Annotated in this window: 108 protein-coding genes, 6 tRNA genes and 2 pseudogenes; 62 read left to right on the forward strand and 54 right to left on the reverse strand. The window is 56.1% G+C overall.

Features of this window, described 5'->3' with window-relative positions; all coding sequences use genetic code 11:
• Positions 1-222: 222 nt before the first annotated feature.
• The 17 genes from A7Q03_RS10395 to A7Q03_RS06105 form a co-directional block, all read right to left on the reverse strand.
• On the reverse strand, positions 223-942 hold the full coding sequence (locus A7Q03_RS10395; RefSeq protein ID WP_067448222.1) for a hypothetical protein: 720 nt from the start codon (positions 940-942) through the stop codon (positions 223-225).
• Between the two features lie 2 nt (positions 943-944).
• Complete coding sequence (locus tag A7Q03_RS06030; protein ID WP_156502942.1) at positions 945-1964, reverse strand: hypothetical protein; 1020 nt, start codon at positions 1962-1964, stop codon at positions 945-947.
• Positions 1965-2027: 63 nt separating this feature from the next.
• Entirely contained in the window at positions 2028-3965 is a 1938-nt protein-coding gene (locus tag A7Q03_RS06035; protein WP_067448225.1) for a hypothetical protein, read from the reverse strand.
• Positions 3949-4308, reverse strand: coding sequence for a hypothetical protein (locus A7Q03_RS06040; protein ID WP_156502943.1), 360 nt, complete (start codon positions 4306-4308; stop codon positions 3949-3951). The genes A7Q03_RS06035 and A7Q03_RS06040 overlap by 17 nt, the downstream gene beginning before the upstream one ends.
• A gap of 9 nt (positions 4309-4317) precedes the next feature.
• Positions 4318-7563: a host specificity protein J gene (locus A7Q03_RS06045; RefSeq protein ID WP_082880705.1), complete on the reverse strand. Its 3246-nt coding sequence runs from the start codon at positions 7561-7563 to the stop codon at positions 4318-4320.
• Positions 7564-7572: 9 nt separating this feature from the next.
• The gene (locus tag A7Q03_RS06050; protein WP_067448231.1) at positions 7573-8304 is read right to left on the reverse strand and encodes a tail assembly protein; all 732 of its coding nucleotides are present in this window, start codon (positions 8302-8304) and stop codon (positions 7573-7575) included.
• Positions 8301-9038, reverse strand: coding sequence for a C40 family peptidase (locus A7Q03_RS06055; RefSeq protein WP_067448233.1), 738 nt, complete (start codon positions 9036-9038; stop codon positions 8301-8303). Before A7Q03_RS06055 ends, A7Q03_RS06050 begins: the two co-directional genes overlap by 4 nt.
• Before the next feature lie 11 nt (positions 9039-9049).
• The gene (locus tag A7Q03_RS06060; protein WP_067448235.1) at positions 9050-9775 is read right to left on the reverse strand and encodes a phage minor tail protein L; all 726 of its coding nucleotides are present in this window, start codon (positions 9773-9775) and stop codon (positions 9050-9052) included.
• Entirely contained in the window at positions 9772-10107 is a 336-nt protein-coding gene (locus A7Q03_RS06065) for a phage tail protein (RefSeq protein ID WP_067448237.1), read from the reverse strand. The genes A7Q03_RS06060 and A7Q03_RS06065 overlap by 4 nt, the downstream gene beginning before the upstream one ends.
• A 1-nt stretch (position 10108) precedes the next feature.
• The gene (locus tag A7Q03_RS06070) at positions 10109-13414 is read right to left on the reverse strand and encodes a phage tail length tape measure family protein (protein ID WP_067448239.1); all 3306 of its coding nucleotides are present in this window, start codon (positions 13412-13414) and stop codon (positions 10109-10111) included.
• Entirely contained in the window at positions 13407-13679 is a 273-nt protein-coding gene (locus A7Q03_RS06075; protein ID WP_067442223.1) for a DUF1799 domain-containing protein, read from the reverse strand. Before A7Q03_RS06075 ends, A7Q03_RS06070 begins: the two co-directional genes overlap by 8 nt.
• 47 nt (positions 13680-13726) lie before the next feature.
• Complete coding sequence (locus A7Q03_RS06080; protein WP_067442225.1) at positions 13727-14041, reverse strand: phage tail assembly chaperone; 315 nt, start codon at positions 14039-14041, stop codon at positions 13727-13729.
• 13 nt (positions 14042-14054) lie between these two features.
• The gene (locus tag A7Q03_RS06085) at positions 14055-14702 is read right to left on the reverse strand and encodes a phage tail protein (protein WP_067448241.1); all 648 of its coding nucleotides are present in this window, start codon (positions 14700-14702) and stop codon (positions 14055-14057) included.
• A gap of 88 nt (positions 14703-14790) precedes the next feature.
• Complete coding sequence (locus A7Q03_RS06090; protein WP_067448243.1) at positions 14791-15132, reverse strand: DUF3168 domain-containing protein; 342 nt, start codon at positions 15130-15132, stop codon at positions 14791-14793.
• Positions 15113-15589: an HK97-gp10 family putative phage morphogenesis protein gene (locus tag A7Q03_RS06095; protein ID WP_067448245.1), complete on the reverse strand. Its 477-nt coding sequence runs from the start codon at positions 15587-15589 to the stop codon at positions 15113-15115. Before A7Q03_RS06095 ends, A7Q03_RS06090 begins: the two co-directional genes overlap by 20 nt.
• Positions 15590-15910 carry a phage head closure protein gene (locus A7Q03_RS06100; protein WP_067448247.1) on the reverse strand — a complete coding sequence of 107 codons (321 nt, stop codon included), beginning with the start codon at positions 15908-15910 and terminating at the stop codon, positions 15590-15592.
• A 61-nt stretch (positions 15911-15971) separates the two neighbouring features.
• A complete protein-coding gene (locus A7Q03_RS06105) occupies positions 15972-16250 on the reverse strand; it encodes a hypothetical protein (RefSeq protein WP_067448249.1) in 279 nt (92 codons plus the stop codon).
• Between the two features lie 359 nt (positions 16251-16609).
• Here A7Q03_RS06105 and A7Q03_RS06110 point away from each other — a divergent pair, with 359 nt between their 5' ends.
• Entirely contained in the window at positions 16610-17524 is a 915-nt protein-coding gene (locus tag A7Q03_RS06110; protein ID WP_067448251.1) for a phage antirepressor N-terminal domain-containing protein, read from the forward strand.
• Positions 17525-17566: 42 nt separating this feature from the next.
• Here the strand turns inward: A7Q03_RS06110 and A7Q03_RS06115 are convergent, their stop codons facing one another.
• The 12 genes from A7Q03_RS06115 to A7Q03_RS06160 all read right to left on the reverse strand — a co-directional run bounded on the left by A7Q03_RS06115 (position 17567) and on the right by A7Q03_RS06160 (position 29227).
• A complete protein-coding gene (locus A7Q03_RS06115; RefSeq protein ID WP_064084338.1) occupies positions 17567-17839 on the reverse strand; it encodes a head-tail connector protein in 273 nt (90 codons plus the stop codon).
• Positions 17826-18218 carry a hypothetical protein gene (locus A7Q03_RS10195; RefSeq protein ID WP_156502944.1) on the reverse strand — a complete coding sequence of 131 codons (393 nt, stop codon included), beginning with the start codon at positions 18216-18218 and terminating at the stop codon, positions 17826-17828. The genes A7Q03_RS06115 and A7Q03_RS10195 overlap by 14 nt, the downstream gene beginning before the upstream one ends.
• A gap of 54 nt (positions 18219-18272) precedes the next feature.
• The gene (locus A7Q03_RS06120) at positions 18273-19517 is read right to left on the reverse strand and encodes a phage major capsid protein (RefSeq protein WP_067442237.1); all 1245 of its coding nucleotides are present in this window, start codon (positions 19515-19517) and stop codon (positions 18273-18275) included.
• 62 nt (positions 19518-19579) lie between these two features.
• A complete protein-coding gene (locus tag A7Q03_RS06125) occupies positions 19580-20353 on the reverse strand; it encodes a head maturation protease, ClpP-related (RefSeq protein WP_082880706.1) in 774 nt (257 codons plus the stop codon).
• Positions 20319-21572 (reverse strand): phage portal protein, encoded by a 1254-nt coding sequence (locus tag A7Q03_RS06130; protein WP_067448255.1) that lies wholly within the window; start codon positions 21570-21572, stop codon positions 20319-20321. The genes A7Q03_RS06125 and A7Q03_RS06130 overlap by 35 nt, the downstream gene beginning before the upstream one ends.
• Positions 21569-23242: a terminase large subunit gene (locus A7Q03_RS06135; RefSeq protein WP_067448257.1), complete on the reverse strand. Its 1674-nt coding sequence runs from the start codon at positions 23240-23242 to the stop codon at positions 21569-21571. Before A7Q03_RS06135 ends, A7Q03_RS06130 begins: the two co-directional genes overlap by 4 nt.
• Complete coding sequence (locus A7Q03_RS06140; RefSeq protein ID WP_156502945.1) at positions 23230-23958, reverse strand: hypothetical protein; 729 nt, start codon at positions 23956-23958, stop codon at positions 23230-23232. Before A7Q03_RS06140 ends, A7Q03_RS06135 begins: the two co-directional genes overlap by 13 nt.
• A gap of 135 nt (positions 23959-24093) precedes the next feature.
• Complete coding sequence (locus tag A7Q03_RS10855; protein WP_082880708.1) at positions 24094-24456, reverse strand: HNH endonuclease signature motif containing protein; 363 nt, start codon at positions 24454-24456, stop codon at positions 24094-24096.
• 139 nt (positions 24457-24595) lie between these two features.
• Positions 24596-24991: a sigma-70 family RNA polymerase sigma factor gene (locus A7Q03_RS06145; RefSeq protein WP_067448261.1), complete on the reverse strand. Its 396-nt coding sequence runs from the start codon at positions 24989-24991 to the stop codon at positions 24596-24598.
• 415 nt (positions 24992-25406) lie between these two features.
• Positions 25407-28298 carry a DUF5906 domain-containing protein gene (locus A7Q03_RS06150; protein ID WP_067448264.1) on the reverse strand — a complete coding sequence of 964 codons (2892 nt, stop codon included), beginning with the start codon at positions 28296-28298 and terminating at the stop codon, positions 25407-25409.
• A 149-nt stretch (positions 28299-28447) separates the two neighbouring features.
• Positions 28448-28993, reverse strand: a complete 546-nt coding sequence (locus A7Q03_RS10400) for a KilA-N domain-containing protein (RefSeq protein ID WP_067448266.1) — start codon at positions 28991-28993, stop codon at positions 28448-28450.
• 12 nt (positions 28994-29005) lie between these two features.
• A complete protein-coding gene (locus tag A7Q03_RS06160) occupies positions 29006-29227 on the reverse strand; it encodes a YdaS family helix-turn-helix protein (RefSeq protein ID WP_067442251.1) in 222 nt (73 codons plus the stop codon).
• 117 nt (positions 29228-29344) lie between these two features.
• On the opposite strand from A7Q03_RS06160, the gene A7Q03_RS06165 reads away from it, so the two are divergent.
• The 10 genes from A7Q03_RS06165 to A7Q03_RS06210 all read left to right on the forward strand — a co-directional run bounded on the left by A7Q03_RS06165 (position 29345) and on the right by A7Q03_RS06210 (position 34459).
• Entirely contained in the window at positions 29345-30037 is a 693-nt protein-coding gene (locus A7Q03_RS06165) for a S24 family peptidase (RefSeq protein WP_067442253.1), read from the forward strand.
• A 181-nt stretch (positions 30038-30218) separates the two neighbouring features.
• Complete coding sequence (locus A7Q03_RS06170) at positions 30219-30452, forward strand: hypothetical protein (RefSeq protein WP_067448268.1); 234 nt, start codon at positions 30219-30221, stop codon at positions 30450-30452.
• Entirely contained in the window at positions 30449-30919 is a 471-nt protein-coding gene (locus A7Q03_RS06175) for a hypothetical protein (RefSeq protein WP_067448270.1), read from the forward strand. Before A7Q03_RS06170 ends, A7Q03_RS06175 begins: the two co-directional genes overlap by 4 nt.
• Positions 30920-31262: 343 nt before the next feature.
• Positions 31263-31526 (forward strand): hypothetical protein, encoded by a 264-nt coding sequence (locus tag A7Q03_RS06180; protein ID WP_067448271.1) that lies wholly within the window; start codon positions 31263-31265, stop codon positions 31524-31526.
• Positions 31523-32077 carry a hypothetical protein gene (locus tag A7Q03_RS06185; RefSeq protein ID WP_067448272.1) on the forward strand — a complete coding sequence of 185 codons (555 nt, stop codon included), beginning with the start codon at positions 31523-31525 and terminating at the stop codon, positions 32075-32077. Before A7Q03_RS06180 ends, A7Q03_RS06185 begins: the two co-directional genes overlap by 4 nt.
• Entirely contained in the window at positions 32074-32406 is a 333-nt protein-coding gene (locus A7Q03_RS06190; protein ID WP_067448273.1) for a hypothetical protein, read from the forward strand. The genes A7Q03_RS06185 and A7Q03_RS06190 overlap by 4 nt, the downstream gene beginning before the upstream one ends.
• Positions 32403-32639 (forward strand): hypothetical protein, encoded by a 237-nt coding sequence (locus A7Q03_RS06195; RefSeq protein ID WP_067448277.1) that lies wholly within the window; start codon positions 32403-32405, stop codon positions 32637-32639. Before A7Q03_RS06190 ends, A7Q03_RS06195 begins: the two co-directional genes overlap by 4 nt.
• A gap of 11 nt (positions 32640-32650) precedes the next feature.
• A complete protein-coding gene (locus A7Q03_RS06200) occupies positions 32651-32926 on the forward strand; it encodes a pyocin activator PrtN family protein (RefSeq protein ID WP_067448279.1) in 276 nt (91 codons plus the stop codon).
• 2 nt (positions 32927-32928) lie between these two features.
• A complete protein-coding gene (locus tag A7Q03_RS06205) occupies positions 32929-33366 on the forward strand; it encodes a DUF551 domain-containing protein (protein WP_067448280.1) in 438 nt (145 codons plus the stop codon).
• A 1-nt stretch (position 33367) separates the two neighbouring features.
• Entirely contained in the window at positions 33368-34459 is a 1092-nt protein-coding gene (locus A7Q03_RS06210; protein ID WP_067448283.1) for a DNA cytosine methyltransferase, read from the forward strand.
• A 250-nt stretch (positions 34460-34709) separates the two neighbouring features.
• On the opposite strand, the gene A7Q03_RS06215 is transcribed toward A7Q03_RS06210, so the two are convergent.
• Positions 34710-34785, reverse strand: a tRNA-Lys gene (locus tag A7Q03_RS06215).
• Positions 34786-34787: 2 nt separating this feature from the next.
• Positions 34788-34863 (reverse strand) — tRNA-Asn (locus A7Q03_RS06220).
• Positions 34864-35094: 231 nt separating this feature from the next.
• On the opposite strand from A7Q03_RS06220, the gene A7Q03_RS06225 reads away from it, so the two are divergent.
• Positions 35095-35865, forward strand: coding sequence for a YggS family pyridoxal phosphate-dependent enzyme (locus A7Q03_RS06225; protein WP_067448285.1), 771 nt, complete (start codon positions 35095-35097; stop codon positions 35863-35865).
• Between the two features lie 108 nt (positions 35866-35973).
• Here A7Q03_RS06225 and recC read toward each other — a convergent pair whose 3' ends face one another.
• Positions 35974-39213: an exodeoxyribonuclease V subunit gamma gene (recC, locus tag A7Q03_RS06230; protein ID WP_369814460.1), complete on the reverse strand. Its 3240-nt coding sequence runs from the start codon at positions 39211-39213 to the stop codon at positions 35974-35976.
• A gap of 464 nt (positions 39214-39677) precedes the next feature.
• On the opposite strand from recC, the gene tatA reads away from it, so the two are divergent.
• The 10 genes from tatA to A7Q03_RS06285 all read left to right on the forward strand — a co-directional run bounded on the left by tatA (position 39678) and on the right by A7Q03_RS06285 (position 49313).
• On the forward strand, positions 39678-39887 hold the full coding sequence (gene tatA, locus A7Q03_RS06240) for a Sec-independent protein translocase subunit TatA (protein ID WP_067448291.1): 210 nt from the start codon (positions 39678-39680) through the stop codon (positions 39885-39887).
• Between the two features lie 54 nt (positions 39888-39941).
• Entirely contained in the window at positions 39942-40367 is a 426-nt protein-coding gene (locus A7Q03_RS06245; RefSeq protein ID WP_231881769.1) for a twin-arginine translocase subunit TatB, read from the forward strand.
• Complete coding sequence (gene tatC / locus A7Q03_RS06250) at positions 40364-41113, forward strand: twin-arginine translocase subunit TatC (RefSeq protein ID WP_067448295.1); 750 nt, start codon at positions 40364-40366, stop codon at positions 41111-41113. Before A7Q03_RS06245 ends, tatC begins: the two co-directional genes overlap by 4 nt.
• A gap of 151 nt (positions 41114-41264) precedes the next feature.
• Entirely contained in the window at positions 41265-41612 is a 348-nt protein-coding gene (locus A7Q03_RS06255; RefSeq protein WP_369814461.1) for a DUF2069 domain-containing protein, read from the forward strand.
• Positions 41609-43438 (forward strand): PglL family O-oligosaccharyltransferase, encoded by a 1830-nt coding sequence (locus tag A7Q03_RS06260; RefSeq protein ID WP_067448299.1) that lies wholly within the window; start codon positions 41609-41611, stop codon positions 43436-43438. The genes A7Q03_RS06255 and A7Q03_RS06260 overlap by 4 nt, the downstream gene beginning before the upstream one ends.
• A 591-nt stretch (positions 43439-44029) precedes the next feature.
• Entirely contained in the window at positions 44030-44518 is a 489-nt protein-coding gene (locus A7Q03_RS06265) for a pilin (RefSeq protein ID WP_067448301.1), read from the forward strand.
• A 75-nt stretch (positions 44519-44593) separates the two neighbouring features.
• Positions 44594-45400, forward strand: a complete 807-nt coding sequence (locus A7Q03_RS06270) for a hypothetical protein (protein ID WP_067448303.1) — start codon at positions 44594-44596, stop codon at positions 45398-45400.
• A complete protein-coding gene (locus A7Q03_RS10620) occupies positions 45393-45872 on the forward strand; it encodes a pilin (RefSeq protein WP_067448305.1) in 480 nt (159 codons plus the stop codon). Before A7Q03_RS06270 ends, A7Q03_RS10620 begins: the two co-directional genes overlap by 8 nt.
• A gap of 87 nt (positions 45873-45959) precedes the next feature.
• Complete coding sequence (gene tehB / locus A7Q03_RS06280; RefSeq protein ID WP_067448307.1) at positions 45960-46826, forward strand: tellurite resistance methyltransferase TehB; 867 nt, start codon at positions 45960-45962, stop codon at positions 46824-46826.
• Positions 46827-47441: 615 nt separating this feature from the next.
• Entirely contained in the window at positions 47442-49313 is a 1872-nt protein-coding gene (locus A7Q03_RS06285) for an ABC transporter ATP-binding protein (protein WP_067448309.1), read from the forward strand.
• Between the two features lie 501 nt (positions 49314-49814).
• On the opposite strand, the gene yidC is transcribed toward A7Q03_RS06285, so the two are convergent.
• The 4 genes from yidC to rpmH all read right to left on the reverse strand — a co-directional run bounded on the left by yidC (position 49815) and on the right by rpmH (position 52232).
• Positions 49815-51446, reverse strand: a complete 1632-nt coding sequence (yidC, locus tag A7Q03_RS06290) for a membrane protein insertase YidC (RefSeq protein ID WP_067448311.1) — start codon at positions 51444-51446, stop codon at positions 49815-49817.
• 101 nt (positions 51447-51547) lie between these two features.
• The gene (yidD, locus tag A7Q03_RS06295) at positions 51548-51760 is read right to left on the reverse strand and encodes a membrane protein insertion efficiency factor YidD (RefSeq protein WP_067448313.1); all 213 of its coding nucleotides are present in this window, start codon (positions 51758-51760) and stop codon (positions 51548-51550) included.
• Complete coding sequence (rnpA, locus tag A7Q03_RS06300; RefSeq protein WP_067448315.1) at positions 51754-52095, reverse strand: ribonuclease P protein component; 342 nt, start codon at positions 52093-52095, stop codon at positions 51754-51756. Before rnpA ends, yidD begins: the two co-directional genes overlap by 7 nt.
• Before the next feature lie 2 nt (positions 52096-52097).
• On the reverse strand, positions 52098-52232 hold the full coding sequence (gene rpmH, locus A7Q03_RS06305; protein ID WP_003824630.1) for a 50S ribosomal protein L34: 135 nt from the start codon (positions 52230-52232) through the stop codon (positions 52098-52100).
• 217 nt (positions 52233-52449) lie between these two features.
• Between rpmH and dnaA the strand changes: the two genes are divergently transcribed.
• The 4 genes from dnaA to A7Q03_RS06330 all read left to right on the forward strand — a co-directional run bounded on the left by dnaA (position 52450) and on the right by A7Q03_RS06330 (position 57972).
• On the forward strand, positions 52450-53982 hold the full coding sequence (gene dnaA / locus A7Q03_RS06310; RefSeq protein WP_067448317.1) for a chromosomal replication initiator protein DnaA: 1533 nt from the start codon (positions 52450-52452) through the stop codon (positions 53980-53982).
• 15 nt (positions 53983-53997) lie between these two features.
• The gene (gene dnaN, locus A7Q03_RS06315; protein ID WP_023887570.1) at positions 53998-55101 is read left to right on the forward strand and encodes a DNA polymerase III subunit beta; all 1104 of its coding nucleotides are present in this window, start codon (positions 53998-54000) and stop codon (positions 55099-55101) included.
• A gap of 110 nt (positions 55102-55211) precedes the next feature.
• Positions 55212-55775 carry an isoprenylcysteine carboxylmethyltransferase family protein gene (locus A7Q03_RS06320; protein ID WP_067442306.1) on the forward strand — a complete coding sequence of 188 codons (564 nt, stop codon included), beginning with the start codon at positions 55212-55214 and terminating at the stop codon, positions 55773-55775.
• Positions 55776-56154: 379 nt separating this feature from the next.
• On the forward strand, positions 56155-57972 hold the full coding sequence (locus A7Q03_RS06330) for a tetratricopeptide repeat protein (protein ID WP_067448321.1): 1818 nt from the start codon (positions 56155-56157) through the stop codon (positions 57970-57972).
• Positions 57973-58005: 33 nt separating this feature from the next.
• Here A7Q03_RS06330 and A7Q03_RS06335 read toward each other — a convergent pair whose 3' ends face one another.
• From A7Q03_RS06335 to pyrB, 7 genes are all read right to left on the reverse strand, one after another.
• Complete coding sequence (locus A7Q03_RS06335) at positions 58006-58491, reverse strand: acetamidase/formamidase family protein (protein WP_067448323.1); 486 nt, start codon at positions 58489-58491, stop codon at positions 58006-58008.
• Positions 58492-58839: 348 nt separating this feature from the next.
• Positions 58840-60075, reverse strand: coding sequence for a sodium/glutamate symporter (gltS, locus tag A7Q03_RS06340; protein WP_067442315.1), 1236 nt, complete (start codon positions 60073-60075; stop codon positions 58840-58842).
• 205 nt (positions 60076-60280) lie between these two features.
• Positions 60281-60970 carry a 6-phosphogluconolactonase gene (gene pgl, locus A7Q03_RS06345; RefSeq protein WP_067448325.1) on the reverse strand — a complete coding sequence of 230 codons (690 nt, stop codon included), beginning with the start codon at positions 60968-60970 and terminating at the stop codon, positions 60281-60283.
• A gap of 122 nt (positions 60971-61092) precedes the next feature.
• Complete coding sequence (locus A7Q03_RS06350; protein WP_067448327.1) at positions 61093-61569, reverse strand: hypothetical protein; 477 nt, start codon at positions 61567-61569, stop codon at positions 61093-61095.
• A gap of 119 nt (positions 61570-61688) precedes the next feature.
• A complete protein-coding gene (gene pyrI, locus A7Q03_RS06355) occupies positions 61689-62147 on the reverse strand; it encodes an aspartate carbamoyltransferase regulatory subunit (protein WP_067448329.1) in 459 nt (152 codons plus the stop codon).
• Positions 62148-62216: 69 nt separating this feature from the next.
• Positions 62217-62990, reverse strand: coding sequence for a family 16 glycosylhydrolase (locus A7Q03_RS10405; protein ID WP_067448331.1), 774 nt, complete (start codon positions 62988-62990; stop codon positions 62217-62219).
• Positions 62991-63674: 684 nt separating this feature from the next.
• Positions 63675-64595: an aspartate carbamoyltransferase gene (gene pyrB, locus A7Q03_RS06370; protein ID WP_067448335.1), complete on the reverse strand. Its 921-nt coding sequence runs from the start codon at positions 64593-64595 to the stop codon at positions 63675-63677.
• A 409-nt stretch (positions 64596-65004) separates the two neighbouring features.
• Between pyrB and A7Q03_RS06375 the strand changes: the two genes are divergently transcribed.
• From A7Q03_RS06375 to rpoC, 21 genes are all read left to right on the forward strand, one after another.
• The gene (locus A7Q03_RS06375; protein ID WP_067448337.1) at positions 65005-66540 is read left to right on the forward strand and encodes a helicase HerA-like domain-containing protein; all 1536 of its coding nucleotides are present in this window, start codon (positions 65005-65007) and stop codon (positions 66538-66540) included.
• Positions 66541-66854: 314 nt separating this feature from the next.
• Positions 66855-67226 (forward strand): 30S ribosomal protein S12, encoded by a 372-nt coding sequence (gene rpsL / locus A7Q03_RS06380; protein ID WP_003824684.1) that lies wholly within the window; start codon positions 66855-66857, stop codon positions 67224-67226.
• A gap of 117 nt (positions 67227-67343) precedes the next feature.
• A complete protein-coding gene (gene rpsG, locus A7Q03_RS06385) occupies positions 67344-67817 on the forward strand; it encodes a 30S ribosomal protein S7 (protein ID WP_067448339.1) in 474 nt (157 codons plus the stop codon).
• Positions 67818-67835: 18 nt separating this feature from the next.
• A complete protein-coding gene (gene fusA, locus A7Q03_RS06390) occupies positions 67836-69941 on the forward strand; it encodes an elongation factor G (RefSeq protein ID WP_067448341.1) in 2106 nt (701 codons plus the stop codon).
• 133 nt (positions 69942-70074) lie between these two features.
• Positions 70075-71259, forward strand: a complete 1185-nt coding sequence (gene tuf / locus A7Q03_RS06395) for an elongation factor Tu (protein ID WP_067442335.1) — start codon at positions 70075-70077, stop codon at positions 71257-71259.
• Positions 71260-71276: 17 nt separating this feature from the next.
• Positions 71277-71588, forward strand: a complete 312-nt coding sequence (gene rpsJ, locus A7Q03_RS06400) for a 30S ribosomal protein S10 (protein WP_002642322.1) — start codon at positions 71277-71279, stop codon at positions 71586-71588.
• Positions 71589-71758: 170 nt separating this feature from the next.
• Positions 71759-72325 carry a 16S rRNA (guanine(966)-N(2))-methyltransferase RsmD gene (rsmD, locus tag A7Q03_RS06405; protein ID WP_067448445.1) on the forward strand — a complete coding sequence of 189 codons (567 nt, stop codon included), beginning with the start codon at positions 71759-71761 and terminating at the stop codon, positions 72323-72325.
• Between the two features lie 143 nt (positions 72326-72468).
• Positions 72469-72732, forward strand: a complete 264-nt coding sequence (locus tag A7Q03_RS06410; protein ID WP_067448343.1) for a YfhL family 4Fe-4S dicluster ferredoxin — start codon at positions 72469-72471, stop codon at positions 72730-72732.
• A 100-nt stretch (positions 72733-72832) separates the two neighbouring features.
• A tRNA-Tyr gene (locus A7Q03_RS06415) sits at positions 72833-72916 on the forward strand.
• A gap of 30 nt (positions 72917-72946) precedes the next feature.
• A tRNA-Gly gene (locus A7Q03_RS06420) sits at positions 72947-73020 on the forward strand.
• A gap of 13 nt (positions 73021-73033) precedes the next feature.
• Positions 73034-73108: transfer RNA gene (locus A7Q03_RS06425), tRNA-Thr, on the forward strand.
• Positions 73109-73146: 38 nt separating this feature from the next.
• Positions 73147-74331, forward strand: coding sequence for an elongation factor Tu (gene tuf / locus A7Q03_RS06430; RefSeq protein ID WP_067442335.1), 1185 nt, complete (start codon positions 73147-73149; stop codon positions 74329-74331).
• A gap of 7 nt (positions 74332-74338) precedes the next feature.
• Positions 74339-74414, forward strand: a tRNA-Trp gene (locus A7Q03_RS06435).
• A 79-nt stretch (positions 74415-74493) separates the two neighbouring features.
• A complete protein-coding gene (gene secE, locus A7Q03_RS06440) occupies positions 74494-74937 on the forward strand; it encodes a preprotein translocase subunit SecE (protein WP_082880711.1) in 444 nt (147 codons plus the stop codon).
• A gap of 21 nt (positions 74938-74958) precedes the next feature.
• Positions 74959-75501 (forward strand): transcription termination/antitermination protein NusG, encoded by a 543-nt coding sequence (nusG, locus tag A7Q03_RS06445; protein WP_067442424.1) that lies wholly within the window; start codon positions 74959-74961, stop codon positions 75499-75501.
• A gap of 97 nt (positions 75502-75598) precedes the next feature.
• The gene (gene rplK, locus A7Q03_RS06450) at positions 75599-76030 is read left to right on the forward strand and encodes a 50S ribosomal protein L11 (protein ID WP_067448345.1); all 432 of its coding nucleotides are present in this window, start codon (positions 75599-75601) and stop codon (positions 76028-76030) included.
• Positions 76030-76725: a 50S ribosomal protein L1 gene (gene rplA, locus A7Q03_RS06455; RefSeq protein ID WP_064106419.1), complete on the forward strand. Its 696-nt coding sequence runs from the start codon at positions 76030-76032 to the stop codon at positions 76723-76725. Before rplK ends, rplA begins: the two co-directional genes overlap by 1 nt.
• 233 nt (positions 76726-76958) lie before the next feature.
• On the forward strand, positions 76959-77462 hold the full coding sequence (gene rplJ, locus A7Q03_RS06460; RefSeq protein WP_023887603.1) for a 50S ribosomal protein L10: 504 nt from the start codon (positions 76959-76961) through the stop codon (positions 77460-77462).
• Between the two features lie 47 nt (positions 77463-77509).
• Positions 77510-77881: a 50S ribosomal protein L7/L12 gene (gene rplL, locus A7Q03_RS06465; RefSeq protein WP_067448349.1), complete on the forward strand. Its 372-nt coding sequence runs from the start codon at positions 77510-77512 to the stop codon at positions 77879-77881.
• A gap of 194 nt (positions 77882-78075) precedes the next feature.
• Positions 78076-82257 (forward strand): DNA-directed RNA polymerase subunit beta, encoded by a 4182-nt coding sequence (rpoB, locus tag A7Q03_RS06470; RefSeq protein WP_067448351.1) that lies wholly within the window; start codon positions 78076-78078, stop codon positions 82255-82257.
• 195 nt (positions 82258-82452) lie between these two features.
• Positions 82453-86628, forward strand: coding sequence for a DNA-directed RNA polymerase subunit beta' (gene rpoC / locus A7Q03_RS06475; RefSeq protein ID WP_067448353.1), 4176 nt, complete (start codon positions 82453-82455; stop codon positions 86626-86628).
• A gap of 279 nt (positions 86629-86907) precedes the next feature.
• On the opposite strand, the gene A7Q03_RS06480 is transcribed toward rpoC, so the two are convergent.
• A complete protein-coding gene (locus A7Q03_RS06480) occupies positions 86908-87702 on the reverse strand; it encodes a DUF5339 domain-containing protein (protein ID WP_067448355.1) in 795 nt (264 codons plus the stop codon).
• 158 nt (positions 87703-87860) lie between these two features.
• On the opposite strand from A7Q03_RS06480, the pseudogene A7Q03_RS06485 reads away from it, so the two are divergent.
• Positions 87861-88610: pseudogene (locus A7Q03_RS06485) on the forward strand (DUF4198 domain-containing protein).
• A gap of 227 nt (positions 88611-88837) precedes the next feature.
• Here A7Q03_RS06485 and A7Q03_RS09850 read toward each other — a convergent pair.
• Both A7Q03_RS09850 and A7Q03_RS06495 read right to left on the reverse strand, forming a co-directional pair.
• Positions 88838-89074: pseudogene (locus tag A7Q03_RS09850) on the reverse strand (NnrS family protein); the annotation flags it as partial.
• 104 nt (positions 89075-89178) lie between these two features.
• Positions 89179-89787: a nucleoside triphosphate pyrophosphatase gene (locus tag A7Q03_RS06495; RefSeq protein ID WP_067448359.1), complete on the reverse strand. Its 609-nt coding sequence runs from the start codon at positions 89785-89787 to the stop codon at positions 89179-89181.
• 224 nt (positions 89788-90011) lie between these two features.
• Here A7Q03_RS06495 and dnaJ point away from each other — a divergent pair, with 224 nt between their 5' ends.
• Positions 90012-91136: a molecular chaperone DnaJ gene (gene dnaJ, locus A7Q03_RS06500; protein WP_067448361.1), complete on the forward strand. Its 1125-nt coding sequence runs from the start codon at positions 90012-90014 to the stop codon at positions 91134-91136.
• A gap of 330 nt (positions 91137-91466) precedes the next feature.
• Positions 91467-92267 carry a class I SAM-dependent methyltransferase gene (locus tag A7Q03_RS06505; RefSeq protein ID WP_067444284.1) on the forward strand — a complete coding sequence of 267 codons (801 nt, stop codon included), beginning with the start codon at positions 91467-91469 and terminating at the stop codon, positions 92265-92267.
• 170 nt (positions 92268-92437) lie between these two features.
• On the opposite strand, the gene A7Q03_RS06510 is transcribed toward A7Q03_RS06505, so the two are convergent.
• Complete coding sequence (locus A7Q03_RS06510; RefSeq protein WP_067444282.1) at positions 92438-93262, reverse strand: factor H binding protein domain-containing protein; 825 nt, start codon at positions 93260-93262, stop codon at positions 92438-92440.
• Between the two features lie 385 nt (positions 93263-93647).
• Here A7Q03_RS06510 and A7Q03_RS06515 point away from each other — a divergent pair, with 385 nt between their 5' ends.
• Positions 93648-95087 (forward strand): porin family protein, encoded by a 1440-nt coding sequence (locus A7Q03_RS06515; RefSeq protein ID WP_067448363.1) that lies wholly within the window; start codon positions 93648-93650, stop codon positions 95085-95087.
• A 278-nt stretch (positions 95088-95365) separates the two neighbouring features.
• On the opposite strand, the gene A7Q03_RS06520 is transcribed toward A7Q03_RS06515, so the two are convergent.
• Genes A7Q03_RS06520 through A7Q03_RS06530 form a run of 3 tightly spaced genes read right to left on the reverse strand, consistent with a single transcriptional unit; the run spans position 95366 to position 98384 of the window.
• Positions 95366-96157, reverse strand: a complete 792-nt coding sequence (locus tag A7Q03_RS06520; protein WP_067448365.1) for an SPOR domain-containing protein — start codon at positions 96155-96157, stop codon at positions 95366-95368.
• Entirely contained in the window at positions 96154-97884 is a 1731-nt protein-coding gene (locus A7Q03_RS06525) for a biotin--[acetyl-CoA-carboxylase] ligase (RefSeq protein WP_067448367.1), read from the reverse strand. The genes A7Q03_RS06520 and A7Q03_RS06525 overlap by 4 nt, the downstream gene beginning before the upstream one ends.
• Positions 97881-98384: an adenylyltransferase/cytidyltransferase family protein gene (locus A7Q03_RS06530; protein WP_067448369.1), complete on the reverse strand. Its 504-nt coding sequence runs from the start codon at positions 98382-98384 to the stop codon at positions 97881-97883. The genes A7Q03_RS06525 and A7Q03_RS06530 overlap by 4 nt, the downstream gene beginning before the upstream one ends.
• Positions 98385-98565: 181 nt before the next feature.
• On the opposite strand from A7Q03_RS06530, the gene A7Q03_RS06535 reads away from it, so the two are divergent.
• The 3 genes from A7Q03_RS06535 to A7Q03_RS06545 all read left to right on the forward strand — a co-directional run bounded on the left by A7Q03_RS06535 (position 98566) and on the right by A7Q03_RS06545 (position 102507).
• Positions 98566-99219 (forward strand): cell division ATP-binding protein FtsE, encoded by a 654-nt coding sequence (locus tag A7Q03_RS06535; RefSeq protein WP_003823759.1) that lies wholly within the window; start codon positions 98566-98568, stop codon positions 99217-99219.
• The gene (gene ftsX, locus A7Q03_RS06540; protein ID WP_067448371.1) at positions 99216-100133 is read left to right on the forward strand and encodes a permease-like cell division protein FtsX; all 918 of its coding nucleotides are present in this window, start codon (positions 99216-99218) and stop codon (positions 100131-100133) included. Before A7Q03_RS06535 ends, ftsX begins: the two co-directional genes overlap by 4 nt.
• Positions 100134-100479: 346 nt before the next feature.
• Complete coding sequence (locus A7Q03_RS06545; protein WP_067448373.1) at positions 100480-102507, forward strand: site-specific recombinase; 2028 nt, start codon at positions 100480-100482, stop codon at positions 102505-102507.
• Positions 102508-102717: 210 nt separating this feature from the next.
• On the opposite strand, the gene A7Q03_RS06550 is transcribed toward A7Q03_RS06545, so the two are convergent.
• Entirely contained in the window at positions 102718-103116 is a 399-nt protein-coding gene (locus A7Q03_RS06550) for a VOC family protein (protein ID WP_067448375.1), read from the reverse strand.
• Between the two features lie 261 nt (positions 103117-103377).
• Here A7Q03_RS06550 and A7Q03_RS06555 point away from each other — a divergent pair, with 261 nt between their 5' ends.
• The 3 genes from A7Q03_RS06555 to glnE all read left to right on the forward strand — a co-directional run bounded on the left by A7Q03_RS06555 (position 103378) and on the right by glnE (position 107053).
• Positions 103378-103731, forward strand: coding sequence for a hypothetical protein (locus A7Q03_RS06555; protein ID WP_067448377.1), 354 nt, complete (start codon positions 103378-103380; stop codon positions 103729-103731).
• Positions 103732-103796: 65 nt separating this feature from the next.
• Positions 103797-104246, forward strand: coding sequence for an EVE domain-containing protein (locus A7Q03_RS06560; RefSeq protein ID WP_067448379.1), 450 nt, complete (start codon positions 103797-103799; stop codon positions 104244-104246).
• Between the two features lie 122 nt (positions 104247-104368).
• Positions 104369-107053 carry a bifunctional [glutamate--ammonia ligase]-adenylyl-L-tyrosine phosphorylase/[glutamate--ammonia-ligase] adenylyltransferase gene (gene glnE / locus A7Q03_RS06565; protein WP_067448381.1) on the forward strand — a complete coding sequence of 895 codons (2685 nt, stop codon included), beginning with the start codon at positions 104369-104371 and terminating at the stop codon, positions 107051-107053.
• A 50-nt stretch (positions 107054-107103) separates the two neighbouring features.
• Here the strand turns inward: glnE and A7Q03_RS06570 are convergent, their stop codons facing one another.
• The 3 genes from A7Q03_RS06570 to A7Q03_RS06580 all read right to left on the reverse strand — a co-directional run bounded on the left by A7Q03_RS06570 (position 107104) and on the right by A7Q03_RS06580 (position 110140).
• A complete protein-coding gene (locus A7Q03_RS06570) occupies positions 107104-107397 on the reverse strand; it encodes a chaperone modulator CbpM (RefSeq protein WP_023887636.1) in 294 nt (97 codons plus the stop codon).
• Positions 107398-107400: 3 nt separating this feature from the next.
• The gene (locus tag A7Q03_RS06575; RefSeq protein ID WP_067448383.1) at positions 107401-108366 is read right to left on the reverse strand and encodes a DnaJ C-terminal domain-containing protein; all 966 of its coding nucleotides are present in this window, start codon (positions 108364-108366) and stop codon (positions 107401-107403) included.
• 256 nt (positions 108367-108622) lie between these two features.
• On the reverse strand, positions 108623-110140 hold the full coding sequence (locus tag A7Q03_RS06580; protein ID WP_067448385.1) for a polyamine aminopropyltransferase: 1518 nt from the start codon (positions 110138-110140) through the stop codon (positions 108623-108625).
• A 260-nt stretch (positions 110141-110400) separates the two neighbouring features.
• Here A7Q03_RS06580 and A7Q03_RS06585 point away from each other — a divergent pair, with 260 nt between their 5' ends.
• The 5 genes from A7Q03_RS06585 to speD all read left to right on the forward strand — a co-directional run bounded on the left by A7Q03_RS06585 (position 110401) and on the right by speD (position 114452).
• Positions 110401-110799 carry a DUF350 domain-containing protein gene (locus A7Q03_RS06585; protein WP_067442383.1) on the forward strand — a complete coding sequence of 133 codons (399 nt, stop codon included), beginning with the start codon at positions 110401-110403 and terminating at the stop codon, positions 110797-110799.
• 141 nt (positions 110800-110940) lie between these two features.
• Entirely contained in the window at positions 110941-111981 is a 1041-nt protein-coding gene (locus A7Q03_RS06590; RefSeq protein WP_067448449.1) for an SPFH domain-containing protein, read from the forward strand.
• Positions 111982-112017: 36 nt separating this feature from the next.
• A complete protein-coding gene (locus tag A7Q03_RS06595) occupies positions 112018-112374 on the forward strand; it encodes a hypothetical protein (protein ID WP_067448387.1) in 357 nt (118 codons plus the stop codon).
• Between the two features lie 12 nt (positions 112375-112386).
• The gene (locus A7Q03_RS06600) at positions 112387-113946 is read left to right on the forward strand and encodes a DUF4178 domain-containing protein (protein ID WP_082880712.1); all 1560 of its coding nucleotides are present in this window, start codon (positions 112387-112389) and stop codon (positions 113944-113946) included.
• Positions 113947-114098: 152 nt separating this feature from the next.
• Positions 114099-114452 carry an adenosylmethionine decarboxylase gene (gene speD / locus A7Q03_RS06605; RefSeq protein ID WP_067448391.1) on the forward strand — a complete coding sequence of 118 codons (354 nt, stop codon included), beginning with the start codon at positions 114099-114101 and terminating at the stop codon, positions 114450-114452.
• Positions 114453-114497 lie beyond the last annotated feature (45 nt).

Consider the following 114497-nt stretch of genomic DNA (forward strand, 5'->3'; position numbering starts at 1 on the left):
GGGATGCCGGCGAGAAACAGCAGTACGCCGCGCCGGAAGCCGACCTGCCGTAAAAAGTCGGCAATGATTTGGTATTTATCCTGTTCGGACATTTCATCCTCCGTTTTCAGGCGGTGCCGCCCGCAGGCTCCGGACCGTGCCTTAACCGTCCGTATAAGGTTTTTCGCGGGAAACCCGTCATTGCCTCCTCCAACCAACCAATCGATTAAAGTGCCGGGCAACTCATTGGTCCACCCCTTGTAATTGGCCGGCAACCAGCTGGATTTCGGCCAAGATTTCGGCGGTGCGCTCCTCCGCCTCGGCAGCGCTCTTCAAGCCTTTGAGTTCGAGCTTGCGCATCCGCAGCATCCCCAGCTTGTCCGTCGCCGCCCGTAAGGCATCGGCTTGGGCGATGATGATGTCGGCCGCTTCGCATGCCGTCTTGCCAGCGGGTTTGGCAAAGGCGGCCACCTGTAACGGCGCTTCCCCTTTGCAGCCGCCGGCCTTGTAGTCGCGCGCCTGCCGTTCGCGCAGCCGGTATTCGGCTTCAAAGCGGGTAATGTGGCGGTAGGCCTGTTCCACCGCGTTATCGATGGACTCCATACCGCGCTCCACAGCTTCAGCTAAAAGCTGGGAGGCGGCCTCTTCGGTCAGCACCCACGCCTTGGCTTTAACATCCCACGTTTGATGCCCGTTCTCCCGCGGGGTGAAGGTCAGTCCGTCGGGCAGCTCGCCTATCTGTTCCACCACTACCGCCGCGCCGTCACCGGTCCGGTAGGCGGTCTTGCCCCGGTGGTCGGGCAGGTATTGCCATCTGCCGTCCGTCTCGCAAGGCCAAAAGCCGTGTTTCGCCTGCGGCCCGATACGCAGCGCATTGTCCGGCGGCAGGCTGTCCGGGTTGGCCGGGGCGCTGTAGGTATAGGGGTGCAGCGGGTGGGTGTCGTCAAAGTAAAAGTTCTGCATGGTTACACTCCCAGGTAGATGGCCGGCGTGAAGCCGATATTGAGCGGGCGGTTTTCGCCGTTCGCCCCAGGGTTTTGTTTCGGCGTGTCCATCGTGATGGTGGTGGCCAGCCCGGTATGGTTTTCCGTCCAATCCGCGCTGGCCACCTTGGGCGGGGTGTTGACTTGGTTCACCATCCCGCACGTGACGTACATGGGATTGCCGGTCGGAATGCCTTTATTCCCAAACGACGGGTCGCGGGGCAGCCAAATATCATCATTATCCGTCGCTCCTAAGCCGGTAACGTGGTAGTGCTTCGCCAGAGCATCTGACTGAACTTCACCCAGAGTTTTAGACGGGCGTAAAAAGTAGCCACGCCCGTCGGTATGGAACAGATTTGGCGTGTTGATTTGCCCGTTCTTCAACTCAATCTTAAATGCCCGTTTGTAGGGCTCGGGTAATGATTTCAAAGCCTTCCCTTGGGGTGAGTTTTCCGGGTATTTATCTCCGGTGGCTAGGTACCACTTTGCCGGCATAGCGTCAGCAGTAGTGGACAGCAGTTCAATCTTACCGACAAATAGGCCATCACCGGTACCGGTTTTGGCTAGCAGCTTTTTCAGTTCTGCCACCTCCCTCTCCAGGGTTTCAGTGGAGAGTTTGGCGGCAGCGGCAGTATTGCCAGCAGTCTGCGCGGCTTGGCTGGCCGTTTGTGCTGTTCTATCTGCATTCGTGGCAGCCTGGCTAGCGCTGTCAGCCTTACCGGCGGCGGCAGTGGCTACTTTTTCCGCCTCAGTTAGCTTGGTTTGCAGTTGTTGCAACTGCTTTTTCAGTTCGGCCAGTTCACCGGATGGCGCGGCGTTCCCACCGGCTTTTTCCAGCTTTGCCACCCGTTCCGTCAGTTCAGCTGCAGCCTTTTTAATCTGCTTTAGCTCTTCATCTGATCCACTGCCGACCTTTCCTGCCAGTTCGGTAAAATTGTCGTTGCACTTCTGAAATCCGACGCGGATACTGTCGCCGCCGGCGCCGTTTGGCAGGCTGCCCAAATTGATTTGCTCCATATTATCTCCAATAAAAAAGACTCATCAGGGTCTTGGTAATGAAAGCCGTTATACCGGCAACCGGCACAGAATCCAGTTTTCCGGGACATACTCCGGCGGTTGGTATGCCTTGCCATCGGATTTGAGCGAAATATACTTGTACACCTCCAACTTGTCGTCGCTGTGGCGGAAGCCTTGCCCGCCCCAAAACGGCACTTGATCCGAGCGGTTCTCTTCGGTTGAGTTCAGAACCAAGTCGATTAAATCCAGCAACCCTTTCTGTGCGGCAGCGGCAGCCTGAATCTCTTTCTGCGCCTCCACATCCCAGCCGCCCCAAGTCTCAAACTCGCGTTGTGCCTCTGCTTCATTGTAGCGGTTCTGCAAGACCCGGAGATCCCGCCGCCGTTTAGCCGCCTCTTCCGGCGAGTAGTTGGCATTTTCTTCATAAGCCACCACCGGATTGAGCTTAAACAGGAGGTTGAATGCCCGTTGCAGGCTCCAGGTGCTGTTCGTCAAAAAGTTGTTGAATTTATCCAGTACGCTGGGGTTGCCCATCAACTCGTCCCAAGATGGTTTATGCTGCGGCGCGTAGTAGTCCAAATTCGCCCGTTTATATACGTCCGACATTCGGAGTGGCACGGTCGGATTCCACGGTGCGCCTTTGTAGTCGTCCGGCACGTTCGGCCCGTGAACATACAGCGGACGATTGGACATCGAACGCTCGAAGGCGCTGTGTGCCATCGTACCACCCACCGCGTTGAGTAACCCGCCGCCAGGCAATTTGAACAATCCTGCCGCGCCGTGCACCAACATATTGCATACCTTGCTGTAGTCGTGCCCGCCCTTGACAGTGTAGATAGCCCCTTGGTTGGGGCGGGTGTCGTTACGCACCGTGATGGCCTGCCCCTTGCGGATAGCCGCCGTATTGGACAGTAGGCGTAGGTAAGGGCGGGCGTTATTCAACACCTCGTATCGTAATGGCTTATCCGGGTCGCCCTCGAACAGTTGCGACATCTGGCGCTTGACCGCTGTGTTTTCCTGTCCGATCCTTTGCGCCAACTCGTCCAGAGGCAGTGGTGTATCGGTGGCAAACACATAACTACCACGGTCGATGTAGCCCATCTCAAACGGCGATGGTTGCTGCGCCATACCGAACATATCGCCAGTATCGCCCACTGTCATCACAAACTTCATCGGTGCCGGTTCGTAGCGGTACACTACCAAACCGTAGGACGTTGGCTCGACTACAGTCGAGCATTGTGCAAAGTATTCCCACGGGATGCCGGCTAATTCGTAAAAATGCACCGTGATTTCCGTATTCGACGACATCTCCACATACAACCGCCCGCCGCAGCAAGAAACCAAGCCGAAGCCGTCCAACTCCGTCTGTGGGCTGTCGGTTGCGCCCAGGGCGCGGCTGCGGAAGGTCATGGTTACCGGCAGGCCGGTAAACAAACCCTGCCCCAAGCCTTGGCTGCGTGTCCAATCCAGCCGATATTTTGGGTAGTCGGCCGCCGTACCGCCACCGTAGCGCAGCTTGTTCAGCAACTTGGCCAATTGCCAATCCTGCCCGGAAAGCACTGAGTGTACTAGGCGTCTGGCCTTTTCCCATTTGTCCGCATCGTAGCCACTGCCCCAGCCGTGAATCACCGCCGGCAGCAAGGGCTCGCTGTCCCGTTCGCCGCCGTACAGCGAGAACTCGAAACGCACAGTGCAGGCAGTGCGAATCATGCCGCCGCGGGTGCGCAGCATACCGGCAGAATGTATTTCACCGCCTTGAGTCAAGCCGCGCTCCATCAGTTTTTTCAGTGGACGGTTGCGACTGCCGTCATTGAGCGGCAGTTCGCTGCCGTCAGCGGCCACCACCGACAACTGCCCCGGTTGGTTCAGGTCGCGCAGGCGCAGGGTCATGCTGCCGATCAGCTTCGGGCAGAACAGGTTTTTCGCCAACACGTTCACGCCCTGTCCGTTGTACACTGCCAGCCCGTAATCAGTTGACGTAGCCATATAAAAACTGTCTCCCGGCAAAGGCCCCGCCGTAGTGGGCCACATTACTGTTTACCCCGCTCCGTGCATCGTAGCTGATGTTCCAGCACAAAGACCACTGGTCGAAATACACCGTCGAGGCGTGTTCCGTGCCACTATTGATGCAGAATGAATGGAACACCGGCATAATGAAGATGCCTTTGAATTTTTCACGCAAGGGAAACAGGATGTCCAAGGCCAGCCGCCCGATTGGGTCATTACCGAGGATAAGCACCCCTTCCACCATCAGCGCCGAATCCAGATTGGTATCCAGCACCTTGCCGTCGTTGTCATACATCTGGATGCCGTATTCGGCCGCCATCATTTTCTCCCATCAATCATCCCAGCCGGTCAGTTTGCCCAGCCGCACCATCACATGGCCTTTCTCGTTACGTACGATCAGGCCGCGATAGTCCAGTTGTGTTCCCACCTTCCCGTTCGGGTCGGAGCGCAGTTGCGCACCGTGTTCGGCGGTCACGATAAAGCGGCCGCCGGCCATATTCAACGTGCCGCCCCGGATATCCGGCGCTTCAATCGTTTGGTTGGCTTTGATGTGCCGTCCCAAAATCGAGCCGTCGGCAATCAAGTCCCCGTTGAAGTAGGTTTTATCACCGGTTACGGTAAACATCGGCAGCTTCTTGTTGTTCCACAGCATCAGCTTGTCGGCCTGAATCACCACTTCAGATTGCCCGCTCGTGCCGTCGGCCAGCAGCGAAATCCCGCCCACCACTTTAGTGCCGGTGGCGGTGTCAGTGCTCACCTTCAGAGTGTAGGCGGCACGCAATTTACCGTTCAAATCGGCAAACGATTGCGCCACTTGTGTTACCGATGCCTTGGCCCCGGCTACTTCGCTTTCCACCGCCTGCACTTTCCGTGCCTGCGCTTCGGTTTGCGTGGTGAGGGCTTTCATTTCCTCGGCCACCGTGGCGATTTTGTCGCCGAACTGCGAACGCACAGCATTGATACGTTTTGATAAAACGTAATCCGCCTCGTTCATTTGGCTGTAAAAATCCCACTTGCCAGCTTGCTTGCCGGTGTTGCCGGCCATGCCTTGGTTATCACCAGCCAAATTGCCGATCAGATTAATCAAGTCTTCACCAGCCCCCGGTGCAAACTGTTCCTTGCTCAGCTTGCCCTTCAACTGCTCGAGCAATAGGGAGGGATCATCGCTGCACACCCCGTCCACCGGTGCCGTCCATTCTCCGGCCAGCCCGGCGCTGTCCACCAGGCGCAGCCAGAAATACCAATGCTCGCCGGTCTTGACGTTGGTGAGTTGATAGTCGGTTTGCGGTGCGGGCAGTTTCGCCAGCGGCATTGCCTGATTAAAGTCGTTGCTCCTGCCGTAGCGGATTTCGGTGTGTGCTTCCGCCAGCAGCGGGCTGGGCAGCGTCCAATTCAGGCCGATGGCAAACAGCTTGGGCGTTGGTCGCACCCCGGTAATGGTGTAGTTCAGGCTCCAAGCCTTTTCCAGCGGTTTAGACAGCACGCCGCGCGCGGTGCGGCCGCGGATTTCGGCGCGGTAATCGCCGTTGGGCAGCCCCTGCAGGCTGATTTCGGCACTGGGCGCATCCGGGATATGCCGCCACAGGCGGCCGTCTTTAAAGATTTTGATGTCGTAGCTCACCACCTGCCCGTCGGCGCTCAAATTCTCCCAGCTTAGGGTCAAATCCCGCCCGTTGGTGGACAAATTACTGTTGCCGAGCTGCGGCTGGCGGCCGTATTTAGTGGTTGCCCCTGCCTCAAACAGCGCACTGTTGTCCACCGCCGCGTATTTGGCCGGGTCATGGCGCAATGCGGTAATGGTATAAGTGCCGTCATCGGTGTTTTCTTTAATGCTTACCGCCCGATACTGGCGCGGTACCACCTTGCCGGACAACGCCCAATGGTCACCATAAGCCAACCCCGATGGGTCGCCATCCAACAGCAACTGATTAGGCTGCGGCTGTGATGCCACCTTGATGCTGTACTGTTTCGGCACCGTTTCGCCTTGCGCATTCTGTTCGAGGGCGATGTATTGCAGCCGCCAGCCAGTCAGGCTGTCGTTGATGGAACGGTCAATGGTTACAATCCGGCCGTTCACCGCCAACACCTGCCCACCCAGCTGTGCGCCGGCAAAATTGTTATCCGCTATTTGGATAATATCGTAGGGCAGGTGTTTCAACCCTTCGCTCCCCACGGTAAACGACACTGCATCCTGCTGACGAAGCCCGGTTTGCAGTATCCATTGCCCGTAGCGCACCGCTTGTCCGCGTGTAGTGCAGCCGAAAGCGGTTACCGACTGGATATTCAACCCATAGCGTTTGACGGCTTCGGCATCAGCCACATACTCGGTCTTGCTGCGGTAGCTATCATATTTGTCGGCAAAACGCACCAATACGGCGGTATAGGTAGATTTCAGCGCCACCCCGTTGTAGGCAAACTGCCCGTCCACCACATTGCTGTTGTCATACTGCGCCACCGGGTCGCCGCCCTGATCCAGCAACACCGACAGCTGGTTGCCGTTCCACAGCGGCATGCCGCAAAACGCACTCGCCAATTCAGTGAGCAGCTCGCCCGCCTGCCGACGGTCGGTCAGGTAGGCATTGCAGGTAAAGCGCGGCTCACGCCCGCCGAAGCCATCCGGCACCATCTCGTCGCAATAGCGGGCTACCTGATACAGGCTCCATTTGTCGATGTCTTCCGGGGATAGGCGCAATGCCAGCGTGGAGTAGCGCTCTTGGCGCACCAAATCGTAAAACACCCAAGCCGGATTATTCGTCCATGCAGTTTTAAAACTGCCATCCCACAGCCCACTGTAGGTGCGGTTTTCCGGGTCGTAATTGCTCGGCACTTGCACCTCGATGCCGCGAATCAGATAGTTGCGGCGGGGGTTCTGCCCGCCGAACTGGTCGGAATCAATACTCAGCGCCGCCAGCGCGGTAAACGGGTAGCACAGTTTGGCATCCGTAATTTCCACATAACTGGCAAAAAAGGTGCTGTTTTGGATTTTGTCGCTGCTGCTGTCCGGCGTAGGGCGCGAAACCTTGATCGAAAACGGCGCTTTCGGCAGCTGCTCGAACACTTCGTCATGGTAAAACGCGCCGCTGCCCTTCTCGGTAAAGTTCACATGACGCTGCTGCTGCACGCCGTCATCATTCACCAGCTGGATAATCAATGCCGTGTTCGCCGGCAGCGTATCACCGTTATCCTGTATCGCCGCATTACGCTCTACACCCACCGTTACCCGCAGCCGGGTTGGGCCGCTGTCGGACACGGTGCGGATAACCGGGCGGTGGTTTTTTACCGGGTTGGACACTAACACCGTGCGCTCCACGCTTTCCCAGCCCGGAATATAGCTTTGGTCGGGTGTGCCGCGCTGGAATACGGCAGTTACCCCTTTGAAGTTATAGCTGCCGTCCGGGTTTTGCACCGGTGTGTCGTTGAAAAACACGCTTTTAAACGGTGCATCATTGCCGTTAGCAAAACCGGACACCACCCCCTCGCTGATCACATCCACAATGCGCAGCATCTGCGCTGAAGATAGCCTGTTCGGCGCTTCATACGGCGTGCGTGCACCACCACCGCTTTTCTGCCCACCCATTATTTACTCCTAATTCTGCTGCAGCGCCGCCGTGTAATTGCGCGCCCGCACAGAATCGTCATTAAAATCCGTGTTGTAATACTGCCCGTTCGGCGCTTTCGCAGCCTGCCCAGTAATCGGGGTTTTTACCAGCCGCAGGGTAACGTCGGCCGCCGTCGGGTTTTGCAACACCGGGTCGCCGTCGGTATCCACCCGGCGCGACACCACCCCTTGCGATGCCACACGGCTGCCGCAATAAACTTTGCCGTAAGCCAACGGCACCGGCTGGCCCTGCGCCGCCGTGTTGTCCAGATTGGAAAACGCCGTATTGCGCCCAGCTTTCTGCCCACGCTGCTCGTTGTCCAGCTTCGGCGGCCGCGCCAACATCTGCGCAATCCCACCCGCCACCAAACCAATACCGGCGCTCATCAATGCCCCAGCCGCCGCCCAGCCGAACGGATTCCACCAAGCGAACGCAATCAACACCACGCCGGCGATAATCTGTCCCGCCTTGCCCGCACCCTGAATGCGCGGCACGATGTGCAAAACACCGCTGCCGGCAGCCTGAAAACCGTCCGGCAATTCAGCCTCGGCGAAATCGTGGCGGTTAAAGCGCACCTGATAAAAGCCGCTGCCTAAAATCTCCCGAAAGCCGGGCAGCTGGGTGAGCAACGCCCGCAGCGCCTCCGCCGGGCTGGCGGCGTGCAAATCAAAACGGCGGCCGTATTCGCGCAGGCCGCCGTGCAAGCAAACTGTAATCATGATGCGTGTTCCAAATCATTCAGCACCGCCTGCAGCATTTCAGGCTGCCATTGTTGGTGCCGCCAAATACTGTGCGTATGCCGCTGCCAATATTGTCCATAACCATCGCGGCGGCTTAATTGCCCGAAAGCGTGGTGCAGCATTTCGCCGTTGCCCAAATACAGCAGCACATGCGAAGCCCGCCCGTCGAATTCGGTCAATACCACGTCCCCTGGCTGCAAATCGCGCACTCTGAAAAATCCCGCATCCTCGGCCAGCGCCAAGAAACGCCCCTGCGCCGCATCATCGTCGATGCCGCCACGCTGCACCGGCGGCAAGTCAATCCCCGCCAGATGGTAGGCATCCGCCAGCAGGCTGTAGCAGTCAAAGCGCCCATATTCAAACACCCGCCCGCGCAAATGCGGCACAGGCTCGAACACTTTCAGACTGCCTGAAACAGCGAGTACCCAAGGCAGGCCGTTGGCTGCCTGCATTTGCCGGTCGGCGCCGGACAGCCACGGTTCGCCCTGCGGGTGCGAATGCACGATGGCGCACACTTCGCCCTGCTCCGGCACTTCGATCAAATCCAACGGCGCGATTTCAAAGCGTGCCGACGGGTCGGCCGCCGCGTTGCCGCAGGGCCGATACAACTGTTTCCCGGCCGCCTGCACAATCAGGCCGCAGCATTCTTGCGGCGCTTCCTTGGCGGCGTGCGCCAGAATTGCCGCCTGTACGGATTTTGTCAGTTTCAACATTTCAGGTAGCCTCAAGAGGAGCTCAAAGTCTTATCCACCCCCACCCAGCCGCCGAAGGGCAGGGCGGCAGTCTCGCCGAAGCGTGCCTTGCAGCCCTGCAGCTTGCGGCTGCATTCGTCTTTTTCCGGATCGGCGGTGGGTATATCGAAGCGGTCGGCTACCGGTTTGCCCCGATAGCCGCAAGCTTCGCCGCGATAATCAAACGGGCAGTAATCGTGCAGCATCAGCCGTGCCGGAATCACTGCCCCATCTGCTTCCGATGGTGCCGCCAGCTCGAACTGTGCCGAATCGGCGGTAAGCGATACCATCCGCTCCACCAGATATTTGCTCACAATTTCCTGCGCCGGGTCGGCCTGCGGGTTGCCCAGCGCGAAGTTGGCAGCATCCAAAAAGCGGGCATACGTCTGCCGGCGCCATACTTCCGCACCGATAAGCTGGCCGAACTGCTCGGATAAGCCGGTAACCGTGCCGTACACGTTGGCCAGCGTAACCTTGGGCCGGTTGCCCGCCCCTTGGCCGCTCGATTCGAAGCCGTCGGCCTGAATCGGCAAGCCCTGATAAGTCTGCCCCTTCCATACTACCGGCTGCGAGAGTTCGTTCAGCAAATTGCAGTAGCGCAGGATTTCGCCGCCCAACGGCCGCAAATCCAGCTCCCACAAATCCACCAACACCCCCTGCTCGGCCGCCGAAAGCGCCCGCAGCATCGGGATGGACAACTGTTTAATGCGCGGATTCATGCGAGCACCTCTTCAAACTTCCACGACAATTGCCACACCCGGCCGCCTTGGTGCGCTTCGCGGTATGCCGCCACCTTAACCAGCAGCTTATCCCGCCCCGGCGGCGTCCAATAAAACGCCCGCACCCCGGTATGGGCATCCAAAAACGCCCGCACTTGCGAGAGCGTTTCCGGCAGCCCGCCCAAAGTCACCTCCCAAGTTTGCAGCTTGGGCCGCAGCGAGAGCGCCTGCCGTTGCTCGTAGCCGTCGCCAAATTTCACTGTGCGAACGGCAAATTTATGCTCCGCCGTGAGCTTGGCCTCCACCGGCCAGCCGAATGTTTCAATCGCCATCTTAATTACTCCGGTGATAACGGCCGCCCACACGGGCCACGTTATCCATGTACCATTGTTCAATCATGCCCGGCAGCGCCACCGCCAACGCTTTAGCCATTTCGCTATTGCCTTGGCTGCCTGCTTCGCTGCTGCCGTCTTGGTTGATCACAATGCTCACCTGCATATTGTTTTGTTGACCGCCGCCGGATACCGCAGCCGCCAGCGCCGGGGTCATCCCCACCACGCCGCCATCGGCATAACCGCGCAAACGCGCCGCTTCCACTCTATGCACCCCGCCGAAGCGCCGCACATCTGCCTGCGAAAACACCACCTCGCCGCGATGCACGATGCCGGCCGGTTCGTATTTGCTGCCATCGCCGGTGTAGCCGCCAACCGCCAGGCTTTTCATGCCTTTGAGTTCGGCTTTGAGCCCACCCACCACGCCGCCGTCGGCATAACCGCCAAATGCCGATTTCATGGCATTTAGAATCGCCATCTTAATCAGCATTTTGGATAGGTCTTGCAGCACCGACACCGTGAAATCGCGGAAATCCAGCTTGCCGGTGGACACAAACGTCCCCAGCGCATCTGACATCCTGCCCAGCGAATCGGTTACCCCGTCCGCCATTTCTTCACGCATTCCCTTGAAGGAATCCGCATAACGCACGAAGCCGTCATTGATACCGGCCATCCAGTCATCGCTTTGCGCCTGTCTCAGCCGCTGAAATTCTTGCCGCGCCTGTTCTGCCGCCTCTTTCTGCTGCCGCAGCCCGTCCACGATTTCCGGGCTGGCGCCGTCGGCGATTGCCTGCTGAACTTTCAGGTCGTATTCCCGTGCCAGCCGCAGCCGGTCGATTTCATCGGCAGTTTTGCCGGTAAGCGACAATTCAAACGCCTTATCTTCAAACCCCTTGTTGGTTTCCAGCGCCAACGTCTGAATCAGCGTGTTATATTTTTCGGTTACGCTGTTCACCCGCTCCTGCGCATCGGCCTTTTGTGCTAAAGCCAGCAGTGTTTGTTTCTCGGTGGCGCTGAATTGCTGATATTCCGGGCTGGCAAGCAATTCCAGCTGGTGGCTGAACGATTTGCCCAGGTTTTCCGACCATAACCGCGCCTGCAGGTTGGCCTTTTCCGTCTGCTGTGTCAGCCGGGCCAGCATCCGTTCGTAGGGAGTGGCCGCCTTTTCCGCTTCGGCAAACAGCCCGCCGTGAGCAAACGCCTTGGCGCGGCCGTCCAAACCGCCGGCAAATTGAGCGGCAATGCGCGCATTGTTCCAGTTCAAGTGGAAATGCCCGCCGTTCGCCCCAGCGCTCGGCCGCTTGTATTCGTTAATCAGCGTGAAATCTTTTTCCGACAAACCAAGCTCGCGGAAATAAGCCCGGATTTGCCGTTCCACTTCATCCGATTTGCGCGGGTCGCGGATGGAGAAATCAAAAGCCAAGCCCGCCCCGTGCGTGCCGGAGCTGCGGTTGCCCTTGCGCCGGAAATAAGCTTCGGAATGGTGGTAATCGTCGTTAAAAGCCGAGAAATGCACCAATTTGTTGCCGAGCAGCTGCTGCATCGCCTGCGCGGCGGCAAACGTGCCGGGCGCCACATAGCGCGCCTGCCCGTTCACCGTGCCGATGGCCGATGGTTTCAGCCGCAACCCCTGCGCCGTGGTGGCAAACTCGTGGCGGGACGTGCTTGTGCTACGGGCACGGCTGCGCCGCTGCTCCTGTTGTTCCCGCTGCTCACGTCTTTGTTGGATATTCGCAATGATACGTTCCGTTTTCCGCTCTACCTCTCGCACTTGTGCCGGCGAGTTGTGCGGGTCGGCTTTGAAATCAGCCAGATTCCTTCTTAGCCGGTTGATCTCCCTTGTTTCTTCTTCGCGTGCCGTCAGGTTGCGTTCGTATTCGCGGTTGGTTTCATCTAAAATCTCCACACTGCGGCGGCGTTTCTGCGCTTCTTCCTGCCGCTGTTTGGCTTGTGCCTCTTCAAAATTCCGCTCCCGAGTTAAACGATCGCGGGTAAGCTTGTCTGTCTCAAGCTGCTTGGCATCGTAGGCAGAAAAACGGCCGGGGTGGTTATCCCGTTCTTCTTCCCGCATCCGGATGCGTTGGTTTACCACGTCAATCTGCTCTTGCAGCGATTTTTCGCGGCCGATGCTTTTCATTTCCTCCCAAGCGCCGGAAGCAGCGTTCTTAATCCCCAGCCACGCCTTTTCAATCGCGCCGAGGTTTTGCACCACCCGGCGTGACATATCCTCTGATTCAGCAGCATATTTACCCTGCACCAACCGGATGGCATCTTGCTCGCGCCCTTGGTCTTGCAAGGCTTTCACCTGGGCATACACATCGGCCGTCATGCTTTGGTAAGTGCGCGACAGCTGCAGCACCGCTTTCAGCGGGTCATTGGCGATTTCCACGTATTTGGCCGCCAAATCCTCCACCGATTTGCCTGTGGCTTGCGATTGCAACACCACCGATTGGGTAAACTGCGCGAAATCATCCGCCGCCACCCGCCCGCCGGTCACAAACTGCACCACCGCCGCGCGCGCCTCACTATAGCGCCCGCTTACCTTGCCTACGGCTAAGGCCAAATCAGCCAATTGCCCGGCGGTCAGCCCGGCGCTGTCGCCGGAAAAAATCACCGCCTTTTGGTATTCGCGCCCTTCCTCACTGCCCGCGCGCATGGCATAGGTCAGCCCGGCCACTGCGCCGCCGAAGCCCAATACCGCCAGCTTTCCTACCGATACCGAAGCGGCCAGCCCGCGAAACATCGTGCCGAAGCCGCCGAAGCTGTCGCGCAGTTGTCCGCCTTGCTGCAACGCAATCAGCAGCGGGTTTTGCCCGCCCGCCAACTGGGTCACAATGTCGGTAAACTGGGCCGGCACCTGCCGCAGGGCGTTGTTGTATTGCCCGAGCGTGATATTGCCCACCATCTGCTTGTGCCGGCGGGCGGCCGCGATATTGGCTAAATGCAGCTCACGCGCTCTTTCCAACTGGCTCAACAACGGCGTGAGCCTGGCTTTATCCAAACCGCGCTGCCCCGCCAAAGTCTCGTAGTAAGCACGGCTGGCCTTGCCACCCGCCTGCATGGCAGCAATATCGCGTTTGATGGCGTTTTCCAGCGAAGTGTAGGAGCGTTCGCGGCGTTTGTTGGCACGCTCTACCTCTTTAGCCGCATCGGCCGCACCAACCCCCACTGCGCCCAAACCGTCCGCACCCCGGCGGCCGGCTTTTTCTGCCGTATCTGCCAGCGAGCGCAACGATACCTTGGCCTCTTCCACCCCGGACTTCAGGCCGGACACTTCCGCGCCGATGGTTACCACTGAATCAGCCATTTTTACCCTCCTGCCACATATCCAATACCGCCTGCTCCATCACCCTAATATCGTGCAGCATTTCCGCCCGTTTTTTCTTGCGGATGCCCCACGAGCGCATCACGTCGAACAGTGCGCCGTAGTCCAGCCCGTAAGCCCCGGCCATACTCACCCGCCATTGGGTGGATACCGCCGCAAACAGCTGAACCGCCGCCCAACAATCCGGCCATACCTGCACCGCATCCTCTTCTCCAAAATCCTCCGGCGTGAGGCCGAAAGCCGCCATTTCCGTTTCGGAGGCTTCCGGCCGATACAGGGCGCGGGCGGCGGCAATCAGTTTCCCCGGCGGGCGGTAATCAGCTCTTCGCTGTAGGCAGAAATCAGCGCGCGTGCCGCGCCGGGATAGTTATCCAGCAGCGTGCGTAAGTTGTCAGTCGTGAATTCATCTTCCAATTCCCAGCCAACCACCAAGGCTTCCGCTACTTTAGGGTCTGGGTTGTCCACGTTGTCCGCCCAAAACCGTTCTAATTCGTTCAACCCCTTATGTTTGAACTCAAATACCGCTTCCACCACTCCAGCACCCGGCACCGGAATATCCACCTTACATTTAAAAGTCGGATGCGGTTGCAGTTTCAGTTTGCTTGCCATGTTTCAGCCCTCCTTAGCCGAGATAGCGGTTTGGGCGGCCGTTCATGGCGTAGGAAGCCTGAATCTTCATGCCCTCGTTCATGGTGGTAGTCGGCGTCTCGTTTACCGAGAGATAGCCGTTGTACACCACCACGCTGCCGTCTTTCAGGTTCAGGCGCAGCGGCACCTGTTTGCCCGTACGGCTCGCTTTCACCGCTGCTTGGTAGCCGGGCAGGGTCGGGTCGTCGCCAAGGGCGATATTGATCTGCGTAGCCGATACCGTGGTCGGCAGCTGGCGCGAAATCCCGTCCTCCATAAAGGCATAGTCGTAATACTGCTGCTCGCCGCCGGAGGTGGAATATTCCAAAATCTGCAGCAGCTGCTGCCAGGTTTTAATCTTGCTCAACGTGCCGCCACCGCTGCCCGCCGGAAAGCGGTTTAAATCGGTAGTGTCGATGCCGATCAGCTTCACGCTGTCGGTGTCCACGCCGCCTACTTTGAATACGCAGCCGTTCAAATCGCCCCAGCCGCTGGTCACTAAGATGTAATCGCCGTTTTGCAGGCCGTGTGCTGTGGAAGTCAGCACGCATTCGTCCGCATTGCTGGCGCCGGTAAAGGATTTTTCCGCTTCCATTTCGGTTGCGATAAATACGGTCGAACCGTTCGGCAAATTCATAGCCATAATTCACTACTCCATAAAAAATGCCCCAACGGGCACAAAAAAGCCGCCTGCGGGCGCAGACGGCCAAACAAAAAGCGGCTTCGCGCCGCTACCCCATCACATAAAAATCCTGCCGCATCCCGCGCAGTCCGGTTTCCGTATCGTAATCCGCCTGCGCCGCACCAATCGGTGCCACGCCTGGCAGGGCGGCAAGCGCCTGCTCGATGCGCAGCGACAGCGACACTGCTTCCAGCCGCGTCTGTGCCCACACCGTCACCTGTAGACGGATTTGGTAGCCGCCTGGTGTTCTGTTGTCCATAAACAGATTGCCGGCGCCGCCCACCCGCTGCAGTATCACCAATGGATTGCCTGCGTTATCCGGAGCAAAATCGTGATACACCTCTACCGTCGGCAGCGGCGAGCGGATGGCATCAATAATGGTCTTTTCCACGAACCGCCTCCTTAATGCGTTCGATAATCAGCTGTTCCGCCTGCTTGCGCATGGCATCAAACGCCGGGCGCAGAAACGGCTGGGCCGGCGTGCGCACCGTGCCGTATTCCACCATGTGCGCATAGGGCACATAGCCTTTATTCGACGGGTTTTTACGCCAGCCGATTTTGTATTCTTCTCTCTGCCCGTTCAGGCTGTTTTCGTCGATGTGCCGGATATAGATGGCATTTTTCAGGCTGCCCGGCTCAAACAGGTATTTGCGCCCCGGCGAGCCGTCTTTGTGCCGCCGGCTGTAAAACCAGTGCGCCGCCTCACTCCTTGGCGCCCGCTCCTCCGCTTCGCGCCGCACCAGCATCGCACCGGCCAGCGTAGCCGGGCGCAACTCCTGTCCCACCCGCTCCGCGATGCCGTCCAGCTGTCCCAGTGCTGCCGATAAGTCCACATCCAATTCCAGCATTTATTCCGCCTTCTCACACACCAAATCCACGAAGCGCCGTTTTTCCTCGTCCGGCAGCACGGCTTTGATGTCGTATATCGCCCCGTTCGGCAGCTGCAGCCGCATTGTGTGGTCAATATCGCGCCGGAAACGGATGCGCACGCTGGCGCGCACCACGCTGATTTCCTGATCCGCCTTCAGTTTGGACAACCCGGAAACATGGCGAACATCCGCCCACAGCTGCAACATATCCTGCCAATCCCACACCGTCGCGCCGCTCGTATCGGCGGTTTTCACCTTGTGCTGCACCGTCACCCGCGTATTCAGCTCGCCTGCCCGCATTTCCTGCCCCCAATAAAAAGGCTACCTGAACTTTCAGGTAGCCTGTAATCTATAAAATAAATCAATCCTCTACTGGAAAACCCAAATCATCATGTATTTTTATATAGAGGTCTTGAACAAACTCAATCAATTCTTCCCTATATTCATGGTTGGAAGCTAGACTCTCATGTATTTGATCAATTTGCGACTGAGCTAAAATCGGCAATCCTTCCGAGACAAACTCGGCAGCAGTCGGTATATCAGACAAGATTGCGCAAATATAGCGTAGCGCATCGGTTGCCATGCCTAGTTTTACAGTTAATGTAATATTTTCAATCTCTAGTGATGATGGCGCAGTCATAAGCCTTTCCTTAATGGATATTGTTAAAGGAAATTAACAATATCAGTAGAAAAGAACATCGCCAAGACTTCAACTTATCATCACTCTTGACTTCATCCCGACAGCGGCGCTATATTCCCGCCCACGAGGCGTCGAAAACCTCCTAGTACACGGTATCGCAACCGTTAATGCGATATTTTTACGTCCATAAGATTCACGGCTCCCGTGTTGTTGATTTGTTACAGCCAATGTTTCCTATGGCCGCGAGGGCGCGGAATACAATACCCGAAAGGGGAATAACGCCGGCCTTTGTACTAGGTTTTCGAACCTCGCGGCCGCCCGTTTCGGGCAACTTCGAAAATACAGTATAGGAAATAATCATGGCTTACCCCCAATCAATCCCGTTCCACGGTCAAACCATCCCCGTCTTCACCCAAAACCACCGGCACTACGTTGCCATGAAGCCGATTTGTGAAAATATCGGCTTGCAGTGGGAAGCGCAATTCAAACGCATCAAACGTAACGACATCTTAAATTCAGCCATTTCCATGATGGAAATGGTTGCCCAAGACGGCAAAAAACGCCAAACCCTCTGCCTGCCGCTGGAATACCTCAACGGCTGGCTGTTCGGCGTCGATGCCCGCCGCGTGAAACCGCAAATCCGCGAGCGCCTGCTGCAATACCAGCGCGAATGCTTCCAAGTGCTCGCCGCGCATTTTATGCAGCCCAAGCAGCCGCCCGCCGTGGCGCTGCCGGCCGTGGTGACCGAACTGCCCACCCGCGAAGAACTGCAACAAGTGCTGCTCATGCTGTGCGACCGCTTAAAGGAAATCCACAACTGGTGCGACGGCAACGTGGAGCGCTTCTTTATCGACACCTTCGGCAAGCTGCCGCATGAAGCCACCTATCACGAGCTGGTGGGCATGATCCGGCGGCTGCACCGCAAAACGCAAACCGCCGCCGGGCTGCCGATGGTGGCAGGGCAGGCCGAAAGCTGCAGCGGCGGCGACGAACTGCAGCATCATTTCCGCTGGCTCTCGGCGGGCAACGGCGGCGATATGCTCGACGCCATCCTGGCCGATTTCGAATATGCCAAACTGGATCGCGGCGAATACGAGCGCCGCACCAAGGGCGGGCTGTTTATGGTTTCCCTGCTGCACGAGGTGCTGATCGAAGCCTACGAGCGCAAGCGCGATTACAACGAGCTGCCCGGCATCTCCGAAAACACCTTGAATTGGGTGTTGAACGAAGTGGGCAAGCTGCATAACCTCATCAGCCGCGTCATCACCGGCTAAACCAATCAGGCTACCTGAAATTTCAGGTAGCCTGAAATCCGTTCACACGCCGAACTGGCGGCAAAACGGCGTCCACAACGCCTGCGCCGCGCGCAAATACACCGTGCGCTGCGCCGGGTTGCCGTCAAAATCCGCCTGCACCGCCAGCAAGATGCCGGTTTGGATATCCGGCTCGGAGAGTTCGGCGGCATCGGCCTTCAGCCCGGTAAAGCGGCGGCATTCGGCGGTGGACGAGGCAATCAGGTGTTGCAGCAGCGTATCGTGCTCGTCGCCGTCGATGCGCAGGTGGGCCTTCACCAAATCAAGCAAGGCCATGTTGCAGGTTCTCTGCGTAAGCTACTGCCGCCGGGTCGGCATCCAGTTCGTCCGTTTGTGCCGCCACTTCGGCGGATACTTCCACGATTTCGTCCACCGTGCCGAATGCGCCGGCGCAAATCACCCGCGCCCGCACTGTACCGCTGGCGGACAATCCGTCCTGCGGCGGTGTTTCGCTTGGCGGCGGAACAGGCGGGTTTTCTGGTGGATTTTCTGTACCGTCTGTCGCAGCGGGATTTTCTCCACCGTCTGCCGGCGGGGTCGGAGCCGTACCGTTGTCCACTAGACTGTTTTCGTCACCGGGCGGCAGAGTGGCGGCGGCATCGTTCGATGTACTGTTTTCTGCTGACTTGTCTGCATTTCCTTTTGGTTTTGCCATGATTTGTTCTCCAAAAAAGATCCAATAAAGGCGGGTCGCCCCGCCTTGTCCGGTTTAGCTGGCGCTGTTTTGATACAGCTTCACTGCGCCGCCTACGTCGATCAGATTGCCGCCTTGGCGGTTGAAGGCGACAAAGCCGATTTGCCCTTTCGTGATGAAAGCGGAATCCGCCATACGGAACAGGGTCAAATCCATCACCTCGCGGATGAAGTAGGTGGAGAAATCGCCAAAAGCCACTGATTTGGCATTGGCTTTCATCGGATCCATTGCCTGATTGATGTAAATCGGGCGGTTCAGCAGGCGGTCAGGTGCGCCGCCGGGGTTGCCCTGTTCGTAGCCGGGCACGAAAATTGGACGGCCGTCGCTGTCTTTAAGTTTGCGCAGCTCTTTCAGCGTGGCATCATGCATCATAAAGCCCACTTTACCGCCGTTGCGGTAGGCCGGATCAACCGAATGTTCCAAATCCACCAAATCATCGTAAGTGATGCTGGTGGCTTGGCCGGTTTTACCTGCCTTGCCCACCGTGGCGGCGGTAATCAGCCCTTTTGGCTGGCCGCTACCGGTGCCCACCGTGAAATGCTTGTCGGTGATGCGGCCGATACGGCGTGCCAGCAGCGCCTGAATATAAGCCTCAATGTCGAACATACTGTCCTGAATCAGCTCAAAGGGCAGAGCCATATTTTTGGATGAGTATTTGAACACATCAATGCTGGTTTGGCCGAAAGTGGTGTCAGCAGTAGCTACCGCCTCATTCTGCCCCACAATCTCGCCTTCCTCGCTGGTGGCATCGGCGGTGGGAAACAGCATTTGTGCGCCGGTGCTGGTTTGCAGGATGCGTGCCACTGAGCGGATGCCGCCGGTCTGTTTCATCGCTTCGGTCAATTCGCGGTAGTATTCAGTGGCTACGGTAAAGCCTCCTTCGCTGCCGGTGGTGGTGGACATGGCCGCCTGAATATCCGGCGAACGGCGTGCGTTATGCGCCTGCAGCTGCTCGTCCGTCAGTGCCTGCAAGCCGCCGGTCAGGTAGGCGCGCAGCGGCTGGTTGTCGCCGGATTGGCGGCCGTTGTCCAAGGTAAAGCGGTTGCGGTCTTCATCGCTCACCCCTGCGCCGATGGCGTTCATGGCATCGTGGTGGCGTTTGATTTCGGCATCAATTTGGCCGATGTCGGCCATCGCCTTGTCATACTGCGCCTGATGGTCGGCAGTCCATTCCGGGGTTTTGTCTTTATCCACCAAGTTTTGCAACAGGGCGGCGGTTTGGTCGCGCTTGGCGCGCAGGGCTTGAATATGTTGAGACATTAGCATTTCCTTTTCAAAAAATAGTGCCGCAGCTGCGGCGTGGTTACTGCGATAAAAACATTTCAGGCGGCTACGGTGCCCAAAATGGCTACCTGCGCCGCCCGCGCCAAGGCGGCACGGTCGGGCTGCGGTTCGGTTTTGGCCGGCGGCTCACCCTTGGCGGCCGGGGGCGGCTGGTCGTCGGCTACGGGTGCGGATGGGGCGTTTTGGTAGGCGGACAAATCCCAGCGGTTTTGCGCCGCACTGCCTTCTGCCACACGGTCGGCAAAGCCTTTTGCCACCGCCTCGTCGGCATCCAGCCACGTTTCCGCCGCCATCATCTCGGCCAGCTCGCTTTCAGGCAGCCTGGTGCGTGCGTGGTAGGTTTTCACCAGCGAGCCGTCCACTTTGTCCAGCAGGTCTGCCTGTTTGCGCAAATCGTTGCCGTTGCCCCACGCCAGCGTCCAAGCCTTGTGAATCATGAAAAACGCACCTTGCGCCATCTCAATTTCATCGCCGGCCAGCGCCACAAACGAAGCGGCGGAGGCGGCCAGCCCGTCCACATGTACAATCACCTTTGCCGAATGCTGGCGCAGCGCGGTTTCCATCGCCCGCCCGGCAAACACCGAGCCGCCGGGCGAATTGATGCGCAGGTGGATGGTTTCGGCGTCCAGCCCGGCCAGCTGCTTTACGAACGATTGTGCCGATACGCCGCCGTACCATTCCGCCTCCTCATCGGTGGCTACGATGGCATCGTAGAGATACACCGTGGCCTCTTTGCCGTCGGCGGTGGCCTTGATTTCAAACTGCCCGCGGCCGCGGTTACGCGCCAACAGCCGCATCAGATTCTGCTTCATCTTGATTTCCCCTAAAAAGCACATCGCCGCCCTCCAAAGGCGGCAGGTTTTCCGCGCGGCGCACCTCGTTTACCGTCATCCAGCCCGGCTCGCCCGCGCGTCCCAAGGCAATGCGGTAGGATTCGTTGCGGCTTTTTAGGTCGCCGCGCTCAATGCCCTTGGTATTAAATTCGCAAAACAGTCCGTTGCCCGCATTGCATTTGCGGTTGATTTCCTGCTCAAACTTCACCAAATGCCGCTGCATGGTGTATTTCACGAAGCCCAGCGACATTTGCTCAATCCCGCTACCCCACGAAGTGGTTTTCTCCGTCATGCCGATCATGTGCGGCGGCACGCCGAAAATCTGCGCGATTTCGTGCGCCTGCAGTTTGCGCGTTTCCAGTAGCTGCGCATCCACGGCGGTCATGGTGAGCTGCTTCAAATCCATGCCGCCGGTGAGCACCACCGGCGCACCGCTGTTGGAAACGCCGCTGTAGCGGGCATGCCACTGCTGGCGCACTTGGTCGATTTGCTCGTTGGACAGTTTCGTTCCTGCCGGCGATTGCAGTACCAAATCTGGCCGCATCCCATCGCCCAAAAACGCGCCGGCCTGACTGCCTGCATCATTGGCAATGTTTACCGGTTGGCGCAGCACATAGCTGATTTGGCTCATACCGCGCTTGCCGTCAAAACCCAAGCCGGGAACGTGCAGCACATCATCTTGGTCGTACACCAAAATCTGCCCGTCATCGTTGTACAGATACAGCAGCCGGCCGTCTTGCTTGCGCACCTCTACTGTGAGCGGATGCAGCGGCGTTAGCCCGATGATGCGGTTGCTGTACAAACTGGCGCGATCGATGCGGAAGAATGCATCGCCGTGCAGCAGCAGTGATTGCATGGCGAATTCCCAGCCCAACGCCGCCGTCCAGCGGGTCTGCATCTGCTCGTTCAAAATGCGCCACAAATCATTGTGCACCCGCTCGCGCCCGTTTTCGGTGTGGCGGTACAGGTGCAGCGGCATAGATGCCAGCGCGCCGGAGAGCAAGCCCACGCAGGCATACACCGTGCCCTGCGAGAGCGCCGCCGTTTCCGACAAGGGCTTGCCGTAGCCTGCCGCGCCGCCGGTGAGCCAGGCATAGGCCGGCGTGCCGGGCACGATGCCGGAGGCTGGAGCCGGGTTGGCACCTGCCGCCTGCGGTTCGGCCTTTTGGCTACCTGAAAACCATTTAAAAAGTCTCATAGTGTGATAATCCCCGGGCTGTCTATGCCCAATTGCGGGTCTTGCATGATGTTCACCGCACAAAACAACGCAATCACCGGGTCGATTTTCGCCACCCCGGCCGCCTGTTTGGTGATGTACACCGCATTGCCGCGCAGTTCGGCCTTGGCGTTGGCAATACTCCATGCCATCAGCGGCTGCCCGCCGTGCAGCAGGCGGCCTTCGCCCAATTTTTGCTCGGTCATTTTGATGTCATTGGTAAGCTGGTAGCCCTGTTTTACCCCGGTGGCAGTGTCATCCGCGAAACCGTGCCGATTCAGCGCATCCAAAATCACGCTGTTGCGTGCTGGGTCGATGCCGATGCCGCCCAACAGGCAGGCATCGCGTACTTCGGCAATCAGCGCGGCCATCTGTTCGTATTCCTGCCCGAACTCGTCCACAATCTGCAAATCGCCCTGTTTCTGAAAATCCAGCAACAGCGGCGCAATCTGCTTGCGCCGTTCCAATACCACCCGGTTTACCCATGCCCGGCTCCAAACCAGCCAGCTTTCCGGGTCGGCGTCCAGCCGCCCCAGCAGTACGAGGCCCAGCAGGTCGTCCATGCCGCCGCCGTCGATGCCGGCGGTGATTACATCGCAATGCGCCATCAAATAGGGCAGGCCGGCCATTTCCGGCCGCGCCTGCCTCTCCCAGAAATCCGCGCCTACCCAGCGGTCGTTGCGCAGGTTGAGCCCGATTTCCACATTCAGGTGTTTGGCGTAAAACTCGGCTATTGCCTCGCCGCCCTTGGCTTCCGCCTTCTGTTTCAGCGTCAGCAGGGTGCGCGCGTCCACGCTGGCCCCGAGATTCGGGTTGGTAATGTGGAAATTGTCCGGGTTTTCGTAAGCCTTGCTGTCCAGCATGGCGCGCGGAAATTCGTACAATACCGGCAGATAATTGGGGTTCACCACTTTGCCGTCGCGCACATCGCGCGCCAAATCCAGCTCCGCCTTAAATACCCCGGCCGGCGGCTCGGTGGATTGGGTCGAGAGTTTGATCACAAAGCCGTCGATACGCGACAGCAGCCCGCCGGTGGCTTCGGTAATGATGGATTCGGCGTTGGCCACCTTGCCGAACAAGTGCAGCTCGTCAATCAAAATCCCCGTCGCCTTCGAACCGCCTACGGTTTTATCATCCGCCGCCACCACTTTCAGCGTGGCACGGGTTACCCGGTTGGTGATGGTGCGCGTGTGCGGCTGGATGTGGTAGGTAGCGTTCAACGCCGGGTCGGAACGGATCATGTCCCACGCCGGCTTGAAGCTGTTATCCGCCACCTCCTTAGTCGGCGCCAAAATCAAATATTCCGAGCTTTCGCGCTCATCCAAATCCATTGCCGTCAGCATAATGGCGGCGGCAATGGTGGATTTGCCGTTCTTCTTGGAAATCAACAGGAAAAAATCGTTGATTTCGCGCCGATAGGTTGTCGGGTGATGTGCGCCGAAAATTGCGCCCACGAAGTCATACACCCACGGCCGGGTTACATCGCCGATACGCGGCCGCCCCAGCACATCCCGCAATACCAGTGAGGCGAAAAACTGCACCGCCCGATTCGCCATATCAGGATACAGCGGGCGCACCGGCACCAGACTTTCGCCGGCCATAATGCGCCGCTCCCAGTCCGGCAGGGCGGTTGTCCACTTTAATTCGTCCATACCGGCACCTGTCCTTTATACGGCGCGGCATGCCCGCCCGTCTCTTCGCCAGATACGGTGGCTGCTTCAAACAGCGGTGCGCCGCCGTCGGTCAGCCGCCGGCCGTAGCGTAGACGCTGCGCCTGTTCCAATTCGGCCTCTTTCTTGTTCTGCGCTGCCGGTTTTGCCAGCGTGTATTTCGCCTTGGCTTCTGCTGCCGCCTGCTTTTCTTTGGGTGAGGCGTGCTGGTTCATCAATACGCTGTCCCAATACTGCAATGGATTAGTGGTCGCCCCCAAACGGCGGCAAAACGCCTGTACGATTTCGCAAAACAGCGCGCCTTCGGTATCCGCCTGCTCCAACCACGCCTTGATTTTCGGTGCGGTAATACCCCAAGCCTCAGGCATCACTTCCAGCACCGCGCAGGCCACCGCCTGCACATCATCCACTTTGGCATAGCGCAGCCAGGCAGCCACATCATCGGCGCAAAAAAACGGCAATCCGTTTTGGATTGCCGTTGTGTTTTGCTCTTTTGCGGGCGGTGGGTCGTAATATTCTGGCCAGCAGGAGGCGATAAAGGCGCGTACATCCGCATCCCTCGCCCAGCGCGAGCCTGAAGCCGCCGCACACTTCGCGCTGCAGCCGATTTCCAACGCCGCAGCCCGATTCGATATTCTCTCCGGCTTGGCGGCAACAATAGCTTCCGCAAAGCTACGTTTTTTTCCAACCAAAGCCATAAAAAACCTTTAAAAACAATATATAAAAATCGTAAACAAACCTTTAACGCCAAAGCATTAACAAACCTGCCCAAACCACACTAAAAAATACACGTGAGGGGGCGGGCGGTCTAGGGCGGCGAGGGCTGTAGAGTTTTATACCCCCCTGCCCATAAACCGGCCACCTTGCCGCTCTTGTTTCTGTTTTCGGCTGTCGTGGCAATGCTTGCAAAGCGGCTGCCAGTTTGTGCTATCCCAAAACAAAGCATCATTCCCACCGTGCGGTTTGATGTGATCGACCACCGTGGCTGGTACAGCCTTGCCATCAGCAGCACACATTACACATAGCGGATGTTCAGCCAGATAGTGCAGGCGCGCCTTTTGCCAGCGGTAGCCATATCCGCGCGCGGTGCTGCTACTGCCTTTGGCACGCCGTGCCGAGCCAGACATACCTGCGGGAATGGAAATGCGACTGGTTCCGGGTTTTAGCCGGACAGCCGCCTTTTTAAGTCGTCCCATATCAACCACCAAAACCAAACCGCCCGGTTTTTTACACCGGACGGTTTGGTATATTCGCCTAATTAATTGTATCAAGCATGGGCTATATACAACTTAACCCATGCTTGCACATTATGCTACGCGCAGTTTACATAAACTGTCAAGCGGCTTTTAACATCTTTTTTAACCGCGCATCAGCAAACACAGAGTTAACAGCCGAATCAAGCAGCTTATACATAGTTCGCCGCGACACGCCCAAATCAGCCGCCATCTGATCCACGGTGCCCGACTGCTGGTAATATCGGCGCACCACCTGCTTGGGAATCATCGGCAGCCGGTTCACTGCGTAGTCAATCGCCGCAAACACCGCATCCACATCCGAGCCATAGGAAAGCACCACCGAGTGGAAGCCGCCACCGCCCGGCAGGCTGCCGGACATCAAAAGGTTTAAAGAACTCGGCTTGTAGCCGTTCGGCCCTACCTGCACAGCCCGACGTCTCCAATCCGCCCATTCGCGCATCAGCGCATCTTTTGCATCTTCGGAAAAATCAAACACAGCATGATACTCATGCCCCTTTTGTTACCTCTTACGCGGCAGCCCTCTGCCGCTTTTTTATTGTGCCGTTATTTTACTAAAAACCGCGATAAAACAACAGATAAAGCGGCAAAAAATCCCTTGTTTTAATGTTGGCACATTTGGAACATTTGTGCCATTTTAAAACCGCCTAAAAAGCCCGCCCTTGCTGGATTTGTTCCAAATGTTCCAAATGTTCCACATATTTTTAAGCGCGCATAAGAAATAAAAAAAGAGAAGGCAAGAAGACAGAATGCACACGGGAAACGCGCATAAAAAAACACGCGCACGTGCGCGTGAATTTTGGCGGAACATTTGGAACATTTGGAACAAATCCTTATTTCATGCGGTTTTCGGCAGTGGTGGTAAATGGCACAAATGTTCCAAATGTGCCATTTTAAACGTTCTCTGCGCGGGTGATGTCATCCACTGCCCGCTCAAACTCGAACAACTGCCGACCGAGCGCATCCTGTCCCACCTCGCCATAAAGTAATGGGGCGCTGGGGCAAAGGAACACCCAAAACTGCCGCGCCGTCGAACTGCCTTGATAACCACGCACCCAAGATTTGCGCCGTGGCCGCTTGCTGGCAATATGCTGCAAAAACTTGCTGCGGCTGATTTCGCGCTCATTGTTTACCCTGCACCACCAGCGATACAGCCGCACCATATCATCCGTGCGCGCCGCCGCGTTCGGCGGAATCACAATATCGCCACGGGCAATCTCGCCGTTTTCGAGCTCGTGAAAAAACGTCTGCCACCCATACCGACCATAATTAATCACGTTGGCCTTAGCCTCCGTCATCGGCGGTTGGGTGTGCGGGTCGAAGCGCGGGCCGCCCTCTTCGATTACCTCATAGGCATCCGGCTGCGCGGGGTCGCTGCTTTCTATCCGGCGGTAGTTGATGGTGAGCGGGAGAGATAACAGTAGCATAAAAAACTGCAACACGCCATCCGCACCCAGCTCTTCGGTCAATTCCAGGCGCAGGCTCTCCGGCAGTTTGGTTTTCGGCCAAATCACAAAGTAGCGCCGGTCGTTCTCTTCGATTTTAAACGGCTGCTCCTCATTGGAGAGAAACACGCAATTGATGTGGTTGGCCTCTTCGTAGCTGTCCACAAACTTGCGCTCGATGCGCATGGTTTTGCCGGTAACCATGTGCTTCATTGCGCCGGATTGATCATACTTTTGTTTGGGATTAAAAATTTCCTCGAACACGATAAACAGCTTGCCCGAGCGGTTGCCCGTATAGTTGCTCTCCAAATCCGACTGTCCCAGCGTGGCGGCATAATCGCCGTACATCGGCTTGATAATCTCTTCAAACAGCAAGGATTTGCCCGCGCCGTGCACATCGCCGTGCATCACCAGCGACGTTGCCATTTTCGCGCCCGGGTGCTGCAAAGGGTAGGCCAGCCAGTTATACACCCACTCCATAACCAATTTATTGTGATTGCACAAATGCGCGATCAGCTTTTGGATGGCGCGGCAGCCCGGGTATAAATCCAACACATCCAGCCACCAAGTCGGCATCTCCTCACGCGGGCGCGGAAACTGCACCTGATCCGCCAGCGGCAGCCCGCGATAGATATTGATGTATTCCTCTGACATTTCCCGCCCAGGCTCAAACACCACGCGGTCAAAACGTTTCACAATGCGCGCCGGGCTGTCTTGCCAAATCTTAAACTGGCTGCCCATCGCCAGCTTGGCCGAGCCTTGGTCAATCATGCGCCACAGTTTGTTGTCCCAAATACTGGAGCTGCCGTCCAAATACACATAGCGCGCCATCATGTCTTTTAAGTCGTTGTCTTGGGCTACCTGAAACGCCGCCCGGTCGCGTTTTAACTTATTGACTTCATACTGGGTCATCACCGGCGCGCGCCCCCAGTTATACCAGTTATCCACCGATTTTTTGCAAAAATGGTCGGTCAGCGCCTTGCGGCTGTATTCCACGCCCGTTTTCCTGCTCACGGCGCGGCTTTTACCTTCAATGAGGGCAAATTCCTGTTTCAGCCGATCGAAGTTTTCCTGATAGCGGCTTTCGCCTTCCGGCGTTTCGGTGGTTTCCGGCATATTTTCCCCGCCGCCCCCCGTGTTTTCGCGTGCCTCACCTTCCGGCGGCTCGCCCTCCGTGGCGGGTGCGGGAGGCGGGGCAGCCTGTTTCAGGTAGCCCGAAGCCTGCGCCGACGCCAACACCTCGGCATATTCGGCGGTGTAATCCGCCAAATGCTGCCAACTCAACGCCGCCAACGCATCGACAAACTGCCCACGGTCGGCCAGCGCATCGGCAATATCGTAGCCCGCCGGCCACACGCCCGGCTCAGGCGTGCGCACAAACGCCACCTTGCAGCCCTGCGCCGTCAGCCGTTCGGCAATGCCCAGCATCGCCGCCATGCCCGGCTGCGCGTATTTATCCAGATACGGCTTGCTTTCCGCATCCACCCCCGCCTTGCGTTCGGCGGCAGTTAATTTTTCGCGCTGCGAATCGCAGTCCGGCCACAAGATGACACGCCGGTTTTGCACCGCCGCCCAATCCGTCTTGTCCCAGTTGCCCGCGCCGCCGTGCCAAGTAATCACCGCATAGCCCAGCTGCGCCGCATCCGCCGCGTTTTTGCACTTTTCGCCTTCCACCACCAGCACCGGGCGCGTCGGGTCGGTCGCCAGCGCGTCCAAACCGTACAACGGGCGCAAACCCTGCCAGCCGCGCCAGCGCCACATTTTTTCGTGGGTGTCCAAATTTTCGCAAAACGTGTAGGGCAGGTCGATTTTGCTGCCGTCAGATTTGATAAACCGCGCCACTGCGCCCAATACCTGCCCCGCCGCATCGCGGAACACCGACGTAAACACCGGCTCCGCCCGCTCGCCTTGGCGGAACGAATGGCGGAAATTCATAGTTTTTAGGGCATAGGGCGGCACGGGCACAATCGGCTGCCAGCGCGCGTTTTTGCCCGGTTTGGCCGCGCTGCCGCCATCCAGTGCCACCTTTTGCACCGGCGCAAAATTGCCCAGGCTCAAACGCTCGGCAATCGCCCGCGCCGCCTGCGCCGCATTGCAGCTATTCAGGTAGGCATACAAGTCGATTAAATCCCCGCCCTTATCGCCCGTGGCAAAATCCGCCCATGCCCCGGTGCGGGTGTTGATGCGGAAACTGCCCAGCTTTTTATCCGCGCGCGTAGGATTGAGCGCCACAAACTCATGCCCGTCATAGCGGCCGGAAGGCAGCCATTCCGCCAGCAGGTTGTCCACAGCGCCCAAGGCGGCGCTTGAAATAGTGGCAAAATCAATAGATTGGCTCATAACACAGCTTTCAGGTAGCCTGAAAAAGGCGTATAAAGAGCCTGCCCCTGCTTAAACAGCGGCAGGCGGTATAAAAAACGGCGGCAAAGGGAAGCAGGAAACCGCCGAAAACCCCGGCACAAGGGAAGGAGTGCCGAAGAAAGAGGAAACTATTCCGGCAGCGTTCCGGCCAGCGCGTCTTCAATAAACACGTCGCGCCAATAAGTGAGCCAATGCTCCACCTTCGCCACCCGCATATTCAGCGCATTCACCTCGCGCAGCGTCTCATCCGCCAAAGCGCAGGCGGCGGCGTAATCGCGCGGCGGGCGCAACGGCAGCAGCGGCGGCCGCCAGCCCTGCACCTGCGGCAGGCTGCCGGAAATTGCCGCATCGTAAGTGCGCAACACTTGCAGAAAGAACTGCGGTGAAATCCAGGCGGCGTAGGCGTACACCAATTCTTTGCAAGCGAAAGTGCCGTGTTGTTTGCCGCCGTGAATGGATTGGATAACCTGTTGATTTTGTTTCAAGGCCGTAATCTCGGCCTTGGCTGCTTCCTTATTTAATTCTTCAATAATTTCAGAAGTTTGTTTCAATGCCAGCCAATAACTAGGGCGGTGGCGCTTTTCGCCGCCGCTGGCTTTATGCAGGTCGTTCAGGCAATACAAATCGCCGTGACGGCGAATCACTCGGTTGGTAATCACAATTTGGGTATTCATGGGTATCTCCGGTTAGGCGGCCAGTTCCGGCCAAATCTGTGCGTAATCGTGCGGGCGCAGTTCTTTCCGAGTAACCGCCCCATCTGTTTTTTGCTCAATAGCCACACACCAATGCGCGGGCACTGGGCGCGTACCTTTAGCCCAACGGGTCAAATCCGGCTGATGGCAGCCAAGCAAACGGGAAAACGCGTTTACCGTCATTTGTCGTGCTTCCAAAAATTCTGTAATTGTCATCGCCATTCCTTTATCAATAGCAATATGCTAGCAATTTGCTATTTACAAGTCAATAGCAAATTGCATATTTTATTCATATAGCGTTTTGCTATGATTTAGGGAAAAGGAGTGTGCAGCATGAAATCGATTGAAGAAATCCGCAGAGAACGCTTGAATATGCTGGTACAGGAATACGGCTCTCAAGCGGAGCTGGCGCGGAAAATTGATAAGAGCCCAACCCAAATATGGCAATGGATTAACGGTACGCCAAGCGTAACCGGTACGCCGCGCTCTTTGCGGAACACTACTGCCCGCGAAATTGAAAAACGAGTGAACAAGCCGACAGGTTGGCTTGATCGTCCGCTTGGCGAAATAGAAGAGGAAGAGCCTACAGCAGGGGATAGCATCACATTCCGCCATAAAGAAATTCTGGTATCTTGTGGCGAAGGCGTGGTAAATGCAGATTTCCCCGAAGTTATCAGAACACTAGAAATTCCAACCAATCAAGTAATAAAGCTGTTCGGACGGCATGATGTGGAACATTTAGATATTGTTGGCATCAGCGGCGATTCAATGGAGCCAACCCTGCCGCAAAAAGGGCTAGCATTTGTCGATACACACATCAACTATTTTGACGGCGACGGCATTTACGCCTTTTATTATCGGGATGGCTGTTATATGAAACGGCTGCAGAAGCTGCCCGGCAAAATGATTGCTAAATCTGACAACCCACTATACGACCCATTTGAAATCAATCCTGAGCATGAAGGGGAATTTGTCATTATCTCTAAATTTGTAGCAGTTTTACCATTAGAAATCATAAGTCTGTAATCAAAATATAAAGAATCCCGCAATCTACCACGGATTGCGGGATTTTTTTATCAAAATAATTATCTTATATATCAATAAAATAGCAAAAATATGCAAAAATAGTGCATTTTGCTATTTACTTAATCTATAGCAATTTGCTAATATACGCTCCAACAAATCAACAACACATGGAGCAAATCAAATGCCATCCGTCACCAACTCACCCGCGAAGCCCAGCAAGGCATCCGAGCTGCTGGCCAGGCTACTAACCACCGCCCCGTTGCACATCGAAATAGATGTGCAGTCCGCCGGAATAGTCAGCCTGAATATTCGCAGCCGAGAAATCGTATTAGAGCCGAGCGACACCCTAAAAATAGTCAAACAGCTACTTACCGCGCTGGAAATCGACAACGAACCCACCAAGGGGAACCCATGAAAACCTACCCCATCATGCTGCCCTGCTACGGCGGAGAAGACGTACAAGCCGCCACCCTGACCGAATACCAAGACGGCGGCTGCGTTATCGAAACCGGCAGCAGCATCACCACCGACCACAAAGCCGCCGCTATAGACGTCATCAAACGCCGCTGGCCGTCCGCCTACCTCGCCGAAGCCGTGCGCGACGACACCCCACCCGCCGAAGCCAAACCCACGTTGGCCGACCTGCTCAAATTGGCGCAACAACTAACTGGCAACGGCATCTTAGCGGTGGATGTGGAATACAACAGCCGCTATGGCTCACTCATCCTATATGCCTGCATCGAACCCCAGCCAAAGGGAACATGGCTGGAGTACGAAATTTGTTACTACGAACTCGGCGACAACGAGCTGGCGGCGGCAATCCAAGCTGCTAAAGACTGGCTCAACGATGTAGCTGAAAAACACGGCAATCCCGCCGCCTGATTCAGGCGGCATCGGGCAGGCGGTTGCCGCCAACAACGGCGGAGCGGTCTCTCCCTTACCCGCGCATCACAGCCGCCTGCCCCATGCCGAGGAGCGAGAAATGAACGAAACTACCGTACAACTTACCCTTATCACTTTAGCCTTTATCACGCAGGCCATCGTGCTGTTTCAGGCCGCCTGCATCCTATTTTAATCATGTGGTGGCACCCATGCCCCAGCCGCAGGTGGGCAAACAGCGGCAGCAGGCCACGGAAAAAGCAAAGACCGCCTTTCGACGCACCACAATGGAGCCGGAGACCTGCACCAAACCATTTTCAGGCTACCTGAAAAGAGAGACCGAATTATGAAACCCATCATCTTCAAACTGATTTTCGCCACCATCGCCGCAACCGCGCTGGCAGCCGTGCCCAATATCGACGCGCACGATCCCTATTTGCAGCCCGCCGCGCAAAACACCGCCAGCGAGCCCACCAGCGCCGAAATCATCGCCGCAAAAGACCTGCAGGCCGAAGCTGAAGCCGCAGCGGCGGCCAAACAGTACGAAGAAATGACCGACTACGAAATCATGCGCGGCGTGGTGTACGAGCCCGCAGGAGAGCAGCCATGACCACCAAAGCAGGTTTGTCCGCACAGCGAAAAGTGGCGGAATTGCTATCAGATGGAAATTGGTACAGCATTGCCAGCATCGCCAAAAGCACCGGCTTAGGCGCGGAAGCCATTGATGTTTTATACCGAATGGAACAAATTGGCGCGGTCGAGTGTGAAATCATCGGCGGGCGCTCAAGATACCGAGATGCCGCACAAGCAGGCAGCCTGAAGCCGCAGCCGCGCAAAAAGCCCGGGCCCAAACCCAAAACCAAACCCGAACCAGCACCGCCGCCAGAACTGCCGCCACAGGCCGTGCAGGCAGAACCACCCACCCGCGCCGCCGAGCTACTAAGTGAAGACGACACCGTGGACGTACCGTTTTTACCCATCAAAGCCAATACTGGCGAACAGCCAATCAGCGAGCGCACCCTAAAAATAGGCGGTTTTTCGGATGGTAGCTTTACCATCAGCCGCAGCCACGGCATCCGCAGCGAACTCACCCTCACCCGCGAAGAGGCGCAGCAGGTAGTGGCGTTTATCCAGCGATTTATCCATATGGAGGCGGCATGACAATCTGTTTAGACATCAATTATTTCCGCCGCCGTGTCGCAGAAAAAGAGCAAGAGCTGGCAGCCGCCGAAGAAATCGGCAACACCGCCGGAGCCGAAGAGGCTAGGAGAGACTTAGAAAGTTGCAGGCAATTTTTAACGAAGTTTGAACCGCAGGAAAAGGAAACAATGATGCAAACCGATACCGAACAAATGCTAATTTTACTAAAAGCGTATGCCCACGATGCCAAGAAACAACAGCAGTTTAAAAGACAAAAAAAACTTTTAGCCCTAACCGCCGAAATGGAACAGCTGCTGTACAAAATCGCCAAATTAAAAGCAGAGCAATGACCACTACCTGCCTAACCTGCCGCTACTGGCAAACCACCTACAAAAGCAGCAGCGGCGAAATCAAACCCACGCCCATGCTGCGCCACCGGATGGCAGCCTGCGCCCACGGCGAAAGCTGGAACTCACTGCCCTACAAAACCCCGGCTTGCAACAAATACCAAGCCATCAGCCCCGCCGCCTTGCAGCGACGGGAAGAAAAAATCGCCGAAATCCAAAACACGCCCTACAGATAACGAGACACAAGATGAATCCCACCCTCGACACCGGCTTTATGCTCGCCCTGCGCTACCGCGCCCCGGTTATCTCCCTCGAAACCGCCTGCGCCGACTTTATGCCGCACCTGAGCATAGAGGTAGCCCGCCGCCGCGCCAAAGTGCAAACCCTGCCCTTCCCGGTTTTCCAGGCGGACAAATCCCAAAAAACAACTTTTTTTGTAAACGTTTCCGACCTCGCCGCCTGGCTGGAATCCAGCCGCGAACAGGCCGCCGAAACATGGATGAAAATGCACAATCAGGATTAAAAATGGATTATCAGCAATTTGCCTTTGGCGACCTCGTACGCTTTATCGATGCCGACAACGCCCCGGAAAAAGAAGCCCGCAACTTGTTTGTGGTGCAAAAAGGCGGACGGCTGTGCCGTATTGCCAGCGAATACTACTCATATCTAATCCCAGCGAAAAATCTTGAGATAGTGCCAAAAACACCGTGGATTGCCCCCACCGAAAAGTTGCCCGAAGCCGAAAAACCCGTAGCTATTTTAGTGGTGGGCGAGGAGCAAGATTATTGCGACATCGACGCCATCGACCCGCAAACCAACGATTGGATCAACTACCCTGCCAGCCCCGCCGAATACGCCGTAGCCTACTGGATGCCGTTGCCGCGCCAATTGCTGGAACAAGCGCGCGGAGAAGCCGAACGCCTGCCTGACGGTCGCTATCAGATTTTTGAAAAGGCTACCTGAAATGCGCTACGGCAGCCTGTGCAGCGGCATCGAAGCCGCATCCGTGGCGTGGGAACCCTTGGGCTGGCAGCCCGCATGGTTTGCCGAAATCGAGCCGTTCCCCGCCGCCGTTTTAAAACACCACTGGCCGCACATCCCCAATCGCGGCGACATGTCCAAATTTAAAGAGTGGCCGAATGACCCAATTGACCTTCTTGTCGGCGGAACCCCCTGCCAGTCCTTCAGCGTTGCCGGATTGCGAAAAGGACTGGCAGATCCGCGTGGCAACCTCATGCTTACCTATCTTGCCATTGCTAACCGATACCGCCCCCGCTGGCTGGTATGGGAAAACGTCCCCGGCGTTTTGTCGTCAAATCGAGGGCGCGATTTTTCCTCCTTCCTCAACGGGTTGGCGGAACTCGGGTATGGGTTCGCCTACCGCATTCTTGACGCTCGATACTTCGGAGTCCCGCAGCGGCGCCGCCGCGTCTTCGTTGTCAGCCATATTGGAGGCTGGCAACGTGCCGCAGCGGTATTATTTGAGCGCCAAAGCCTGCAACGGCATCCTCCAGCGGGCGGAACTACGCAAGAAAACCCTGCCGCCTTTATTGAAGGCAGCTTTGGCGCGTATCGCCAATCCGACAGCGCCGGAACGCTGAAAGCCAGCGGCGGCGCCCTAGCTGGCGGCAGTGAAACCCTGCTGATGGTGCACGGGCAGCAAGACCCATGCGCCTCCGATCAAGCGTTTGCACTCGACTGCCAAGGCAGGGGCAACACCAACGTTGTTTGCATTGCAGGAAACATCATCGACAGGCAGCACCACAACGGCGGAAACGGCGTAGGTGCAGACGACAGCGGCATCTGCTACACCCTAACCGCCACCGACCGTCATGCCGTATCCGATGGCGCGCAGGTGCGCCGCCTCACTCCCCACGAGTGCGAGCGCCTGCAGGGCTTTCCCGCCGGGCACACGCAAATACCTTGGCGTGGCAAACCAGCCGCCGTCTGCCCGGACGGGCCGCGTTACAAAGCCATCGGCAACAGCATGGCCGTGCCGGTGATGCGCTGGATAGGCGAGCGCATCGAGCAAGTAAACCAGATCAAAGAGCAATAAAAACAGGCTGCACATCGCAGCCTGTTTGCATATCAATTCACACTCAAAGCACTTAATCAATGCACCATATTTGCACCATTAAAAAATAATAAAATATATTATTTTGATAAATATATATTATTTTCATATATAGATACAATCCAGCATCGGAGCAACAGATAAACGGCGGGCGGGGAGGGTTTGGCGAACGGGCATGATGGGCAGAGGATAAAGAAAAAGCCTAAACGGGATGTTTAGGCTTTTTAAAATTTGGTGGGTCGTGAGCGATTCGAACGCTCGACCAACGGATTAAAAGTCCGCTGCTCTACCGACTGAGCTAACGACCCTTTGGCTCCCCGAGCTGGGCTCGAACCAGCGACCTGCGGATTAACAGTCCGTCGCTCTACCGACTGAGCTATCGGGGAAAGGAAGCGCGCATTGTAGAGATGAAGCGGGAAATTGTCAATAAAAATTTTGCAGTAGGCGGTAAAAAAGCAAGGAAAATCTAATTGATTGAAATCAAAGAGGGATTCTTGGAGGAAAGTGGTTGACTTTAGGCTTATAATTTATTCTGCAACAATTTTAGACTGTTTCATCCGGATGGTCGGCAGATGATGCCGACTGCACGCTAACTTTATAATTTGGAGAAAAAAGAGATGCTTACCGAACCCCACTATGCCAAGGCCGAAACCATTGAAGAATTGGCCGCCAATTTTGCCGAGATTGAAAACAGAATCCGTGCCGCCTGCTGCCGTGCGGGCAGACCGGAGGAATCGGTGCGGCTGTTGCCGGTAACCAAAACGGTGGACGAGCGGCGGCTGCGCATGGCCTACGGGCTGGGCTATCGCCATTTCGGCGAAAACAAGGTGCAGGAGGCGTGGGGCAAGGCTGAGATGATGGCAGATTTGCCGATAGAATGGTCGGTTATCGGCCATTTACAGACCAACAAAATCAAATATGTTGCCCGCTTTGCCACTGAGTTTCAGGCTTTGGACAGCCTGCGGGTGGCCGAACAGCTCAACAACCGCCTGATGCAGGAGGGGCGGGAGCTGGATGTGCTGGTACAGGTGAATACGTCAGGCGAGGAAAGCAAATATGGTTTGGCACCGCAGGAAGTGGTGCCGTTTGTGCGGCAGCTAGTGCCGTTCAATCAACTGAAAATCAAGGGGTTGATGACTTTGGCGCTGCTTTCCAGCGAACGCAGCAAAGTACGCGACTGTTTCGTGTTGCTGCGCACACTGCGTGACAAATTGCGCCGCAACCTGCCGGCAGGAATGAGCATGGACGAATTGTCGATGGGCATGTCGGGCGATTTTGAAATTGCGATTGAGGAGGGGGCAACTATTGTGCGGGTGGGGCAGGCGATTTTCGGCGCACGGGCTTTGCCGGACAGCCATTATTGGCCGGAAGGGGAAAGGCCGGACTAACCCCGGGGGACTTGGTATCGAGGGTGGATTTATCTGCCAAAACAGGCTACCTGAAAACTTCCGGTTACACGGAAAGGTTTTCAGCCAGCTTTTTTGCCTTTGCCTTCTTTATGTGCCAAACCACAAATGCAGCGGGGCGAGCAGCTCTAAAACAAGGCGGGCGAACAGGGGGCTGTTAATCGGCTCGTCTTCATCACGGCCATATACTTGGGCGACTTCAGGGTCTTGGTTTTGGCCGGAGTAGTCACGGCTGTCGCGGTATTTGCCGCGGGCAGCTTTGAGGGCTGCTTCAGGTAGCCCTTGGGCGGCGAGGTTTTCGGCGGTGCAGGCTTTGGCAGTGGCAAGGCTGGTGCGGGGAAAGAAGGGTAGCGGTTGTTTTTGGCCGAGCAAGTAGTAGTCGAACCAGCGGGCAAGTTGCTCGGCAGCTTCCGTTTGCGACAGCGGCGGCAGGGTTTGCGGGCTGTCGAGGGAGACGAGGTGGGTGGCTTGCGCTTTGGGGTGAACGGCGCAATACACCAGGTGTTGCAGCCACAGCCTAATTTCGGCAGGGGCTTTGAGTTCGGCGGCGTGGTAGAAGATTTGGCCGTGCTGGTGCAGGTGGGTGAGACTACCGACGAGAGTGTGGCCGCCGTGCTCGAAACGGAAGGGAAAATCGGGCTCGCGCGGGTTGGCGAGCAGTTCGGAATCGAGCTGCTTGGCGGCGGTGCGCTCGGGCTCTTGCAGGATTTCGCCGAGCAGGCCGGCGGGTAGGAGACTGTCGGCCTGCAGCTTGGCTTCGGTTTGGGCGAAGTCTTCGCAGTGGCGGCGGGCGTCGAGGTAGCGCTGTTTCACTTCGTCGGAGCGCTCGATGGCGTAGGGCTCGGCGGAATCGGCGGGGCGGTCGGCATAGGGGCGTTGCCATTGCAGGGCGCGGCGCAGCCAATGGCACACGGGGTTGCTCCAGAAGTTTAGGAAACTGTCGAGCGATACGGCGGGCTCGGCTGCGGCTTCGGGCAGGGTATCGCTGATAAAGGGCGCGGCTTCGGCGGCGGGCTGGTTGAGGGCTTGGGCGTAGTCTTGGCGGAGGCCGGCTAGGCTACCTGAAAGCCTGTTTTTGCTGAGGCCGACTGAATTTTCCCCATCTACTTGCGGGGCAAAGTAGCGGGTGGAAAAGGCTTGCAGGGGATGTTGGCGCACATGGGCGGCGGCGAAATCGGTGCTGCTCTGGCCGGCCATTTGTGCCAGCGTGTCGATGAGTTCGCTCAGTAGCGGCGAGGGGGCTTGGGCTTCGTCTTTGAGGTGGTCGCGGCCGATGTAGGACAGATAGAGGTGGCTGCGCGCGCTGAGCAGGGATTCGAGGAACAAGTAGCGGTCGTCGTCGCGGCGGGAGCGGTCGCCGGATTGGGGGTGGCGGGCGATGAGGTCGAAGGCGGGGGCGGGGGTTTGGCGCGGGTATTTGCCGTCGTTCAGGCCGAGCAGGCACACAGTGTCGAACGGCAGGCTGCGCATGGGCACCATGCTGCAGAAGGTGATGCCGCCGCGCAAAAAGGCGGCTTCGCTGCTTTGGCCGAAGAAGCGGCACAGGTGCTGGCAGGCGGTGTCGGGCGGCAGGGCCGCGGCATAACCTGCCAGCGCGGCTTCTTCCTGCCATGCGGCCAAGGCCTGGCTGATTTGCTGCCAGGCGGCTTGGTCGGCTTCGGCGGGGGTATCGCCCGCGGCATCGGTCAAGAGGGCGCGGAAACGTTCGATCCAGCCTTCGATGGATGTGGGGCTTTGCCAGCGGCGGCGGTGCTCGCGCAACTTGCCCAGCAGCACAAACCAGGCGGCTTGGGCAGGCTGGCGGGCCAAATCGGCCGGGTAGGGGTGCACGCCCTGCCACAGCGTATCTTCGCCCTCGGGCAGCAGCCAGCCCAACACGCTGCGTTCGGCGGCCTGCTGCCAAGTGAAGGACTTGCCGCTGCCGCCGTGCTCGGCGCGCATTTCGGCATCCGCGCCCCAGTGCACGTTGAGTTCGGCCACGCTGCGGCGCAGGAATTCGGCATCAGTTTCATCAATCTGCCAATGGCGGCGCACCGCTTGGGCATCGAGCAGGGGCAGCAGGCGTTCGGTTTCAAAACGGCTCTGCATCAGGGTGATGAGCTGCTCGGCCAGCAGCATCAAAGGCTGGCTGCGGCTGAGGCGCACGTCGGCCACGGAATACGGCAGGGCGCGGCTGCCGGGCGCGGCTTCGCCGAACACGGCATGGATGAAGGGCAGGTAGTCTTCCACGGCGGGAGTGAGCACGGCGATGTGGTGCGGCTGCAGCTCGGGGTTGTCCGCCAAACGGCGCAGCAGGTGTTCTTTGAGGATTTGCAGCTCGCGCAGGGGGCTGTGGGCGGCTTGGATCACGATGCTGCCGTCCATCTGCGCGCTGCCTTTTTCAGGTAGCCTCAACAGCTGGATATCGGCCTGCAAGCGTTGCAGCAGGCTGGGTGATTCGGGCGGCGCGGGGAAGAGTTCCACCTGCTCCATGGCGCGGGTGCTCACGGCCAGGCGGTCGAAAAAGTCGCGCCCCTGTTTGCCCAATGAGGAGAGCAGCGGGTGGCCGGCTTCTTCGGTTGCGGATTCGGCCTGTGCGGCCAGCCGTTTCGGGCTTTGGATGTCGCCCCAGTATTGCTGGCTGGGATTAACCGCGAACAGGTGCACATCGGTGTGCTCGGCCAGGGCCTGCAACAAATCCAGATACACCGGCGCCAGCGTGGAAATGCCGAACGCCAAATAACGCTGCGGCAGGCGCGCCGGATTCAGCGCGGCCAGCAGCCGTTCGTGCTGCGCGGCGCGGTGGGCGGCGGGGGTGTCGGCGGCGAGCGTGCGCCACAACGCGGCCTGCCAGGCTTCGTCTGCGCCCAAACCGTTGAGCTTGCCCTGCTCCCATTGTACGAGCCAATGCGGGCGGTACACCAAATATTGGTCGAACACGTCCGCCAGCCGCCCCGCCAAATGATAAGCCGCCGCCGTACTGCTTTTCAGGTAGCCCCGCAACACTGCGGGCAAGGCCGAGTCGGCACTTTCCAGCAGCGGCAGCAGCCGCCAGCGCAACACTTCCGGCGCAAACGGGTTCAGGCGCGGCGCATCCGGCAGGAAGCGGCGCGTGAGCTGCCAGCTCAGTGCCGCCGGCAGGCTGAAATTCAAATTGGCCGCAATGCCGCTGCGCTCGGCCAAATAGTGGTTGAGATAACGGCGCATCCCCTGGCTCTGCACCACGATTTCTTCCGGCGCAAACACCGCTTCCGGCGGCGCAGCCTGCATCAGCGCAACGGCGGTTTCAGCAAGGAATTCGAGGCGGTTGGAAGAATAAAGATGGAGCATGGCGCGGGCGGGAGTAAGCAAGAAGAAAGAATCGGCATTATATAGCGAACGGCCGGGTTTGGCGGCGCGGCCAAGTCAGTTTTTGGTTTGCCTCCCGTTTTCAGGTAGCCTCATTCAGGTTGGCAAGATAAAACCGTTCCGACGAGATGACTTGCAGCCCGCCATCTTGCAGGCTACCTGGGCTCCCATAGGGATGGGTTTGATACCCGCCCGTAGCCATAACAAGTGCTACCTGAAGTTTGCAAGGAATGGCTTGTCCGATACCCGTGCCCGACCTGTTGGGTTACTTGTCATTCTGCCGCGATGCAATTCCGCCCGCCGCGCCGTTCTTTCGGTTTGCCGCGCCCGCTGTTACAATCGCGGCTATTTGCAGATTGGCGGCGGGGCTGTTTAATTCGGCCGGAACGGGTGTTTTAGCAAAACCTGCTGTACTTAATTTCAGGTAGCCCAGGGTCTGCCATTGAACAGATTGAAAGGAAAGAATGATGGGTATTTCAAGCGGCTGGCATTGGCTGGTGATTTTGATTGTGGTGGTGCTGATTTTCGGCACGAAGAAGCTGCGCGATGTAGGCAAAGACCTCGGCGGGGCAATTCACGATTTTAAAAAGGGCTTAAATGAAGGCAGCGAGGGTGAAAGCGAAACGGCTGCGCCCAAGCAGATTGTTGAACATAAAGAAGAGAAGCCGGGCGAATAGGCGATGTTTGATTTCGCGTTCAGCGAGATGCTGCTGGCGGCGCTGGCGGCGCTGGTGGTGCTGGGGCCGGAGCGGCTGCCGCAGGCGGCGCGGGCTGCCGGGCGGATGGCGGGCAAACTCCAACATTTGGCCGGCAGCCTGAAGGCGGAGCTGGCACAGCACGCGGATATGGCGGATTTGCGCCGGATGCAGGAAACGCTGGCGGATACGGCCAACGAGTTGCGCCAGGAAATGCAGCATTTGCGTTCGTCGGCCGCGCCGGATGTGCCGGCCTGGGAGCGTTTGCCGCCGCAGCGCACGCCGGCGGATTTCGGCTTGGATGAAGACGGCTTGCCAACCCTGCGGGATACGCCGGCTGCAGCGGGCTTCCACACGCCTTCGCTGGGGCAGCGCTCGCGCGCGTGCCGGCGCAAGCTGCAGCCGCGTTTGCGGGTGCGGCCGCGTTTGCGGGTGCGCAAACAGGCGGGAGGTGGCAGATGAACGCGCAGCCTTTGGTGGAACATTTGAAGGAATTGCGCCGCCGCCTGATGTGGGTGGCGGCGGTGTTGCTGCTGTGCCTGTTTGCGGCGGTGCCTTTTGCCAACCGTCTGTATGCACTGGTGGCCAAGCCTTTGATGGCGAGCCTGCCGCCGGGGGCGCATATGCAGGCGATTGATGTGATTGCGCCGGTGTTTGTGCCGCTGAAGGTGGCGCTGATGGCGGCGTTTTTGGTGTCGCTGCCGCATACGCTCTACCAGCTGTGGGCGTTTGTGGCACCGGCACTCTACCGGCACGAAAAACGGCTGGTGCTGCCGCTGTTGCTCTCGAGCGTGGGGCTGTTTTTTGCGGGGATGGCGTTTTGCTATTTTTTGGTGTTCCCGCTGGTGTTTAAAGTGTTTGCCTCGGCCACGCCGGAAGGGGTGAGCATGATGACGGACATCGACCGCTACCTTTCCTTCGTGCTGGGCATGTTTGTGGCCTTCGGTATGGCGTTTGAGCTGCCGGTGTTGGTGGTGTTGCTGTATCGGATGGGGGCGGTATCGCTCGCGGCGCTGAAAACGGCGCGGCCTTATGTAGTGGTAGCGGCATTTGTGGTGGCGGGGATTGTGACGCCGCCGGACGTGATTTCGCAGTTTCTGCTGGCGGTACCGCTGATTGCGCTGTATGAGGCTAGCTTGCTGATGTGCCGGCTGTTTAAGCCGAATGCGGAGGTGGCGGAAACTGTGGAAGCAGATGAGACTACCTGAAAACATCGGCTTTAGCGAAGCTAAGCTTCATTTGCATTTTCAGGTAGCCTTTCCATTACAGCAGGCGGGTGTAAAACCTGCCTTTACTGGTTTCAGGCAGCTTCTTTATTGATTCAATCCAATTCTTTTTTAATTTGAACAAGCAATGCCGATTTCGCAATCTTTTGCCTACCGCACGGCTGTGTGCAGCCTGTTTGCGCTGATTTTCCTTTCCCTAGCTTGGGAGCTGTGGCTGGCGCCGCTGTGCCAGGGCGGCTCTTGGCTGGCTTTGAAGGCGCTGCCTTTGTGCCTGCTGCTGCCGGGTGTGTTGCGGCGCAACCGGCAAACTTTCCTGCTGAGCGGGATGTTGGTGCTGTTTTATGCGGCGGAGGCGGTGGTGCGGCTGTTTGACGCGCAACCGGCAAGCCGGGTTTGTGCGGCGGCGGCTTTGGCCTCGGCTGTGTTGTTTTTTGTATCGGCGCTGGGTTTTCTGCGCTCGGGCAAACGGGAGCGGGCATGATGTGGGAACGGTTTAAGGAAAGTTGGGTGGTGTGGCTGGGCATGGCGCTGATGGCGGTGGTGCCGTTTTTGTCGTCTTGGCGCACGGGGCCGCAGGGGGGCTGGTTTATTGAGAGTGGCTCGCTGCTGTTTGCCGCTTTGTTTGCATTGCTCACACTGTGGCGCAATCCGGCGCGCGCGCGGCTGCCGGGGGCGATGGTGTTTTTTGTGCTGCTGGCGGGATTTTGGCTGGTGCAGGCACGGATTTTGCGGCTGCCGTATCCGGAAATGTCAGATTTGACGGCGGCGGTGTTTTGCGTGATGGCGCTGCTGGCCTGGGCTTGCCGGCTTCAGGTAGCCCGGTTGGGGCAAGACAGGGTGGTGGAAATTTTTGCCTGGGCGCTGCTTTGCGGGGCGGTGTTGCAGGGTTTGGTGTGCGTGTTTCAGTTTATCGGCCACACGTCTTGGCTGCCGGGGATGATGTGTGCGCCGCAGAAGTATTTTGTGTTTGGCCAGGTGGGGCAGCGTAACCATTTGGGGCACTACATGATGTGGGGCGTGCTCGCGCTGGGCTACCTGTGGAGCAGGCGGCTGCTGCCGGGGCTGATTGCGTTGGCGCTTGCGGTGTTTTTGCTGCAGGTGATCGGGGTGATTACTTCGCGCACGATTATGGTGTATGTGGGGGCGTTGCTGCTGCTGGTGCCGCTGCTGTATGTGTTGGGCGGCCGACCGCTGAGCCGCTGGTGCGCGCTGATGGGGCTGTTGGTGCTGGGCGTGCTGGCGGCGCAGTTGATTATGCCGTGGCTGGTGGATACGTGGCTGGCTCCTGATGTGCAGTCTTCGGGCGTGGGGCGTTTGGTGTCGGGCGATGCGGCCAGCCCGGGGCGTGCTTCGGAATGGGCGAAGGCGTGGACGGTGTTTACCGAGCATCCGTGGCTGGGCGTGGGCTGGCAGGGCTATGCGCACGAGAGTTTCGCGCTGGCCATGCGCGGCCCGGAGTTTCGCAATTATGATGTGGGGGTGTTGTTCACCCACAGCCACAACAGTATGCTGGAAATCTTGGCCGAGATGGGCGTGGCGGGCGCCATCTTGGTGTTCGGCGGCTGGCTGGCGGTGGCCAAGGGCTACCTGAAAAAGGGATTGGGCGCGTCTTCGGCGCTGATGCTGGCTCTGATGGCCGTATCGTTGTGCCACAGCCTGCTGGAGTATCCGCTGTGGTATGTGTATTTCCTCACGCCGTTTGCCGTGATGATGAGCCTCACGCCGGCTAAAGCGCCCGGCTGGTATATCGTGCAGGCGGGCAAGTGGCCGCAACGTTTCGGCATGGCCTTTGCCGCGCTGGCAGCCGTCATCATTGTGCAATACGGCTTTGCCTACCACCGCCTGGTGTTCGCCTATGCCAATCCCACCGAGAGCTATCCGCAATACAAACAAGTGGATACCCTGCGCGAGCTGGAGGGCAAACACTATTTCCTCAAATACTACGCACAGATGGGCTTAATCCGCAAAGTGGATTGGCTGCTGCCTCTGCCCGAGTGGGGGCGCGATGCTGCTTTGCGCGCCAGCCTGTTCCGCCCCTATGCCAACACCGCCGTGCGCGCCTTCTATTTGGAGCAGGAAGGCCGCCCGTGCGAAGCCGCCGATTGGCTGGTGAACATGGGCCGCTACTATCCCAAACAAATGCCCGGCCTGCTCGGCACCGCCGCCGCCTTCCACGCTGCGCCCGAAGTGGTGCAGCCCCTGCGCGAGCAGTGCCAACGCTATGTGCAAATCATGCCCCAGGCTGCCGGCAACCTCACCTGCGGCAATGCCTCTGCCCCTGCCGCCCCTAGCGGCAGCGGGGTGTGATGCAGGGGGATGCTACCTGAAAATGAGTGAGGCGGATTGCGCCAAAACGATGTTTCAGCAAGGCCGAAGCTGAGTTTCTATGAAGCTAATCCCCCTTCTGCCAAATGGCGGGCGGCATAACAATGCCGCCTTATTTTCATTTATACCGTAGGGCAGTGCGGTCACGCCGTCGAATACGGATGAAGTCGCATACGGATGAATATAGTAAAAATGCCAAAAACCGCTGCTCAACATAGCAGCCAACATAAATTGGCAGCCCATGAAACCCATAAAACGGCAATCTGTGCGAAATAGCGGGCCAAAAACTGACGATAAATGTCAGTTTTGCAGATTCGCCAGTTGCGCAGAACAACCGCATAGGCTGGTTTCTTAAAATTAAATCAAACAAAAAATAATTTAAAAACATATATTTATAAAATAAATAAAACAGTTTTTTTGTTTTTTGGCATAGCCGTTGCTTTATGTCTCTCGTGGTGACGGCAAACAAGCCTAGCCGAAAACGAAGTTTTTTAGTTGTCTCCTTCTTTTGGTTGAAGTTCCCGGATCGAAAGATTCGGTTTATCTAAGTTCCATTTATTAAAGGAAAATGTCATGTTGAAACAAGTACAAAAAGGTTTTACCCTGATCGAGTTGATGATCGTTATCGCCATTATCGGTATCTTGGCTGCTCTGGCTCTGCCGGCTTACCAAGACTACACCATCCGCGCTAAAATGGGTGAAGTAGTATTGGCCGGTTCTACCTGCCGTACCACCATTCAAGAAGCTGCTGACTCTGGTCTGCGCGCTAACCCTGAAGCTAACAAATGGGGCTGTGGTGAAACTGGTTCTGCTACTACTGCCAGCAGCCAGTATGTAAAAGCAATCACTACTGATGCTAACGGTGTTATCACTGTGGAAGCTCAAAACATCAACGATAAAGTTAACGGTAAGAAAATTAAATTGACTCCGTACGCTGATGATGGCAAAACCACTCCGATGGCTACTGCTGACTTCGTTGCTCCTACTAACAAACCGGTTAAAGGTTGGGTTTGCGATTTCGACGGTGAGAAAAAATACACTCCTTCTTCTTGCCGCGGCTAATTGATGCGTAGCAAAAAAGAGCAGCCTAGGCTGCTCTTTTTCTAGTTTGTATGAGTATTGCAGCGGAGCGTATCTATGAGTGAATCCATAATCCCTGTGCCGCGCTGGCGTTTTGCCCTGCGCCTGGCCTCTTTTCATTTGCTCGGTAGCGCGGCATTGGCAGGTTTGGCTGCTTGGCTGGTGGTAAAGTTTTTATATCCGTATCCTTATTCGGAAATGCTTGGCGGCCTGCATTTGCTGCTGATGATGGTGGGGATTGATGTGGTGTGCGGCCCGCTGCTCACTTTGATTTTAGCCAATCCGAAAAAATCCAAAAGGGAAACCTGCGTGGATTTTGCCTTGGTGATTGCCATCCAGCTTGGAGCCTTGTCTTACGGCATTCATACCGTGCATTTGGCTCGGCCGGTGCATTATGCGTTCGACCACGACCGCTTCACTGTGGTTACCGCCGCCCAGCTCAGCGATGAAGATTTGGCCAAAGCGCCGGAAAATATGCGTTCTCTGCCTTTATATGGTGTAGAGCAAATCAGCTTGGCTGCCATTCCGCCGGAAGAAATGCAGGATAGCGTGTTATTGTCTTTAGGCGGTATCGAGCCGGTGGCACGGCCTAATTTGTGGCTGCCGCTGGATGCGGCTAAAGAAACTGCCGATGTGCGTGCGGCCATGAAACCGGTGAGGCACTTAATTCAGCATAGGGCGGCACAACAGGCTGCTATCAAGCAAAAATTGGCAGAGATTAATCTGCCTGAGGCAGAAGCCTATTATCTGCCGTTTACCAGCGATAAAAATAAAGAATGGATCGCCCTCTTGAATAAACAGGGAAAAATTGTGGGCTACTTGCCGATAGATGGCTTTATTGATTCAGGAAAAAATAATGCATAATACAAAAATAAACGGTTTCACTTTGATTGAGCTGATGATTGTGATTGCAATTATCGGTATCCTCACGGCGTTGGCCATCCCTTTTTATAATAACTACACAGGCCGGGCGAAAGTTTCCGAAGCCATCCAAGCTTCGTCGCGTTGCAAAAATACCATTTCTGAAGTGGCGAACACAGGTGTAACAGCATACGTGTTAAACCAGGGGTTTGGTTGCGAAGGAAGCGGTGGGGTAAGCCAGTATGTGGCTGCCATTGAAACGGATGATAAAGGGGTAATCACCGTTACTTTGCAGAATATCCACGAACTCACCGGCGGTAAAATTTTGCTTACTCCGCTCAGGTCGGACGGCACTGCTATGCAGACGGCGGATTTCTTGGTGGGAACGCATCAGCCGGTGCATGGCTGGAAATGCTCACCCGGAGCATCATTAAGCGGCAAGCTAAATTTCTTGCCGGCTTCGTGCAGGGGATAGTGGTTTCTATAGCTGAATTTGAAGGGATACTTTGGAACGGATATATTACGTGTCCGTTCCAATTTTTTACTTTTGAGAAGGAGTATTATGATGAACGAACTCATCTGCTATAAAACCATGCCGATATGGGATAAAACCACTATTCCGGAGGCAGTTTTGTCGCAGCACAACACACAGGTTGGTACGTATGGCAAACTGCGCGTATTGCGCGGGCGGTTGAAGTTTTATGAATTGCAGGAAAACGGTGCGGTGATCGCGGAACATGTGTTGCGGCCGGAAAACGGAGTGTGGACGATTTACCCGCAGGCTTGGCACAAAGTGGAGCCTTTGGATGATGATTTTGCCATGCAGCTGGAATTTCATTGTGAAAAAGCTGATTATTTCCACAAAAAATATGGCATGACCGCCACACATTCCGCTATCCGCGAAGCGGTGCAATCCGTGCCGCCGTGCAAGACGCTGGATTTAGGCTGCGGGCAGGGGCGTAATGCGTTGTTTTTAAGCTTGGTCGGATATGATGTGCACGCTGTAGACCATAGCCCGGCAGCAGTGGACTCGGTGTTGGATATGGCTGCACGCGAACAGCTGCCGCTGCGGGCGGATGCTTACGATATTAACGTTGCTGCCTTGGGCGAAGATTATGATTTTATCTTCTCCACCGTGGTGTTTATGTTCCTCCAGGCCGGCCGTGTATCGGATATTATTGCCGATATGCAGGCGCACACTCGTGCCAGTGGCTATAACTTGATTGTGTCGGCGATGGATACGGCAGACCATCCCTGCCATATGCCGTTCTCGTTCACATTTAAAGAGGACGAATTGCGGCAGTATTACGCCGGCTGGGAATTGCTGAAGTACGAAGAAGCTGTGGGCTCGCTGCACGCCACCGATGCACAAGGGCGGCCGATTCAGTTGAAGTTCGTTACGATGTTGGCGAAGAAGCCCGGTAAATAATTTTGTATTCTGCATTAAGAGGAAGGCTACCTGAAAGTTTCAGGTAGCCTTTTGTGTTCATATGGCCAAGGCAATTATTTCATGCAAGACATATGGCAAGACGATCTAATGCAACAGGAGGTGAAGAGCTTTGGCAGCCGGTGAAGGCTACCTGAAATTTTATAGTGAATTAAAATTAAGAATGCTACAGCGTTGGCTCGCCTAACCATACTACCTGCACTATCTGCGGCTCGCCGCCTTGCCTCATTCTCATTTTAATCCACTATAGTTTCACTGGAACTTACGAAGCTCGTTTTAACTTTGATGAAACCTCGCTTTCAGGTAGCCTGAATGGTTTGTTATTGCAGGCATCCCTTATCTGGAATGCTGCATATTATATTGCTGATCCGCCGCTCCACATCTATCGGCTTCCTAACTCCGTTCTGTGCCCAGCCTTCTGTTTCTGCTATGATAACCGTCTTTGGGGCCATACTTGCGTACCAAGCGGGCGGCCATATTTTTCAGGTAGCCGCAACCATACAGGCTACTTGAAAGCGTGAGCTTCAACGAAGCTCAAACATCAGCCCCGGCTAAAGCTAAAACCTAAATTTCTATTTAAATATAAAGTACCACACCATGTTCAACCGTTTATTCTCCTGGTTTGAAAACCGCATCGATCCCTATCCAGCCAGCGAGCCGAAAACCCCGCGCAACGGGCTGTTTGGCTTTATTTGGAGCAATCTCGAAGGTGTGCGCGGCTGGCTCGTGCTGCTGGCGCTGCTCTCCGGCGGTATCGGCATTGGCGAAGCCTTGCTGTTTCAATTTATCGGTAAAATCGTCGACTGGCTCGGCCGCTATACGCCTGAGACGCTGTTTGCCGAAAAAGGCTTGGCACTCGTTGGCATGGGCGTGCTGATGGTGGTGCTGGTGATTTGGACGTTTTTCACTTCCTCCATCCGCCTGCAGGTATTGCAGGGCGTATTCCCCATGCGCCTGCGTTGGAATTTCCACCGCCTGATGCTCGGCCAATCACTCAGCTTTTATCAAGACGAGTTTGCCGGCCGCGTGTCGGCCAAAGTGATGCAGACCGCGCTGGCCGTGCGCGATACGGTAATGACCATCGCCGATATGGTGATGTATGTGCTGGTGTATTTCATCACTTCCGGCGTGATTTTGGTGGCGCTGGATAGCTGGCTGCTGCTGCCTTTTGTGGGCTGGCTCATCGGCTTCAGCCTGGTAATGCGCTTTCTGATTCCCCGGCTTGGCCAAACCGCCGCCCGCCAGGCCGATGCCCGCTCGCTGATGACCGGCCGCGTTACTGATGCCTACGCCAACATCGCCACCGTGAAACTCTTCTCCCACGGCGCACGCGAAGCCGATTATGCCCGCCGTTCGATGGAAGAGTTTATGGTAACCGTGCACGCTCAAATGCGGCTGGCCACCCTGCTCTACAGTGCCAGTGCCGCAGTAAACACCACGCTCACCCTTTCCACTGCCGTGCTCGGCATTTGGCTGTGGCACAATGGCCAGGTGGGCGTGGGCGCCGTGGCCACCGCCACTGCCATGGCGCTGCGCGTGAACGGGCTCTCGCAATACATCATGTGGGAATCCGCCCGACTATTTGAGAATATCGGCACTGTGGCCGACGGCATGGGCACGCTTTCCAAGCCGCAAACCATCCTCGACAAGCCCGATGCCAAGCCCCTGTTGGTGAACAAAGGCGAAATCTGCTTCAACCACATTGATTTCTCCTACGAGCCCGGCAAGCCCCTGCTTAACGGCTTCAACCTACACATCTGCCCCGGCGAAAAAGTCGGCCTTATCGGCCGCAGCGGTGCCGGCAAATCCACCATTGTGAATCTGCTATTGCGTTTCTATGAGCCGCAGAGCGGTCAAATCTGCATCGACGGGCAAAATATCGATAGCGTTACCCAAGAAAGCCTGCGCGCCCAAATCGGTCTGGTCACACAAGACACCAGCCTGCTGCACCGCTCGGTGCGCGACAATATCGTCTACGGCCGCCCCGACGCTACCGAAGAAGACATGTTGCAAGCCGCCCGGCGTGCCGAAGCTGCCGAATTCATCCCCCAGCTTTCCGATGCCAAAGGCCGCAAAGGCTACGATGCCCATGTGGGCGAGCGCGGCGTGAAGCTTTCCGGCGGCCAGCGCCAACGCATCGCCATCGCGCGCGTGATGCTCAAAGACGCACCGATTCTGCTTTTGGACGAAGCCACCAGCGCGCTCGATTCTGAAGTGGAAGCCGCTATCCAAGAAAGCCTCGGCACCATGATGGAAGGCAAAACCGTTATCGCCATTGCTCACCGCCTCTCCACCATCGCCGCCATGGACCGCCTCATCGTGCTCGACAAAGGCCGTATCGTGGAAGAAGGCAACCACGCTGAACTCTTGGCTAAAGGTGGCCTCTATGCCAGCCTATGGGCACATCAAAGCGGCGGCTTTCTCAACGTAAAAGAGCTGGAGGCAGGGCAGACGCTTGAGAAGGAGTAAAGCCTGCTGGCTGTCGAACAAACATGAAGGAAGGCTACCTGAAAATTTTCAGGTAGCCTTTTGCCGTATTTTGCTTTAATTCGCGTTCATATTGATGTTGTCTTTAAATTGTGCGTTTGATACTTGCACCATCAGTGGATCGGCTGAGCCGATGGCTTTGAGATCGTGATGTGCTCCTTACGCCGTGTTGAAAATGAAATTTATCCTTTTAATTATTAAGGATAATTTACATTATGGCGGGCTGCCTGAAAAGTGAATTCGCCCTTTATCATTCACGCTAATCTAATTGTTTCAAACATGCATGAGGGTAAGGCGGCAATCTATGCTGCCAGGAGAGCCGACGCGCATCCTATTTGGAACGACTATATAGCTGAAGCACTTATTTTCATACAAGGCAAACTAATACTGTATGAGGAGATAAGTGTTTTATCTATCACAACGCCAATAACAAAACAAGCCCGAACCTTGTGGATTCGGGCTGTTGCTATTTTCTGCTACACTTTAAAGCTTGGCGGTACCATTGATTTTCCGATTAATCAGCCACTGTTGCGCCATACTCAAGAGGTTGTTCACCACATAGTAGAGCACCAGGCCGGCGGGGAAGAAGAAGAACATCACGGAAAAAGCCAGCGGCATGATTTTCATCATTTTGGCCTGCATCGGGTCGCTCGGTGGTGGGCTGAGTTTGGTTTGGATATACATGGTCAGCGCCATCAGAATTGGCAGGATGTAGAGTGGGTCGGGGCGAGCCAGGTCAGCCACCCAGCCCCACGGGGCCTGGCGCAGCTCAACAGAGGCGAGCAGCACCCAATACAGACCGATAAACACGGGGAACTGCAACAGCATGGGTAGGCAGCCGCCCAGAGGGTTGATTTTCTCGTCTTTATACATCTTCATCATGGCCTGTTGCAGCGCTGCACGGTCGTCACCGTGCTGTTTTTTCAGCATTTCCAGCTTAGGTGCAACGGCACGCATTTTGGCCATGGAGCGGTAAGAAGCGTTGGTGAGCGGCAGCAGCAGGGTTTTGACGATGATGGTCAGCAAAACGATGGACCAGCCCCAGTTGCCGATGAGACTGTGCAGCCAGTTGAGCAAGCCGAACAGCGGCGCGGCCACCACATGGGTACGGCCATAGTCTTTCACCAGCTCCAAGCGGTCAGCCACTTTGCTGATCACGGCGTATTCCTGCGGGCCGGCATACAATTCGGCAGGCACGCTCAGTTTCTGGCCAGCAGCAATCGCGGGCAGCGGCATACGCACGCCAGCGGAGTAAAGGTTGTCGCTGCGGCGTTTGATATCGAGCAAGCAGTTGCCGTTTTGGCAGATGCTGTTGCCATCTTTGGGCTGTAACACCCATACGGTGGTGAAGTAGTGCTGAGTGAAGCCAACCCAGCCGCTGGTAGCGGTGCGCTGGTAATCGGCGCGATCACGTTTGCTCTCGAAGTCGTCGTCCAAATCTTTAAACGGCACTTTTTGGAAGTTACCATCGGGCGTGTAGGCTACTGGGCCGACATAGGTTTGGTTGAAATAACCGCTGCCCTCGGGCGTGCTGTTGTCGCGCAGCACACGATACACGCCGTCCAGCTTCAGCGGGGTATCAGTGTGGTTGGTAATATCGAACCGTACATCAATAAGGTAGCTGCCTTTACGGAAGGTGTACACTTTGTCTACCTGAACGCCGTTGGTTTCTGGTGCGCTCAAGCGCACTTCCAGCGTATCTCCATTGAGGGTGTAGCTGTTTTGCGGGGCTTTGAAGCTGCTGTCTTGTAGCAGGTAGTTGCCTTTTTGGTCGATCAACAGCGATTGCACCAAGTATTTGTGCTCGTTGTTGTCGGAGAGCAGGGTGAAGGTTTTGCTGGCATCGCCGGCGGAGTTGTGTTTGAGTAAATCCAGCCCGCGCAAATCGCCGCTGTTTTCATCGATTACGGCTTTAAGCGTGTCGGTGCTTACGGTAATCGGCTTGGTGGGCGGCAAATCGTTCCCGGCCACGGGGGCGGCGGCTTGCTGTTCCGTCTGCGCGGCTGCCTGTTCGGGCTGTTGCGGCTGGGGATTGAAATAATTCCAAACCATCAAGGTCAGGATAGCGATAATGGCAAAAACCACCGTCCGCTTCAATTCGTTGTTGGATTCCATAATCAGGTTCCGTTTGAAAACAGGAGAAAACGGCAGTCTGCATTCCAATGCAGGCTACCTGAGAATTCTGCCGCCATGCGGTACGAATACCGTAGGCAGGCTTAAGGCACAGGGTCGTAACCGCTGCCTCCCCACGGATGGCAACGGCCGATGCGCTTGGCTGCCAGCCAGCCGCCTTTGAGTGCACCGTATTTGCTCACCGCCTCAATGGCGTATTGCGAACAAGTGGGCTGATAACGGCAGCGCGGCGGCAGCAGCGGGCTGATTGCGTATTGGTAAAACCGGATCAGCCCCAGCAGGATTTTGGCTAGCATGGTTTTTTCGGTACAATCTGTTCCAACTGTGCCAACACCTGCTGCCGCTCTGCCTTGCCGAAGGGACGGCGCACACGAATCACCAAATCGCTGCTGTCTAAATGGTGCCGATTGAGACGGAACCATTCGCGCAGCGTGCGTTTCATATAATTGCGGCGGTTGGCACGTAGGGCAGTTTTCTTGGCCACCACCAAACCCAGCCGCGGATGTCCCAGCCCGTTGGGCTTGTGCCACAGTTGGATATCCGGCCGCAATTTCAGCCGGCGTAAAGCAAAAACGGATGAGAAATCATCCGTTTTCAGTAAGCGGTATGGTTTGCCGAAACAGTAATCCACTGTTACACGGCCAAACGTTTACGGCCTTTGGCGCGACGAGCAGCCAACACGGCACGGCCGCCGCGTGTTTTGGAGCGGACCAAGAAACCATGGGTACGTTTGCGGCGGATAACGGAGGGTTGATAAGTGCGTTTCATGATGTTTCCCGTAGAATAATCTCAAATCAGAAAGCAATGTATTACACCTGATTTTGCTGAAATTGTCAAACTGTTCGTGCTGTGGGCCGCTTTTCCTCCTGTCTTGGTTTGCCTCCTGAGTTTTAGGTATAATCTACCGGTACGTACCGTACCCAGATACGGTGGTGCCCCGCACACCTTTTGCCGCTTCCCTTGTATTCTTTTCAGAATAGCCACCATGACGCTCGACCAATTCTGGCCACACTGTCTGCATCATTTGCGCCACACTCTGCCCGCCAAACAGTATCAAAGCTGGATTGCGCCCTTGGGCGTGGGCGAAGGGGCGGGTGGCGAATGGGTGGTGTACGCCCCCAGCCGCTTTGTATTGAATATGTTGCGCTCTCGCTATGCTGCCAAAATCGGCAAGCTGCTGGCGGAAAGGCTACCTGAAAACACACCCACACTGCTGTTCGAGCAAGGGGAAGGCAAACACTATGCTCCGGCAGGCAATCCACCGCCGGCGTATGCTGCCAAAGCTGTTGCGCCAACCGAGCAAGTTAGTAAATCAGCCGCCTCGCAACATGCCGATAAACGTAGCGCCCTAGAAATCGTGCAATTCCGCTTAGAGAGTTTGGGCATCAACCCGCAGGTCGAGCCGGCTGAGCAATCCGTACCGACCAAACTAGAAGCCAAGTCCGCCCGAGCCAAACCCATTGCCAAACGCGAAGAGCGGCAGAAGCAACACTATGCGCAAACCAATTTGTCGCCAGAATACACTTTCGACACTTTGGTGGAAGGCAAAGGCAACCGCTTGGCTGTGGCCGCTGCCCGTTCTATTGCCGAAAACCCAGGCAAAAACTACAACCCCTTCTTTTTATACGGCAGCACCGGCCTGGGCAAAACCCATCTGGCGCAGGCCGTGGGCAATGAACTGCTGCGCCTTAAGCCCGAAGCCAAGGTTTACTATATGCATGCTGAAGCTTTCGTGCGCGGTATGATTCAGGCCTTCCGCAACCACGCCCATGATGCCTTCCGCCAGCAATACAAGCCCTACGATTTCCTCATTATCGACGACATCCAGTTCATCAAAGGCAAAGACCGCAGCATGGAAGAGTTTTTCCACCTGTATAACCATTGCCACCACCACAAAAAACAGATTATCCTTACCTGCGATGTGTTGCCCACCAAAATCGACGACATGGACGACCGCCTGAAATCCCGTTTTTCATGGGGTTTGACGCTGGAGTTGGAGCCGCCGGAATTGGAAATGCGGGTGGAGATTTTGCAGAAAAAAGCCGATTCTGTGGGCGTGGAGTTAAAAGAGGAAGCCGCCTTTTTCATCGCCACACATATCCGTTCCAACGTGCGCGAGCTGGAAGGCGCGTTTAAACGGGTGGAAGCGCGCAGCCGCTTCGAACATAAGCCGATTGATGTGGAGCTGGCCACCGAAGCCCTGCAAGATATTGTGGCCGGCAACTTCAAGCCGATTAACCTGCCGTTGATTATGGATGCGGTGGCAAAATATTACGGTATCCGCACCGCCGACCTTATCGGCAAAAAGCGCGCGCAAAGCATCGTCCGTCCGCGCCATCTGGCCATCAAACTTGCCCGCGAGCTGACCACCCACAGCTACGAAGACATCGGCAAAGCCTTCGGCGGCCGCGACCACAGCACGGTGCTCAACTCCGTGAAAAAGGCCGACGAATTGCGGCAGGAAGATGCCGAAATTGCCCAAGATTACGAAAAACTATTGATTATAATCAAAAATTAAACCTAAGGAATCTGTATGTTGATTTTAGAAGCCGAGCGCGACACTCTGCTCAAACCGCTGCAAGCCGTTACCGGCATTGTGGAGCGCAAGCACACCTTGCCGATTCTCTCCAACGTGCTGATTGAGCGCACCGGCGGGCAAACCAATATTTTGGCCACCGATTTGGAAATCCAAATCCACACCCATGGCCCGCACACCGATGCCGAAGACTTCCGCATCACCACCAATGCCAAAAAACTGCAAGACATCCTGCGCGCCCTGCCCGAAGGCGCGATTGTGGCGCTGGATTGGGCGCAAAACCGCCTTACCCTTAAGGCCGGCAAATCCCGCTTCGCCCTGCAAACCTTGCCGGCCGAAGATTTCCCGTTGATGAGCATCGGCGAAGAAGTGGTTTCCGCCTTTACCCTGCCGCAGGAAACCTTCCGCAATATGCTCTCGCAAGTGCAATACGCCATGGCCGTGCAAGACATTCGCTATTATCTCAACGGATTGTTGATGCAGGTGGAAGGCAGCAATCTGCGCTTGGTAGCCACCGACGGGCACCGTTTGGCCTACTCCGCCGCCGTGATTGATGCCGACTTGCCCAAAGCCGAAGTGATCCTGCCGCGCAAAACCGTGCTCGAACTGTTCAAGCTGCTCAACCGCCCCGAAGAGCCCGTTACCGTGGAACTCTTGAATAACCAAGTGCGCTTCCGCTGCAACGACACCGTGGTGGTGAGCAAAGTGGTGGACGGCAAGTTCCCTGATTTCAACCGCGTGATTCCGCAAGATAACGACAAAATCTTCCTACTCGGCCGCCAACCGTTCTTGGGTGCACTGGAACGCGCCGCCATTTTGGCCAACGAAAAATTCCGCGGCGTGCGCCTGCAGCTGCGTCCTGGTCTGCTGAGCGTGTTGTGCAGCAACAGCGAGCAGGAAGAAGCGCGTGAAGAGCTGGAAATCGCTTATCAGGGTGCCGAGCTGGAAGTGGGCTTCAACATCAATTATCTGATGGACGTGTTACGCAACGTGCATGCCGAAGACATCCAACTGGCCTTCGGCGATGCCAACCGCTCCACCCTGTTTACCATCCCCGACAACGCTGATTTCAAATACATCGTGATGCCGATGCGCATTTAAGCTGTGTCGCTTGATACCGGCAGAGGCTACCTGAAAGCGAAACTTCAACGAAGTTCAAACCGCAAGATGGTGGTAAAAATTTTATTTAAATAAATGTGAAAAGAGCGCCCATGGGAATTTCATTTTTTACGACGCTTGAGCCTAGCTTAGTGGGCGCTTGGATACCCTCATTTGCGATGGTGCTGATACAATTCGTGTATATGTTTATCTATAAAGAGGTCGGCAGGCGTGCCACAGATACCTCGTGGTACGGCGCCGAAGATAGACGAAATGCGATCATAAGCACGCTACTACAAGTGGTGTTGCTTATTTTGTCGGTGTTCGTGCCGCTTAAAGCAGGCACCGTGTGGTTTTGGATCGGATCGGTGATCTATGTAGCGGCTTTTGCGGGCTTCATCAAGGCATTTTACGATTATGCGGCGGCATCTGTGGACAAAGCCGCACAAGGCGGCATCTACCGCCTGTCGCGCAATCCGATGTATCTCTTTTTCTTCCTCGGTATGGCGGGCGTTTGCATCGCTTCGGTATCGCTGTGGTTATTGATAGTGCTAGTGCCGTTTGTTTTGTATAACCACCTCTTAGTCCTAAGCGAGGAGCGCTACTGCGAGCAAATTTATGGGCAGGAGTATTTGGAGTATAAGCACAAGACGCCGAGATATTTTTTATTTAAATAAGGGGTGAATAAACCCCTAGGGTACACCGCAGTGCCACAACCCTAAATGTTTTATAAGATTTCAATACTAAAGAAAGAGTATCTTCGTAAAGAAAATTTGGCACTCGACGGCACTTTGTTTCTAACGCTTTGTCTAAAAGCCACCGCAAATGAACCGAAGACGATTAAAGATATGCGCAGAAACATTATCGAGCTGCCGGAGCAAGTAAGTAAAGTAGCCCCGCTTTGAACACAAACAATCAAACCATCCTCGCTAAAAGCTTGATTTTTGGTAAGCAGTCCGTGATTGCGTTATAAACTCCGCCCGTCGCGGTTTAGCTTTCATTGAAGTCCTGCTTTCAGGTGGCCTCGCCACCGCACACCCATTCTAAGGAACCACCATGTCTTCACGGCATTCCCGTATCCGCGCCCTCGCTCTCGCCACCCTCCTGCTGCCATTAGCTGCCCAAGCCGCGCCCGCACCGCGCAAACCCGGTTCGCAAACCCCGCTTACCCACCGCCAAATCATCGACCACGCCAACAATCTGATGATGGCCTTCTCCTCCGAGATTGCCCTCCAGCAAGGCAAAGGCAGCGAAGCCCTCGCTGCCTATATGCGCCTGTTCCGTCGCACCAACGACCCCGCCGTGGCCGAACGCGCCGTAGAAATCGCCCTCTCCGCCGATGTCCGCTTGGCCGAGCAAGTGCTTGAGCGCTGGCAGGAGGCTGAGCCCAACCCCTCTACCGAGCAAAAACGTATGCACTGGATTGTAGCCGCTGCCAAAGGTGATATCGCTACTGTGCGCGCCGGCCTGCCCGAAATCCTCACCCAAACCGCCCGCCACCGCATGCGCAACATCTTTCTGCGCATGTCCCAGCTTGCCCTCTATCATCCTGAAGCCGCTGATGCGCAAACCGCCCGCCGCGTGCACCAAGCCGCTACCCGCTTCCCCGGGTTGGCTGAAGCTGCCATCACCGATGCCATTTACTCTGCCCATACCCGCCGCACTACCGATGCCAACGCTGCCCTGCGCCGACTCTCCCGCCTCGACAGCGACATCCGCCCCATTACTGGCATCACCCTGCGCCTGATTGCCCAGCGCCAGCCTGAAGTGCTCGAATACTTCTTCCGCCATGCCGATAGCCGCCACCTTTCCCCCATGTGGCAAAACCTGCAAGTAGAAACCCTCATCGCCGCCAAACGCGAAGAAGAAGCCTACCGCCTGCTGCAAAATATGCTGGCCAAAACCCCAGATGCCGACCTCTACATCCAAGCCGGCATCCTCTCCGTGCGCCGCAAAGAGCCCGTGGCTACCACCGTAAACTACTTCGATAAAGCCTACCTGCACGGCACTCAGCAGCAGAAAAGCCGCGCCGTCCTGCTCGCCGCCATGCGCCTGATTGAAGACAACAACATAGCCGAAAGCCGCAACTGGCTCAATCGCGCCAGCGCCCCCGAAGCCCAGTTCGACAAACACATCCTAGAAGCGCGCATTGCCGAGGCCGAGAAAAACTGGCCGGTAGCCGAAGATGCCCTGCTGCGTGCCGAATCCATCGTATCGGCCGGCCGCAGCAATGCCATCTTCAATGCCGACGACCTCCTCGTTGCCCACCTGCGCATCGCCCGCGAGCAGCCGCCTGCCGAAGCCCTCAACAGCATCCGTAGCCTCTATCGCCGCTACAGCGACAACTCCGCCCCGCCCGCCATGATCGCCATCATCCTCGAGCAGCGCGCCATCCTGTATGCCGACCGCCTACAACAGCCCGAGAAAGCCGTAGCCGACCTCAAACAGGCGCAAGAACTCGTGCCCAAAAACCCCGACATCCTCAATTCCCTCGGCTACACCATGCTCTCCCTGCCCAACCCCGACCTGGCCCAGGCACGCCGCTACATCGAACAAGCCTTGCAGCGTCGCCCCAATTCGCCCGAAATCCAAGACAGCATGGGCTGGGTGCTGTTCAAGCAAGGCCAACCTCAAGCCGCCCTGCCATATTTGCAGCGCGCCCACGCCAAACTGCCCGAAGCCGAAGTGGCAGCCCATCTTGGCGAAGTGCTGTGGACACTCGGCCGCAAAAACGAAGCCATCGTTATCTGGCAGGCCGCCCAGCGCAAAGGTGGTGATAAACCCGTATTGCAGGAAACCCTGCAACGCCTCAATGTAATCCTCCCGTCTTCAAGCGGGAAAACCAGCAGCGAAGGCAACAACAGCAGCCAATAAACCAAAGGCTACCTGAAAACAGTTTTCCCGTTTTCAGGTAGCCTTTTGCCGTTTTAGCCCTAGGCCAAATGTGTTACGGCAAAACTCCATCCTCTCCATCCTTAATTGTTCCGTTACCGTGCGCGGTATGGCGAAGCAGCAGGTTTTGTTGGGATCGACTACTTGGCAAATCTGCAAATCGCCGGCGATGCTTTGCAGGGCGATGGCTTGGTTGGTGTCGAGCCCGCCGTGGGCGGTGAGTAGGCCGGTGGCCATTAGGGTGGCGGTTTCGGTGGTCTGGCCCAAATCGGGGCTGGAGGCGATGGTGTACAGCAGTCGGTGAACCGCTAGTGGCAGGGGATAGAGGTGGCTTTTGATGACGCTCACTTCCACTTCCATCACACCTTTGATTTCCAAGCCAGAGATGCCCACCTCGCCGCCGCTCATGCCAGCATGTAAATAGCCCATGGCCAGCAGTGCGCCGGGCACATTTATCGGCAAGAGGAATATGGTGCCTTTGGTGATGGTTTCGATCCCCATATTGCCGCCGTGTGCATCGGGCGTGCCACAGTTGATTGTGCGGTACCGATAACGCCGATCATCGGGTTGGGCGGCAGGCGCACTTTAGCCAAACAAGACAATGTGGCCGTCCTCCACCGGCACGATGTTGATGCGTCCGCGTTCCAGCCGATTGCCGGCCATGCCTGTGCCGGTAGGGTGCCTCTTGGCTCGGCGCCTTCCACAAACAGGAGTCTGGTGGCGGGATTGACGCGGTTCCAGTTGAGATGGTCGAAGGTGTCGGCGGGGGGTTGGATTTGGTCGGTGAAGTAGTCGCAGGTTTCGAAACGCACTCGGCTGCTGGATGCCGTTTGCTCACATCGGGGCGGCTTATTTCAGGAAGTTCACGAAGCCCGATAAAATCAGCGCGTTGATGATGTCCACGAAGAACGCACCCACCAGCGGCACAATCAGGAAGGCCTTGTGCGAAGGGCCGAAGTGTTCGGTGATGGACTGCATATTGGCCACGGCCGTGGGGGTGGCACCGAGGCCAAAGCCACAGTGGCCACCAGCCAGTACGGCGGCATCGTAGTCGCGGTTCATAAATACATAAGTAACAAAGGTGGCATACAGAATCATCACTATGGTTTGAATCAGTAGGATTATGGTAACTTTCCCTGCTAAACCAGTGAGTTGCCATAGTTGCAAGTTCAGCAGCGCCATGCCCAGAAAGAGTGAGAGTGAGGCGTTGCCGAACACATCGATGGCGCGGTCGAACATATTGAATTTAAATGCACTCACCAATACGTTGCGCAATACCACGCCGCCAAACAGTGCCCACACGAATTTAGGCAGATCAAATAGATATTGTTTGTCGATACCGTCCAGGATTTCGGCAAACGAGAGGCAGGCGGCAAACATGGCCAGGGTTTCGATAGCCGAGGTGGCGGTAATCAGGCGGGTTTGCTCGGCGCGTTCAAACATATTGTCGGTGTTGTTGTCCGGATCGTCGTCGGCACAGCGCAGGTGTTCAGCCTGTACGGTTTCGGAATCCAAGGGTTTATGCCCCATTTTGTTGATGAGGCGGCGGGCAACTGGGCCGCCGATTAAGCCGCCGGCTACTAGGCCGAAGGTGGCCGAAGCCAAGCCCAGCTCGGCTGCGGCAGGTACGCCGTATTTGACTAAATCGGGCGCCCAGCCAGCTGCCGTGCCGTGGCCGCCAGTGAGGGTGATGGAGCCGGTAATCAGGCCGGTCATCGGGTGTAGGCCGAAGGCACTGGCCAAGCCCACGCCGATAGCGTTTTGAATAAAGATAAATGCGCCCACGATGGCGGTAAACACCACCAATGGAATGCCGCCGGCTTTCAGACGGGAGAAGTCCGCGCTCAGGCCGATGGAGGTGAAGAAAATCAGCATAAACGCATCTTGCAGTGGTTTTTGGAACTGGAAACCGATGCCTGTAAATTTATGCAGACTAAACAGGCAGATGGCTGCCACCAAGCCGCCCGCCACCGGTTCGGGAATGTTAAAATCCCGCAGAAATTTGATTTTGCTAACCATCAGTTTGCCTAATAGCAGCACCAAAGTGGCCGCAATCAGGGTGTAGTAGCTGTTCACTTCTATCATGGCTTATCCCCATTGAAAATAAAGAAACAATTAAATACAGGCCTGTTGTTCGCCAGCAGGCCTCGGACAAATATTAGGATAGCGGTTAAAAATTGTCAAAGACTATGGATTGTTTTTTGCAATAGAAGAAGGCTACCTGAAAAGTTTAGGTAGCCTTTCAGCATGGCATAGCCGGGCATGAAAGCTTGTTACCGATCCCGCCGTTTCAATCGATGTAATACACTTCGCAGCGTACGTTTGTTTGGTGCAGCAGCAGGCTAATGGGATATTCGCTCGTGGCCGTGGCGGCAGCCTGTTCCAGTACGGCACGTTTGTCTGCGCCCTGAATCGACAAAAACAGCTGCGGTACGGCGGCGAGCGTGTTTAGGCTCATGCCGATACGTTCGTGTGCAGCGGTAACCGGGCTGGTGTGCACCAGTTTGGTGCGGCAGTCGGGCGACACGGCTGCGGCCAGCTGCGGGGCTTGCGGAAACAGCGAGGCGGTGTGGCCGTCCGTGCCCATACCGAGCACGGCGATGTCGGGCATGGGAAAGCCGGCCTCGGTTTCGGCCAGGGCGGCGGGGTCGGACACATCGGTTTGTTCATTCACCAGCGGTAGGAAGTGGGCGGCTGCGGCAGCGTGTTGCAGCAGGTGGCGGCGCACCAGTGCGGCATTGCTGTCGGGGTGCTGTGGCGGCACGAGCCGTTCGTCCACCAGAGTGACGGTAACGTTTGGCCAATCCAGTTTTACCTGTGCCAGGGCTTCAAAAAATGCTACGGGCGAGCGGCCGCCAGATACGGCCAGCACAGCACGGCTTTGCACCTGCAGGTATCGACACAGTCTGCCGGCCACGGCTTCGGCTAGTGCAGCAGCTTGGGCGGCGGGAGTGGGAAAGGTGTGCCAGGTGAGGGTCATAGTAGTCTTTCGGGTAGTCTATAGGGAAAAGGAAAACCAGGCGGAACAAATTTTCAGGTGGCCTTTTTCAAGAAGCTACCTGAAAGACTAAAATAAAATGTTAGGGAACACAGCCGTCTTCGTTATGAAGAGGGCGCACCCATCAGTATAAGTATAAAGACAACAACGCTGGCATATAAGAACAACCCTCCCACGCCGAGAATGCCGAACAATATCGGCTTGCCCCACGAGCGACGCGGGTAATTCGTGTCGAATTTATCTTTGACCAGCGTCACTTGCTTGCGCCCCACTGCACTATACCAAGCACCCAACAGCGCAATGCTGAGAACATTGTTGGCAATATCGAAAATGAGGATGACTGGAATGGCTGCTAGGATAACGACCACCATGCCCCACAAGAAACCTTTATTCAGTTTTTCCAATTCTTTGTCGCCCATGGCGCGGGCATTGAGCATATGCAGTGCTGCACCGAATACGGGCGAAAATAGCAGCGACCAGCAGGCAGCGGCGTTTGGGTTCCACAGCTCAGGGGCTTCTTGGCCGGTGCCCGAGCCGAGGCCTTCACTTTGCGGGGCGTGGTAGCGTTCGTCAGAACTCATGGTGGTTCTCCTTTTTAGTTAAGTATGTAGATTGATCAAATTATATTTTGGGATGAGGGTGTTTGCCTAATATAGAGGCTACCTGAAAAATTCAGATAGCTTTTGCTATGCCTGCTGTTTCAAGCTTCGGCCACGAGGCTGCGGTCGTAGGTTTTTTCGCAGTAGTGGCATTTGAGGCGGGTTTGGTCGCCCGGGCGGCGCACGTAGAAGCGGCTGGAAACAGGTTCGTTGTGGCTGGCACAGTTGGGGTTGGGGCAGCGGAAGACTTCGCTGATGGTTTCGGGCAGTCTGAGCGGCATTTTTTGTTCGACTTTGAAGTTAGCGATGAGGTTCACCGTGGCTTCGGGGGCGAACAGGGCGAGGCGGTTGGCGGCGGCTTCGTTGAGCCTGATACCGTTGATTTTGATGATGTCTTTGCGGCCATGCCGTTTGCTGGGCAGGTTGAAGCCAACAGTTACGGCGCAGCCTTCGCGCAACAGTTTGAATTGGCGTAGGATGGTGAGGGCGAGGCCGGCGGGGATGTGGTCGATAACGGTGCCGTTTTCGATGGCTTCGACGCTGAGTCTTTTCTTGTCCATTTGGATTTCCGATGGGGATTGGATGGAATACAGGCTACCTGAACTTTCAGGTAGCCTGCAAGAGCTGGATTAGTTTTTCTGATACAGCCGCACGTAGTCGATCAAGGTGGTTTGGATGCGGAAGTTATCGGTGGGGCGTGGTGGCTTGAGCTTGTCTTCCCATTCCGCGTAGTCATTCAGAATGAAATACCAAGGGCCTTTGGTTCTGAATATCTGATCCAGCATTTGGCGGTTGACGTTGAGTTTTGCAAAGTCTTCATCAGGCATGGTGGAAGGGTAGCCGCCTGATTCGTCGGTGCGGCTGCGGTCGATAACGTCCACTGTGGTATTGTCGTCCACCGTGTAGTGGGACACGGGGATGAGCTTGCCGTCTAGATAGTAGCGTACTTTCTGGCCGTCAAACTCTATTGCCCATATATGCCACTCGCCATCTAACGGTGTGGCTTGCCGGTTGATGTGCTGTTCCAAACGGTGTGCGAAAACGCGCGTACGCCAAGAGCTCCTTTTGTGGCTATAGAAACAGCTGGCATGTGTTGAGGACCAAGCATATGCTCGTGCAGAGGAATACCACTCGAGAATATCGAGCTCACCATAGGGGTCGTTGGCAGCAGGGTTGCTGCCGCAATTTTGCAAAGTTTCGCTATTACGCATCCATAGCGCCGTGCGCATGCCTCTTGAGCCGTTCCAGTTGATTAGGGCGCGGATTTCGGCGCGGAAGGGTTTGCTGGCATCAACTATGGGTTTGGATTCCAATCTGCCGCTTGAGTATTTGGTTTTCTCACCGGCCTGGCAGGGTGTTTCCCTGGTGTTGCTGTCGGTTAGGGCTTCGCTGTCGTTCCGCACGCAATGGCGGCGTGTGGTAATTCTGGCGAAATCATTATTTACGAATCCAATATTTCCGGGAAGATAAGAGAGGTGGCTGCCTAAATGGTTGAGTATGGTTTTTGCCTGCCAATCATTTGGCACATTATTATCTTTAAACTCATAACACTTGAGGCTGCGCCATTGTCCTGACGCATCAGTCGCACTTTCGCAACCGTTGGAAGGGGGCTGTGGTTGGGGTTGCGGTGGCTCCGGTTGAGGCTGCGGTTGCGGAGGCTGCGGTTGCGGAGGCTGCGGTTGCGGAGGCTGCGGTTGCGGAGGCTGCGGTTGCGGAGGCTGCGGTTGCGGAGGCTGCGGTTGCGGATGTGGCTGATTTTGAGGTTGCTCTTGATTCTGTCTCTGTTGCTTCATAGGGACGGACATTGTCAATGATTGCCCTGAACTGCCACTGCCGTTGGCAAATCGTATCGACTGTACTGATTGTCCATCTCTGCTTTTGCCGTCACCGCAGCCGGCCAGTACGCCCAGGCACATAACGGCTAACATGTTTTTTACGTGCATTATTCAATTTCCTTTGCTAGACAGAATTTAGTCATTCAAGCAAGTCGATGATGTTCGCCAGCACCGCAAATCAGGCCGGTTTGCAGCCTTTATATTGCTTTTGTTAGGGGATCGGCTTTTAGGCAGTCTGCCTAGATGCCGGGGTTAGATTATTTCGTTTAACACTAATGACAGCATGGCCATGCGTGCGAATACACCGTTTTTTGCTTGTTCAAAATAGTAAGCATAAACCGTGCCATCCACGTTGGGATGGATTTCGTCGACGCGGGGGAGGGGGTGCAGTACGCGCAGGTTGGGTTTGGCCTGGGCGAGGGTGGCGGCTTCGAGGTTGAATTTGCCTTGGATTTTGGCGAATTCTTGTTCGTCGAAGCGTTCGCGCTGCACGCGGGTCATGTAGAGGATGTCGGCGTGGCGGGCGGCTTCTTCGAGGCTGGGCAGGATTTGGTAGCGGCAGCCGGCTTCGTCGAGCTCTTCGGTGATGTAGTCGGGCATGGCGAGGCTGGGCGGGGAGACGAAGATGAATTCGGCTTGGTGCCGTTTCATGGCTTGGGCGAGGGAGTGGACGGTGCGGCCGTATTTGAGGTCGCCGGCCATGGCGATAACAAGCTTATCCAGCCGACCTTGGGTTTCTTGGATGGTAACGAGGTCGAGTAGGGTTTGGCTGGGATGCTGGTTGGTGCCGTCGCCGGCATTGATGACGGGCACGGCGGAGAATTCGGAAAGCACGCGGGCGGCGCCGTCTTTGGGGTGGCGGATGATGATGGCGTCGGTGTAGCTGGAGATGATGCGGGCGGTATCAGCCAGAGTTTCGCCTTTTTTGGCGCTGGTGTTGGCGCCGTCGGAAAAGCCGATAACTTTACCGCCGAGCCGCTGTACGGCTGTTTCGAAGGAGAGACGGGTGCGGGTGGAGGGCTCGAAGAAGCAGGAGCCGATGAGCCGGCCTTCAAGTAAGTTGCGGCGTGGTTCCCGTTTTAGGCGTAGGGCGGTATCCAGCAGGCATTCGAGCTGTTCGTTGCTCAGGTCGGGGATGGAGATGAGGTGCTGGCCGTAGAGTGGGTTGGGCATAGGTGGCTCCGGGCGGGTTGGCAAACGGGCGTATTATGCGCTGTTTGCCGGGAAGAGGCTACCTGAAAACAGTGGTGAGGTCTGGCTGCATAGTGAATCAAAATAAGAATGCGACAGCGTTGGCTCGCCTTGCTGTGTTGAGTGTACTGTTTGCGGTTCTCCGCCTTGTCTCGTTCTTAATTTTATCCACTATATATTTCAGTTAGCCTCTTTAAAATCGGCAATCAGGCTACCTGAAAATTTGGAGGAGCTGTTTCACTCCGTGGCAGTGAGTGCTTTCAGGTAGCCTTATGTTGGCGCAACAGACTACCTGAAAACATGCTCTCTACGCTGGCAAACAAATTTGCCGTCAAACGCCGCAATTCCGTTACAATATCGCCCGTTATCAATTTTCAGTTGGAGAGGCGCAATGGTTGAATTCCACATTGCCAAAACCGTGGCCGAAGGCCGCGATTTATTCTTGCTCGGCCAGATGGCCAACCGCCACGGCCTGATTGCCGGTGCTACCGGCACAGGCAAAACCGTTACCCTGCGCAAAATGGCCGAAGGTTTCAGCGCGCAAGGCATTCCCGTGTTTATGAGCGACGTGAAGGGCGACCTCTCCGGCATCGCCAACCCGGGCGACGGGCAGGGCAAGGTGGGCGAGCGCATGGCCCAATTCGGGCTGGATGCGGAAGGCTACCTGAAAGGCTGTCCGGTACGCTTCTGGGATGTGTACGGCGAAACCGGCATTCCCGTACGCGTAACCATTTCCGAAATGGGCCCCCTGCTGCTCTCCCGCCTGATGGGGCTGAACGACACGCAGGAAGGCCTGCTCAACCTGGTATTCAAAGCTGCTGACGACAAAGGCTGGCATCTGATCGATTTGAAAGACCTGCGCGGCATGTTGCAATACGTGGCTGAGCATGCCAAAGAATATCGCACCCAATACGGCAACGTTTCCGCCGCCAGCGTCGGCGCCATTCAGCGCCAGCTGTTGCAGCTGGAAAGCGAGGGCGGCGATGTGTTTTTCGGCGAGCCGGAGCTTAATCTGCAAGACTGGCTGCAAACCGAAGGCGGGCAGGGCGTAATCAATATCTTGAATGCCGAAAAATTGATGCGCTCGCCGCGCCTCTATAGCGCGTTCTTACTGTGGTTTTTGGCCGAACTGTTTGAAACCCTGCCCGAAGCTGGCGATTTGGACAAACCCAAATTCGTCATGTTCTTCGATGAGGCTCATTTGCTGTTCGACAATGCCGCTGACACCCTGCTCAAGCAAGTTGAGCAAGTGGTGCGCCTGATCCGTTCCAAAGGCGTGGGTGTATATTTTGTTACCCAAAACCCACTCGATTTGCCCGACACCGTGCTCGGCCAGCTCGGTAACCGCGTGCAGCACGCTCTGCGTGCCTTTACCCCGCGCGATCAAAAAGCCGTGCGCGCTGCCGCCGAAACCTTCCGCAGTAATCCTAATCTCGATGTGGCGCAAGCGATTACCGAATTGGGCGTGGGCGAGGCGCTGGTGTCTTTCCTTGATGAAAAAGGCATGCCCGGCATCGTGGAGCGCGCCTTCATCTTGCCGCCGCAATCCCAGCTTGCCCCGCTTTCCGCCGCTGAACGCGACAGCCGTTTCCAAAACGACATCCTTTACCGCCACTACAAAGACGCGGTGGACAACTTCTCCGCCTACGAAGCCTTGCAGCAGCTGGAACAGGAGCAGGCCGCTGCCGCTCAGGCAGAAGCCGAAGCCAAAGTGCAAAATGCTGCAGCTGCGTCTGCCCAAAAAGCTGAAAGCAACAAAGGTGGTGTGCTGGACGGTTTCCTCGGCGGCCTATTCGGCAGCCGCAAACGCGCCAACCAAGGCTTGGGCTACGATTTGGCCGATTCGCTCGGCAGTCAGGTGAACAAGCAGATCACCCGCAGCATTACCCGCAGCATTATGGGTGTGATCCGCAGCGCGATAAAGTAAAGGCTACCTGAAGGTTGTAGCCGGGCCTGGCTGCTAGAAGTAGAGGCTCGGCAAAGCCAAAAGCGGATGCTTATATAGCCATTAAGAGGCTACCTGAAAACAGGCTAGGACAGTTTCAGGTAGCCTCGTTGTTTGGCTGGCTGATGGGAGGGGCCTCTTTTCTTCTGTGCAGAAAACAACAGACCCGCCCGTAAACCACGAGAAGCTAAGGTATATTCCGCTGCTGCCATTGACCCGCTGCTTGCAAAAGAACTATAATTCCGCTCTTGCCGGCATGGTGTCGGCAAATATTTAACTCAACAGGACGAGAAAATATGCCAACTATTAACCAGTTAGTACGCAAGGGCCGTAAAAAGCCCGAGTACGTAAACAAGGTGCCCGCACTGGAAGCCTGCCCGCAAAAACGCGGTGTATGCACCCGTGTGTACACCACTACTCCGAAAAAACCGAACTCCGCTTTGCGTAAAGTGTGCAAAGTGCGCCTAACCAACGGATTTGAAGTGATTTCATATATCGGCGGTGAAGGCCACAACTTGCAAGAGCACAGCGTGGTGCTGATCCGCGGCGGTCGTGTGAAAGACTTGCCGGGTGTGCGCTACCACACTGTTCGTGGTTCTTTGGATACTGCCGGCGTGAAAGATCGCAAACAGGCGCGCTCCAAATACGGTGCTAAACGCCCGAAATAATTTTTTAATACAGGCACGTCGGCCGTTATTGCTGATATAAGCCGGCCGAGTAAGTGAATGCTCCCCAATGGACATTCGCGGGAATTATCCCAGCTGAATAGATTAAAGGAAATTGAAATGCCAAGACGTAGAGAAGTCCCCAAGCGCGACATATTGCCGGATCCGAAGTTCGGCAGCGTTGAACTGACCAAGTTTATGAATGTCTTGATGGTTGACGGTAAAAAATCGGTTGCCGAGCGCATCGTGTACGGTGCTCTGGAGCAAATTGCCAAGAAAGTACAGGGCAAAGAAGCAATCGAAGTGTTTAACGAAGCCATCGACAATGCCAAACCCATCGTGGAAGTGAAAAGCCGCCGTGTTGGTGGTGCTAACTACCAGGTTCCTGTTGAGGTTCGTCCTTCCCGCCGTTTGGCCTTGGCAATGCGCTGGGTGCGCGACGCAGCCCGCAAGCGTGGCGAAAAATCTATGGATTTGCGCCTGGCCGGTGAGTTGATTGATGCCGCAGAAGGCCGTGGCGGTGCCATGAAAAAACGTGAAGAAGTACACCGCATGGCTGAAGCCAACAAAGCCTTCTCTCACTTCCGCTTCTAATTTTGAAAGGCGATTGAAATGGCTCGTAAAACCCCGATTAATTTGTACCGTAATATCGGTATTTCTGCCCACATCGATGCTGGTAAAACCACCACTACCGAACGTATCCTGTTCTACACTGGCTTGACCCACAAGTTGGGCGAAGTGCATGACGGTGCGGCTACTACCGACTACATGGAACAAGAGCAAGAGCGTGGTATTACCATTACCTCTGCTGCCGTAACTTCCTATTGGTCTGGTATGGCGAAGCAGTTCCCTGAGCATCGCTTCAACATCATTGATACCCCCGGACACGTTGACTTCACCGTAGAGGTGGAGCGTTCTATGCGTGTATTGGACGGCGCAGTAATGGTTTACTGTGCGGTAGGTGGTGTTCAGCCTCAGTCTGAAACTGTGTGGCGCCAAGCCAATAAATACCAAGTTCCGCGCTTGGCATTTGTAAACAAAATGGACCGTCAAGGTGCCAACTTCTTCCGCGTAGTTGAGCAGATGAAAACCCGTCTGCGCGCCAATCCTGTGCCGATCGTGATTCCGGTTGGTGCCGAGGATAAATTCGAAGGCGTGGTGGACTTGCTGAAGATGAAAGCTATTATTTGGAATGAAGCCGACAAAGGCGTAACTTTCGAATATAGCGATATCCCGGCTGATTTGGTTCCGACTGCCGAAGAGTGGCGTCAGAATATGATCGAAGCCGCTGCCGAAGCCAGCGAAGAGCTGATGGACAAATACTTGGGCGGTGAAGAGCTGTCTGAAGAAGAAATCGTTGGCGCGCTGCGTCAGCGTACGTTGGCCGGTGAAATCCAGCCGATGTTGTGCGGTTCTGCATTTAAAAATAAAGGTGTTCAGCGTATGCTGGATGCTGTGGTTGAACTGTTGCCTGCTCCGACCGATATTCCTCCGGTTCAAGGTGTTAACCCTGATACCGAAGAAGCCGACAGCCGCCAAGCCAGCGATGACGAGAAATTCTCCGCTTTGGCTTTCAAAATGCTGAATGATAAATACGTTGGTCAACTGACCTTTATCCGTGTTTACTCTGGTGTGGTGAAATCTGGTGACACTGTACTGAACTCTGTTAAAGGCACTCGTGAGCGTATCGGCCGTTTGGTACAGATGACTGCCGCTGATCGTACTGAAATTGAAGAAGTACGTGCTGGCGACATTGCTGCTGCTATTGGTTTGAAAGACGTAACCACTGGTGAAACTCTGTGTGCAGAAAATGCCCCGATTATCTTGGAACGCATGGAATTCCCCGAGCCGGTAATTCACATTGCCGTTGAGCCGAAGACTAAGGCTGACCAAGAGAAAATGGGTATCGCTCTGAACCGTTTGGCCAAAGAAGACCCGTCTTTCCGTGTGCGCACTGATGAAGAGTCTGGCCAAACCATTATTTCTGGTATGGGCGAGTTGCACTTGGAAATTATCGTGGACCGCATGAAGCGTGAGTTTGGTGTGGAGGCTAATGTGGGTGCACCCCAGGTAGCCTACCGCGAAACCATCCGTAAAGAAGTGGAATCCGAAGCTAAACACGTTAAGCAGTCTGGCGGTAAAGGTCAGTATGGTCACGTTGTGATCAAAATGGAACCGATGGAGCCGGGCGGCGCAGGCTACGAATTTGTCGATGAAATCAAAGGTGGTGTGATTCCTCGCGAATTCATTCCGTCTGTCGATAAAGGTATCCGTGATACGCTGCAAAACGGTATCGTGGCCGGTTATCCGGTGGTAGATGTCCGCGTTCGTCTGACTTTTGGTTCTTACCACGATGTGGACTCTTCGCAAATCGCGTTTGAATTGGCCGCTTCTATGGCATTCAAAGACGGTATGCGTAAGGCCGCTCCGGTTCTGCTGGAGCCGATTATGGCTGTAGAAGTGGAAACCCCGGAAGAATACATGGGTGATGTGATGGGCGACTTGAACCGTCGCCGTGGCATCGTACTGGGTATGGACGACGATGGTATTGGCGGTAAGAAAGTTCGTGCCGAAGTACCGTTGGCTGAAATGTTCGGTTACTCAACCGATCTGCGTTCAGCTACCCAGGGTCGTGCCACCTACACCATGGAGTTCAAGAAATATGCAGAAGCTCCGGCTCATGTAGCAGAGAAAGTTGTAGCAGACCGCAAAGGTTAACTTTGCAATCTGGGCTGTCCGTTGAGATGGGCAGCCATTTCAGGCTACCTGAAAACCATTTCAGGTGATGAAGCCGATTTTCAGGTAGCTTTTGTTCTTTATAATCGATCTTTATATGAAAAGGAATTAGCTCATGGCTAAGGAAAAATTCGAACGTAGCAAACCGCACGTAAACGTTGGTACCATTGGTCACGTTGACCATGGTAAGACCACACTGACAGCAGCATTGACCACCATTTTGGCCGAAAAATTCGGTGGTCAGGCCAAGGCTTATGACCAGATTGACAACGCCCCGGAAGAAAAAGCTCGCGGTATTACCATTAACACTGCTCACGTAGAATATGAAACCGAGACCCGTCACTATGCTCACGTAGATTGTCCTGGTCACGCCGACTATGTAAAAAACATGATTACCGGTGCTGCCCAGATGGACGGCGCTATCCTGGTGGTATCCGCTGCCGATGGTCCCATGCCGCAGACCCGCGAACACATCTTGCTTGCCCGTCAGGTAGGCGTACCCTACATTCTCGTATTTATGAACAAATGCGATATGGTAGATGATGCCGAACTGCTCGAACTGGTTGAGATGGAAGTCCGCGATCTGCTCTCCAGCTATGATTTCCCTGGCGACGACTGCCCGATCGTACAAGGTTCCGCCCTCAAAGCCCTCGAGGGCGATGTTGGCTATAAAGAAAAAATCTTCGAACTGGCCGCCGCTCTGGATAGTTACATCCCCACTCCCCAGCGCGCCGTAGACAAACCTTTTCTGTTGCCGATTGAAGACGTATTCTCTATCTCTGGTCGCGGTACCGTGGTAACCGGTCGTGTAGAGCGCGGTATTATCAAGGTGGGCGAAGAGATCGAAATCGTTGGTCTGAAACCCACCCAGCAAACTACCTGTACCGGTGTGGAAATGTTCCGCAAGTTGTTGGACGAAGGCCGGGCAGGCGATAACGTAGGAGTACTGCTGCGTGGTACCAAACGCGAAGAAGTGGAGCGCGGGCAAGTGTTGGCCAAACCCGGCACTATTACCCCGCATACCAAATTCAAAGCCGAAGTATATGTGCTGAGCAAAGAAGAAGGAGGTCGTCACACCCCGTTCTTTGCCAACTACCGCCCCCAATTCTACTTCCGTACCACTGACGTAACTGGTGCCGTAGAGCTGGAGCCTGGTGTGGAAATGGTCATGCCCGGTGAGAACGTAACAATCATCGTAGAGTTGATTGCTCCGATTGCTATGGAAGAAGGCCTGCGCTTTGCAATTCGCGAAGGTGGTCGTACGGTAGGTGCCGGTGTGGTGGCTTCCGTGATTGCTTAAAGAAGGATATCGAGTAAATGGCAAATCAAAAAATCCGTATCCGTCTGAAAGCTTATGATTACAGCCTGATTGACCGTTCTGCTCAGGAAATCGTTGAAACCGCCAAGCGCACTGGTGCTGTAGTAAAAGGTCCGATTCCACTACCGACCAAAATCGAGCGTTTCAATATCCTACGTTCTCCGCACGTGAACAAAACCTCACGTGAGCAGTTGGAGATCCGTACTCATCTGCGTTTGATGGATATTGTAGATTGGACTGATAAAACTACCGATGCATTGATGAAGCTGGATTTGCCGGCCGGGGTGGATGTGGAAATCAAGGTTCAGTAATCTACTTGCAGATAATATCGAAGCCGAACGGAGTCTCTGTTCGGCTTTTTGTGGTTAAGAGTTTTACTTGACAAGGTAAAGTAAATTGACACTATATGAAAAAGTGAATGTTTAGCTGTATTATTAAAAATAACCAGCTATGGATTCTACGTATTCTTTGTGGAATAGATATGCAAAAACACAACATGCACAACAAACACAAAAATCAAATCCGCATCATTGGCGGTGAGCAGCGTGGGCGGAAAATCCGATTTGCAGATACAGAAGGTCTACGTCCAACCGCCGATAGCGTGCGTGAGCGTTTATTCAACTGGTTGAGACACGAGTTAACAGGCCGAACGGTGCTGGACTTGTTTGCTGGTAGCGGGGCGCTGGGCTTTGAGGCTATTTCGAGAGGGGTGAAACGGGTTGTGCTGGTAGAAAATAATCGGCGGACTGCAGCAAGTTTACAACAGCAAATACAAGAATTGAGACTATCCGAAAAGATGGAAGTTCGAGCACTTGATGCTTTTGAATATTTGTCAAAAACACATGAGCAGTTTGATGTGGTGTTTTTAGATCCGCCATTTACTTGGCGAGAATGGGCTAAACTGTTTATGCGCTTGCAGCGGCATTTGCATAGTGGTGCATATATATATGTTGAAGCAGGAGATTTGCCTGTTTGGCCTGATTATTTGTTGGAATTGAACGTAGGACGATCGGGTTTGAGTAAGTATGCACTGCTCAAGAAGGAGTGAGAATAAGTGGCTTTAATAATTGTTATCAAAGAAGAAAACTTTATGTCTTGCTAAGGGTGTAGGCTGCCTGAAGGAGGGCTTATGCTATAATTTCACTCTTTAATTTTGGATAATTTTAGAAGAATAAATATTAAGAGGAAAGCATGTCTCTTGTTATTACCGATGAGTGTATCAATTGTGATGTGTGTGAACCGGAGTGCCCGAATGATGCCATTTCACAGGGTGAGGAAATTTACGAGATTGATTCGAATCTGTGCACACAGTGTATTGGACATTACGATGAGCCACAATGCCAGCAGGTGTGTCCGGTGGACTGTATTTTGATTGATGAAGAGCATCCAGAAACTGAAGAACAGCTGCGTGCTAAGTATGAAAAGATTATTTTGTTGAAAGGGGGGATAAGCTAGAATTCCAATTAAAAATACTGATTTGCAGTTAATTTTAGAAAGACGGGCAAATTTTGCTTGACGAGCGGTTGGGAAAACCGCTATATTTATTTTCTCTTTTGGTGGGATTCCCGAGCGGTCAAAGGGGGCAGACTGTAAATCTGTTGCGAGAGCTTCGAAGGTTCGAATCCTTCTCCCACCACCAATACTATTGCTATTGCTTGGGGCATTAAGGGCGGGTGTAGCTCAATGGTAGAGCAGAAGCCTTCCAAGCTTACAGTGAGGGTTCGATTCCCTTCGCCCGCTCCAATAAATTTTTAAAGCCCATGTAGCTCAGGGGTAGAGCACTCCCTTGGTAAGGGAGAGGTCGGCAGTTCAAATCTGCCCATGGGCACCACCTCATTTTTTACTTGTTTAACTACATAGGAAATTGCCATGGCTAAGGAAAAATTCGAACGTAGCAAACCGCACGTAAACGTTGGTACCATTGGTCACGTTGACCATGGTAAGACCACACTGACAGCAGCATTGACCACCATTTTGGCCGAAAAATTCGGTGGTCAGGCCAAGGCTTATGACCAGATTGACAACGCCCCGGAAGAAAAAGCTCGCGGTATTACCATTAACACTGCTCACGTAGAATATGAAACCGAGACCCGTCACTATGCTCACGTAGATTGTCCTGGTCACGCCGACTATGTAAAAAACATGATTACCGGTGCTGCCCAGATGGACGGCGCTATCCTGGTGGTATCCGCTGCCGATGGTCCCATGCCGCAGACCCGCGAACACATCTTGCTTGCCCGTCAGGTAGGCGTACCCTACATTCTCGTATTTATGAACAAATGCGATATGGTAGATGATGCCGAACTGCTCGAACTGGTTGAGATGGAAGTCCGCGATCTGCTCTCCAGCTATGATTTCCCTGGCGACGACTGCCCGATCGTACAAGGTTCCGCCCTCAAAGCCCTCGAGGGCGATGTTGGCTATAAAGAAAAAATCTTCGAACTGGCCGCCGCTCTGGATAGTTACATCCCCACTCCCCAGCGCGCCGTAGACAAACCTTTTCTGTTGCCGATTGAAGACGTATTCTCTATCTCTGGTCGCGGTACCGTGGTAACCGGTCGTGTAGAGCGCGGTATTATCAAGGTGGGCGAAGAGATCGAAATCGTTGGTCTGAAACCCACCCAGCAAACTACCTGTACCGGTGTGGAAATGTTCCGCAAGTTGTTGGACGAAGGCCGGGCAGGCGATAACGTAGGAGTACTGCTGCGTGGTACCAAACGCGAAGAAGTGGAGCGCGGGCAAGTGTTGGCCAAACCCGGCACTATTACCCCGCATACCAAATTCAAAGCCGAAGTATATGTGCTGAGCAAAGAAGAAGGAGGTCGTCACACCCCGTTCTTTGCCAACTACCGCCCCCAATTCTACTTCCGTACCACTGACGTAACTGGTGCCGTAGAGCTGGAGCCTGGTGTGGAAATGGTCATGCCCGGTGAGAACGTAACAATCATCGTAGAGTTGATTGCTCCGATTGCTATGGAAGAAGGCCTGCGCTTTGCAATTCGCGAAGGTGGTCGTACGGTAGGTGCCGGTGTGGTGGCTTCCGTGATTGCTTAAAGGGTAGAGGCCAGTAGCTCAATTGGTAGAGTATCGGTCTCCAAAACCGAGGGTTGGGGGTTCGAGACCCTCCTGGCCTGCCAAAAGAAAGACTAACCGGCCAACCGGTTAGTCTTTTGTTTTATATTAAATAGAAAAATATGAAATTTAGGGTGGTTGCAAATGAGTGATCGTAAGCAGAAGGTAAAAGAGATGGCGGTAGCCTCGCTGAAACAGTCTCGCCAGGAGTTGCGTGATCGAAGGCGGGGTGTTCAGCGAAAGACTGGAAGAGAAAATGTCGCTAAATTATGTTTGGCAGCTGCCTTAGTTGCCGGGGGGGTGATTGGCTTTTCATTTTTGTCCCAACAGCCGCTGTATGTGCGAGGCATTATTTTAGGAGTTCCGTTGTTGCTGTCTGGATTAATTGTTCTCTTTTGGTGTGATGCCAGTCCTAGTTTAATTCGATATATCAAAGATTCTGTTGTAGAAATTAAGAAAGTTGTTTGGCCGCCTAAAAATGAGGCTTGGCGGAATACATTTTTTGTTTTAGTGTTCACGGCTGTGCTGACTTTATTCTTGTGGCTGGTAGATTCTTTTTTAGTGTGGTTATTTATGCAAAGTACGTAATTTGCAGGGGGTGTCGAGAGAATGGCTAAAGATTGGTATGTTATCCAAGCATATTCTGGATTTGAAAAGAATGTTCAGAAAACTTTAAAGGAGCGGATTGCGAGAGAGGGGATGGAGGGGCTTTTTGGTCAGATTCTGGTGCCAGTTGAGGAAGTTGTTGGTATTAAGAATGGCCGGAAGACGGTTAGTGAGCGTAAATTTTTTCCAGGTTATGTGTTAATAGAGATGGAAATGACGGATGAGTCATGGCACTTGGTTAAGAGTACGCCCAGGGTTAATGGGTTTATTGGAGGTATGGCTAATAGGCCCTTGCCAATTTCTCAGCGAGAAGTTGATGCGATCATGTCCCAAGTGTCGGATGTTGCTGGTTCTGAGAAAAAGCCTAGGCCGCGAGTTGAGTTTGTGGTGGGGCAGCAGATTAGGGTAAGTGAAGGCCCATTTTCTGATTTTAACGGGTTGGTTGATGTTGTGGATTATGAACGTAATAAGTTGCGAGTTCTGGTTCAAATTTTTGGTCGAGAAACACCCGTTGAGTTGGATTTTAGTCAGGTGGAGAAAATTTAGTCTGATTGCTTGGCAATAAGCAAGATTTTATTTATAATATGCGGCTTATCTTGGGGAGCAGAATTTCTGCGTATTACCCGTTATTTAGGAGCTAAGTGTGGCAAAGAAAATTGTAGGTTATATCAAGTTGCAGATTCCTGCAGGGAAGGCTAATCCTTCTCCTCCAGTTGGTCCGGCACTGGGCCAGCGTGGTTTAAATATCATGGAATTTTGTAAGGCATTTAATGCGGCTACACAAAATGTGGAGCCTGGTTTGCCTATTCCTGTAGTAATTACTGCGTTTGCGGATAAGTCTTTTACGTTTGTAATGAAAACTCCTCCGGCCAGTATTTTGCTGAAGAAGGCTGCTGGTTTGCAGAAAGGTAGTTCAAATCCGCTGACCAGTAAGGTGGGTAAAGTTACCCGTGCTCAGTTGGAAGAAATTGCCAAGATTAAAGAGCCTGATTTGACTGCAGCTGATTTGGATGCAGCAGTTCGTACTATCGCTGGTTCTGCCCGTTCCATGGGCTTGGATGTGGAGGGTGTGTAATGGCTAAGTTGTCTAAACGTTTCCAGGGTCTGCGCTCTTCTATTGACTCAAATGTACATTACTCAATTGATGAAGCAATTGAGTTGGTAAAGAAGACTGCTACAGCCAAATTTGATGAGTCTGTTGATGTTGCTATCAATTTGGGCGTGGATTCGCGTAAATCTGATCAAGTAATCCGTGGGTCTGTTGTGTTGCCCAAAGGTACTGGTAAGACTGTTCGAGTGGCAGTATTTACTCAAGGTGCCAATGTTGAAGCAGCAAAAGAAGCAGGGGCTGATGTGGTTGGGTTTGAGGATCTGGCCGCAGAAGTAAAAGCAGGAAATTTAGATTTTGATGTTGTTATTGCCTCTCCTGATGCGATGCGTATCGTTGGTCAGTTAGGTACTATCTTGGGGCCGCGCGGTTTAATGCCAAATCCGAAGGTGGGCACGGTTACGCCAAATGTGGCAGAAGCTGTGCGTAATGCCAAAGCTGGTCAGGTTCAGTATCGCACTGATAAGGCTGGTGTGGTGCATGCCACAATTGGTCGTGCTTCTTTTGCGGCGGCTGATTTGCGCGAAAACTTTAATACTTTGTTGGATGCGGTAGTAAAGGCGAAACCCGCTGCTACCAAAGGCCAATATCTGAAGAAAATCGCATTATCTAGCACTATGGGACCTGGTGTCCGTGTAGATGTTGGTAGCGTGTCTAGTTAAAAGAAATTTTCAGGTAGCCTTTGCGGGTTGCTGAGGCTACCTGAAATATGGACTGCTTATACTTGATTGTAAGTAGAGTCCAAGACCGTAGGGATCGTAAGATTTAATATTTTACCCTACGTAGACGGTGGTCCTGAGATTATGAGCAAGCAATTGCTTGCAAAATGTCTTTTCAGGTTGCCGAACTGGTGGGTGTCATTAGACATTCTTTGATAAACAGTAGGAGGTAGACCTTGAGTCTTAGTATTGAAACTAAAAAAGCAGTTGTGGAAGAGATTGTTGCCGGTATCGGCAATGCTCAGACTATGGTGCTTGCCGAATACCGCGGTATCAGCGTTGCTAGCATGACCGAATTGCGTGCCAATGCACGTAAGGAAGGTGTGTATTTGCGTGTTTTGAAAAACACGTTGGCTCGTCGTGCGGTAGAAGGCACCCCTTTTGCAGGGTTAGCCGAACATATGGTTGGCCCGTTGGTATATGCAGCATCTGAAGATGCTGTAGCTGCTGCAAAAGTGTTGCACCAATTCTCTAAAAAAGATGAGAAGCTGATCATTAAAGCAGGCTCTTATGACGGTGCGGTGATGGATGCCGCTCAGGTGGGTCAGCTGGCTGCAATTCCGAGTCGTGAAGAATTGCTGTCCAAATTGCTGTTCCTCATGCAGGCTCCATTGTCTGGCATGGCTCGCGGCTTGGCTGCTCTGGCTGAGAAAAAAGCTGCTGAAGAAGCATCTGCTTAACCATTATTTATATTTTACTTATTCATTGAATTTAGGAGTTTGATAGCATGGCTATTACTAAAGAAGACATTTTAGAAGCAATTGGCAGTTTGACTGTAATGGAGTTGAACGACTTGGTAAAAGAATTTGAAACCAAGTTTGGCGTTTCTGCCGCTGCCGTTGCTATTGCTGCTGGCTCTGGTGCTGCTGGTGGTGAAGCTGAAGCTAAGTCTGAGGTAGACGTAATTTTGGCTGCTGCTGGTGATCAGAAAGTAGGCGTGATTAAAGTGGTTCGTGCCATTACTGGCTTGGGCTTGAAAGAAGCCAAAGATATGGTTGACGGCGCTCCGAAAACCATCAAAGAAGGCGTTACTCCTGCTGAAGCTGAAGAAATCAAGAAACAGCTGGAAGAAGCTGGTGCCAAAGTGGAAATCAAATAAGTATTTTCTTGCTAACAGGCTGGCAGGTTTCTGCCAGCCTTGTTTTGCTTGGAGATTGGTAATAAATAATAATTTGCATATATTTACCATATGCCGCCACTCAAATGGCAAATATATGCAAATTTCAGGTGGCGGCGGATATTGCTGCTGTTCAAGTTGGAGTCAACCTTTCTCATTATCTGGAGTGTTCAACAATGAGTTATTCAGTTACCGAAAAAAAGCGTATCCGAAAGAGTTTTGCCAAACGCGATAGTGTGTTGGAAGTGCCGTATTTGTTGGCTACCCAGCTGGAGTCTTACCACAAATTTCTCCAGCAGGAAACTGCTTTCGATAAGCGCTTGGATGAAGGCTTGCAGGCCGCATTTAATTCTATTTTCCCGATTGTGAGCCACAATGGATATTCTCGGTTGGAATTTACTCATTACATCTTAGGTGAACCTTTATTTGATATTGCTGAATGCCAACTGCGTGGCATTACTTATGCCGCCCCTTTACGAGCCCGAATTCGCTTGGTGATTCTAGATAAAGAATCTTCCAAGCCTAATGTGGTGAAAGAAGTGCGCGAGAATGAAGTTTATATGGGCGAAATCCCGCTGATGACTCCTTATGGTTCATTCATCATTAACGGCACTGAGCGTGTCATTGTGTCTCAGCTGCACCGCTCTCCGGGCGTGTTTTTCGAGCATGACCGGGGTAAAACCCATTCTTCAGGCAAGCTGCTGTTTTCTGCCCGCATCATCCCCTATCGCGGCTCATGGCTAGATTTGGAGTTTGACCCGAAAGACTTGCTCTATTTCCGTATCGACCGCCGTCGCAAAATGCCAGTAACCATTTTGCTGAAAGCATTGGGATACAGCGCTGAGCAGATCTTAGATACCTTCTATGACAAAGAAACATTTTACCTAAGCAAAGATGGTGTGGAGACCGAGCTGGTTTTGTCGCGTTTAAAGGGTGAAACCGTGAAAACCGATATTTACGATGCGGACGGCAAGGTGCTGGTTGCCGCGGGCAAGCGGGTTACCGCCAAAGGGTTGCGTGATATTGAGAAAGCTGGCTTGAAGCGCTTACGGGTGGATGCCGAGGCTTTGATCGGCAAAATGCTGGCTAAAGACGTTATCGTACCCGATACCGGTGAAATTCTGGCACCAGCCAATAGCGAAATTACCGAAGAATTGCTGGCACAGTTGGAAATTCAGGGTGTGAGTGAAATCCAAACCTTATATATCAGCGAGTTGGGGTATGGCGGCTATATTTCCTCTACGTTGCAAGTAGATGAAACTACTGACCAAATGGCCGCACGTATTGCCATTTACCGCATGATGCGCCCTGGCGAACCGCCCACCGAAGAAGCAGTAGAAATGCTGTTTGATCGCCTGTTCTTTAATGAGGCCAGCTATGACCTATCGCGCGTTGGCCGCATGAAATTCAATACCCGCACCTATGAGCAAAAACTGTCTGAAGACCAGCAGCGGTCTTGGTATGGCCGTCTGTTAAACGAAATCCTGGCCGGTGCAGCTGAAAAAGGCGGGTTTATTCTTAGCACGGAAGACATTGTTGCCTCTATCGCTACGCTGGTTGAGTTGCGCAACGGCCATGGTGAAGTGGATGATATTGACCACCTGGGTAACCGCCGCGTGCGTTCCGTGGGCGAATTGACTGAAAACCAGTTCCGCTCTGGCTTGGCCCGTGTGGAGCGCGCAGTAAAAGAGCGCCTGAATCAGGCGGAAGCTGACAACCTAATGCCGACCGATTTGATCAACGCCAAACCGGTATCGGCTGCCATCAAAGAATTTTTTGGCTCCAGCCAACTATCACAGTTTATGGATCAGACCAATCCGCTGTCGGAAGTAACCCATAAACGCCGTGTATCCGCACTCGGTCCGGGTGGCCTGACCCGTGAACGTGCTGGGTTCGAAGTGCGAGATGTACACCCGACTCATTATGGCCGTGTGTGCCCGATTGAAACGCCTGAAGGCCCGAACATCGGCCTAATTAACTCATTATCTGTTTATGCTCGCACCAACGATTACGGCTTCTTGGAAACTCCGTACCGCCGCGTGGTGGATGGCAAAGTTACTGATAAAATCGACTATTTGTCTGCCATTGAAGAAGGCCGTTATGTAATTGCGCAGGCCAACGCCGAAGTGGATAAGAAAGGCTACCTGAAAGGTGATTTGATTACCTGCCGCGAAAAAGGCGAAACCATCATGGCCAGCGCCGACCGCGTGCAGTATATGGATGTGGCTACCGGCCAAGTGGTGTCTGTGGCTGCCTCTCTGATTCCTTTCTTGGAGCATGATGACGCCAACCGTGCCTTGATGGGTGCCAACATGCAACGTCAGGCTGTACCCTGCCTGCGTGCCGAAAAACCGCTGGTTGGCACCGGCATCGAACGCTCCGTGGCCGTGGATTCTGCCACTGCTATCGTGGCCCGTCGTGGTGGGGTGGTGGAATATGTGGACGCCAACCGTATCGTGGTGCGCGTACACGACGAAGAAACCGCTGCCGGAGAAGTGGGTGTGGACATCTACAATTTGGTGAAATTCACCCGCTCCAACCAATCTACCAACATCAACCAACGCCCGGCGGTGAAAGCCGGCGATGTGTTGCAGCGCGGTGATTTGATTGCCGACGGCGCTTCTACTGACTTGGGCGAACTCGCGCTTGGCCAGAACATGACCATCGCCTTCATGCCTTGGAACGGCTACAACTACGAAGACTCGATTCTGATTTCCGAGAAAGTAGCTGCCGCCGACCGCTACACCTCCATCCACATCGAAGAGCTCAATGTGGTGGCGCGTGACACCAAGCTGGGTGCGGAAGAAATCACCCGCGATATTCCCAACCTGTCCGAACGCATGCAAAACCGTTTGGACGAAAGCGGCATCGTATATATCGGCGCCGAGGTGGAAGCCGGTGACGTATTGGTGGGCAAAGTAACGCCCAAAGGCGAAACCCAGCTCACGCCGGAAGAAAAACTGTTGCGTGCCATCTTCGGCGAAAAAGCCTCCGACGTGAAAGATACCTCGCTGCGTATGCCCACTGGTATGAGCGGTACGGTAATCGACGTACAGGTATTTACCCGCGAAGGCATCCAGCGCGACAAACGTGCCCAATCCATTATTGACGCCGAGCTGAAACGCTACCGCTTGGATTTGAACGACCAACTGCGTATTTTTGACAACGATGCCTTCGACCGTATCGAGCGCATGATTGTTGGTCAAAAAGCCAATGGTGGCCCGATGAAGCTGGGCAAAGGCAAAGAAATTACTGCCGAATACCTGGCTTCCCTGCCGACCAAGCACGATTGGTTCGACATCCGCTTGTCAGATGAAGAACTGGCCAAACAGCTTGAGCTGATTAAGCTCAGCTTGCAGCAGAAACGCGAAGAGGCCGACGAGCAATACGAAATCAAGAAGAAAAAAATGACCCAGGGCGATGAGCTGCCGCCCGGTGTGCAGAAAATGGTCAAAGTGTTCATCGCTATCAAACGCCGCCTGCAGGCTGGCGACAAAATGGCTGGCCGCCACGGTAACAAAGGCGTGGTATCGCGCATTCTGCCGGTGGAAGACATGCCCTACATGGCCGACGGTCGCACCGTAGACATCGTGCTCAATCCGCTGGGCGTACCTTCGCGTATGAACATTGGCCAGATTCTGGAAGTGCATTTGGGCTGGGCCGCCAAGGGTATCGGCCAACGTATTGAGAAAATGCTGGCTGAGCAGCGCAAAATGAAAGAAATCCGCTCCTTCCTGGAAAAACTCTATAATGGCAGCGGCAAAAAAGAAGACCTGAAATCACTCAGCGACGAAGAAATCCTAACTTTGGCCGAAAACCTCAAGGGCGGTGCCACGTTTGCCTCGCCGGTGTTCGACGGTGCCAAAGAGCAGGAAATCTACGACATGCTCGAATTGGCCTACCCAAGCGACGACCCAGAAGTGCAGAAACTGGGCTTCAACGACACCAAAACCCAAATCACCCTGTACGACGGCCGCTCCGGCGAACCGTTCGACCGTAAGGTAACCGTGGGCGTGATGCACTATCTGAAGCTGCACCACTTGGTGGACGAAAAAATGCACGCTCGTTCTACTGGCCCGTACTCGCTCGTTACCCAGCAGCCGCTCGGCGGTAAAGCCCAGTTCGGTGGCCAGCGTTTCGGTGAGATGGAGGTGTGGGCGTTGGAAGCCTATGGCGCCGCCTACACGCTGCAGGAAATGCTGACCGTGAAATCGGACGACGTAACCGGCCGCACGAAGATGTATGAAAACATCGTTAAAGGTGAACACAAAATCGAAGCCGGCATGCCCGAATCGTTTAACGTGTTGGTAAAAGAAATCCGTTCGCTGGGCTTGGATATCGATATGGAGCGGTATTAAACGGGGCTTTTCAGGTAGCCTTAAAGGCTACCTGAAAATAGAAACGGCCATTGTGCCGGCGTGATATATCCCGCCGAGCCGCTGTTTGCTGCCGGACAAAAATCCGGCCAAGCTGCCCGCCCATATTTTTCAGGTAGCCTCAAAGGCTGTCTGAAGTAGAGTGAGCAAAATACAAAATCCTGATTGGGAGCAAAAATGAATCTGTCGAACCTGTTTAACCCCCTGCAAGCTGCCGGCATGGAAGAAGAATTCGATGCTATCAAAATCGGCATTGCCTCGCCCGAAACCATCCGCTCTTGGTCTTACGGTGAAGTGAAGAAGCCGGAAACCATCAACTACCGTACCTTCAAACCCGAGCGCGACGGCCTATTCTGCGCCAAAATCTTCGGCCCGGTAAAAGACTACGAATGCTTGTGCGGAAAATATAAGCGATTGAAGTTCAAAGGTGTAACTTGCGAAAAATGCGGTGTGGAAGTTACCCTTTCTAAAGTGCGCCGTGAGCGCATGGGGCATATTGAGCTGGCCGCGCCTGTTGCCCATATTTGGTTCTTGAAATCACTGCCTTCCCGCCTCGGCATGGTGTTGGATATGACCTTGCGCGATATTGAGCGCGTGCTGTATTTCGAAGCTTTTGTGGTAACCGACCCTGGCATGACCTCGCTGCAACGCCGCCAGCTGCTGACCGAGGAAGACTACTACGCCAAGCTGGATGAATACGGCGAAGACTTCGATGCCAAAATGGGCGCCGAAGGCATCCGCGAACTGTTGCGCTCATTGGATGTGCCGGCCGAAATCGAAATCCTGCGGCAGGAATTGGAAAGCACCGGCTCCGAAACCAAAATCAAGAAGCTGGCTAAACGACTGAAAGTGCTGGAAGTCTTTCAGCGCAATGGCATGAAGCTGGAGTGGATGATTATGGACGTGTTGCCCGTGCTGCCGCCTGATTTGCGTCCGTTGGTGCCGTTGGATGGCGGGCGTTTCGCCACTTCCGATTTGAATGACCTCTATCGCCGCGTCATCAACCGCAACAACCGCCTCAAACGCCTGCTGGAGCTGCATGCGCCCGACATCATCGTGCGCAACGAAAAACGCATGCTGCAGGAAGCGGTGGACAGCCTGTTGGATAATGGCCGCCGCGGCAAGGCTATGACCGGCGCCAACAAACGCCCGCTCAAATCGCTGGCTGACATGATTAAAGGCAAAGGCGGCCGCTTCCGCCAAAACCTGTTGGGCAAACGCGTAGACTACTCCGGCCGTTCTGTGATTACCGTCGGCCCCTATCTGCGCCTGCACCAGTGTGGCCTGCCCAAACGCATGGCCTTGGAGCTATTCAAACCGTTCATCTTCCACAAACTGGAAGTGCGCGGCGAGGCGGCTACCGTGAAAGCTGCCAAAAAACTGGTGGAGCAGGAAGTGCCAGTGGTGTGGGATATTTTGGACGAAGTCATCCGTGAGCACCCGATTATGCTCAACCGTGCCCCGACTCTGCACCGCTTGGGAATTCAGGCTTTTGAGCCAATTTTGATTGAAGGCAAGGCTATCCAGCTGCATCCCTTGGTGTGCGCCGCGTTCAACGCTGACTTCGATGGCGACCAAATGGCCGTACACGTTCCCTTGAGCCTGGAAGCACAAATGGAAGCCCGCACTCTGATGCTGGCCTCCAACAACGTGCTCTCTCCCGCTAATGGCGAGCCGATTATCGTGCCGTCTCAAGATATTGTGTTGGGTCTATACTACATGACTCGCGACAAAATCAATGGTAAAGGCGAAGGTAGTCTGTTTTCCGACGTGAAAGAAGTGCACCGCGCTTACTACACCAAGCAGGTGGAATTGGGCACCAAAATCACCGTGCGCCTGCAGGAATGGGTGAAAGACGACCAAGACGAGTTCGAGCCGATTACCAAGCGCTATGAAACCACAGTCGGCCGTGCCCTGCTTTCCGAAATTCTGCCCAAAGGCCTGCCGTTTGAATACATCAACAAAGCGTTGAAGAAAAAAGAAATCTCGCGACTGATTAATGCCTCGTTCCGCCTGTGTGGCTTACGCGATACAGTGATTTTTGCCGACCACCTGATGTATACCGGCTTCAGCTTTGCAGCCAAAGGTGGCATCTCCATCTGCGTGGATGATATGGAGGTACCGAAAGAGAAAGTCAAACTCTTGGCCGAAGCCAACGCCGAAGTGAAGGAAATCGAAGATCAATACCGCCAAGGTTTGGTTACCAATGGCGAGCGCTACAACAAAGTGGTAGATATTTGGGGCCGTGCCGGCGATAAAATTGCCAAGGCGATGATGGATAATCTTTCTAAACAGAAAGTGATCGACCGCAAAGGCAAAGAAGTGGACCAGGAGTCGTTCAACTCCATCTACATGATGGCCGACTCTGGTGCACGTGGTTCTGCCGCCCAGATTAAACAGCTTTCCGGTATGCGTGGTCTGATGGCCAAGCCTGACGGTTCGATTATCGAAACCCCGATTACCTCAAACTTCCGCGAAGGCCTCACCGTATTGCAATACTTTATTGCTACTCACGGTGCACGCAAAGGTTTGGCCGATACTGCGCTGAAAACCGCCAACTCAGGTTACCTAACCCGCCGCTTGGTGGACGTGACCCAAGACTTGGTGGTAGTGGAAGACGATTGTGGTACCAACGACGGCTTCGTGATGAAAGCTGTGGTACAGGGCGGCGATGTGATTGAAGCCCTGCGCGACCGCATTTTGGGCCGCGTAACTGCACAAGACGTGGTGGATCCCTCCAGTAGCGCCACCTTGGTGGAGGCCGGAACCCTACTCAACGAGCAGCTGGTAGATTTAATCGACCGTTCCGGCGTGGACGAAGTGAAAGTCCGCACCCCGATTACTTGTAAGACCCGCTATGGTTTGTGTGCCAAGTGCTACGGCCGAGACTTGGCGCGCGGCAAGCTGGTGAACACCGGCGAAGCCGTGGGCGTGATTGCCGCCCAATCCATCGGTGAGCCCGGTACACAGTTGACTATGCGTACCTTCCACATTGGTGGTGCCGCCTCCCGTGCTGCCGCCGCCAGCCAGGTGGAAGCTAAATCCAACGGCACTGCCCGCTTCAGCAGCCAGATGCGCTATGTAGCCAACAACAAAGGCGAGTTGGTGGTCATCGGCCGCTCGTGTGAGTTAGTGATTCACGACGAAGTAGGTCGCGAGCGCGAACGCCACAAAGTGCCCTACGGCGCCACTTTGCTGGTGCAGGACGGCTCTGCGGTTAAAGCCGGCCAAACCCTAGCCACTTGGGATCCGCACACTCGCCCGATGATTACCGAATACGCCGGCCGTGTACGCTTTGAAAACGTGGAAGAAGGCGTAACCGTTACCCGTCAAACTGACGAAATCACCGGCCTCTCCACTTTGGTGGTGATCGATGGTAAACGCCGCACCAGCACCAGCAAGCTGCTGCGCCCCACCGTGAAACTGTTGGATGGGAACGGCGAAGAGGTAACTATGCCCGGCACTGAAACTCCTGTTTCCATGGCCTTTCCCGTGGGTGCGGTGATTACCGTGCGCGAAGATCAGGAAGTGGGCAAGGGCGACGTACTGGCGCGTATCCCGCAGGCCTCTTCCAAAACCCGCGACATTACTGGTGGCCTGCCACGTGTGGCCGAGCTGTTTGAAGCCCGCGTGCCCAAAGATGCCGGCATGCTGGCCGAAGTAACCGGCACGGTGTCTTTCGGTAAAGAAACCAAAGGCAAACAGCGCCTGGTGATTACTGATTTGGAGGGTGCGGCACACGAAACTCTGATTTCCAAAGAGAAACAGATTCTGGTGCACGACGGCCAAGTGGTGAATCGCGGCGAGATTATCGTGGACGGCTCGGTTGACCCGCACGACATTCTGCGCCTGCAAGGCATCGAAGCGCTGGCACGCTACATCGTGCAGGAAGTGCAAGAAGTATACCGCCTGCAAGGTGTGCGCATTTCCGATAAGCACATCGAAGTGATCATCCGCCAGATGCTGCGCCGCGTGAACATTGCCGACGCCGGCGAAACCGGTTTCATCACCGGCGAGCAGGTGGAGCGTGGCGACGTAATGCAGGCCAACGAACGCGCCGTTGCCGAAGGCAAAGAACCGGCACGCTTCGACAATATCCTGCTGGGTATCACCAAGGCTTCGCTCTCTACCGACAGCTTCATTTCCGCGGCCTCCTTCCAGGAAACTACCCGCGTGCTTACCGAAGCCGCCATCATGGGCAAGAAAGACGACCTGCGCGGTCTGAAGGAAAACGTTATTGTCGGCCGCCTGATTCCGGCCGGTACCGGCCTCACTTACCACCGCAGCCGCCGTGCGCAGTGGCAGGCGCATCACGAGGCGCAAGTGAACGAGCAGGTGGATGAAGCCGAATAAGGCTACCTGAAAAGCAAAAGGCTGAAACCGTAATAAGCGGTTTCAGCCTTTTTCGTGGTCGGGTGGCTTGGCTGGCTGATGGGGGTTAGGTTTTCAGGTAGCCTGCTATAGCTGGGGCAATTATTGATTCATACCAGGCAGCAAGCCGCAGACAGCACGGCTAGTACGGCAAAGTGAGCCAGCGCAGTATGCAGTGAAGTACCTTAGCTATACGAACTGTGTAAAAGGCTACCTGAAAAGCCAATCAAGTATTTCAGGTAGCCTTTTGATCATTTTGCTTCAGCGCTTATGCACTGCCGAAGCAGCTTGCGGTTTGGCTTCGGCGGGCTTGGCTGGCGGCGGGTTGGTATTAGCCGGCTTGCTGTCTGCGGCTTTTTGTTCGCAATCCATCTGCTGCACCATTTCTTCAAACTGCCGGCTCACCACTTCACAGCCTTCGGCATCTAATTGCGAGAGGTCGCCGCGTGTGGCTTCTAGCGATTGCAACAGTGCATCGGCCTGGCCGTCGGGGGCTTGGCGGAAGCAGGCGCGGGCGCGTTGGAAATAGGTTTCGCACACGGGGTTCATGTAGTCGGCAGTGGTGGGCGGCAGGGCGTGCTCCGGTTCGGGGTTGGCTTCAGCAGCAGTGAGCGGGTCGTCTTCGGTATTGCCGTCCGACACTTCGGGAGTAACCAGCTCAACCGACACAGTAGCTGTTTCGATGCCGGATGCGCTGCCTGCGGCCGATGCCGAGGCCTGTGAAGCCGCAGTCTCAGCGGCGGGGGCAGGATGTTTGCGGCTGCCGCCTGCCAAGAGCCCGAAGGCGAGCAGCAGGCAGCCGGCCACTACGGCGGCTACGGCCAACAGCTGCGGTTTTTCACGCACTTGCTGTGGCAGGGTACGCAGTTTTCCCCGCAGTTTCTGCCACTGAGCGCGCAAGTTTCCCCGCCATTTGGATGGCCGGGCGTTCGGCTTAGCTTGCTGTTTTTGCCGCAGGGCTTGCAGTTTTGCCTGCAGCTGCTGCCGGTATCGTTTCCAGTCTGGTTTGCCTTGCATGGTAATGAATGTCGATATGGTAAGGAGGCTGTTGCGCATCTTACACGTAAGCTGTGCTGCTCGGGAAGGGCGGCGACAGGGCTGGGCGATTTTTCCCGAATAGGCGAGCTAATGCCATAAGAAGAAATAAGTGCTTTTGTTATATATGTTTTTTGGATGAAATGGTTATGGTATAACATCCAATTTGTGCAAACAATCTGCAAAGGAGTTTTTATTTTCGCCGTTCATTGTCTACCGTGCTGTTGGCCGGCTTATCAGTGGCCGCGCACGGTCATGAGGTGTGGATGAATGCTGCGCACACGCATGGCGGCGGGGTGTTGAAGGCCGAACTGAGCTATGGGCACTATCCCGAGTTGGGGCCGATTACTGCCGACCGTTTGTTGCTGTTTCCCAAGCCACTGCAATTGCTCACGCCACAGGGCAAAATCGATTTGATGCGGCGCGGGCAGCATAATTATCAGTTTGAAATGCCGCGTGCGGTGGCAGAACCTGACGCAGATGAAAGATGCCACTTATTGCGAGCAAACCAGTATGTTTGGCAAAGCGGTGGTGAACATAGGGCACGAGAGCGCGAGTAAGGAGCTGATCAGCCGGCTGGTGGGTGATTTGCTGGAGATTGTGCCGTTGCAAAACCCGGCCAACGTGCGCGTGGATAAAGTGTTGCCGGTGCGGGTGTTGTTCCGTGGCGAGCCGCTACCGGATGCTACGGTGGTGGCCACGTTTGATGGCTTCTCCCACCGCGATCCGGTCGATAAATCACACCGCCTCGAACCACAGGCGTTCTCCGGCACCACCCGCGCCGACGGCATGGTGAGCACATTCCGCTGCGCCAAGGCAGCTGGAAAGTGCGCGTGGTGCACAAAACCGATTTCGCCGATCAGGCTGTATGCGACCAGCTGACTGCCTATGCCACGCTAACCTTCGAGATCGGCAGCAGCCATCATTGAGTTGGCGGTTTCAGGTAGCCTGCAACTCGACTTTTCTTGCCGTCTACCATCGGTGCGGTCAGCCAATGCAGGTAGTACCAAGTGTAGGGCAGCAGCGAGGCGGTAAAAGAGCTACAAGCCGGGCTGGTGGGCTTGCCGGGTGCAGATACATCAGCATCGCCGTGGTGGCCTGCGGCAAGGCGGCTGCCGCCATCAGCCAAAACGCCAGCGGCATGGAGGCGTACCCAAGTGCGTGGCTGTTTCGTCCAAGTGGTCACTGCCGTGAGCAGGAAAGCCACTACCACCGCGCCGGCATAGCCCCAAATCATTTCGTGGGCATGCCAGAAATAATTGGGCAGCGCGGCCGTGCCTTGATAGCCGAAGCTCCACAGCAGGATGGAAAGCGTACCGTAGAGGGCGGTCAGCGGGTAGAAGGGGCGGAAGGCCATGCCCCAAACGGGATGGTTTTTGGAAAGCAGATTCATGATGTGTCGATTATTGGTTTGTAGGGGGAGGGGTTAAACGGGGAAGGCTACCTGAAAAACGGCAGGCTTTTCAGGTAGCCCTTAAATCATGCGGCAATACGTTTTCAGGTAGCCTCGGCAAACGGCGGCACGGGCGCGCCCAATTGGCGCAGCAGCTGCACGGTTTCAAACACGGGCAGCCCCATCACGCCGCTGAAGCTGCCGGAAAGGTGCGCCACAAACACGCCGCCAATGCCTTGGATGCCGTATGCACCCGCTTTATCCAGCGGTTCGCCGCTGGCAATATAGGCCGCGATTTCCTGCGCGCTCAGTTCTTTAAACCTCACATCGCTGCGCTGTGCCGTTTCCAGCGTTTGGCCGCCGAGCGATACGCATACCGCCGTCCACACTTGGTGTTCGCGCCCGGAAAGGCTTTCCAGCAGCTCGCGGGCGTGCGCCGCATCGCGCGGTTTGCCCAAAATGGCATTGTCCAGCGCCACCACCGTGTCGGCGCTCAACAGCGGCTGTGCCAAGGCAAGGCCGCGTTGCGCCGCCAGCCGGCGTGCTGCCGCGTTTTTCTGCCGTGCCATCCGCGCCACATAATCCACCACCGCCTCGCCCGGCTGCGCCGTTTCGTCGGTTTCCGCCGTCAGCAGCACGGGCTGGAAACCTAATGAAACCAGAATTTCGCGGCGGCGCGGGCTGGCCGAGGCCAGATAGATGGTGTTGGGCATGGCGTTTCTTTTCTTTACATAGCTGCGGAAGCCGCTAAGGCTACCTGAAAATCCCGTTTCCCGCGATAGCTAAAACGGGTGAATTTGTGCGGGCGGGGTGGTGCAGCGGATTCACACGCTGCAACGCCGGCGGGTGGAAGCAAAGTTAATCTGCCATAGAGCTTGTTTTTCCCGCTCCTGCCCTAATCTTGCGCGGCAAACCGTTTATTTACCCATTAGCAACCATGAGCGATCAAGACTATTATCAAACCCTCGGCGTCTCCCGCGATGCTTCCGACGACGAAATCAAAAAGGCCTACCGCAAGCTGGCGATGAAATACCATCCCGACCGCAACCCCGATAATAAGGAAGCGGAAGAGAAATTCAAAATCATCCAAAAAGCCTACGAAATCCTTTCCGACCGCGAAAAACGCAGCCGCTATGACCAATTCGGCCAGGCCGGCGTAGACGGCAATGCCGGCGGCTTTGGCGGTTTCGGCGGCGCAGCCGGCTTCGATTTCGGCGACATTTTCAGTCAGATGTTCGGCGGCGGAGGCGGCGCGCGTCAGCAGAACTTCCAAGGCAAAGACCTGCGCTACGATATTGAAATCACGCTGGAAGAAGCCGCAGCCGGCAGCAAAAAACGCATCACCATCCCTTCGCACGAAGAGTGCGACATCTGCCACGGCTCCGGCGCCAAACCCGGCACTTCTGCCACCACCTGTTCCACCTGCCACGGTTCCGGCGTGGTGCACGTGCGCCAGGCCATTTTCCAATTGCAGCAAACCTGCCCCACCTGTGGCGGCTCCGGCCGTGAAATCAAAGAGCCGTGCGTTAAATGCCACGGTGCAGGCCGCGTGAAGAGCCGCAAAACTCTGGATGTGAACATCCCCGCCGGCATCGAGAACGAGCAGCCCATCCGCCTCTCCGGCGAGGGCGAGCCCGGCTCGCACGGCGCGCCCGCCGGCGATTTGTATGTGGTGGTGCACATCCGCCGCCACGAAATCTTCGAGCGCAACGGGCTGGATCTGCATTGCGAATTGCCCGTGAGCTTCACCATCGCCGCGCTGGGCGGCGAAGTGGAGGTGCCCACGCTCAACGGCCGCGTGAAGCTGAATATCCCGAAAGAAACCCAAACCGGCCGCCGCATGCGCGTGAAAGGCAAAGGCATGAAGTCGCTGCGCTCTTCCTCTATTGGCGATCTGTATTGCCACATCGTGGTGGAAACTCCGGTCAACCTCACCGAGCGCCAGCGCGAATTGCTGGAAGAGTTTGAAAAAATTTCCACCGGCCTCGACCGCGCCCAAACCCCGCGCCAGAAATCGTTTATGGACAAACTACGCGATTTGAAAAACGATTTGTTCGACTAAGGAGGCAGCCAAACGCACAAAAGGCTACCTGAAATCCCGATAGGGCGTTTCAGGTAGCCTTTCTTTATTCAGGTAGCCAGCCGCTTGCCGCGAGCACGCTTTTGCAGTATAACCACCTCCGCGCCACATAAAACAACATCATCATTCATCGGCGCTTCAAACCACTTTTCCGTTTTCCCAAGCTGCCGCCAGCCGCACCGCATCAGCGCGTGTGGCTGAAACCGCCGCCTGTTTTTCAGGTAGCCTTTCGGAAATCATTTGCGTGGTCATGACACACGCAAGCCCTTTGGCGCGGCAGCCCCGCTCACCGCATCCGCATAGGAGAATCTTATGAAGAAAGACCAAACCGGCCATCATTTCCTCGCCCGCCTCGGCAAAACCCGCCTGCGCCCCGGCGGCCGTTTCGCTACCGAATGGCTGATCAACCAAACCCGCTTCGCCCCCGATACGCAGGTGCTGGAAGTGGCCTGCAATATGGGCACCACCGCCGTGGGGCTGGCGCAGCGCTTCGGCTGCCACATCACCGGCGTGGATTTGGACGAAAACGCGCTGGAGAAAGCCCGGCAAAACATCCGTGCCGCCGGGCTGGAACACCTGGTGCAGGTGCAGCACGCCAACGCCACCGAGCTGCCCTTCCCCGACAACAGCTTCGATGTCGTCATCAACGAAGCCATGCTCACTATGCTGCCGTTGGCCAACAAAGAAATGGCCGTGGCCGAATACTTCCGCGTGCTCAAACCCGGCGGCGTGTTGCTCACGCACGATGTGGTGGTGAGCGAGCACAACACTGAAGAAGCCGTGGAACGCCTGCGCGACACCATCCAAGTGAAAGTTACCCCGCTCACCGAAAGCGCCTGGACCGATCTTTTCCACCGCAGCGGCTTCAGCAACATCACCACCATCAGCGGCGGCATGACCCTGCTTTCGCCCAAAGGCCTGATTTACGACGAAGGCTGGCGGCGCGCCTTCCAAATCGTGAAAAACGCGCTCAAAGCCGAAAACCGCGCCGCCTTCAAACGGATGTACCGCACCTTCAACGACCCGGCCAAAACCATGGGCTATATTGCTGTGCACAGCTGCAAAGCTGTCGATGCCGTCAGTCCGGGTGCTGTAGGAGTGCAAAACGGTTGAATGCCTTGTGCTATGTCAGATGTAGGAAAGGAAAGGCTACCTGAAAGTTTTCAGGTAGCCTTTTGCAATTTGCGATGGCTGTGTTTTGCCGTTATGGGTTGGCGCGTTTTTGTTGGGAAACCGAAAAAAACGCATGGGTAGAAATCTATCAGCCACCGGTTCAAGCAGATTTAATTTACACGTCCGCCGGCGAAGCCGACTTCCTTGTTCGAGTGATTGTTGAAATGTGCTTTACCAGCAATTTCATTGGCCTGCGGGCCGAAAATGCCGAGCTGATAATTACCGGCGCCATGTGTGGCGGAATTGGCCGTGCCGTTAATCACATTGTGGCCGTGCGGGTTTTGGGTAATAGGTGCGTCTGCCAGATCGATATTGCCATAACCGGTTAGGCCGGTAATCGAGCCGCGGCCTCTTCTGCTACCATAATCAATCTGATAATTTAAACTGCCGCCGCGGTTATCCGAACCTGCCATTGCCCGGCCTTTATAGTTGATGATGCCTTGGGTAGGCAAGGTACGGGTAAATTCGCCTTGGATGGAGCGAACATAGAAATCGCTGGATGGAGTGGCTTGGTGGCCGGGCTGGGTTCTGCTGTGCAGTTGTGCACCCACCACGGCGGAATAGGATTGTTTATAAATTTCCAAAACACCGCGTTCCAGTTCTTGATTGGCAGCATTTTTCAAAACATAGGGCAGGGCGGTAAAGGCATTCTGCCGTTTGTGGCCGAGAGGGATTGCGTCGTTGCCAGAGTACTCTCTCTGGTGGTTGGGAGTGCCAATGAATTGGTCGTCTGTAATCTGGATTTTTGATGCCTCCCCAGGCAGCAGGCCTCTTTGAGTAAATTCATCCGAGCCAATATTATTCAGTTGGCGATAGCCGCCTTCTCGCGGCGTAAGCGGATCAGTAATCGCATTGGCCAGCGAGTTGCCGGCGCTGCCGCAGCCTCCCAAAGCGAGGGCTGTAATCATGATGTAAAGAGTGTGATGTTTTTTCATGGCGAAATCCTTTCATTTTTCAGGGAACACTGCTTAAAGCAGAGACAGTATAGCACGCCTCTTGGTAGGAAATATGGGTGAATATTAAAATATTTGGAATTTATAGCGTGATAGCGACAAGCTTGTTGGTTAATTTTGGCAATTAAGAGTTATGTTCTTTTTTGGGATATAAAGTGCATTAAAGAGGACGTGAATGGTTGAGATAAAGCAGCTAACCTGCTTGAAAATAGAATGAAAATTCGCCATTTTTTCTACAAAACCTACTGTGGAAGAGTGTAATCGTTATAGTTTTCTGTGCTTTACGAATGTTGGTTTAGGTTTGGCGGGCATACTGAATCCGCTATAATCCGCCCGTTTTATGGATTTGCCTCAAGGAAAGCGTTTAATGAGCATACAGAGAAAGCCTTGGCTGGTGGTTGCCTGCCTGCTGCTGTTGCCTTTTCAGGTGGCCTTGGCCGCGCCGCCGGAAGATAGGCTGGCAACCGAGCCGGATACCGGTTTCGACATCACACCTGCTGCCGCGCCGCAGGCAGAAACCCCGCCCACACCCGCCGCGCCGCCCGACAGGCGCCTGCAAATGAGCCGCGAAGAGCTGCTGCAACGCCCCGAGATGCTGCAACAGGCGCTCAGCTATGCCGTGCTCACCCACAATGCCGAAGGCGCGGCGCTGTTGCTGCCGATTTATCTTGAACTGCCCGGGCCGCACGATGCGCTGCTGGTGGCTTTGGCACAGGCGCTGATTGCTCGCGCCGAGGGCGACTACCAACACGCCATCGGCCTCTACCGCGCCGTATTAGCAGCCGACCCCGACATCCCACCCGTGCGCCTTTCGCTGGCGCAGAGCCTGTTTGAAAACCGTGCCGACAAAGATGCGCGGCAAGAGTTCGAACATTTCCGCCAAACCCCCAATCTCGCGCCCGAGCTGCAACAGATTGCCGGGCAATACCTCGAAGCCCTGCGCAAACGCGACCGCTGGAGCTTCGGCGGCAGCGTAAACTTCATCAGCGACAGCAATGTAAACAACGCCGGCCGCGAGCGCGAAATCCGCACCCCGCGCGGTGTGTGGACGCTGCCCGAGCCTGAATCCGCCCAAGGCTTCGCCTACCGCCTCAACGCCGATCGCGACTGGAACGTACACGGCAACCTCTACTGGCGGCTCAGTCTCGATGACTACGGCAAATTCTATTGGAACAACCACAAATACGACGACCAAATCGCCCGCTTCAGCAGCGGCCCCGCCTATAAAACCGCCCGTGCCGAAGCCGCCGTTACCCCCTATTACGAACGCCGCTGGTATGGCACACACAAATACTCGCGCGAAGTCGGCGTACGTGCCGAATGGCAATATTGGCTCACCCCGCGCCATAAAATATTGAGTGCGCTTGAAATAGGCGAGCAGCGCCACGACCGCCGCCGCTGGCTCGACGGCGACAGCTACACCGCTTCCGGCACTTGGCTTTTCGTGCGAAGCCCCACCCAATATTTCAGCTTCGGCCTCGACTGGCTGCGCAAAACCGCCGCCGACAACAGCGAATCCTATACCCGCAAAGGCCTGCGCCTGGGCTGGACGCAACAATGGGGCTGGGGGCTCACCACCTCCGCCCAAATCAGCGCCGGCCACCGCAGCTACGACGCCCCCGACCTATTCCGCATCACTCGCCGTGACCACGAGCTTACCGCCAGCCTCTCGCTCTCTCACCGCAAGCTCCAGTTCGCCGGCATTACCCCGCAGCTGGTGGCCACCTGGCAGCGCGTAAACAGCAGCCACTTCTTCTACCCCTACCGCAAAGGCAACGTGTTTATCCAGTTTGGACGTTCGTTTTAGCAGGGCGTGGCGGTGAAGGGAAAGGCTACCTGAAAAATTTCAGGTAGCCTCAAAACGGCGGCGCGGGGCAACGTTGCTTTACCGCGCAGCTATTGCAGCTCAGCATTGTTAGGCCAATATTTTAAATTTCGCGCCTTTTGAATTTAGCTTCGCAGCAACTCGCATTGTTCGTTTGAGCTTTATGGGTCTGATTTGCGTATCTATGCCGCCCTGGTTGCCAATATGCTTAAAGGCTACCTGAAATTTCAGGTAGCCTTTTGCTTATTCGCTCAAATCGTTTATCTACGACAAGGGGCACGGCGTAGGTGGGAGTAGCGGCTGATAACGCTGCTGATACCGGCGGCAGCGTTATCGTCTACGTTCATAAACGTTATCTGCATTTTGGATTCGCCCAATTCGGCAGATTGTTCGCCGCCGCTTGAACCGGTACGGATGATTTGCGGATTGAGGCCGGCTTGGCGGGCTCTGGCGGCGGTTTGCTCGGCCTGCTGTTCGCTGCTAAACGAGCCGAGGCTCATGCGGCCGCCGGCGACGCTGGCGTTACGGAAACCCTGCGAACGCACTTTGGCGGTGAATTCCTGCACGTCACCTTCAATGGTTACGCTCACTTGGTAGCGTTCGCTGCCGCGCTGGGGTCGGCCGGAATCGCGGCGGCGCTCCACTACGCGGGTGGCAGCGTGCGGCCAGCGGGCGAGCAGGCCTTTAATGCGGTGGTAGTCGTCTTCCGGCAACACGGCCACGGCGGTGCAGGCGGTGTTGGGTGCGCGGATACCGCTTTCGGGGGTGGGCTTGGGCTGGGCTTCGCCGGCGGGTTTGGCCGGGGTGTTGGAGCGTCCGGGGGCAGCAGGTGCAGTACGGGGGCGGTTGGCATCCACCGGCAGCACGGGTGTGGCCGTTTGCTGCGGTGCAGCGTGCTGGGCGGGCGCGGCGTGCACCACTACGGTGGTGGGCTGCGGCTGTTGTGGCTGCACAACAGGCGCGGGCTGCTGTTGTTGCGCCATGCGCGTTACCAGCATCCCGCCGAAGACGATGATGTTTAATGCCACCAAAACAGCAAACAGCCACTTCATGTTTGTGCAGCCCAGTTGAGTAATCCGTGAAGCACAAGATTATCCACAATTTGAATGGGGTTGTCCAAAGCAAATTGTTCAGGTAGCCCTTGTTTTACTTTGGCGGCACCGCCGCCGGTGATAATCACGGCCACGGTTTGGCCAGGGTGTTTCTGCTGCAGGCGGGTGTGCATCAACAAAACCGCGCCGCATATGGCATCGAGCATGCCGCCGGCCATGGCGTTGGCGGTGGTGGTGCCGAAGGGGTAGGCGCGGCCAGCGGGGCGGTTGAGGTTGGCTGTGTGTTGCGCCATCGCCTCTTTCATCAGGTTGAAGCCGGGCATGATGCTGCCGCCCAAGTAATGATTGTCGGCGGTGAGGGCGTCGATGGTTACGGCAGTGCCGCAGCTCACCACCACGCAGGCGTGCTCGGTGAAGAGGCGGCTGCCGAGGATGTTGAACCAGCGGTCGGCACCGTGTTCGTTCACGCGGCGGTAGTGGTTGCGGATGCCCAAGGCCTGCGGCATCGAGCCGAGCCACTCCGGCTTGCGGCCGAGCTGTTCGGTCACGGCCTGTTGTTTGGCTTCGCCGCACACTGCTGAGCCGATGATGCGCACGTGTTCGCCGCCGTGCTGCCGCCAGCTGTGGGCGAGCGGCTCGAGATTCCAATAGGCGGCTTTATCTGCCGCCGTGATGCGGCCGTTTTCCACCCATGCCCATTTGAGCTTGCTGTTACCGGCATCGAGCAGCAGTATTTTGCTTTGCTTGTCATCGGGTACTACGGCATTTTGATTGTGCAGCGGGCGCAAGCTGATTTCGCCGCTCACCACATGATGCTCCGTGCCTTCGGCATCGCGAATCCGCAACGCACCGCCCTCATCCACACCCAAGGCCGTGCCTTGCAGCAGGTTTTGCCCATCGCGCAGCAGGCGCACGGGCTGGTTTTGGTCGCGGTGGCAGGCATGGTAACCCGAGAGGAAGGGGGTGAGGCCTTCGCGGTCGAACTGCTCGAAAGTGCTCGCCAGCTCGGGCAGCAGGCGTTCGGTGAGACGGCTCACGGCGATGTGGGGTGCGCTGCCCTGCACGGCCTCTGCATCGGCCACGGCTTTGGGCTGCACGAAATTGATGCCAATGCCGATCACGACAGCGGTTTGGCCGTTGCAGCGCACGGTTTCGGTGAGGATGCCGCCAAGCTTTTCACCGCCGATGACCAAATCATTCGGCCATTTAATCTGCGCGGGCACGCCCAAATCGCGCAGCACGCGACAGCAGGCCAGCACAGCGGCGAGCGTGAGGCCGCCTAGTTCGGCCGGCGGGCGGGAAAAGCACCAGCCGGCGCTGAACATCAGGCATTCGCCGATGCGGCTCTGCCAACTGCGCCCCTGGCGGCCGCGGCCTTGGGTTTGATCGTGTACAAACGCGATGCGGCGGTGGATAGGGCTGCCTGCTTTGGCTTGAGCGATGAGGTAGCTGTTGCTGGAGGGGTGTTCGTGCAACAGTTCGGCCTGCCAGCCGGCGGTTGCGGCCTGCTGTTGCAAAAAGGCATTGTCCAAAATCGCCAGGGGGCGCACCAACCGCCAGCGGCCGTCTTGCTGGCGCAGTAAGCCGCGGATGTGTGGCGGCACTTGCTGCCAGAGCGCGTTGAGCTGCGGCGGCTTGCGGCCTACGCGGCGCGCCAACTCGGTAACGTGGTGCGGTTGGCCATCTGCCAAGGTGGCCAGCAGCTGCCAGTGTACGGCCTGCATCATGAGCCTTGCCCCACGGCACGGATTTTGGCCAGGGTTTGGGTGGTGGAGGTTTGGTGCAGGAAGGGGATGGAATACACTTTGCCGCCGCGCGCCAGGGTTTCGGCGGCGCCGACGATGTTTTCAGGTAGCCAGTCGCCGCCTTTCACCAAGATATCGGGGCGCACCAATTCGATGAGTTCGGCCGGGGTATCGCTGTCGAACCAGGTAACCAAATCCACGCTCGCCAGCGAAGCAGCCACGGCGGCGCGGTTGGCCAGCGGGTTGATGGGGCGGTCGCTGCCTTTGCCCAGCCGGCGCACGGAAGCGTCGGTATTGAGCGCGAGCACCATCACCGCGCCAAGCGCTCGGGCTTGGGCGAGGTAGGTAACGTGGCCGCGGTGCAGGATGTCGAAGCAGCCGTTGGTGAACACCAATGGGCGCGGCAGCTCGGCCAATTTCTCGGCCAGCGCTTCGGGCGGGCAGATTTTGCGTTCGAAATCGGGGGTGGGCCAGGCAGTCATGGCAGCTCTTCCAAGATAATAAAGCGCGGATGATACCATTTCTGCGCCGCCGCTTGGTGTTGGGCGGGCGGGAATTGCCGTATAATCTGCAGGCTGTTTTCAGGTAGCCCCCGTTTCAGGTAGCCTCAAACGGCGTTTTCCAAAAGGCTACCTGAAACCCATTCACTCCAAACCTCACATCATGATCCGTTTCGAACAAGTTTCCAAAACCTATCCCGGCGGCTTCCACGCCCTGCAAAACGTCAGCTTCAAAATCAGCAAAGGCGAGATGATTTTCGTGGCCGGGCATTCCGGCGCGGGCAAATCCACCGTGCTCAAGCTGATTGCCGGCATCACCAAGCCCACCTCCGGCAAAGTGTGGATGAACAACCAAGACCTCGGCACGCTCAACGACAGCCGCCTGGGCTATCTGCGCCAGCACATCGGCCTGGTGTTTCAAGACCACAAAATCCTGTTCGACCGCAACGTGCTGCAAAACGTATTGCTGCCGCTGCGCATCATCGGCTACGACCGCGCAACTGCCGAAAAACGCGCCCGCATCGCCATTGAAAAAGTGGGCTTGGGCGGGCGTGAAACGGCCGATCCGATTACCCTGTCCGGCGGCGAGCAGCAGCGCCTGTGCATTGCCCGTGCCGTGGTGCACCAGCCCGGCCTCTTGATTGCCGACGAGCCCTCCGCCAACCTCGACCGCGCCTACGCGCTCGATATCATGGAACTCTTCAAAACCTTCCACGAAGCCGGCACTACCGTCATCGTGGCCGCCCACGACGAAACCCTGATGGCCGACTACGGCCACCGCATTTTGCGTTTGCAGGAAGGCAGGTTTGCCGCATGAAACACTATCTATCTCTGCATTTGGAAGCCGCCTGCCAGGCCTTTGCCCGCCTCGTGCGCCAGCCCTTGGGCACATTGATGGTGCTGCTGATGCTGGCCGCCGCTATGACCTTGCCGCTGATGCTCTATTTGGGCGTGCAAAGCAGCACTGAAGTGCTCGGCCGGCTCAACCAAGCCCCGCAGATGACGATCTACCTCACGCCCGAAGCCGCCGAGGCCGACATCGCCGCCATCCGCGCCAAGCTGGCGGAAGACAGCCGCATCGAAAAAGCCGAATACGTGAGCAAACAACAGGGCATGGCCGAGCTGCAGCAGGCGTTTCAGGGGCAGGATTTGGTGTCGATGCTCGATGCCAACCCGCTGCCCGATGCCTTCGTGATCACGCCCAAAGACGGCGCCATCCCCGAAGAGCAAACCGCCCTGCGGGCCGATTTGGCCGCGCTGCCCAAGGCCGAGAGCGTGCAGATGGATGCCGAATGGATGCAAACCCTGTTCCAAATCAACGAATTCGTGCATCAGGTGTTCCGCTTCTTAGTGATCACGCTGGGCGCGGCGCTGGTGTTGGTGGCGTATAACACCAGCCGCCTGCAAATTCTCAGCCGGCGCGAAGAAATCGAAATCACCAAGCTGTTGGGCGCGCCCGCTTCCTTCATCCGCCGCCCCTTCCTCTATCAGGCCTTATGGCAGGGCGTGCTGTCTTCCGCCTTGAGCCTGGTGCTGTGCAGCTGGCTGATGCGCAGTACCCGCCCGCTGGTAGACCGTATTTTCAGCCCCTACGGCCTGAACTTAGACTGGCGCTTCTTCCACGGCTGGGAAATGGCCGTGATTATCGCCGTGGTGTGCGGCCTGGGCATGGCCGGCGCCTGGCTGGCCGGCAGCCGGCATTTGCAGGAATTCAAAGCCAAGAGTCATTAACAGCCAAAGGCTACCTGAAAGCCCTAAAACCATTTTTCAGGTAGCCTGATGCCATACCGATAAAGGCTACCTGAAAAACCAAAGGCTCCGATAAACCGCAGCCCCTTTGGCATAAAGTTTCAGGTAGCCTTTAATCATGCCATGAGGCTACCTGAAAACCGGAAACCCTTTGCCAATCAATCTTCAGCCCACCCTATATCTTCCCACTTCCCAGCCCGCCCTTTTTGCCCCAAACGGCAATCTGTTACAATCGCTCCCCCTTTTTTCGTGAGGCTACCTGAAAAGGTGGCCGCAGTTTTTCGCACATCCGCTGCCGACTCTGGCCAGAGCAACAAAAAGGAAGCCCATGTTCACACGCAAACCCCAACACACGCTACCTGAAACCATCAGCCGTGCCGCCGCCGAAGGCAATGCGTTGCGCGTGTTGCAGGCAGTGGTGACTTGGCTGCGGCAGGGCGGCGCGGCGGGTGCGCCGGTGTGCTTAGGCATCTTGTGCCGCCATTTGCGGCAAGAGGGCGGCGAAGGCAAAACCATCGCCACCCTGTTGTGCCGCTGGCTCTCCAGCGTGCGCGTGTATCCCACCCTGATCACCATCGGCATCTTCTCTCGCTCCGGCTTCGGCCACGAATTCCGCCACCGCCTCTACGAGCACATCAATCCCGCCTACAAAGACTGCAACGACCTGCGCGACGTGCTCGCGCTGCTGTTTTGCGGCAGCAACGACGGCGAATGGCTCGCCGCCATCCCGCTTTCCGCCTGGCTGCGCCTCCTCAGCACCATCCAACGGCAAACCGAGCCCGCCGTTCGCGAAATGTGCGGCCGCCACCTGCGCGACGAAAGCCTGTATGCCGTGGAAATGCTCTCCATATGGGTGGCCGCCGAAGACCTCGATCACGACCTCATCCGTCTCGAGCCCAGATTGCTCGATGTGGATTCGCCCTTCGTCAGCCTGATGCGCGAAGTGTCCGACTGGCTCGACTTCCAACGCAGCCGCCAGCCCGGCTCCCGCACCACCTATGATGCCGGCCATTTAGACGTGATGCTAGCGCAATGCCGCACCCTCATCGAACGCCTGCAACGCAAAGGCACCGGTGCCGGTGCCGGCTCCTCCATGGCCGTGGCGCACCTGTTGCAACGCCTCCAGCAAACCCTCACCCGCATGGAACGGCTCATGGCGCTGTTTGCCGCGCGCACCCGCACCCAAAGCCTTTTGCGCACCCTGCTTCTAGCCAACGAAATCGCCGTGGCCGTGGTGGCGCAGCGGCGCATCATGCCCCTGTGGCGCAGCAACGTGAAAATGCTCGCCCGCAGCATCAGCCAAAACTCCAGCCGCCACGGTGAACACTACATCACCCGCAACCGCAGCGAATACTGGGGCATGCTGCGCTCCGCAGCCGGCGGCGGCGTGCTCATCGCCCTGATGGCACTGCTCAAAATCCACATCGGCAGCCTGCCCGGCGGCCACCTCTACCACGCCGTGCTCGCCAGCCTCAACTACGGCATCGGCTTCGTGTTCATCCACATGCTGCACTTCACCGTGGCCACCAAACAGCCCGCCATGACCGCTGCCCGCTTCGCCCAAGCCGTGGAACGCAGCAGCAGCGGCCGCGCTGTGAACCAGAAGCTCGCCCAGTTATTGATTGACGTAATCCGCTCGCAGGGCGTGGCCGTGTTTGGCAACGTCATCGTGTCTGTGCTGCTTGCCGTTTTCATCAGCCACGCCTTCGCCCACCATTTCGGCAGCCCCCTGCTGGATACAGCCACCACCGCCTACCAGCTCAAATCCCTCGCCGTGTTCAGCACCCCCGCGCTCTTGTTTGCCGCCATCGCCGGCGTGTGGCTGTTTTGCTCCGGCATCATCGCCGGCTTCTTCGACAACCGCGCCGACTACCTCAACCTCAAACTGCGCCTGCGCGAACACCCCCTGCTCAAACGCATCCTGCCCGCCGCCTGGCGGCAGCGTTTGGCCGATTACATCCACAACCACTACGGCGCCATCATGGGTAACTTCTGTTTCGGCTGGCTCCTCGGCATGACCGGCTACCTCGGCCATCTCACCGGCCTGCCGCTCGACATCCGCCACGTTGCCTTCTCCTCCGCCAACCTGGGCTACGCCGCCGTGAGCGGCGACATCGGCTTCTTCTCCTTCGCCGCCCATTTATTGATGGTGCTGCTCATCGGCGCGGTGAACCTGCTGGTGAGCTTCTCCATCACCCTGTGGGTGGCCCTGCGCTCGCGCGACGCCGTGCTGGACAACCCGCTGCAAATCATCGGCAGCACCATCTCGCTGGTGAAACAAAAACCCAAAAGCCTGTTCTTCCCGCCCAGCGACACGCCCGAAGCCGAGAAAAAGCCCGCTGCGCCGAGCAAATAGCGGCATGGCGGGCAGGGAAAGGCTACCTGAAAAAGGTTTGGACGAAGCAGCCGCAAGTCGGATTCTTGAACCCGACATTTCAGGCATGGCGATAACGGGTAATAATGGCAGCGTTGCAGGTTTGCCGGATAACCAGTATCCGACCTATGCTTACTGCCGAGGGGAAAAAGGCTACCTGAAAATTTCAGGTAGACTCTCTCTCCGCCGAATCTATTCGTTCCAAGCCATTGCTTCGATTTTGTGCCCGTCCAAATCGCGCACGAAGCAGCCATAGTAGGCGTCGCCGTAGTGCGGGCGTTTGCCGAGCGCGCCGTCGGGCCTCGCGCCGTGGGCGAGGGCGGCAGCGTAGAAGGCGTCCACTTGTGCGTTGTTTTCTGCCAAAAAGGCGATGTGCACGCCGTTGGCGGTTTGCGCGGGCTGCCCGTCGTGCGGTGCCTGAATCCAGAATTCAGGGAAGGCGCGACCATAGGCGATGGCGCGGTGTTCGCTCAAATCCAGCACGCGGCGGATGCCCAACGGGGAGAGCACGGCATCATAAAAGGCGGCGGCCTGCTCGAATTGATTCGTGCCGAGGGAAACATGCGATAGGGCGCTTTGCAGTTGGGGCATGGTAAACTCCTTTTGCTAGGGTGGAAAACTATTTAGTGATTTTAATCGATTGGGAATGGCGGATTCAAGAATCCGACCTGCGCCCAAACATCATTTCAGCAAGCGTAGCCCGCATGGATAAGGGTGTGTGCGGAATGCACGCACGCGGTTTTAACTGCGTTGAAGCTGCGCTTTCAGGTAGCCTGCCGAGGAAATTATGTTAGAAGAGCCCAAACAAGATCATCTCAATAATTCCGCCTCCAACCGCCGTATTCGGGGCGGGTGCTGATTGTTTGCAGCCTGTTCGGCCCGCCCTTGGGCGCGGTGTTATTGCTGATCGGCCTATCCGACCCCAATTCGCAGCAGGCTTTCCGGCTGATTCCTATTGCCACTCTATTCAGCTACCCGGTAGGCGGCATTCCCGCCTTCCTCACCGGCCTCTTGTCTATGCTGCTGCGCCTGAAGCGCAACCTGCCCGGCATCGCTGCCGTTACGGCAGCAGGCGCCCTACTGTCGGTCATCTGTCAGGCCGTCATGTTCGGCATTTTTGGTTCGGCTGATGACTGGATATTTTTGTGTTGCGGCGCGGCGGCGGCTTTCGTGTTATCGGTATTCCTACCCAAACCGTCAAAATAAATTTTCAGGTAGCCTTCTGCCAACAGCCTAAGGGCTACCTGAAACCCATCTGAAAAAGGACACCCATGAAATACTGGATCGGCACGGTTTCCAAAGAGCACGTCCTGCGCGGCGTGGCAGGTGGCTTTTGCCAAGTGTGCCACGGCAAAGCCGCGCCGCTCAACCGTATGCAACGCGGCGACTGGCTGCTCTACTACAGCCCGAAAATCCGCTTGGACGGCCACGACAAACTGCAAGCCTTCACCGCTCTCGGGCAGATTACCGACGACCAGGCCTACCCGTTTCAGATGAGCGCAAGCTTTATCCCCTTCCGCCGCAACGTGGCCTATGCCGAAACCCGGCGCGAATGTCCGATAGCGCTTATCCGCACGCATCCGGAATGGAAAAAATATGCCGCCCGGCTGCGCTATGGCCATTTTGAAATCAGCGAAGACTTCTTCAACTTCGTGCGCGCCTATATGCTGGCGCAGCCCGAAACACCGGAAACCAACGCCCGGCAGGAAAGCCTGTTTTAGCGGGCAGCCATGCCGAATCTGCCCCTCCATTCTTAATCTACTCAATCTAAGGCTACCTGAAAGCTTCAGGTAGCCTATAATCTGCCCGTTTGATTTATACCCTCCGCACACAAGGAATCCCCATGCCTGCCGATATGATTGCCCACGCCCGCCGTTTTTCCCTTTGGCTGTCGCGCCAGCTGGATGGCGGGCAAATCGATGTTGCACGTTTGCAGCCTATGCTCGCGCAGCCTTTGCAGCCGCAGGATTTGGCCGGCTTCGCGCCGTGGGCAGACATCGCGGCAGCGGCGGATGAGGCCGAATTGGCGCGCCAGTTGCGGCTGTTGCGCCGTTATGTGCTGGCGCAGATTATGGTGCGCGATTTGTGCGGCGCGGCCGAGCTTTCGGAGGTAACGGCTTCCATCACGCATTTGGCCGATTTTGCGGTGAACACCGCGCTCGCTTTTGCCGAGGCGCACTACACCGCGCTCTACGGCACGCCCATCGGCCGCTATAGCGGCGCGGCGCAGCATTTGAGCGTGGTGGCCATGGGCAAGGCGGGCGGGTTTGAATTAAACGTATCGTCTGATTTGGATTTGATTTTTGTCTATCCCGAATCGGGCGAAACCGACGGGCGGCGCAGCCGCAGCAATCAGGAGTTTTTCACCAAGGTGGGGCAGAAGCTGATTGCGCTGTTGAACGACATCACCGCCGACGGCCAAGTGTTCCGCATCGATATGCGCCTGCGCCCCGACGGCGACAGCGGCGCGCTGGTGTTGAGCGAAACCGCGCTGGAGCAGTATTTGGTGGCGCAGGGGCGCGAGTGGGAGCGTTATGCCTGGTGCAAAGGCCGCGTGGTCACGCCGCACGCCAACGGCATCCGCAGCGTGGTGCAGCCTTTCGTGTTCCGCAAATATCTGGACTACGGCGCCTACGAAGCCCTGCGCGGGCTGCACCGCCAAATCCGCAGTGAAGTGAGCAAAAAAGGCATGGCCGGCAACATCAAGCTCGGCGCTGGCGGCATCCGCGAGGTGGAATTTATCGCGCAGGTATTCCAGATGATTCGCGGCGGGCAAAACCGCAGCCTCCAGCTCAAAGGCACGCAGGAAACGCTGGCCGCACTGGCCGAAGCCGGCATCCTCGCGCCCGAAGCTGCCGCCCAGCTGCTCGAAGCCTACCGCTTCCTGCGCCGCCTCGAACACCGCCTGCAATACTGGGACGACCAGCAAACCCAAACGCTACCTGAAAACCCCGAACAGCAGCAGCTGTTGGCCGAAAGCATGGGCTTTGCCGATTACGAAGAATTTTCAGGTAGCCTCAACGCACAACGCGCCCAGGTAAGCACCCAATTCAACCAAACCTTAAGCAGCCCCGAAGAGAACGACAGCGAAGCCGAACAGCCGCTGGCCGGGCTGTGGCAAGACGACGCCGAAGCCGCCGAATGGGCGGCGCAGCTGGCCGACTTGGGCTTTGCCAACGCAGCCGAAGCCGCCGAGCGGCTGGCGCACATCCGCAGCAGCAGCCGCTACCGGCATTTGTCTGCCCGCGCCCAGCAGCGTTTCGACGCCGTGCTGCCGCGCGTAGTGGCTGCCGCCGCCGAAAGCAGCCGCCCCGAAGCCGCCCTGCCGCGCCTGCTCGACTTTCTCGACAGCATCAGCCGCCGCTCCGCCTACCTCGCCTTTTTGCAGGAATACCCCGCCGCGCTCGCCCAAGTGGCCGAACTCATGGCGCAAAGCCCCTGGCTGGCCGAATATTTGCAGCAACACCCCGTGCTGCTGGACGAATTATTGTCGGCACAATTAATGGAACACCCCAACTGGCCGCAATTCATCGGCGCACTTTCAGGTAGCCTCCAAACCGCCGGCGACCCCGAAGCCAAAATGGACGTGCTGCGCCGCTTCAAACACGCCCAAACCTTCCGCCTGGCCGTGCAGGATTTGGCCGGCCGCTGGCCGCTCGAAGCCCTGAGCGACCAGCTCTCCTACCTGGCCGACATCCTGCTCGAACACACCATGTGGCAGGTGTGGCAGGCCATGCCCAAAACCCACCGCTCCATCCCCCGCTTCGCCATCATCGGCTACGGCAAGCTCGGCGGCAAAGAGCTGGCCTACGGCTCCGATTTGGATTTGGTGTATCTGTATGACGACAGCGCGCCCGAAGCCGCCGACATCTACAGCAAATATGCCCGCCGTCTCACCACCTGGCTCTCCGGCAGCACCGGCGCCGGCAGCCTCTACCAAACCGACCTGCGCCTGCGCCCCAACGGCGACAGCGGCTTCCAAGCCCACAGCCTCGAAGCCTTCGCCAAATACCAGCACGAAAACGCCTGGATTTGGGAGCACCAAGCCCTCAGCCGCGCCCGTTTCGTGACCGGCAGCCCCGAAGTGGGGCGCAAGTTTGAAACCGTCCGCCGCCAAATCCTCAGCCTACCGCGCGAAGCAAACCCGCTGCGGCAGGAAATCGCCCAAATGCGCAGCAAAATGCTGCCCACCCACCCCGCCCGCGAAGACAACGTGAAATACGCCCGCGGCGGCGTGGTGGACGTGGAATTCATCGTGCAATTCTTCGTGCTGCTCCATGCCCGGCAGTATCCTGAGCTACTGGAAAACTACGGCAACATCGCCCTGCTCAATATGGCCGCCCGCCGCGGCCTGCTCAGCCAAGATGCCGCCGCGCGCACCGCCGCCGCCTACCGCCACTACCGCCAAGTGCAACACCGCCAGCAGCTGCACGGCGCGGGCGCGGTGCAAGTGGACGACACCCTGCGCAAACACTACGAACAAGTGGTCGCACTGTGGCGCGAAGTGTTCGGCGAAGAGATTCGCTAAAACGAAAAAGGCTACCTGAAAGTTTCAGGTAGCCTTTTTACTTAGCGACATTACAGCGGCAAAGCTCGGTTTGAATCCTCCAAACGGCCTTTACGCAGAGTTTCCAGTTCATCCAGCAGTTGCAGGATTAGCGCAGTGGCGGGCACACTGGCTTCGAAGTCGCGGCTGATGCGGCGGGCGCGGCGGATACGGGCGAGCTGCCAGCCGCTGAAACCGGCCTCGCGCGGGCTGCCCTGCACGGAAATGATTTCTTCCTCGATTACGTTGACCACCCAATCGGCATCGCCGTCGCAGGCGCGCACAATTTCGTTGAAGGTGAGCTGAATATCTTGTTCGCGGTTCATGGTTTATCCTTTCACGCCGTAATGCTCGGCCAGCTGCTGCCAGGCTGCACGGTCGGCTTCGCTCATGGTTTCCGGCAGAGTGATGTTGATGATGAGGTAGAGGTCGCCGGCTTCTTTGGCGGGAATGCCTTTGCCTTTGAGGCGCAGGTTTTGGCCGCTGCGGCTGTTGGCGGGAATATTGATGTTGAGTTTGCCGGCGGGCGTGTCGATAGCGGTTTTGCCGCCGAGCGCGGCCACCCAGGGCATCACATCGATGCGCTGGTACACGTCTTTGCGGTTTTTCACATACAGCGTGTCGCTTTCGCGGAAGCGGATTTTTAAATAGAGGTCGCCGTTTGCGCCGCCGTTGAAGCCGGGCAGGCCTTGGCCGCGCAGTCGGATTTGCTGGCCTTCGCTGATGCCTTTGGGGATTTTCACCTGCAGGGTTTTGCGTTCGTAGGCCATTTGGCCGCCCGCGCCGATGGTGGGCATATCTAGGCTGAGCGAGCGTTCGCCGCCGGTGTAGGCTGCGGCGAGGTCGATCGCCAGCTCGGCGTGCTGGTCTTCGCCGGGAAGGGGGCCGGTTTGGCGCTGGCGGCCTGCACCGGCGTGGCCGAAGGCGGAGAAGATGTCGTCAAAGCGGAAGTCACCGCTGCCGAAGGGCTGGCCTTCACCGAAGCGGCTGCTGTCGAAGTGGTAGTATTGCCCGAAGTCTTGGCCGGGGTCGAAACCGCCCGCGCCGCCGTGGGCACTGCCGGCGCGGCCGAAGGGGTTGGCCAGCATTTCATCGTATTCGGCGCGGTTGGCCTCGTCTTTCAGGGTGTTGTAGGCGAGGTTGATTTCGCTGGTTTTTTGGTCGGCATCGGAGTCTTTGCTGATGTCGGGATGGTATTGGCGCACCAGCTTGCGGTAGGCCTTTTTGATGTCGGCCAGGCTGGCATCTTTGGCTACGCCGAGGATGTCGTAGTAGGTTTTCTGGTTGGCACTCATATGTTGGATATTTTGTGGAATGGATAAAATTAGGAGGCACCTCTTGAGCTGAACGCGAGGCTAGGGCTTGCTGAAAGCCGTAGGGCAGAGGTGTTGCGGCTGCAAATACAAAGAACAGGTGGGGCTGGACATAGGGAAATCAATACACGGTTTGCAGCAGGCAAATCCCGCATTCGCTCGATAAAGGTATACTTAATCAGGCCGTTTTGTTTGAGCGGTTGGGAAAGGCTACCTGAAAGTTTCAGGTAGCCTTTTCTCACCGTATCACATTGCGCCAATCCTGCTCGAAATAATGCACCAGAATCTGTGTGTTCAAATAATTTGGCTGCACATCGCGGCGCGCCATATCGGGCGGGAAGCGGAACATTTCGGCGGCGGTGTCGGCGTTTAGAAAGCGGGTGGGCACGCTGAATTGCGCGGGCACGGGGAAATCGGGCTCGCGGGCGGCCAGCACGAAGCCCCATTCGCCGAAGGAGGGCACATACACATGATAGGGCGCGGTGGCGAGCCCGGCGGCCTCCAGCGTGGCCACCACCGACCAATAGGCGTTCGGGGCGAAATAGGGCGAGGTGGATTGCACCACGATCTTGCCGCCGGGCGCGAGATGCCGCGCCACCAGCCGATACATGGGCACGGAATAGAGCTTGCCCAGCGAGAAGTTGGAGGGGTCGGGCAGGTCGATGATGATGACATTGAACTTTTCCTGCGCCTGTTCCAGCCATTTGGCGGCGTCGTCGTTCACCACGCGCACTTTGGGGCTGGCGAGCGAGCCGGCGTTGAGGCGGCTTAATTTGGCGGAGGTGCGGAAGGTGCTGGTCATTTGCGGGTCGAGGTCGACCAGGGTGATGCCCTTCACTTGCGGGTATTTCAGCACTTCGCGCGCGGCCAGGCCGTCGCCGCCGCCCAAAATCAGCACGTTTTGCGCCTGCCCGCCCACCATCTGCATGGCGGGCAGTACGAGGGCTTCGTGGTAGCGGGCTTCGTCGCGCGAGGAGAATTGCAGGTTGCCGTTGATGTAGAGGCGCAGGTCGTCGTGCCATTTGGTGATCACCAGGCGCTGGTAGGGCGAATGGCTTTCGTATACCACCGGGTCGCCGAAATAGCTTTGTTCGGCCAGAAAGGTGATGCGGTTGGCGGCGGCGAAGGCGGCCAGCAGGCAGGCCAGCACGATGACGCCGCGCAGCTGGATGGCGCGGTAGCGCGGCAGCTCTGCTTTGAAGGCGCGGGCGGTGAGCACGGCCACGGCGGCGTTGAGCAGGCCGAACAGCAGGGCGGAACGCGCCATGCCCAGCCGGGGCGCGAGCACCAGCGGGAACAGCAGCGACACGGCCAGCGCGCCCAGGTAGTCGAAGGTGAGCACTTTGGCCACCAGGTCTTTAAAATCGGCCTGCCGCCGGTTCAGCACGCGCATCACCAGCGGGATTTCCATGCCCACCACGATGCCCACCACCAGCACCAGCGCATACAGCAGCGTGCGGAACGGCGCGGCAGCCAGCCCGAACACCACAAACAACACCAAGGCCGACACCCCGCCGAGGATGCCCACCAGCAATTCGATTTCGATAAAGCGCGAAAGCGCGTCTTCATCGCGGATGTATTTGGTGAGGTGCGCGCCGATGCCCATGGCGAAGAGGTAGAGACCGATGATGGAGGAAAACTGCAAAATGCTGTCGCCCAGCAAATAGCTGGCCAGCGCGGCAATGATGAGTTCATACGCCAGCCCGCAGCTGGCTACGATGAAGACGGAGATGATTAGGGTGCGGTCGGGTTTCATGTTTCAGGTAGCCTTGATGATGGGCTGAATTATATAGCTAAAGCCATGCCTTTTTTCATCGGGCTTCTTACAGGAGCCAGCAAAAAGATACTCGGTAGCGAATGGTAAAGGCTACCTGAAAATTAGCCAGCTGCCGCAAACCTCACAAGCCTCATAAATAAACGGCAAAGCAGGATGAACAACCGGCATTTGTATGGCATAATCAGCCGCATATCGCCGCTGTGGCGGCCTTCTTCCCACCCTGATTACAAAGGCAACCCATGAGCATTTCCCTGCAACAATATCTGTCGTACCTTCAATACCTGGCCGTGGGCCTGGGCATGACCGCACTGTTCGCCGCCGTGTATCTGCGCATCACCCCGGCCGACGAATTGAAGCTGATTAAAAACGGCAACCTGGCCTGCGCCCTTTCCTTCGGTGGCGCGCTCATCGGCTTCTGCCTGCCTTTGGCCTCCAGCATCGCCCACAGTGTCGGGCTTTTGGATTTCGTGCTTTGGGGTTGGGCTGCTGCGGCGATTCAGATTGTGGTGTATTTCGCCGCCACCCGCCTCGTGCCTGATTCCGCTGCCGAGCTGGCCGGCAATAACGTGGCCGTGGGCACGCTCTGTGCCGTGATTTCCGTGGCGGTGGGGCTGCTCAACGCCGCCTGTTTGGCGTAATAACGCATGCACAACAGGCTACCTGAAATTTCGTTTCACAGAAATTTGTCCCATTTTAGCTTCGCAGAAACTTAGCTTCCTGCGGAAACCTCGTTTTCAGGTAGCCTTCCCCTTATCCTAATCAAGAAAGGAATCCCCATGCTGGGCAATTTCATCAAGAAGCAGTTTATCGACGTTATCGAATGGCCGAATCCCGAAGAAGGGCTGCTGATGTGGCGCTTCCCCGTGGCCGACCAGGAAATCCAAAACGGCGCCAGTCTCACCGTGCGCGAAGCGCAGGCCGCCCTGTTTGTGGACGAAGGCAAAGCCGCCGACGTGTTCCAGCCCGGCCGCTACACGCTCACCACCCAAACCCTGCCTATCCTCACCAACCTGAAAAACTGGGATAAATTATTCCAGTCGCCCTTCAAATCCGACGTTTACTTCTTCAACACCCGCCAGCAACTCGCCCGCCGCTGGGGCACTTCCCAGCCAGTTACCGTGCGCGATGCTGATTTCGGCGTGATCCAGCTGCGCTCCTTCGGCATGTATGCCTACCGCATCAGCGATCCCGCCGCCTTCTTCCGCGAAGTTACCGGCGTGGGCGCCTCCTACAGCGGCGAGCAGCTCGAACAGCAGCTGCGCAACCTCGCCATGACCCAGCTGGCCGCTGCCTTCGGCACCTCCGGCATCCCCTTCCTCGATATGGCCGCCAACCAAGTGCTGCTGTCGCAGAAAATGAACGAACTGCTGCTGCCCGAGTTTGCCAAACTCGGCCTCACGCTGGAAAACTTCACCGTGGAAAGCGTGAGCCTGCCCGAAAACGTACAAAAAGCGCTGGATAGCAAAATGTCGATGGGCATCATCGGCGATATGGGTAAATTCACCCAATACCAAACCGCCACCGCCATTCCGATGGCCGCGCAAAACGAAGGCGGCATCGCCGGCATCAGTGCCGGACTCGGCGTGGGCGCCGGTATCGGCCAGGCCATGGCCGGCGCGATGGGCGGCATGATGCAGCCCCAACAGCCCGCCCAAACCGCGCCCACTCCAGCCGCCCAGCCTGCCGCCCCGGCAGCACCCGCCGCCGAAGACCCGCAAGCCAAGCTGGCCAAACTCAAAACCCTGCTCGACGGCAACCTGATTTCCGCCGAAGACTACGAGAAGGCCAAAGCCGAAGTGCTCAAACAGCTGATTGGTTGATCAGCTGAGGCTACCTGAAAGCCAAATCCCACCATCATGCCAACCACAAACCCCGTACAAGTCATCGCCAAACATCTGCAAAGCCGGCCCACCATTCTCGATTTTGCAAAGGAATTGCAAACCATTGCCGACTTGCAGGCCGTTGCGCCGGAGCAGGCTGCCGCCGATTGGGATGCGTTCAGCGCCGTGGTGAGCCGCCTCCGCGATTCGCACCAAATCAACGGCATTTTCTGCCTGACGCCGCAAAACCAGCCTGTCTTTCTGGAGTTTGCAGACTACCTGAAAACCGTTGCCGGCATTGCAGGCCAAGATGCCGCCCCCTTGTGCGACGGCTTCGATTTAACAGCCGCCGAGATTGCCGCTAAATTTGCCGCCAAACCGCCCGCCCCTTAGGAAGAACCCATCATGAGCGAACCCTTCTTTAAAACCGACTGCCCCAGCTGCGGCGCGCCCGTGCACGCGCATTCGGCCACGGTGGTTACGCTGGTGTGCGGCTTCTGCCACAGCCTCTTGGTGTACCAGGGCGAAGACATTATCAACAGCGGCCGCGATTCTGCCCTTTTGGAAGACTTTAGCCCGCTGCAAATCGGCACGACCGGCACATTCGCCAACCGCCCGTTTTCCATCATCGGCCGCCTGCAGGCTAAATACGATGCCGGCATGTGGAATGAGTGGTATGTGCAGTTTGACGACGGCAGCAACGGTTGGCTCTCCGAATCGGACGACCAATACGTATTCACCCTGCCCGCTGCCGAGCCCTTGCAGGAAATCCCCGATTTTTCCAGCTTAGTGGCCGGCCGCAGCAACTTGGTGTATCACAGCAAACGCTTCTGGGCTGCCGACGTGCGTGATATTGTGCTGGAGCAGGCTGCCGCACAGGGCGAGCTGCCTTTTGCCGTGCCGCCGCAGATGAAGAACCAAGTAGCCGACTGGCGCTGCGAGCAAGCCTTCCTCACACTGGATTATGCCGAATCGCCGCCCGAAATCTTTATCGGGCAGGGAGTGAGGCTGGCCGACTTACAACTCGCCAACATCCGTAGCAGCGAGCAGGTGGCCGATAGCGCAGGTCGGCTAAAAGGCACACGCCAGGCCGAAAGTTGCCCGAACTGCGGCTCGCCCGTTCAATGGATTACCGGCCTCACGCCTTCCATCCTCTGCCCCAGCTGCGGCAGCGGTCTGGATGCGGCAGAAGGCAAGCTGGAATTGCTAGAAGCCAATAATAGGCGCGATGCGCAGGCCGATGCGTTCACCCTGAAAATCGGCTCGGAAGCCCGCATTAACAACCGCACCTACACCCTCATCGGCGCGGTGCGTAAAGACGAACTGGAGCCGGAAGATGCGTTCAACCTGATGTTCGGCCAAAAGCCGCTCGGCATCGTGCCCGTCGGGCGTTGGACGGAATACCTGCTCTTCGAGCCGCAGGCCGGCTTTATGTGGCTGGTGGAAAGCGGTGACGGTGAATGGAGCGTGTCGGAAACGCTCAATGTGTGGCCGCGCCTGTATGGCGATTTGTTCCAGCCGCAAGGCCTACCCAAACTCTACGATTATGGCGGCCGCGTGGTTTTCGCTGCCGGCGCGTTTTACTGGCACATCCGCCAAGGTGATGTGGATTTCTACAGCGACTACCGCCTCAACAGCAACGGCAAACTCTGCGCCGAATGCAACCGGCACGAAGCCGCCTGGAGCCAAAGCACCACCGTTCCCTACCGTACCGTGTTTAGCTGGTTCGGTATCGAGAACGATACTCCGCAATACAGCACCAATATGCATGCGGACCGTCCGTCGAACGGACTGATGCTGCTGCTTATAATAGTGTTTGTCATCATCAACGTGCCGGCGTGGTTGAATATGCTGGCTTCAGAAGAAGATGTATCCCTTGCCGCCATGCTGTCGGTGATGGTGCTGTATTTTCTGGGCAAACGCGGCAATGTGTTCAGTGGCGATGACGACGATGAAGATGAGTGAAACAAAATGTCGAGAAATACTTATTTGATTTTCAGCATCATAGCTATGCTGGTCAGCACCTTTTACAACTACAGCTTCATGGGCAGCAGCGGCAGCAACCGTTCCTACAACGGCTCGCGCGTGGGTGGTGGCTATTCTTCTGGATGGCATAAATGAGCCACAGCCCCGGCAGCCATGGCCTGCTTGATTTATACGGCTGCCCGCCTGAATTGCTGCGCAACGAAGGCTACCTGAAAACCGCATTGGAGCACACCGCCCACCACATCGGCGCCACCGTACTCGAAAGCCGTTTCCACACCTTTGGTGGCGAAGGTGGTGTAACCGGCGTACTGCTCTTGGCCGAATCCCACCTCAGCATCCACACCTGGCCCGAACACGGTTTCGCCGCCATCGATATCTTCCTCTGCGGCCACCTGCGGCCTGAAGCAGCAAAAGAAATACTGCAACACGCCCTGGAAGCTGAACACAGCGTTTGGCAAACCCATCCGCGCGGTAGTGAGTTATAGGTTTGCGGCAGATAGATGGGAAAGGCTACCTGAAAATCTTCAGGT

The organism is Eikenella sp. NML99-0057, assembly GCF_001648535.1.
GTDB classification, from domain to species: Bacteria; Pseudomonadota; Gammaproteobacteria; order Burkholderiales; family Neisseriaceae; genus Eikenella; species Eikenella exigua.

Coding starts and splice junctions, on each gene's coding strand:
- A7Q03_RS06105 (WP_067448249.1), bottom strand. CDS start 16,250: ATGACTGCGCCATCATCACTAGAGATTGAAAATATTACATTAACTGTA.
- A7Q03_RS06210 (WP_067448283.1), top strand. CDS start 33,368: ATGCGCTACGGCAGCCTGTGCAGCGGCATCGAAGCCGCATCCGTGGCG.
- A7Q03_RS06130 (WP_067448255.1), bottom strand. CDS start 21,572: ATGAGACTTTTTAAATGGTTTTCAGGTAGCCAAAAGGCCGAACCGCAG.
- rpoC (WP_067448353.1), top strand. CDS start 82,453: ATGAATCTGTCGAACCTGTTTAACCCCCTGCAAGCTGCCGGCATGGAA.
- A7Q03_RS06225 (WP_067448285.1), top strand. CDS start 35,095: ATGCTTACCGAACCCCACTATGCCAAGGCCGAAACCATTGAAGAATTG.
- A7Q03_RS06205 (WP_067448280.1), top strand. CDS start 32,929: ATGGATTATCAGCAATTTGCCTTTGGCGACCTCGTACGCTTTATCGAT.
- A7Q03_RS06545 (WP_067448373.1), top strand. CDS start 100,480: ATGTTCACACGCAAACCCCAACACACGCTACCTGAAACCATCAGCCGT.
- A7Q03_RS06580 (WP_067448385.1), bottom strand. CDS start 110,140: ATGAAACCCGACCGCACCCTAATCATCTCCGTCTTCATCGTAGCCAGC.
- A7Q03_RS06410 (WP_067448343.1), top strand. CDS start 72,469: ATGTCTCTTGTTATTACCGATGAGTGTATCAATTGTGATGTGTGTGAA.
- A7Q03_RS06330 (WP_067448321.1), top strand. CDS start 56,155: ATGTCTTCACGGCATTCCCGTATCCGCGCCCTCGCTCTCGCCACCCTC.
- ftsX (WP_067448371.1), top strand. CDS start 99,216: ATGAAACACTATCTATCTCTGCATTTGGAAGCCGCCTGCCAGGCCTTT.
- A7Q03_RS06040 (WP_156502943.1), bottom strand. CDS start 4,308: ATGATGGCGGCCGAATACGGCATCCAGATGTATGACAACGACGGCAAG.
- A7Q03_RS06510 (WP_067444282.1), bottom strand. CDS start 93,262: ATGAAAAAACATCACACTCTTTACATCATGATTACAGCCCTCGCTTTG.
- A7Q03_RS06560 (WP_067448379.1), top strand. CDS start 103,797: ATGAAATACTGGATCGGCACGGTTTCCAAAGAGCACGTCCTGCGCGGC.
- A7Q03_RS06575 (WP_067448383.1), bottom strand. CDS start 108,366: ATGAGTGCCAACCAGAAAACCTACTACGACATCCTCGGCGTAGCCAAA.
- rplA (WP_064106419.1), top strand. CDS start 76,030: ATGGCTAAGTTGTCTAAACGTTTCCAGGGTCTGCGCTCTTCTATTGAC.
- rpoB (WP_067448351.1), top strand. CDS start 78,076: ATGAGTTATTCAGTTACCGAAAAAAAGCGTATCCGAAAGAGTTTTGCC.
- A7Q03_RS06060 (WP_067448235.1), bottom strand. CDS start 9,775: ATGAATCCGCGCATTAAACAGTTGTCCATCCCGATGCTGCGGGCGCTT.
- tuf (WP_067442335.1), top strand. CDS start 73,147: ATGGCTAAGGAAAAATTCGAACGTAGCAAACCGCACGTAAACGTTGGT.
- A7Q03_RS06525 (WP_067448367.1), bottom strand. CDS start 97,884: ATGATGCAGGCCGTACACTGGCAGCTGCTGGCCACCTTGGCAGATGGC.
- A7Q03_RS06595 (WP_067448387.1), top strand. CDS start 112,018: ATGCCAACCACAAACCCCGTACAAGTCATCGCCAAACATCTGCAAAGC.
- A7Q03_RS06055 (WP_067448233.1), bottom strand. CDS start 9,038: ATGTTGAAACTGACAAAATCCGTACAGGCGGCAATTCTGGCGCACGCC.
- A7Q03_RS06585 (WP_067442383.1), top strand. CDS start 110,401: ATGAGCATTTCCCTGCAACAATATCTGTCGTACCTTCAATACCTGGCC.
- A7Q03_RS06530 (WP_067448369.1), bottom strand. CDS start 98,384: ATGACTGCCTGGCCCACCCCCGATTTCGAACGCAAAATCTGCCCGCCC.
- A7Q03_RS10620 (WP_067448305.1), top strand. CDS start 45,393: ATGCATAATACAAAAATAAACGGTTTCACTTTGATTGAGCTGATGATT.
- dnaN (WP_023887570.1), top strand. CDS start 53,998: ATGTTGATTTTAGAAGCCGAGCGCGACACTCTGCTCAAACCGCTGCAA.
- A7Q03_RS06535 (WP_003823759.1), top strand. CDS start 98,566: ATGATCCGTTTCGAACAAGTTTCCAAAACCTATCCCGGCGGCTTCCAC.
- A7Q03_RS10855 (WP_082880708.1), bottom strand. CDS start 24,456: ATGGGACGACTTAAAAAGGCGGCTGTCCGGCTAAAACCCGGAACCAGT.
- yidD (WP_067448313.1), bottom strand. CDS start 51,760: ATGCTAGCCAAAATCCTGCTGGGGCTGATCCGGTTTTACCAATACGCA.
- A7Q03_RS06520 (WP_067448365.1), bottom strand. CDS start 96,157: ATGAAGTGGCTGTTTGCTGTTTTGGTGGCATTAAACATCATCGTCTTC.
- A7Q03_RS06170 (WP_067448268.1), top strand. CDS start 30,219: ATGCCATCCGTCACCAACTCACCCGCGAAGCCCAGCAAGGCATCCGAG.
- A7Q03_RS06550 (WP_067448375.1), bottom strand. CDS start 103,116: ATGCCCCAACTGCAAAGCGCCCTATCGCATGTTTCCCTCGGCACGAAT.
- A7Q03_RS06600 (WP_082880712.1), top strand. CDS start 112,387: ATGAGCGAACCCTTCTTTAAAACCGACTGCCCCAGCTGCGGCGCGCCC.
- A7Q03_RS06270 (WP_067448303.1), top strand. CDS start 44,594: ATGAGTGAATCCATAATCCCTGTGCCGCGCTGGCGTTTTGCCCTGCGC.
- speD (WP_067448391.1), top strand. CDS start 114,099: ATGAGCCACAGCCCCGGCAGCCATGGCCTGCTTGATTTATACGGCTGC.
- A7Q03_RS10400 (WP_067448266.1), bottom strand. CDS start 28,993: ATGAATACCCAAATTGTGATTACCAACCGAGTGATTCGCCGTCACGGC.
- gltS (WP_067442315.1), bottom strand. CDS start 60,075: ATGATAGAAGTGAACAGCTACTACACCCTGATTGCGGCCACTTTGGTG.
- rpsG (WP_067448339.1), top strand. CDS start 67,344: ATGCCAAGACGTAGAGAAGTCCCCAAGCGCGACATATTGCCGGATCCG.
- A7Q03_RS06505 (WP_067444284.1), top strand. CDS start 91,467: ATGAAGAAAGACCAAACCGGCCATCATTTCCTCGCCCGCCTCGGCAAA.
- A7Q03_RS06120 (WP_067442237.1), bottom strand. CDS start 19,517: ATGTCTCAACATATTCAAGCCCTGCGCGCCAAGCGCGACCAAACCGCC.
- secE (WP_082880711.1), top strand. CDS start 74,494: ATGAGTGATCGTAAGCAGAAGGTAAAAGAGATGGCGGTAGCCTCGCTG.
- tehB (WP_067448307.1), top strand. CDS start 45,960: ATGATGAACGAACTCATCTGCTATAAAACCATGCCGATATGGGATAAA.
- A7Q03_RS06285 (WP_067448309.1), top strand. CDS start 47,442: ATGTTCAACCGTTTATTCTCCTGGTTTGAAAACCGCATCGATCCCTAT.
- A7Q03_RS06185 (WP_067448272.1), top strand. CDS start 31,523: ATGACCACCAAAGCAGGTTTGTCCGCACAGCGAAAAGTGGCGGAATTG.
- A7Q03_RS06140 (WP_156502945.1), bottom strand. CDS start 23,958: ATGGCTTTGGTTGGAAAAAAACGTAGCTTTGCGGAAGCTATTGTTGCC.
- dnaJ (WP_067448361.1), top strand. CDS start 90,012: ATGAGCGATCAAGACTATTATCAAACCCTCGGCGTCTCCCGCGATGCT.
- A7Q03_RS06200 (WP_067448279.1), top strand. CDS start 32,651: ATGAATCCCACCCTCGACACCGGCTTTATGCTCGCCCTGCGCTACCGC.
- pyrI (WP_067448329.1), bottom strand. CDS start 62,147: ATGGACAAGAAAAGACTCAGCGTCGAAGCCATCGAAAACGGCACCGTT.
- pgl (WP_067448325.1), bottom strand. CDS start 60,970: ATGACCCTCACCTGGCACACCTTTCCCACTCCCGCCGCCCAAGCTGCT.
- A7Q03_RS06160 (WP_067442251.1), bottom strand. CDS start 29,227: ATGACAATTACAGAATTTTTGGAAGCACGACAAATGACGGTAAACGCG.
- A7Q03_RS06195 (WP_067448277.1), top strand. CDS start 32,403: ATGACCACTACCTGCCTAACCTGCCGCTACTGGCAAACCACCTACAAA.
- A7Q03_RS06175 (WP_067448270.1), top strand. CDS start 30,449: ATGAAAACCTACCCCATCATGCTGCCCTGCTACGGCGGAGAAGACGTA.
- tatC (WP_067448295.1), top strand. CDS start 40,364: ATGAACGCGCAGCCTTTGGTGGAACATTTGAAGGAATTGCGCCGCCGC.
- tatA (WP_067448291.1), top strand. CDS start 39,678: ATGGGTATTTCAAGCGGCTGGCATTGGCTGGTGATTTTGATTGTGGTG.
- A7Q03_RS06180 (WP_067448271.1), top strand. CDS start 31,263: ATGAAACCCATCATCTTCAAACTGATTTTCGCCACCATCGCCGCAACC.
- yidC (WP_067448311.1), bottom strand. CDS start 51,446: ATGGAATCCAACAACGAATTGAAGCGGACGGTGGTTTTTGCCATTATC.
- A7Q03_RS06495 (WP_067448359.1), bottom strand. CDS start 89,787: ATGCCCAACACCATCTATCTGGCCTCGGCCAGCCCGCGCCGCCGCGAA.
- A7Q03_RS06515 (WP_067448363.1), top strand. CDS start 93,648: ATGAGCATACAGAGAAAGCCTTGGCTGGTGGTTGCCTGCCTGCTGCTG.
- A7Q03_RS06165 (WP_067442253.1), top strand. CDS start 29,345: ATGAAATCGATTGAAGAAATCCGCAGAGAACGCTTGAATATGCTGGTA.
- A7Q03_RS06085 (WP_067448241.1), bottom strand. CDS start 14,702: ATGGCTATGAATTTGCCGAACGGTTCGACCGTATTTATCGCAACCGAA.
- glnE (WP_067448381.1), top strand. CDS start 104,369: ATGCCTGCCGATATGATTGCCCACGCCCGCCGTTTTTCCCTTTGGCTG.
- A7Q03_RS10195 (WP_156502944.1), bottom strand. CDS start 18,218: ATGGCAAAACCAAAAGGAAATGCAGACAAGTCAGCAGAAAACAGTACA.
- A7Q03_RS06065 (WP_067448237.1), bottom strand. CDS start 10,107: ATGGCGATTGAAACATTCGGCTGGCCGGTGGAGGCCAAGCTCACGGCG.
- A7Q03_RS06480 (WP_067448355.1), bottom strand. CDS start 87,702: ATGCGCAACAGCCTCCTTACCATATCGACATTCATTACCATGCAAGGC.
- A7Q03_RS06260 (WP_067448299.1), top strand. CDS start 41,609: ATGATGTGGGAACGGTTTAAGGAAAGTTGGGTGGTGTGGCTGGGCATG.
- A7Q03_RS06070 (WP_067448239.1), bottom strand. CDS start 13,414: ATGGCTGATTCAGTGGTAACCATCGGCGCGGAAGTGTCCGGCCTGAAG.
- nusG (WP_067442424.1), top strand. CDS start 74,959: ATGGCTAAAGATTGGTATGTTATCCAAGCATATTCTGGATTTGAAAAG.
- A7Q03_RS06335 (WP_067448323.1), bottom strand. CDS start 58,491: ATGGGGATCGAAACCATCACCAAAGGCACCATATTCCTCTTGCCGATA.
- A7Q03_RS06350 (WP_067448327.1), bottom strand. CDS start 61,569: ATGAGTTCTGACGAACGCTACCACGCCCCGCAAAGTGAAGGCCTCGGC.
- A7Q03_RS10395 (WP_067448222.1), bottom strand. CDS start 942: ATGCAGAACTTTTACTTTGACGACACCCACCCGCTGCACCCCTATACC.
- A7Q03_RS06050 (WP_067448231.1), bottom strand. CDS start 8,304: ATGATTACAGTTTGCTTGCACGGCGGCCTGCGCGAATACGGCCGCCGT.
- A7Q03_RS06080 (WP_067442225.1), bottom strand. CDS start 14,041: ATGGCAAGCAAACTGAAACTGCAACCGCATCCGACTTTTAAATGTAAG.
- A7Q03_RS06095 (WP_067448245.1), bottom strand. CDS start 15,589: ATGCTGGAATTGGATGTGGACTTATCGGCAGCACTGGGACAGCTGGAC.
- rpsJ (WP_002642322.1), top strand. CDS start 71,277: ATGGCAAATCAAAAAATCCGTATCCGTCTGAAAGCTTATGATTACAGC.
- A7Q03_RS06035 (WP_067448225.1), bottom strand. CDS start 3,965: ATGGCTACGTCAACTGATTACGGGCTGGCAGTGTACAACGGACAGGGC.
- A7Q03_RS06115 (WP_064084338.1), bottom strand. CDS start 17,839: ATGGCCTTGCTTGATTTGGTGAAGGCCCACCTGCGCATCGACGGCGAC.
- A7Q03_RS06375 (WP_067448337.1), top strand. CDS start 65,005: ATGGTTGAATTCCACATTGCCAAAACCGTGGCCGAAGGCCGCGATTTA.
- fusA (WP_067448341.1), top strand. CDS start 67,836: ATGGCTCGTAAAACCCCGATTAATTTGTACCGTAATATCGGTATTTCT.
- A7Q03_RS06190 (WP_067448273.1), top strand. CDS start 32,074: ATGACAATCTGTTTAGACATCAATTATTTCCGCCGCCGTGTCGCAGAA.
- A7Q03_RS06110 (WP_067448251.1), top strand. CDS start 16,610: ATGGCTTACCCCCAATCAATCCCGTTCCACGGTCAAACCATCCCCGTC.
- A7Q03_RS06045 (WP_082880705.1), bottom strand. CDS start 7,563: ATGGGTGGGCAGAAAAGCGGTGGTGGTGCACGCACGCCGTATGAAGCG.
- A7Q03_RS06320 (WP_067442306.1), top strand. CDS start 55,212: ATGGGAATTTCATTTTTTACGACGCTTGAGCCTAGCTTAGTGGGCGCT.
- dnaA (WP_067448317.1), top strand. CDS start 52,450: ATGACGCTCGACCAATTCTGGCCACACTGTCTGCATCATTTGCGCCAC.
- pyrB (WP_067448335.1), bottom strand. CDS start 64,595: ATGCCCAACCCACTCTACGGCCAGCACCTCATCTCCATCCCCGACCTG.
- A7Q03_RS06100 (WP_067448247.1), bottom strand. CDS start 15,910: ATGCGGGCAGGCGAGCTGAATACGCGGGTGACGGTGCAGCACAAGGTG.
- A7Q03_RS06075 (WP_067442223.1), bottom strand. CDS start 13,679: ATGGCGGCTTTCGGCCTCACGCCGGAGGATTTTGGAGAAGAGGATGCG.
- tuf (WP_067442335.1), top strand. CDS start 70,075: ATGGCTAAGGAAAAATTCGAACGTAGCAAACCGCACGTAAACGTTGGT.
- A7Q03_RS06125 (WP_082880706.1), bottom strand. CDS start 20,353: ATGAAGCAGAATCTGATGCGGCTGTTGGCGCGTAACCGCGGCCGCGGG.
- A7Q03_RS06570 (WP_023887636.1), bottom strand. CDS start 107,397: ATGAACCGCGAACAAGATATTCAGCTCACCTTCAACGAAATTGTGCGC.
- rpmH (WP_003824630.1), bottom strand. CDS start 52,232: ATGAAACGCACTTATCAACCCTCCGTTATCCGCCGCAAACGTACCCAT.
- A7Q03_RS06150 (WP_067448264.1), bottom strand. CDS start 28,298: ATGAGCCAATCTATTGATTTTGCCACTATTTCAAGCGCCGCCTTGGGC.
- rplL (WP_067448349.1), top strand. CDS start 77,510: ATGGCTATTACTAAAGAAGACATTTTAGAAGCAATTGGCAGTTTGACT.
- rpsL (WP_003824684.1), top strand. CDS start 66,855: ATGCCAACTATTAACCAGTTAGTACGCAAGGGCCGTAAAAAGCCCGAG.
- rsmD (WP_067448445.1), top strand. CDS start 71,759: ATGCAAAAACACAACATGCACAACAAACACAAAAATCAAATCCGCATC.
- A7Q03_RS06265 (WP_067448301.1), top strand. CDS start 44,030: ATGTTGAAACAAGTACAAAAAGGTTTTACCCTGATCGAGTTGATGATC.
- A7Q03_RS06135 (WP_067448257.1), bottom strand. CDS start 23,242: ATGGACGAATTAAAGTGGACAACCGCCCTGCCGGACTGGGAGCGGCGC.